The organism is Streptomyces sp. NPDC015220, assembly GCF_043079345.1.
Classification (GTDB): domain Bacteria; phylum Actinomycetota; class Actinomycetes; order Streptomycetales; family Streptomycetaceae; genus Streptomyces.
Window position 1 is genome coordinate 230,398 of the sequence record NZ_JBIBUK010000005.1, and the last position, 115,343, is coordinate 345,740.

Below are 115,343 nucleotides of genomic sequence, written 5' to 3' on the forward strand. Positions count from 1 at the left end.
ACCGTCCCGCGCTCGCGGCCCTTGGTCAGCATCACGTACGGCGCCGTGCCCCAGGACGCCCAGACGCCCGCGATCAGGATGAGCGCCGCGACCGTGCCCATCGACACCACCCGCCCCAACCGCAGGGCGGCGGACGAGGCGGTGCGGGCGGTCGCACGGACCTGGCGGGGTGGCCGGCCCCGGCGGGCCCGGCCGGCCGGGCGGGGCCGGCGGGAACGGCGGGCGGTGGCTGCGGCGGCAGGCATGGCCGGGATCATTGGCCATACCCCTACTCCCGGTCAACTCCGGGGGGCCGGCCCCCCGGACAAGTCAGGAGTTGTACGCGCTTTGCGCCCGCTCCAGCCCCTCCGCGAGCAGACACTCCACCGAGTCCGCCGCCCGGTCCACGAAGTAGTCCAGCTCCTTGCGCTCCGCCGACGAGAAGTCCTTCAGCACGAAGTCCGCCACCTGCATCCGGCCCGGCGGACGCCCGATACCGAACCGCACCCGGTGGTAGTCCGCGCCCATCGCCTTCGTCATCGACTTCAGGCCGTTGTGCCCGTTGTCGCCGCCGCCCAGCTTCAGCCGCAGCACCCCGTAGTCGATGTCCAGCTCGTCGTGGACCGCCACGATGTTCGCCAACGGCACCTTGTAGAAGTCCCGCAGCGCGTTCACCGGCCCGCCCGACAGGTTCATGAACGACATCGGCTTCACCAGGACCACCCGGCGGCTGTCCGGACCCGGCGGACCGATCCGGCCCTCCACCACCTGCGCCTGCGCCTTGCCCGCCCGCTTGAACCGGCCCCCCATACGGTCGGCCAGCAGATCCACCACCATGAACCCCACGTTGTGCCGGTTCATGGCGTACTCCGGTCCGGGATTGCCCAGGCCGACGATCAGCCAGGGGGCGCTCGCGGAAGTCGCCGGGGTGGTCACGTCCATCTCTCCTCGATACGCGCCAGCCGCCGCTCCCCGGGGGAAGCAGCGGCTGACGAAGACAACGACGGCTGAGGATCAGGCCTCGGCGGCCTCCGCGGCCTCGCCTTCCTCGCCCGCGGCGGCCTCCTCGGCCTGCGCGGCCAGGACCTGGAGCACCACCGCGTCCTCGTCCACGGCCAGGGACACACCGCTGGGCAGGGTGATGTCCTTGGCGTGGATCGAGGCGCCGGCCTCCAGACCCTCAACGGACACGGTGACCTGCTCCGGGATGTGCGTGGCCTCGGCCTCGACCGGCAGCGCGGCCAGAACGTGCTCCAGCAGGTTGCCGCCCGGGGCCAGCTCGCCCTCGGTGTGCACCGGAATCTCGACCGTGACCTTCTCGCCACGCTTGACCAGCAGCAGGTCGACGTGCTCCAGGAAGCCCTTCAGCGGGTCGCGCTGCACCGACTTCGGGATCGCCAGCTCGTTGGTCTTGCCGTCGATGTCCAGGGAGATCAGGACGTTCGGCGTACGCAGCGCCAGCAGCAGCTCGTGACCCGGCAGCGTCAGGTGCACCGGCTCGGTGCCGTGACCGTACAGCACACCGGGAACCTTGTTGTCACGACGGACACGACGCGCGGCACCCTTGCCGAACTCGGTACGCGTCGCGGCGGAGATCTTCACCTCGGACATGCTCTTCACTCCTCGTAGAAGTAGGGACAGTGGTCACCCGGCCACGAACGGCCTGCTACGAAGAGCGCGTCGATAACGGACCACCGCATCCGCCGGAAAACGGACACGGCCTCCCTCGCCGAGCAACTCGAGCAGTCTACTCGGAGAGGAAGGCCGTACCCAAAAGGATCTCCAGCGCCGCCCGCGGACACCGTCCACAGGCTGTGCAGAACCCTTACTGCTCGTCGAACAGGCTCGTCACCGAACCATCCTGGAACACCTCACGCACCGCACTCGCGATCGTCGGCGCGATCGACAGCACAGTGATCTTGTCCAGCTCCAGCTCACCCGGCGTCGGCAGCGTGTCCGTGAACACGAACTCGCTCACCTTCGAATTCTTCAGCCGATCGGCGGCCGGACCCGACAGCACACCGTGCGTGGCCGTCACGATGACATCCTCCGCACCATGCGCGAACAGCGCGTCCGCCGCCGCACAGATCGTGCCACCGGTGTCGATCATGTCGTCCACCAGCACACAGATCCGGCCCTCCACATCACCGACGACCTCGTGCACCGTCACCTGGTTCGCCACGTCCTTGTCACGACGCTTGTGCACGATCGCCAGCGGCGCGCCCAGCCGGTCGCACCAACGGTCGGCCACCCGGACCCGGCCCGCGTCCGGCGAGACCACCGTCAGCTTCGAACGGTCCACCTTGCTGCCCACGTAGTCCGCCAGCAGCGGCAGCGCGAACAGATGATCCACCGGACCGTCGAAGAAACCCTGGATCTGGTCGGTGTGCAGATCCACCGCCAGAATCCGGTCCGCACCCGCCGTCTTCATCAGATCGGCCACCAGACGCGCCGAGATCGGTTCACGACCCCGGTGCTTCTTGTCCTGCCGCGCGTAACCGTAGAACGGCACGATGACCGTGATGGAGCGGGCCGACGCACGCTTCAGCGCGTCGATCATGATCAACTGCTCCATGATCCACTTGTTGATCGGAGCGGTGTGGCTCTGGATCAGGAAACAGTCCGCACCACGGGCCGACTCCTGATACCGCACATAGATCTCGCCGTTCGCGAAGTCGAACGCCTTCGTCGGGACGACCCCCACACCCAGCTTGTGGGCGATCGCCTCGGCAAGCTCGGGGTGGGCGCGGCCGGAGAAGAACATCATCTTCTTCTCGCCGGTCGTCTTGATCCCGGTCACAGCACTGTCTCCTCAGAGGGTGTTCGCATGTCGAGATGACCTCGGCAACCGTGTCAACCGTGCGCGAGAGGCCGTCTCAGCTGGTGGGGTGCGGATGTGCACTTATCACGGTACGCCGTATTCGACGCACCCGTTTCCGGTCAGGCCTCGTCCTCCGCCCCCGGAGCCGCCGCCTCGGCCGCCTTCGCCGCCGCGCTCCCCGGACGCTTACGAGCCACCCAACCCTCGATATTCCGCTGCTGGCCACGGGCCACGGCCAACGAACCGGGCGGCACATCCTTCGTGATCACAGAGCCGGCAGCGGTGTACGCGCCGTCCCCGACAGTGACAGGAGCCACAAACATGTTGTCCGAACCGGTACGACAGTGCGACCCCACCGTGGTGTGGTGCTTGTCCCGCCCGTCATAGTTCACGAACACACTCGCCGCACCGATGTTCGTGAAATCACCGATCGTCGCATCACCCACGTACGACAGATGCGGAACCTTCGTCCCCTCACCGATCCGCGCGTTCTTCGTCTCCACATACGTACCGATCTTCGACTTCACCCCGAGCCGAGTCCCCGGCCGCAGATACGCGAACGGCCCCACCGACGCCTCCGGACCCACCACGGCCCCCACCGACACCGTGTTGTCCACCCGCGCCCCGGCACCCACCCGGGTATCCGTCAGCCGGCTGTTCGGACCCACCTCGCACCCCTCACCCAGATGCGTCGCCCCCAGCAACTGCGTCCCCGGCAACACCACCGCATCCTGCTCGAAGGTCACCGACACATCGACCCACGTCGACGCCGGATCCACCACCGTCACACCAGCCAGCATCGCCGCCGTCAACAGCCGCTCGTTCAGGATCCGACGCGCCTCGGCCAACTGCACCCGGTTGTTGATCCCCGCGATCTCCCGATGATCACCGGCCACACACGCCCCCACCCGATGACCCGCCCCACGCAGAATCCCCAGGACATCGGTCAGGTACTCCTCACCCTGACTGTTGTCCGTCCGCACCTGACCGAGCGCCTCCGCCAGCAACCGCCCGTCGAACGCGAACACCCCGGAGTTGATCTCCCGGATCGCCCGCTGCGCCTCGGTCGCGTCCTTGTGCTCCACGATCGCGGTCACCGCGCCCGAGCCGGTGTCGCGCACGATCCGCCCGTACCCGGTCGCGTCCGGCACCTCGGCCGTCAGCACCGTCACGGCGTTGCCGTCCGCACCGTGCGTCGCGGTCAGCCGCGCCAGCGTCTCAGCGGTGAGCAGGGGCGTGTCCCCGCACACCACGACCACCGTGCCCTCGACGGACCCGCCGAGCTCCGCCAGGCCCATCCGCACCGCGTGCCCGGTGCCCTTCTGCTTCTCCTGCACGGCGGTACGCGCCTGGGGATCGGCCTCGGCGAGGTGCGCGATCACCTTCTCCCGCGCGTGCCCGACCACGACCACCAGGTCCTCGGGCTTCAACTCGCGTGCGGCGGCCAGCACATGACCGACCAGGGAACGGCCGCAGATCTCATGCAGGACCTTCGGCGTGGCCGACTTCATACGGGTGCCCTCACCCGCTGCGAGAACGACGACGGCTGCCGGGCGAATGGCGCTCACGGGATGCCCTTCGGCTTTTGGGTGAGGTGGACACCCGCAGGATACCGGGGCGGTTGGCGGGGGGAACGAGAGCGGGTCCCGACCTGTGTAGGTCAGGACCCGAACTTGACTGCTCCGCCAGCTGGACTCGAACCAGCACTACAGGGATTCAAAGTCCCGCGGGCTACCGATTACCCCATGGCGGATGGCTGCGTCAGACCTTACCGGAGACGCGCCGGAGCCTGGGCCACCATCCCGCTCCACCAACCCTCGATACGGCGGTAGAGCTCGGCGCCTTGCGACACCTTGATCACAAGGCAGCCCCGGTAGTTCTCGCCCACGTTCTTGCGCACCGTCTTCGGGTTGTGCTTCTTGATCGTCGTCCTCTGGAACGTGGCGGCGTCGACGCCTACCAGGTCGGCCCAGTAGCGCTTGGCCGCCTCCGTGTCCGCCGTCATGTGGATCATCACGCGGTACTGCAGGCGGTCCGCCTCGACGCCCAGGAGGCGCAGCCAGGCCAGGTAGATCTGGATCACTCCCGGGTCGCTGTTGACGAAGACCACGGCTTCCCGCCGGTCGTACGGTTTGTCCTTCGCTCCTTCCGCCCAGTAGAGGGCCACTCCTGCCATGAAGAGGTCCCGAGTGGACATCTCGCCGATCTCCTGTGCGGCGGCGGCCTTGGTCCGCCGCCGCACCTCGTCCCGGACGGCGAGTTCGTGCTCCCACCTCTTGCGTGCCGCCAGCCTCGCCTGCTCGGACGGGTCACGCCGCTCCGGTTTCGGCAGGTCCCGCACCCACAGCGACACCGAACTCCGCGAGCAGCCGAGCTCCGCCTCGATCTGGTCGTAGGTCCAGCCCCGGAGGCGCAGCTCACGTGCCTTCGCGCGCATGTCGTCCTTGGCTCGTGGGCGCTTCGTCCACTCCGGCGGCGGTTCGCCCTTGACAAGCTGATTGAGGATGTCGTTGTTGAAGATCTTCAGTTCGTCCCGGATCCGCCGGAGGCTGTGGCCCCCGCGCCGCAGCGCGACCGCCCGTTCCCGCAGGGCCTCGAAGTCGGCGTACTTGCCGTGCGAATGTGCCATGGGCATACCGTCCGGGCGGAATGCCTGGTTCCGGGATCGAACGGGGGATGTTCAGCAGTTCGAGGGATTTCGGACGTTTCCGCTGTCCTTCGATTACTCGGTGTGTTGGGTGTCCGTACGCGAAACTCGCCGGAAAAGCCGGTGCGGCCGCCCGTAGGCTGGAGCCATGACCACGACGGGGGAAGACCGCGCCACGGCCCTGACCGGGCCGTGGTGGTGGACGCGGTGGCGCAGTGCGCTGTTCGACGGGAGTCTGGCGCTGGTGTCCGCGGCGGAGTGTGCGGCGGAGGGGGTGCCGTTCGCCCGGGACGCGGGGGTCCCGCTGCTCGCGGGGGTGGTGTTCGGGCTGCTGGCCGGGTCCGTGCTGATCGTGCGGCGGCGCTGGCCGATCGCCGTGGTGCTGGTGGCGATCGCCGTGACGCCGGCCCAGATGGGCTTCCTGATGGGGATCGTCGGTCTCTACACGCTCGCCGCCTGTGAGCTGCCGCGGCGGGTCATCGCGGCGCTGGCCGGGATGTCGCTGCTCGGGACGATGATCGTGACGTTCGTGCGGGTGCGGCAGGACATGGCCCGGGGCGACTTCACCCTGGGGGACTGGTTCGTTCCGTTCGCCGCCGTCACCACCTCGCTCGGGCTCACCGCGCCTCCGCTCCTCCTCGGTCTGTACGTCGGCGCGCGGCGGCGGCTCATGGAGTCGCTGCGTGAGCGGGCGGACAGTCTGGAGCGGGAGCTGCAGCTGCTCGCGGAGCGGGCGGAGGAGCGGGCGGAGTGGGCCCGCAACGAGGAGCGGACGCGGATCGCGCGGGAGATGCACGATGTCGTCGCGCACCGGGTGAGTCTGATGGTGGTCCATGCGGCGGCCCTTCAGGCGGTGGCGCGCAAGGATCCGGAGAAGGCGGTGCGGAACGCCGCGCTGGTGGGGGACATGGGTCGCCAGGCGCTGACCGAGCTGCGGGAGATGCTGGGGGTGCTGCGCAGCGGGGAGGGCCAGGAGCGGGAGCGTCGGGAGCGGGCTTCGGCGTCCGTGCCGTTGGTCGCGGTGGGGGTGGCGGCGGCCGCGGCGGCTTCCCGGGCGGTCGGTGGGGCGGGTGGCGTGGAGGGGCCGTGTCTGGCGGAGCTGGAGGAGCTGGTCGGGCAGTCGGCGGCCGCGGGGATGGTGGTGGATCTGTCGGTGCAGGGGGAGTCGCGGTCGTACGAGGCGGAGATCGAGCAGACGGCGTACCGGGTGGTGCAGGAGGCGTTGACCAACGTCCACAAGCACGCGGCGGGGGCGAAGACGTATGTGCGGCTGGCGCACCGGGTCTCGGAGATCGCGATGCAGGTGGAGAACGAGCCGCCGCCGGAGCAGGCGTCGGCGTCGTCGGTGCGGCTGCCGTCCGGCGGGAACGGTCTGCTCGGGATGAAGGAGCGGGTCGTGGCGCTGGGCGGTGTGTTCGTGTCGGGGCCGACGGACGCGGGGGGTTTCCGGGTGTCGGCGGTGATTCCGGCGTCGTAGGGGCGCCGGGGGCGGTGGGTGCGGTGGGTGCGCCGAGGTGCGCGGGTGCGGTGGGTGCTCGGTCCGGGTTGGGGCGGGTGTGCCGTGGTGCGGTGGCCGGTCCGTGGTGGGGCGTGCGGTGGCGGGTCGGGGTGGTGGTGCGGGGGCCCGGTGCGCCGTTTTTCGTCGGTGGTGGTGGGGGTGTCCGGTGCGTCGTCGGTGGTGGGGTGGTCAGCTCGCGGTCAGGCGTACGGGTGTCATGCCGGAGACGAGGGCTGTGAGGGCCTGGTCGATGTCGGGGCCGAGGTACCAGTCGCCGGTGTGGTCGAGGGCGTAGACGCGGCCCTCGGCGTCGATGGCGAGCAGGGCCTGGGTGTCGGTCTCGTTGCCGAGGGGGCAGACCTCGGTGCCGAGGGCGCGGCCGAGGTCGCCGAGGGTGCGGGCCATGTGGAGGCCGTTCAGCGGGTCGAGGTGGAGTTCGGCGGGGGCGATCTGGCGGCCGGGTCCGGTGGGGGTCAGGCGCAGGCCGCCGAATTCCGCCCAGGCTTCGACGGCGGCGGGGAAGACGCTGTGGCGGTGGCCGGCCGGTGAGGTGTGTTCGCGCAGGGTGTCGGCCCAGATCTCGGCCTGCTTTATGTCCCAGCGTCCGGGTTGCCAGCCTGCGGCGCGCAGGGCGGCGTCCACGGGTGCGGTGAAGCGGGGCGGGGGTGCGCCCTGTTCGAGCGGGGCCGAGAGCTGGGGGGAGGGGTGGCGGTCGGTGTGCATCTGCCCTTCGTTCGTCGAGGCGGCGGTGGCCGTGCGGGGTCGGGTGGGTGCCCGGGGTCCGGCCGGCGGGTGGTCCGGGGTGCGGGTCCGTGCCGCCGGTCGGCGGGTGTGGGCCGGTGGTGCGGTGGCCGGGGTGTGGGGCGTGTCGTGCGGGGTGGTCGTCAGCCGTCGTCGCCGGTGGGGTCGACGATGCGGACGCCGAAGTGGGCGCTGAGGGCGGTGCAGGCGCGGCAGGGGGCGGCGAAGCTGCCGTGCAGGGGGTCGCCGTCCTCGCGGATGCGGCGGGCGGTGAGCTTGGCCTGTTTGAGGGCTTTGCGGGCCTCGCCGTTGGTCATGGGTTTGCGGGCGGCGCGTTTGCTGCGGGAGGCCTCGGCGGCGGTGATGCGGCGCGAGATGAGGATGGTCTCGGCGCAGCGGCCGGTGAAGCGGTCGCGCTGGGCGCTGGTGAGGGTGTCGAGGAAGTCCTGGACCAGGGGGTGCAGGGTGGGGGGCTGGTCGCCGCGGGAGGCGGTGCCGGTGAGGGTGGTGCCGCGTACGGAGAGGGCGGCGGCGATGGCGGGGAGTATGCCGTCGCGGCGGTGCTGGAGGGTGGGCGCGTGGGGCGTCCGGGTGCTGCTCCAGCCGATCCGCGGGTCGCCGGACGCGTCGGTCCGCGGTCCCGTCTGCGTCGCGTTCATGATCATCATTCCCCTCTGGAGCATCCCCCCGGAGGACACAGAGTGCCAAATCGCGTGGCGGGTGCGGAAGCTGGGGCGGTGCGACACGCCCTGTTCGGGGCGGTGCGTCACGGTGGGGTGACGGCTGGTCACGGCGGGGGCGGGCCGGGTCGGGGAGGTGTGGGGCCGGTGGGTGGTGGGCCGGTGACCGGTGCCGGTGTACCGCATAGGCTGTCGGCACGCGGCGCGCCGCGGTGCGTGCGGTCGTCGCGTTCCGGGTGAACGCGTGTACGCGTTGGAGAGAAGTAGTCGATACGGGTCTCGGCTCGCCGGAGCGGATGCGGCCGGTCGCCGTGGGCCGTCCAGAGTGCCGCAGGGGGCAACCGCCATGACGACAGGTCGGCTCGGGCTGGGGGTTCCACCCGGCCGCCAGGCCGGAGGAGGGGTCGCGCCGCCGAACGCGGCCTATGCCGGGCAGATCGTGCACTTCCCCGATCCGGTCCGGGCCGCCCGTCACCCGAGGGGGGTGCGGGTGGACGAGCGTGGTTACCCGGACTTCTCGCCGTACGCGCGGGCGGCGGTGGAGATCGCCGAGCCGCCGGAGGGTTTCGGTGTCGACGAGTTGCGGCTGACGGACTACGTCTCCGCGAACGCTGCGCTGGCGGCGGCCGGGCATGAACTGTGGGACACGGTGCCGAGCGTGGCGACTCCGCACGGTTGGACGTGGCACCACGTGGCGGGCGGCCGGCGTCTGGAGCTGGTCCCGGTCGAGGTGAAGGCGCTGCTGCGGCACCATGGTGGGATCGCGACCGCGAACGTCGATCAGGCGAAGCGGGGTACGCGGCCGTTGCAGGAGACCAGGCCGGCCCATTTCGGGTTGCCGAAGTCGGGCGCGGCGGTCTCGGAGGAGCAGGTGCAGGGGGTCGAGGAGGACCTCGGGTACCGGCTGCCGGGCGCGTACCGGTCGTTCCTGAAGGCGGCGGGGGGCTGTGCGCCCGTCGGCACCGCGCTGGACGCGGAGTTGGGGCTGCTGATCGACCAGCCGTTCTTCACGGTGCGGGAGGAGGCGGCGGTCAACGACCTGGTGTACGTCAACAAGTGTCTGCGCGACCACCTGACGAAGGACTATCTGGGGGTCGCGTTCGTGCAGGGCGGGCTGCTCGCCGTGAAGGTGAAGGGCGAGCGGGCCGGTTCGGTGTGGTTCTGCGCGTACGACGACGTGCGGGACGTCGATCCGGCGTGGCCGCAGGCGGATCGTGTGGAGCGGCTGTTGCTGCCGTGCGGTGCGGACTTCGACGCGTTCCTGTCCCGGCTGGCGGGGTCTCCGCCGGAGCTGGAGACGGTGGCGAACCTGATGGTGGACGGCGGGTTCGCGCGCGTCGTCGCCGTCTCTTCCGGGGAGTGAGCTGAAGCGATGGTGACGTTCGCGCAGGCGCAGGAGCGCGCGGAGGAGTGGATCAACGGCGATGTGCCGTCGTATCAGCACCGTGTGGTGCGGGTGCGGGAGTTCGAGCTCGGTTTCGTGGTGTGGGCCGAGGACCGTGCGGAGGCGCCGCGTTCGGGCGGGGGCGCGCAGCGGCTGGTCATCGCCCGGGACAGCGGTGAGGCCACGCTGTGGCCCGCGTTGCCGGTGGGGGAGGTGATCCGCCGGTACGAGGAGGAGTACGGCCGTCCGGACGCCGTGCAGGACGCCGTGCCGGCGCCTGCGGCCCGGGTGGATCTGAACCAGACGTCGTTCCTGTTGAGTCCGCCGGAGTGGTTGCAGGAGGCGGCGGACAAGCTGGGCATCCCGGACCGGCGGGGCGGGGCCGGTGGGGGGACGTCCGGCGGTGCCGCCGGTGGTGCGGCCGCGGACGCCGGAGCCGCCGGTGGCGCGGCCGCCGGGGCGGGAGCCGCCGGTGGTGGTGCCGGTTCCGGGTCCGTTCCGGCCGCCGGCTCGGGTACGGGTGCGGGCGCCGGGTCGGGCGCCGGCGGTTCCCTGCCGCGGACCCAGGCCGGAGTTCCGGCGGGGGCCTCGCCCTCCGGTGCGGGGGCCGGCGGGTCCGGGGTGCCCGGCGGGGCGACCCCGTGGGCCGGTACGGACACCAACGCCGACTCCGGGGAAGACCGTTCGGTGCCGCTGCCGGCGACCGTGTTCGCACCGCCGCTGGGCGAGGAGGGCGGCGGCACCCCGCCGCCCGCCGCCGCGCCGGACGCCAAGACGACGCTGATGGCCGCCGGCAGCGGGCTTCCGCGTACGGCAGTGGCACCGGCCCTCGGTGCTCCGGGCACTCCCGCTCCGGGCACCCCTGTTCCGGGCACCCCTGTTCCGGGCACTCCCGCTGTCGGTACCCCCGCCCCCGGCACTCCTGGCGCTTCCGTGCCGGGCGCCGCCCCGGGCCCCGGTGCTGCCGTTCCGGGTGCGCCGGGCGTACCCCGGGGCAGCACCCCGCCGCCCCCGCCGCCGGGCGCGCCGCTGTCTCCCGGCACTCCGCCGCCTCCGCCCCCGGGCAGCACTCCGCCGCCCGCCTCACCGGTTCCGGGCAGCACTCCGCCGCCTCCGCCGCCGGGTGGTCCGTCGTACGGCCCCGGGCCGGGGTCCGCCGCTCCCGGGATGCCGGGCGCGCCGGCGGCTCCGGGCACCCCTGCGCCGCCGGTTGCGGGCAGCACGCCCCCTCCGCCCCCGGGCAGTACTCCGCCGCCCGCTCCGCCGGTTCCGGCTGGGCCGGGAACGTCTGCTCCGCCGCCCAGTGCGCCGCCGTACGGCTACCCGCAGGGGTCCGGCGCGCCGACGGCTCCGCCCCCGGGTGGCGCGCCGATGCCTCCGCCCCCGAGCGGCGTGCCGCACGCTGCCGCGCCCGGCGGTTCCGCCGTGCCCGGCCGGCCGCTGCCGCCGAACGCCGGTGACATCGCCGACGCAGCGACGAGCAAGGCCGCGCCGCCGCCGCGCCGTGGGCGGGGCGGTTCGAACACGCCTCCGCCACCGGGTGCTCCCGGAGTGCCGGGCGCGCGTCCGGGCGGGACCCCCGCCTCACCCGAGCCCGGAGCGCCCGGATCACCAGGAGCGCCTGGCGGACCTGGTGCTCCTGGCGGGTACGTGCCGACCCAGCTTGTCTCCTCGCTGGGTCCCGACGGCCCCGAGGGCACTGTCGCGCCGGGCGGGCCACAGGCCCCGGGCGCGCCGCTGCCGCCGGGTGCCCCGGGAACGCCGGGAGCTCCGGGAACGCCGGGTGCTCCGGGAACGCCGGGTGCCCCGGGAACGCCGGGTGCGCCGAACGTGCCCGGCACGCCCGGCGGCACGCCACCGGGTGGTGTGCACCATGCCGCCACGATGCTCGCCGAACCCGGCCGGGCCGGTGCGGCCGCCCCGCAGCCTCCCGCCCCTCCCGCCCCTCCCGCTCCGCCCGGCCCGCCCGGCGCCCCGCAGCCGCCGGGCGTCCCCGGCGCTCCCGGTGCCCCCGGGGCCGGGCAGGGTGCCGTGCACCATGCGGCGACGATGCTGGCCGGGCCCCCGCCGGGCGGCCCGGGCGGGGCCGCGCCGCAGCACGGACCGGGCGTTTCCGGCGCCGGCGTCCCCGGGACCCCGCCTCCGCCGCCCCCGCCGCCCGGCGCCACCGGCATGCCTCCGGGAGCCCCGCGTCCCGTGCCGCCCGGTGCGATGCCGCCGCCCGGGCAGCCCGTCCCCGGGCCGCCGCCCCCGGCGTACGGCTATCCCCAGCACGGGCAGCCGACGGTCGGCCCCGGCTACCAGGCCGTGCTGCGCTACCGGGCGCAGGACGGCTCCGAGCAGCAGCTGATCCGGCGTTCGGCGCCGGGTACGCCGCACCCGGAGTGGCAGATCTTCCACGAGTTGCGCGCGATGAACGTGCCGCCGGACCAGGTGCTGGAGCTGCACACGGAACTGGAGTCGTGCCGGCTGCCGGGTGCGTACTGCGCCCGGATGATCGGCGAGCAGTGGCCGCAGGCGCGGATCACCTCGATCGCGCCGTACGGCGCCGACCACGCCAGCCGTCAGCAGGGCATGGCGCAGCTCCTCGCGCACCAGGGCGAGTTGCACCAGGTGGCGGACGGTCCGGCCCGGCCGGGCCCGGTGCGCGCGCCGTTGTCGCCGGTGCAGCCCGCGCCCCCGCTTCCGCCGGAGGGGATCGCCCAGGAACTGGGCGCCGCGTTCGGGCCGGGCGTCTTCCGGTTCGAACAGGCGGCGGTGTCCCGGCAGGGCGTGCCGCCGGCGGTGGCGCACACGCTGGTGGTGGCGGGCCTGCCGGTGGACATGGGCCCGTTCTTCTGGGCGCAGGCCCAGCCGGGGCGGCCGGTGCCGACGTTGGCGGAGCTGGCGGCCGAGCGCGGGGTGCGGCCGGCGCCGGACGCGGGCTCGTACCTGGTCATGGGCAGCGACTTCGGCAAGGCGATCTGCGTGCAGTACGGCACGGCGAACATCGTGGCGGTGCCGGTGGAGGCGGGGCCGGGCGGCGCGTCCGTGCCGCCGCAGTTCGTGAACACCGGCCTGCCGGAATTCGCGCGCTGTCTGGCGCTGCTCGGGCGGATGTGGCGGTTGCGCTACGGCCTGAACCAGGAGCAGGCGGGCCGTTGGACCGTCGACTTCCAGGCACAGCTCGCCTCGCTGGACCCGGCGGCGCTGGGTTCGCCGGAGAGCTGGTGGTCGGTGCTGCTGGAGCAGATGTGGGACGGACTGCTGTGAGCGTGTGCGTGAGCGCCTGACCGCTCGAGTGGCTGAGCGCGTGCGCGTCTGACGGTGTGTGGGGCCGGGCCCGGTCGTGTGATCGGGCCCGGCCCTTCGTCGTTCACGCGTCGGCCGGAAGCGCCCGCCCGGAGTGTCGCGTTATGCACATTTCCTTCCTATACATCAAGATGTGCGCGAAATCATCGTGACGCATCCATGCGTGGGGCTTCGGCGGGAAGGGGTCCAGGGTGAGCAGACCTTCGAGGTCATCGACGTCGTCCGGACCGTCCGCGCGCTCCGGGGCGTACGGGACGTCCGGCACGCCCGGGTCGTCCGCGTCGCTCCATGGTTTCGTGGTCGTGCGGGGGCGTGGTTACCGGCCCCGTCAGGTGGACGCGTTCGCGGACGCCCTCTCCGCGGACCGGGACGCGGCCTGGGAGCGCGCCGCGCGGCTGACGGTCCTGGCCAGGGAGATGGACGCGGAGGCCGAGTCCCTGCGGGAGGCCGTCGCCCGGCTCGGCGCGCAGACCTACGAGTCGCTGGGGCCCGGTGCCCGGCGGCTGTACGAGCTGGGGCGGCAGGAGGCCGAAGCGGTCCGGGACCGGGCGCGGCGCGAGGCCCGCCGCCAGGTGGAGGCGGGTCGGGCACGCGCCGAGGGCGTGCTCCAGGAGGCGCGGGCGTACGCCGACGCGGTGCGCGCGCAGGCCGAGGAGCAGGCCCGGCGCCGGATCCGCGTGGCCCAGGCGGAGGCCGACGAGCTGCGGATCTCGGTCCGGCGCGAGGTGAAGGAGACCCGTGGCGCGGCGCTGGCGGCGCTGCGGGAGATGCGGCAGCGCACCTCCCGGATGCTCGCCGAGCAGAGCCGCGAGCACGACGAGCGGCTGGTCGCGGCGGAGCGGGAGGAACGCGGGCGGGTGGCGGCGCTGGAAGCGGCGCAGGCCCGGCGGCTGGCCGCCGTCGAGGCGGCGTTGGCCGAGGCGGAGCGGGCGCTCGCCGCCGCGCGGGAGCTCGCGCGGCGCGGGCCCGAGGAGGCGCGGGCGCGGGCGGCGGAGGTGCTCGCCGAGGCGAGGCTGCGGGCGGAGCGGACCGCCCGCGAGACGGAGCAGGTGCTGCGCGAACACGGTGAGGTGTGGGACGACGTACGGGCGCAGATGGACACCGTGCAGAGCAGTATCAAGGCGTTGACGGGGCGGGCCTGGGTGTCGCAGTGACCGGCTCGGCTCCCCCCGTACCGCCGGCCCCCTCGCCCACCGTCCCGCTCGGCTCTCCCGCCGCACCGCCCTCGTCAGGATGCGGCCCGGTAGGCCGCCGGTCAGGGTGCGCGGCAGCCCTGTTCGGGTGAATCGGCGGCACGAGAAGTCCGTGGGCCAGGGTGGGCGCGACGGAGCGGGCGTCCGGACGGAGACCGGGGTCGGCGGGGGCCGACGGGGAGGGCTCCTCGGGGGACGGCCAGGCATGGAGGGGGCCGACGGGGAGGGCGCGTCGGGGGACGGCCAGGCATGGAGGGGACCGGCGGGGGAGGCTCCTCGGGGGACGGCCAGGCACGGAGGGGACCGGCGGGGAGGGCTCCTCGGGCAACGGCCAGGCGGGGAGGGTTCGTCGGGGGCGGCTCGGCAGGCGGGCGACGGTCCCTCGAACAGCGGGAATCCGTTCCGCGCTTGACCTTCACGCGACGGAAGGGTGGAGGCTCGGTGGGCCGGTGGGTGGAGGCGACCCTGAGAAGGGGTCCACCTGTCGGTGGAGAGCCCCTAGGGGTAGCTCCGTACTCGGGGTCGGGGAGGGTTCGTTCCGGCGGAGGACGAGACGGCCGGGTGGTCGTCCTTAACCTGGCTTCACGCCGCTGGGGTGGCCCGCCGCACCGAGGGGGGTGGGGTTTTCCCCAGCGGAAGACTGCGCTGAGCACCAGCGCGCCGGGGGGCCGCGCCGACCAGACTCGTCGGCGTACCGATTCGCACCTCGCACGCACGTCGCACAACTGCGGCATGTATGCGGCGCGCACGTCGTACGAACCCGATCCATCCGCTTCGGGCGACGCTCGTCGCGTCGCCGACCGATATAGGAGACTTACCGTGACATCGGCTGTGACCATTCCCAGGCACGGGGGTACTGGAGGGACTACGGCCGTTGCCGCGCGGGCGCGGCAGGTCGTGAAGGCGTACGGGACCGGGGAGACCCGTGTCGTCGCCCTCGACCACGTCGACGTGGACATCGCACGCGGCCAGTTCACCGCGATCATGGGCCCCTCCGGGTCCGGCAAGTCCACGCTGATGCACTGCCTCGCCGGACTCGACACGGTGAGCGGCGGTCAGATCCACCTGGACGAGACCGAGATAACCGGGCTGAAGGACAAGAAGCTCACCCAGCTTCGCCGGGACCGGATCGGTTTCATCTTCCAGGCGTTCAACCTGCTGCCGACGCTGAACGCGATCGAGAACATCACCCTGCCCATGGACATCGCCGGGCGGAGGCCGGACCAGGCGTGGCTGGACCGGGTGGTGGAGACCGTGGGCCTGGCCGGCCGCCTCAAGCACCGGCCCAACCAGCTCTCCGGCGGACAGCAGCAGCGCGTCGCCGTGGCCCGGGCGCTGGCCGCCCGCCCCGAGATCATCTTCGGTGACGAGCCGACCGGCAACCTGGACTCGCGGGCCGGTGCGGAGGTCCTCGGCTTCCTGCGCAGGTCGGTGGACGAACTGGGCCAGACGATCGTGATGGTCACGCACGACCCGGTGGCCGCCTCCTACGCCGACCGGGTGCTGTACCTCGCCGACGGCCGGATCGTCGACGAGATGTACCAGCCGACGGCCGACCAGGTCCTGGACCGCATGAAGGACTTCGACGCCCGGGGGCGTACCTCATGACCGTCCTGAAGACCTCGCTGCGCAACTTCTTCGCGCACAAGGGCCGCATGGCGCTGTCGGCCGTGGCGGTGCTGCTGTCGGTGGCCTTCGTCTGCGGGACGCTGGTGTTCACCGACACGATGAACACCACGTTCGACAAGCTGTTCGCCGCCACCTCCTCCGACGTGACGGTCAGCCCGAAGGGCGCCTCGGACACCGGCGAGACCACTTCCAGCAACGGCCTGCCGCCGGTCATGCCGGCCTCCGTGCTCGGCACGGTGCGCGGCGCGGACGGCGTGCGGTCGGCCGAGGGCACGGTGGCCTCTACCTCCGTGACCGTCGTGGACGCCGGCAAGGACAGCCTGTCGCCCAGCAACGGCGGGCCCACCATCGTCGGCAGCTGGAGTGCCAACGACGCCCGCACCATGAAGATCACCTCCGGTGCGGCGCCCAGGGGCCCGGACCAGGTCATGGTCGACGAGGACACCGCAGACAAGCACCACCTGAGGCTCGGTGACCAGATCGCCGTGATCAGCGCGGTGGGCACCCACCCGGCGAAGGTCTCCGGCATCGCCGCCTTCACCGTCACCAACCCCGGCGCCGCGATCTTCTACCTGGACACGAAGACCGCCCAGCAGACCCTGGTCGGCCGGACCGGCGTCTACACCAACGTCAACGTCACCGCGGCCGCCGGCGTCAGCGACGCGCGGCTGAAGACGAACGTGACGGCCGCGCTCGGCGGCGGCTACAAGGTGCAGACCGCCAAGGAGGTCTCCGACGCCAACCGCAAGCAGCTCGGCGGCTTCCTCGACGTCATGAAGTACGCGATGCTCGGCTTCGCCGGGATCGCCTTCCTCGTCGGCATCTTCCTGATCATCAACACCTTCTCCATGCTGGTCGCCCAGCGCACCCGGGAGATCGGCCTGATGCGCGCCATCGGCTCCTCCCGCAAGCAGGTCAACCGCTCGGTGCTGGTCGAGGCGCTGCTGCTCGGCGTGGTCGGCTCGGTCCTCGGCGTCGGCGCCGGCATCGGCATCGCGGTCGGGCTGATGAAGCTCATGGGCTTCATGGACATGCACCTGTCCACGGACGACCTGACCGTCGCCTGGACCACCCCGGTCACCGGCCTCGTCCTCGGCGTCGTCGTCACCGTGCTCGCCGCCTACCTGCCGGCCCGCCGCGCCGGGAGGATCTCGCCGATGGCCGCGCTGCGCGAGCACGGCGCCCCGGCCGACGCCCGCGCCGGACGCGTCCGGGCCCTGCTCGGGGTGCTGCTCACCGGCGCCGGCGGGGCGGCGCTGTACGCGGCGGCCGCGGCCGACAAGGCGAGCGAGGGCTCGCTGTGGCTGGGGCTGGGCGTGGTGCTGTCCCTGATCGGCTTCGTGGTCGTCGGCCCGCTGCTGGCCAGCGGCGTGGTCCGGGTGCTCGGCGCGGTGCTGCTGCGGGTCTTCGGTCCCGTCGGCCGGATGGCCGAGCGCAACGCGCTGCGCAACCCGCGCCGCACCGGCGCCACCGGCGCTGCCCTGATGATCGGCCTGGCCCTGGTGGCCTGCCTGTCGGTGGTGGGCTCCTCCATGGTGGCCTCGGCCACCGACCAGCTCGACAAGACGGTCGGCACGGACTTCATCATCCAGTCCGACCGGGGGCAGCTGATCACCACACAGGCCGTGCGGGCGGTGAAGTCGGTGCCGGAGCTGGAGCGGGTCACCGAGTACCGGCCGGCCGAGGCCACCCTGACCACCCCCGACGGCGCGGTCACCAAGAAGCAGACGGTCAAGGCCGCCGACCCGACGTACGCCCAGGACCTGCGCACCAAGACGGTGGCGGGCGACCTGGCCGACGCCTACCGGGCCGACTCGATGTCCGTGTTCGAGGGCTTCGCCGAGGACCACGGCCTCAAGGTCGGCTCCACGGTCTCGGTGGCCTTCAAGGGCGGCCGGACGGCCAAGCTGACCGTCCGCGCCATCACCAGCGACGACGTGGTGGTCGACAAGCACTCGATGTACGTCGCCATCGACACGGTCGCCAAGTACGTCCCGGCCGAACGGATGCCGCTGGACGCGCTGGTCTTCGGCATGGCGAAGAAGGGGCAGCAGGACGCGGCGTACAAGGCGCTCAAGGCGAAGCTGCACGAATACCCGCAGTACGTCGTGCGCGACCAGAGCGACTACAAGCAGGAGCTGAAGGACCAGATCGGGCAGCTCCTCGACCTGATCTACGGGCTGCTGGCGCTCGCCATCATCGTGGCGGTCCTGGGCGTGGTGAACACCCTGGCCCTGTCGGTGGTGGAGCGCACCCGCGAGATCGGTCTGATGCGGGCCATCGGCCTCTCCCGCCGTCAGTTGCGCCGCATGATCCGCCTGGAGTCGGTGGTGATCGCCCTGTTCGGCGCCCTGCTCGGCCTCGGCCTCGGAATGGGCTGGGGCGCCACCGCCCAGAAGCTGCTCGCACTGGAGGGCCTGCACGTCCTGGAGATCCCCTGGCCGACCATCATCGGGGTCTTCGTCGGCTCGGCCTTCGTGGGCCTGTTCGCCGCCCTGGTCCCGGCGTTCCGCGCCGGCCGGATGAACGTCCTGAACGCGATCGCCACGGACTAGCGATCCGCCACGGGCCGGGGATCGCCACGGACTAGCGATCCGCCACGGGCCGGGGATCGCCACGGACCGGCGATCCGCCACGGGCCGGCGAGCGTGCCGGACCTCCGTGGACGGGGGTCACGGGGAAGCCCGGGGCCGGGAAGTCACAGGACTTCCCGGCCCCGGGCTCGTGTGCTCCAGCCCGCCCGGGGGCCCCTGCCCGCTCGGCCCGGGAGGGTTCGAGGGCGGGGCGGGGCCGGAGCGCCGTCCCGGGGACGGCCCCCGGGGCGGGGGACGGGAAGGGGCGGCGGGGGCGCAACACCCCTGGCCCCGCCCCCGCGTCGCTCAACCGTTCGACACGCGGGGCGTCGTCCACAGCCCCACCGGTCCCGCCGCCGGCGTCGTACGCTGAAGGGACCCCGGCCCGTCGCACGAGTCGGGCCGTTCGCGTTGCCCACACCCGCCACCCCAGGACGGAAAGCCCCTCCATGAGCCTGCACGGTCTGCTCGACGCCGTCGTCAAGGACCCCGCCCTCGCGGAAGCGATCACCGCCGCGGCGGACGGCAACCGCATGCACGTCGACCTGGTCGGCCCGCCCGCGGCCCGCCCCTTCGCGGTCGCCGCCCTCGCCCGCGAGGCCGGCCGCCCGGTCCTCGCGGTGACGGCGACCGGCCGCGAGGCCGAGGACCTGGCCGCGGCCCTGCGCTCGCTGCTGCCGCCCGAGGGCGTGGTGGAGTACCCCTCCTGGGAGACCCTCCCGCACGAGCGGCTCAGCCCGCGCAGCGACACGGTGGGGCGCCGGCTCGCCGTGCTGCGCCGCCTGGCCCACCCGAGGGCCGACGACCCGGAGACCGGCCCGGTCCAGGTCGTCGTCGCACCCGTGCGCTCCGTGCTCCAGCCCCAGGTCAAGGGCCTCGGCGACCTGGAACCGGTGGCCCTGAGAACCGGGCAGAACGCCGATCTGGAGGAGGTCGTCCAGGCGCTGGCCGCCGCCGCGTACGCGCGGGTGGAGCTGGTGGAGAAGCGCGGCGAGTTCGCCGTGCGCGGCGGCATCCTCGACGTGTTCCCGCCCACCGAGGAACACCCCCTGCGCATCGAGTTCTGGGGCGACGACGTCGAGGAGATCCGCTACTTCAAGGTCGCCGACCAGCGCTCCCTGGAGGTCGCCGCGCACGGTCTGTGGGCCCCGCCCTGCCGTGAGCTGCTGCTCACCGAGGACGTGCGGGCCAGGGCCCGGGACCTGGCCGAGCGGCACCCGGAGCTGGGCGAGCTGCTGGGCAGGATCGCCGAGGGCATCGCGGTGGAGGGCATGGAGTCCCTGGCCCCCGTCCTCGTCGACGACATGGAGCTGCTGCTCGACGTGCTGCCCAAGGGCGCGATGGCCGTCGTGTGCGACCCGGAGCGGGTGCGCACCCGCGCCGCCGACCTGGTGGCCACCTCCCAGGAGTTCCTCCAGGCGTCCTGGGCGGCAACCGCCGGCGGGGGCGAGGCGCCCATCGACGTCGGCGCGGCCTCCCTGTGGTCCATCGCGGACGTCCGCGACCGGGCGCGCGCGCTGGACATGATGTGGTGGTCGGTCTCGCCGTTCGCGGCGGACGCGACGGCCGAGGACACCGACACGCTCAAGCTGGGCATGCACGCGCCCGAGAGCTACCGCGGCGACACGGCCAAGGCGCTCGCCGACACCAAGGGCTGGCTCGCCGACGGCTGGCACACCGTCTTCGTCACCGAGGGGCACGGCCCGGCCGCCCGCACGGTCGAGGTGCTCGGCGGGGAGGGCATCGCGGCCCGCCTGGCGGTCACCGACGGACGGACGGGCGACCTCGGAGAGCTGACCCCGTCGGTGGTGCACGTGGCGTGCGGCTGCATCGACAACGGCTTCGTGGACCCGGTGCTGAAGCTGGCGGTGCTCACCGAGACCGACCTGTCCGGCCAGCGCACCGCGAGCCGCGACGGCGCCCGGATGCCGGCCCGCCGCCGCAAGACCATCGACCCGCTCACCCTGGAGTCGGGCGACTACATCGTCCACGAGCAGCACGGTGTGGGCCGCTACATCGAGATGGCGCAGCGCACCGTGCAGGGCGCCACCCGCGAGTACCTGGTGGTGGAGTACGCCCCCGCCAAGCGCGGCCAGCCCGGCGACCGCCTCTACATCCCCACCGACCAGCTGGAGCAGATCACCAAGTACGTCGGCGGCGAGGCGCCCACCCTGCACCGGCTCGGCGGCGCGGACTGGACGAAGACGAAGGCGAGGGCGAAGAAGGCGGTCAAGGAGATCGCCGCCGACCTGATCAGGCTGTACTCCGCCCGCATGGCGGCGCCCGGACACGCCTTCGGCTCCGACACGCCCTGGCAGCGCGAGCTGGAGGACGCCTTCCCGTACGCGGAGACCCCGGACCAGCTGACCACCATCGCCGAGGTCAAGGAGGACATGGAGAAGTCGGTCCCGATGGACCGGCTGATCTGCGGCGACGTCGGCTACGGAAAGACCGAGATCGCGGTCCGGGCCGCTTTCAAGGCCGTCCAGGACGGCAAGCAGGTCGCGGTGCTCGTCCCCACCACCCTGCTGGTGCAGCAGCACTTCGGGACGTTCTCCGAGCGCTACGCCCAGTTCCCGGTGAACGTGCGGGCGCTGTCCCGGTTCCAGACCGACACCGAGGCCAAGGCCGTCCTGGAGGGCATGCGCGAGGGCGCCGTGGACGTCGTCATCGGCACCCACCGCCTGTTCTCCTCGGAGACCAAGTTCAAGGACCTGGGCCTGGTCATCGTCGACGAGGAGCAGCGCTTCGGCGTCGAGCACAAGGAGCAGCTCAAGAAGCTGCGCGCCAACGTCGACGTCCTGACGATGTCCGCCACCCCGATCCCCAGGACCCTGGAGATGGCGGTCACCGGCATCCGGGAGATGTCCACGATCACCACCCCGCCCGAGGAGCGCCACCCGGTGCTGACCTTCGTCGGGCCGTACGAGGAGAAGCAGATCGGCGCCGCGGTCCGCCGCGAACTGCTGCGCGAGGGCCAGGTCTTCTACATCCACAACCGGGTGGAGTCCATCGACCGTGCCGCCGCCCGGCTGCGCGAGATCGTCCCCGAGGCGCGGATCGCCACCGCCCACGGCCAGATGTCGGAGCAGGCGCTGGAGCAGGTGGTCGTCGACTTCTGGGAGAAGAAGTTCGACGTGCTGGTGTCCACCACGATCGTCGAGTCCGGCATCGACATCTCCAACGCCAACACCCTCATCGTGGAGCGCGGCGACAACTTCGGCCTCTCCCAGCTGCACCAGCTGCGCGGCCGGGTGGGCCGCGGCCGCGAGCGGGGCTACGCCTACTTCCTCTACCCGCCGGAGAAGCCGCTGACGGAGACCGCCCACGAGCGCCTGGCGACCATCGCCCAGCACACGGAGATGGGCGCCGGCATGTACGTGGCGATGAAGGACCTGGAGATCCGCGGCGCCGGAAACCTGCTGGGCGGCGAGCAGTCCGGGCACATCGCGGGCGTCGGCTTCGACCTGTACGTCCGCATGGTCGGCGAGGCGGTCGCGGACTACCGGCGCCAGCTGGAGACGGGCGGGGCCGAGGAGGAGGCGCCGCTCGAGGTCAAGATCGAGCTGCCGGTCGACGCGCACGTCCCGCACGACTACGCGCCCGGCGAGCGGCTGCGTCTCCAGGCCTACCGGGCCATCGCCTCCGCCGCCTCGGAGGAGGACATCAAGGCGGTCCGCGAGGAACTGACCGACCGCTACGGCAAGCTGCCGGAGCCGGTGGAGAACCTGCTGCTGGTGGCGGGCCTGCGCATGCTGGCCCGGGCCTGCGGTGTCGGCGAGATCGTCCTGCAGGGCAACAACATCCGCTTCGCCCCGGTGGAGCTGCGCGAGTCCCAGGAGCTGCGCCTCAAGCGCCTGTACCCGGGCACGGTCGTCAAGCCGGCCGCCCAGCAGGTCCTCGTCCCCCGCCCCAAGACCGCCAAGGTCGGCGGAAAGCCGCTGGTCGGCCGGGAACTGCTGGGCTGGGTGGGCGAGTTCCTGGCCTCGGTCCTCGGGTCGTAGCATCCCGGGCTTCTCCGGCGGGGCCTCCCGCCGGAGAAGCGGGTCCCGGCGAGACGTTCACCACTACGTCCGCCGTCACGCCCGCCGATACGCCCCACCCGCGCCGTCTGCCCCTTCGCGCCCCAAGTGTCCGGCACATCGTCCTGGTTACGGTGGGCAGACGGATGACAGGCCCGCGCGCACCAGGGGCGGGGCCGCAAGGCATGGGGAGGGCTCATGGGCGCAGAGGTGTGCCGAGGCACCGAGGACCGCGCGGGGCGTGCGGGACACCGGGACGTGGGGCGCTCCCTGGTGCGTACCGGGCTCGCGGTGTGCGCCGCGGTGGTCCTGGCCGCCGGGTGCAAGGACGTCACCGACACCGGGTCCGCCCAGGACAGCGGGGCGCCGGCGGCCCCGGCCCCGGACGGGCACGCGGTCAGCCCGCTGAAGAACCCGGACGGGACGAAGCCGGGCCTGGCCGCCCTGACGAGCGATGCCGACCGGGCCGCTGCCCGCAAGCTCATCGGGACCGTGACGACGAAGGGGCGCGGCCCCAAGACCGGTTACGCCCGGGACCGGTTCGGCTACGCGTGGATGGACAACGTCGACGGCGTCCCGCTGTCGCACAACGGCTGCGACACCCGCAACGACCTGCTGAGGCGCGATGGCCGGGACGTCGGCTTCCGCAAGGGCTCCAACTGCGTCGTGACCTCGATGACCCTGGACGACCCGTACACGGGACGGGCGATCGAGTGGACCAAGTCGCACGCGACCACCGTGCAGATAGACCATGTGATGCCGCTGTCCTACGACTGGCAGATGGGTGCCGCGCACTGGACGAAGGAGAAGCGCGAGCAGATCGCCAACGACCCGCTCAACCTGCTCCCGGTGGACGGTCCCACCAACGGCGCCAAGAGCGACTCGGGCCCGGCGACCTGGCTGCCGCCGAGCAAGGGCATCCGGTGCTCGTACAGCGTGCGGTTCGCCCAGGTCTCGCTGAAGTACAAGCTGCCGGTGACGCCCGCGGACAAGCAGGCCATGCTGAGGCAGTGCGGCGGCTGACGGCGTGACCCGTGCGAGGACGGCGGGGAACGCGGGCGACACGGACGCGAAAGTGGCGCACCTGACTCCACTTGAGTCACCGTCAGGTGAAGAACCGATACGGATGACATGACGGATCGGTAAAGGCGTTCACAAGCCGCAAAGGGGCGCCCGACAGCAAATCGGTCAGGTTCAGTAAGAGGCGGTCAAGGTCTGCACAAGAGCTGTCCTTAAGGCTGTCCACAGGTTGTTCACAGCGGGCAAGATCGGCGCGTTTATTTGTCGCTTTCTCGATCGCTGGAGTCGAAGCCGTGCCTCTGTGGCCGTTCAGCCGCCGCCCACGTCCCGCGCCACCCGCGCGATCCGCGCGTCCCGCGCGCTCCGTGGACCCCGCGCTCTACGCGCGCAGATCACGCCCTCACCGTCGTGGGGCGCGCGCCGTCGCCGTGCTGGTGCTCACCGCGCTCGCGCTCATGCTGACGACCAACCAGGCCCTCGCCGAAGGGTTGCAGTTGGGCCGCGTCGAGCTGCCGGACATGAGCCTGGGGTCGCTGGCCTCCTGGTTCACCGACCCGCACTGGGGCAAGCTGCCGCACCAGAAGTCCGGTACGGCCGAGGGCAAGCGGCACCACGTCTCCGCCGACGCCACCGCCGCCCACCGGGGCGCGGGCCACGCGCCCGGCAAGGGCCGCGGCGAGCTGGCTGCCTACCACCCGCACCAGCCGGCCGTGAAGAGCGGCCGCAGCCGCAGCGGCGGCGCCTTCGACGCGAAGACCAGCAAGCGCGACGCCGCCAAGTCGACGCGTACCGAGACGGTCTACGACAACGCCGACGGGTCCACCACCCGCCAGATGTCGCCCACCCCGGTCAACTACCAGGTCGGCAAGGGCCGGTGGGCTCCGATCGACGTGGACGTGCGGGCCGGACCGGACGGCCGCTGGCACGAGAAGGCGAACTCCCTCGCCGTCGACTTCGGCGCCAGGGCCACCGACTCCGACCTGGCCGCCCTCACCGTCGACTCCGGACACCGCGTCGCCTACACCCTCGACGGCGCCGCTCCCGTCAAGGGCGCCGCGCACGGCTCCACCGTCACCTACGGCAGCGTCCTGGACGCCACCGACCTGAAGCTGTCCCCCACCGCCACCGGTGTGAAGGAGTCGGTCGTCCTGCACTCCGCGGACGCCGCGAACTCCTGGACCTTCCCGCTCACCCTCAAGGGCCTCACGCCCGTCCAGCGGAAGAAGAACGGCTGGACCGACCTGCGCGACGCCTCCGGCAGGACCGTCGAGCGCATCCCTCCGGCCTACGCCTACGACTCCAAGGTGGACCGCCGCTCCGGTGAGCCCACCACCACGCACGACGTCACCACCGAGCTCGTCCACGCCGAGGACGGCTACGCGCTGAAGGTGACCCTGGACAGCGGCTGGCTGCACGACTCCCGCCGGGTCTTCCCGGTCACCGTCGACCCGACCGTGGCCGACGGGTGGACCACCACCTACGCCGAGTCCGGCGCCCCCGGCGACCACTCCTACGAGCAGACCATCAAGGTCGGCTCCTACGACTCCGGCACCCACTCGGCGATCGGCTTCGTCAACCACTGGGACACCGCATGGGACGCCAGCGGCGCCACCGTCACCGCCGCCTCCCTGAAGCTGTTCGACACCTGGGCCTCCACCTGCACCGCCGAGCGGTTCGACGTCGCCCTGGTGACCGGCTCCTGGACCCCCGAGTCCGTCACCGCCTACCCCGGCCCCTCCAAGGGGTCCTCAATCGGCAACGCGACCCCGAGCGTGCCCAACGCGTGCGCCAACACCGCCGCCGACCGCACCGTCGGCGACTCGGTGACCGTCTCGCTGTCCACCTCCGCGATCCAGGGCTGGTTCAGCGGCACCACCAAGGACTACGGCCTCGCGGTCTACGCGGCCACCACCGACGCCCTGCACTGGAAGCAGTTCGGCTCCTTCAACGACCCCGGCAAGGGACCGGTGCTCTCGGTCACCTACACCGGCAACACCGCGCCGCAGCTGTACGAGCAGTTCCCGCAGGACAACGCAGTCGTCGGCACCACCCAGCCCGAGCTGACCGCGTGGGCCGGCGGCGCCAACTCCAGCGGCGGCGGCAGCAACCAGTACCAGTTCCAGGTCTACGACGCCGCCGGTGCCAAGGTCGCCGACTCGGGCCTGATCGCCACCGGCGACTGGACCGTGCCCGCCGGCAAGCTCGCCTGGGGCAAGTCCTACACCTGGGAGGTCCAGGCGTACGACGCGACCACCAAGATGTACTCCCCGGCCGACCCGTACGCGCTGTCCGTGCAGGTCCCGCAGCCGGTGATCACCTCCGGGCTGTCGCAGAACTCCAGTGACCACGGCTTCGACGCGGCCATCGGCAACTACACCACCTCCGACACCGACGCCTCCATATCCGTCGTCGGCCCGTCCCTGGACGTCGAGCGCGACTACAACTCCCGCGACCCGCGCTGGACCGGCGCGTTCGGCGCGGGCTGGTCGAGCATCTTCGACTCCCGGGCCACCGAGCAGTACACCGCCGCCGGCGCGGTCACCAGCGTCGTCGTCACCTACCCCGACGGCTCCCAGGTCGGCTACGGCAAGAACAGCGACGGCACCTTCACGCCCGGCAACGGTCGCTTCGCCACCTTCAAGACGGTCACCGGCGGCGGTTACACGCTGACCGACAAGGACGACACCGTCTACACCTTCACCCAGCAACTGGGTTCCGGCGGTTACGGCCTGAGCGCCGTCACCGACGCCAACGGCCGGTCCATCAACCTCACCTGGACCAGCGGCCACATCACCAAGATGGCCTCCGCCGTCGCCGGCCGCTCCCTGTCGCTGACCTGGAGCACCCCCTCCGGCGCCCAGGCCGCGCACGTGGCCACCGTGGTCACCGACCCGGTCGACCCCAAGGTGGCCACCACCGCCCAGACGTGGACGTACGGCTACACCGGCGACCAGCTCACCAAGGTCTGCTCGCCGCTGTCGAGCACCAAGTGCACCACCTACGGCTACGACTCCGGGTCCGGCTACCGCAACGCGGCCCTGGACCTGGACCCGCACACCTTCTGGCCGCTGTCGGAGACCTCCGGCACCACCGCCAAGGACGCGGTCCTCGACAACGAGGGCACCACCAACGCCACCTACGAGAACGTCACCCTCGGCCAGAGCGCGGGTCCGCTGACCGGCTCCACCGCCAAGGCGGCCACCTTCAACGGCACCTCCTCCGACGTCTCGCTGCCCAAGAACCTCGGCAACGACACCGACTCCGGCGCGATATCCCTGTGGTTCAAGACCTCCCAGGGCCCGGGCGTCCTCTACTCCTACGCCTCCCAGCCGATCGGCTCGGGTCAGGCCGCGGGCTTCTACACCCCCTCCATCTACGTCGGCACCGACGGCAAGCTGAACGCCGAGTTCTGGTACAGCGGCGGCGTCAACCCGATCGTGTCCACCGCATCCGTCGCCGACGGCAAGTGGCACCACGTGGTGCTGTCGGCCGCCGGCAACTCCCAGACGCTGTTCCTGGACAACGCCAAGGTCGGCTCGCGCACCGGCACCGTCTCCATCAAGAGCGCGGTCGCCTTCGGCAAGAACCAGTCGTTCAACTACCTGGGCACCGGCTTCCTCGGCGGTTCCTGGCCCGACGAGCCGCACTACTCGACCTCCGACGGTGACGGCTTCGCCAGCTACTTCAACGGCTCCATCGCCGACGCCGCCTGGTACAGCCGCCCGCTGGTCGCCGCCGACGTCAGCGCGCTCTACACCTACGGCACGCACGGCACCAGCCTGCTCAAGAGCATCACCCGGCCGTCCGGCAAGGCCTTCGCGGCGATGTCGTACGACCCGGACAGCACCATCCTGAACCAGCTCACCGACGAGAACGGCGGCGTGTGGAAGCTCGGCACGCCCACCGTCACCGGGTCCAGCGACACCTACCGGGGCGCGGTGCTGGGCCAGGCGCCCGCACAGTACTTCCGCCTCGGTGAGGCGGCCGGCGCCGCCACCGCCCTGGACGAGGTACGCGGCGGCGACGCCGCCTACAACACGGTCACCCTCGGCGGGGCCGGCCCGTTCAGCGACCACAAGGCCGCCGCCTTCGACGGCGCCGCGTCCGTGGTGACGCCGCCCAGCGGCGCCGTGCCCGGCACCGGCGCCGAGTCGGCCTCCCTGTGGTTCAAGACCTCGACCGCGAACGGCGTCCTGCTCGCCACCTCCCGGGACGCGCTCAAAGCGGGCGGCACCACGGCGACCGCCTACACCCCGGTCCTCTACGTCGGCAGCAGCGGCAAGCTGAACGGAGAGTTCTACTTCTCCGGCGGCTCCACCAAGCCGCTCGCCTCCTCCGCCGCCGTCACCGACGGCAAGTGGCACCACGCGGTGATCTCCGCGTCGGCGACCAGCCAGTCGCTCTACCTCGACGGCGCCCTCGTCGGCACCCAGAGCGGCGCGCCGAACATGGTCAACCAGCCGCACACCTACGTCGGCGCCGGCTACCTCGGCGGCAACTGGCCGGACGAGGCCCACCACAACACCGCGGACAACACCGGCTACGCCACCTACTTCAAGGGCTCCATCGCCGAGGTGGCGCTCTACCGCTCGGAGTTGTCCGCCGCCGACGCCACCGCGCAGTTCCAGGCGGCGAAGAACTCCACCGGCCTGCTGCCGGTGAAGACCGTCAAGGTCACCTCGCCGACCGGCTCGACGCCGACCTACACCTACGACGTCACCAACGGCAACCGCGCCCTGACCGAGACCGACGGCCTGGGCAACCGCACCAGCTTCGGCTACGACACCGCCGGCTTCGAGCACACCGTCACCGACCCCAACGGGTCGATGACCGTCACCGGTCACGACGTGCGCGGCAACGTGGTCTCCTCCACGTCCTGCCAGGACCAGGCCGCGAACAAGTGCAACACCGAGTACTACACGTACTACCCGGACGACACCACGGCCCAGCTCACCACGGCCGACCCGCGCAACGACCAGCTGCTGACCGAGCGCGACGGCCGGTCCTCGTCCGCCACCGACGACACCTACCTGACGTCGTACACCTACGACTCGGCCGGCAACCAGACCAGGATCACCGGTCCGGCGGTGCCCGGCTTCCCCGACGGCCGCTCCACCACCACCGAGTACAGCGACGGCACCAGCGCCTACCCGTCCGCCGACGGCGGCACCGTGCCCAAGGGCCTGCCGGTGAAGACGGTCAGCCCCGGCGGCGCCGTCAACCGGGTGTCGTACTTCAAGAACGGCGACGTGGCCTCCACCACCGACGCCATCGGCCTGGTGACCCAGTACACCTATGACGGCCTGGGCCAGGTCACCAGCCAGAAGGTCGTCTCCGACACCTACCCCGACGGCCTGACCACCACCTACCAGTACGACGCCGTCGGCCAGGTGGTCGAGGAGCACGACCCGCGGCTCACCGACCGCGTCACCGGCGCCACCCACGCCGCCGTCTCCACCACGGTCTACGACGAGGACGGCAACACCACCTCGCAGACCGTCTCCGACGCGAGCGGCGGCGACACGGCGCGCACCCAGACGTGGACCTACGACGTCTACGACCACGTGCTCACCGAGTCCGACGCCAACGTGGCCGCGGGCGCGGCCAGCGGCAACACCACCACGTACTCGTACGACACCTCCGGCAACAAGACCAAGGAGGTCACCAGCGCCGGCAACGAGACCCGGTACACCTACGACGACAACGGCGAACTGCTCACGCAGGGCGTGATGTACACCGGCGACCCGACCGACCCGCAGTCGCCGGACCTGCTCACCGAGTCCTCCCGGGCCTACGACCCGGCCGGACGCCTCGCCTCGATCACCGACGCGATGGGCAACACCACGTCGTACACCTACACCGACGACGGCCTGACCTCGACGGTGAAGCGGACCAGCGCCGACGGCAAGAGCACCTACGTGCTGGAGTCGGACACCTACGACGCCGCCGGCAACATGCTGCAGTCCACCACGGACAACGGCGAGACCGTCACCAAGTACACCGTCGACGCGGCTTCCCGGACCACCTCCACCGAGCTGGACCCGACCGGCGTGGACCGCGTGACCACCGTGTCGTACACCCCGGACGACCAGGTCGCCAGCGAGAACGACCACGACGCCACCGGCTACGACCGCACCACCACCAACACCTACGACGACATGGGCAACCTGCTCAGCGAGACGCTGTACGGGGACGCCTCCGGACACCCGGCCGGCTGGTGGAAACTCGACCAGACCTCCGGCACCCACGTCACCGACGCCTCCGGCACCGGCAACACCGCCACCGCCTCCGGCGTCACCTGGAACGACGGCGCCGCGAACTTCGCCGGCACCACCGGCCAGCAGATCGCCACGAACGGCCCGGTCCTCGACACCACCGCCTCGTACACGGTCTCGGCCTGGGTGCGGATGAGCTCGCTGCCCACCCACAACGCCACCGTCGTCGCGCAGACCGGCAGCGCCAACAGCGCGTTCATGCTCCAGTACAACTACGCGCACACCAGCGCCCCGCTGTGGAGCATGGAGCAGACGAGCAAGGACGCCTCGGGAGCCACCTTCCCGGCGGCCTACTCCACGGCCGTGCCCACCACCGGTGACTGGACCCAGCTCGTGGGCGTCTTCGACGCCTCCACCGGCACCGTCAAGATCTACGTCAACGGCACACTGTCCGGCTCCGGCACCAACACCACACCGTGGAACGCCACCGGAGCACTCACCATCGGGCAGGCCGAGTACGCCGGCGCCGCCACCGACCTGCTGCCCGGCGCGACCTCCAACGTGCAGGTCTACCAGCGGGCCCTGTCCGCCACCGAGGTGTCCTCCCTCTACGGGAAGGGCCGCTCCGGCGGTACGGTCGGCTCCTCCGACGCGCAGACCACGAAGTACACCTACGACAAGCGGGGCCTGCCGACGTCCATGACGGACGCCGAGCAGCACACCACCGACTACGCCTACGACGAGGCCGGCAACCTCGCGGTGACCACCGCGCCCGCCGTCCAGGCCGAGCCGGACGGCACCACCGCCGCCACGGTGCGCCCGACCACCACCAGCGGGTTCAACACCTTCGGTGAGAGCGTCGAGGAACAGGACCCCAACGGCCTGGTCACCAGGACGGCGTACGACGCGGAGGGCAACAAGGTCTCCGAGACCCTGCCGCCGTACACCCCGGCGGGCGCCTCGACGCCCAACGCGGGCACGACCGTCTACACGTACGACAGCGAGGGCAACCAGACGTCCGTCACCACGCCGGGCGGGAAGACCTCGAAGTACCTGTACGACCAGCTGGGCAACCTCGTCCAGTCCACCGCGCCGGACGGCACGACCACGCACGCCACCTACGACCCGAACGGCGAGCAGCTCTCGGCGACGGATCCGACCGGCGCGCAGGCCCAGGCCACGTACGACTTCCTGGGCCGGCAGCTGACGCAGACGACGCTGGAGCGCTACCCGTCGACTCGGACGCTGACGGCCACCACGTCCTACGCCGTCACCCCCGGCAACCCGTACGGAGCCCACGCCGCCTCGACCACCTCCCCGGGTGGTGTGACGACGACGTACGGCTACAACCGGGCCGGTGACATCACCTCCGTCACCGACGCCGCGGGCAACACCACCCGCTACGCCTACGACTTCGAGGGCAACCGCTCCCGGACGACACTGGCGGACGGCACCTACACGACGACCGACTACAACGCCGACGGCGACCCCACGGCCACCCGGTCCTACGACGCCGGCGACAACAAGCTGTGGGAGACCGCCCAGACCTACGACGGCGTCGGCAACATGACCGCCGCCACCGACGCCAACGGCCACACCAGCCGCTTCACCTACGACGCGGCCGGCACCATCACCCAGGAGATACAGCCGGTCGACGCCTCGACGTCGATCACCACGACGTTCGGCTACGACGCGGCCGGCAACCGGACCCGCTTCACCGACGGCCGCGGCAACTCCTGGCGCTACACGTACACCCCGTGGGGCCAGCGCGAGAAGGTGATCGAGCCGACCACCGCGAAGTACACCTCGGCGGCCGACTCGACGACGACCTTCGCCTATGACGCGGACGGCCAGCTCACCGACGCGACGCTGCCCGGCGGCACCACGACGGCGATGACGTACGACGTCAACGGCCGGCTCAAGACGATGTCCGGCACGGGCGCCGACGCGGCCACCGCCAAGCGGAGCTTCGACTACGACGCGGACGGCCGCGTGCGGTCGGCGGACACCGAGGCGGCGGGCATCGCCGGGGCGGTGGACCACCAGGACGCCACCCACGACGAGTTCGCCTACGACGACCGCAGCGACGTGCTGACCGCGTCGGGCTCGGCGGGCTCCTCCGCCTTCGCCTACAACGACGACGGCGCGCTGACCTCGCGCACGGACGCGGCGGGCACGACGACGTACGGCTACGACACCGCCGGCCGCCTGTCGTCCCTGAACGACGCGGCCACCGGCACCCAGCTGACCTACACCTACGGGTCGCTGAACGAACTGAGGTCGGTCAAGTACGGCTCGACCGGTCAGACCCGCACCTTCGGCTACAACAGCGACCACGAACTGACCAGCGACGTCCTGGTGCAGGGCGGATCGACGCTGGCGGGCTTCACCTACGGCTACGACAAGATCGGCAACCTGACGTCGAAGACGACGACGGGCGTCTCGGGCGCGTCGGCCAACACCTACGGGTACGACTGGGCCAACCGCCTCACGTCGTGGAACGACGGCACGAAGACCACCTCGTACGCCTACGACGCCTCGGGCAACCGCGTCCGCAACGGCTCGGACGTCTACACCTACGACGAGCGCGACGAACTGACCTCGGACGGCACGCACACCTACGACTACTCGGCGCGCGGCACGATGACCCAGGAGTCGTCGGCGGCCGGCGGGACGGTGGCGTACAAGACGGACGCCTTCGGCGGCCAGATCGTCGCCGGCCAGCAGTCGTACACGCTGGACGCGGTGGGCCGGAACATCACCGACCGGGACACGTCGGTGGCGGGCTCCACACGGACGTTCGCCTACTCCGGCGCGGACAACACCATCGCCTCGGACGGTGACAACACCTACACCTACGACCCGGACGGCGGCCTCGTCGGCGTCCGGACGTCCGGCGGCAGCGGGGTGCTGGCCCTGACCGACCAGCACAGCGACGTGGTCGGCACCTTCACCGCGGGGGCGACCTCGCTGGCGGGCTCGGTCTCCTACGACCCGCTGGGCAAGGTGGTCTCGCCGACCAACACCATCGCCGGTCACCTGGGCTTCCAGTCCGGGTGGACGGAGCCGGGCACGGGCAACGTGGGCACCGCCTCACGCTGGTACGACCCGTCCACGGGCGTGTTCCTGAACAAGGACAGCGTCTCGCTGAACCCGGTGCCGAACTCGGTGGCGGCGAACCCGTTCGCCTACGTCGACGACAACCCGCTGGCGGGCACCGACGAGTCGGGCAACTGCTCCTGGTACGACGTGGTGTGCGGTGCCAAGAAGACCGCGCACAAGGTGAGCCACGCCGTCAAGCACGTGGCGCACAAGGTCTACCACGCGGCCAAGCACGTGGCCCGCAAGGTCGTCCACGCGGTCAAGCACGTGGCCCACAAGGTCGTGCACCACGTCCGGGACGTGTACCACGCCACCGTCCGGGTGGTGCGGCGCGTGTACCACTACGCCGCCAGGCACGTCAGACGCGCGTACCACCGGGTCGTCCACGCGGTCCACACGGCCTACCACAAGGTCTCGCACGCGGTGCACCGCGTGGTGCACGCGGTGAAGAAGGCGGCGCACAAGGTCGCGCACGCGGTGAAGAAGGCCGCGCACGCGGTCTCGCACGCGGCGAGGACGGCGTACCACGCCACGGTCAAGGCGGCGAAGTCGGCGGCGAAGTACGTCAAGCACCACGCCGCGGCGATCACCTCCTTCGTGGTCTCCACGGCGGTCTTCGCGGGCTGCGAGGCACTCACGGCGGGCGTCGGCTCCATCGGCTGCGCGGCGGCCGCGGGCGCCGCGGGCTCCCTGGTGGAGCAGGGCTTCAAGTGCGCCGAGAACGGCGGCGGCGACTGCTCCGCGGGCGCGTTCGCGGGCTCGGCGGTCGAGGGCGCGGTCGCGGGCGCCGTGGGCGGCGCCCTGGGCAGCCTGGGCGGCAAGATCCTCTCCAAGGTCGCGCCGAAGGCGATGAAGGTCGTCGGCGGGCTGTTCGGCAAGGGAGCGACAGAGGCCGAGGAGACAGCGGCGACGGACGCCACGGAGGCGGCCGCCTCACGGGCGGAGTCGGAGGGGGCGGGCTCACGGAGCCAGTCGCACTCGGACGAAGCGCCGTCCTCTTCTCAGGGAGAGGGCCCCAGCTGCCGCAGGCCGCACAGCTTCACCGGTTCGACCCGAGTGCTGATGGCGGACGGCACGACGAAGGCCATCGATCAGGTCAAGGCCGGCGACACCATCGCCAACTCGGTGCCGGGCGCCAGCGGTACGGAGGCGCACAAGGTCACCGACGTGATCGTGACGCACGCCGACCACGACTTCGTGGACCTGACGGTCAAGAGCGTGGGCGGGAAGTCGGTGAAGGCCACGGCCAGGTCCATGGCCAAGAAGGCGGCCCGCAAGGCGGCCTTCGGCCTGGCGGCCTCGGCGGCTGTCCTGGGCGCCCTGTCGGCCGGTCACGGTCACGGTGACGCGCAGAAGCCGGTGGCGGCGGTCAGCCAGGTGTCGTCGGCGCGGGCCACCACGGCCGGCGCGCGGGACGCCCACCTGACGACGACCTTCCACCACCCCTTCTACGACAAGACGCAGTCGGCCTTTGTCGAGGCGAAGGACCTGGAGCCCGGCGACGTCCTCCAGACGCCGACCGGTACCACCGAGGTCGCCGGTGTCCGCCTGTACCACGCGAACACCACGACGTACGACCTCACCGTCGGCACCCTCCACACGTACTACGTGGCGGCGGACGGCGTCCTGCTGCTGGTCCACAACGCGAACCTCCCCGATGTCTGCGGCCCCGTCACCAAGAACACTCATTACGCGAACGTGACGGTTCACGACGCGGACGGGAAGATGATCGACTCGTATTCCCTCCGCAGTGGAGCCACGACTCCCGAGGAAGCCAGCATCGGCGTCGGAAGGGCGCGGCAGGCGGTGCACACGGAGAACCGGGCGGCCAGAGCGTCCGGCGGCGCTCCGATGATCGGGGATCACGTGATCGTCGACGATCCGTTCTTCGCGGCGAGTCCTGTTCCTGAAGGCGGATGGGTGAAGATCACAGGCACCAAGCCGCCCTGTGGAAACTGTCAAGGCCAGATGAGGGCTTCCGCCGAGGATACGGGTGCCACGTTTGAATATCATTGGCCGAATGGAAAGGGTGGAATGAACATGTGGTCCTCGGATGACTGATGGCCGGCTGCGTCGGCCCACCGTGAACCAGCGTCATTTGTAGGGAATTGAGGCCCCTGCTGGACAGCGCATCGACCAAGTCGGAGCGACTCCAGCAGGGGCCCTCCCATTGCCTTGCCGGCCGACCCCGGGTGACGGTCGACGGCAGTAGCATGCTTCTCATGACTGTCTCGGGTGAAGAAGCAAGGTGTGAACTGTGCGGACGGCCGCTGGACGCGCAGCATTCGTGTGAGGGGCACGACTCTTCCGCAGTGGCCGGGGGAGGGAAACGAGTCGAGTACGTCGTTGTGGAGGTGCGCGGAGTTGTGGCCCACTACCAAGCCGTCGACAATCCGTCCAAGACGAACAGGACGGGGGCGATCGAGCTCGCCAAGGAATTGGGAATCGATGCGTCCAGCCTTCTGGGACGCCATTACACCTGTTTGGTGACTCCTGCGGAGTACGGTGTCATCCGAAGCGACTTCAGGCTTGCCTAGCGAGTTCGGCGCAAACGCTTTGCTGCGTTGTTGAGCCTGCCGCCTTGATTTTCTGGATCACTTTGTGCGGGTGATGTCCGCCAGGGCACCGACCAGGAGTTCGTCCACGCCCGCGTGGAACCCGCGTGGAAGGGGAGAAGACCGGCCGCCCAGTGCCGCCGTCACGTGCTCACCGCCGGGGCGGGGGGACTGGACGGGCTCCACGTTCATTCCGGCCGAAAGGTCGCGGTCGCTGTCGGTGCCGCGGAAGTACGGATCCCGCCGCGGTGACGAGTCGGGCGCGGGCGGCGGGGGCAGGGAGCGGTCCTGGGCCGGCGGGCCCGGTGTGATCCCGTGCCAGAGGCCCTGAGCGGGGAAGGAAGCAGCAGGAATGCGCATGAGCAGGCTCGTGCGGGCCGAGATCGGCCGGTTCGACTGGAGGCAGATCCGGTGCGGCTGCGGCGGGACGGCCGAGCACGTGCCCGGCATCTTCGAGCGTCTGGTCGAGGCGGAGAGCGCCGAGGAGACCTTCGGGACGGATCTGGAAGGACACCTCGAAGTCCAGGGGGAGCTGTTCGAGGCCGCCGTGCCGGCGGTCAGCGTCATCCTCGCCGCGTTGGCCGACCCGCTGTGCGACACGTCGCGGAACTACCTGCTGTCCGTGCTGTGGCGGGTCGTACTCGGCGAGGCACACCCCTCGGAAGCGGCACGGGGGCGTACGCATCTCCCGCAGGAGTGCCGTCTGCGCGCCCGCGAGGGCCTTCCGCTGATCTTCCGGGAGGCGCTCACCGGGGACAGCGAGACCGCGATCGAGATCCTGGAAGCCGTCGATCTCGACGACGAACGCGTGGACCACTACCGGCGAGCCGCCGAGAACAGGAAGCGGAAGTAGGACCGGCCCGTGTCGAGCCGCCGGCCGGGCGCCGCGCTCATTCCGGTCGGCACGCGGCGGTCAACCGCCAGAGATGCAGCGACGTACCGTCCTCGGAAACCGTGTACCAGGTGCCGCCGCCGGCGGGGCGGGCCGAACCGGTGACGGGGAAGGGGTAGCGGATCTCGCCGCGCAGTGTCATCGCCTGGGCGTCGACAAGCCAGTGGCGCGCCGTGCCGTACCGGGCGTCGCACTCGGAGGTCCCCACGACGATGCTGCCCTCGTCGACGAAGGCCGCTTCGTGGTCCCAGCACACCCTGTCCCCGCCGGTGCTCGCGGGGTGCGCCGGTACGGTGCCCTCGGCGTCCAGTTCCCGAAGGACGGCACCGTCGTCTGCCCGGCGCAGGGACAGGGACCACTGCCCGACGTCGACGGTGAGGAGGTGGCGGCCGGACGGGCTCACCCCGAGGAGTACCAGCTCGGTGCCGATCCGCTCGACGGCCGGCCGCCGCCCGTCCCAGCGCCCCCACAGCACCGGTGAGCCCTCCTCACCCTCACCGACGCTCAGACCCATCTGCCCGGGGTCCGGGTGCGGAGTGTGCTCGGAGCCGGAGGCCACGGTGTCCGTGTCCACCCGGGCCAGGACCGTCCCGTCCGAGGCGTCCAGGACCAGCCAGAGTTCCTGGCAGTCATCCTTGTGCCTGTTCCCGCTCAAGGGGCCGGGGACGTGCGCCCAGACGAGCTTGCCGTCCGAGGAGAAGGCGACCGAGCCGCTGTCGGCGTGGAAGTGGTCCTCGTCGTCGGCGTACTCGTCGAACGACCCGTGACTCAAAGGGCAGCCGTTCCAGCAGCCGTGCCGCACCTCCCACCGCGTCGCACCGCTCGCCTCCACCGCACGCACCGTGTGCAGCCCGGCGAACACGGCGGCGTCCCGCTCCGGCGACACGGCCACCGACCCGAAGCGGTGCGGCCAAGGCGCCGGGAAGCGGACCTCGTGCGCCGGGTCCGTACCGGCCAGGTCCAGGTCCAGGGTGACCAGCTCGGCGTCCCCGCGCTGTACGAGCAGCCTGCGACCGGGCCAGTGCAGCACGCAGGGAGCCTCGGCCGATGCCGGGCCCAGGGGAGCGGCTACGGTACCGACGAGACGGGCAGTGAGGGGCACGGAATCCTCCGGTCGTGGGGGCGCACAGCGAGGCTGGTCGGCCGCCGACGCCGGATGGTGCCCGCCCTCGAGGGCTTCCACGAAGGCGCCGAAGGCTCCCGCCGGGAAGGTGAGGGTGGCTCTGGCGGGAGCTTTTGAGTCGCGGATGGCTGTGTGGGCGGCAGAGGTCGCGATCTCCACGCAGTCGTTGCCGTCGCCGGGGCCTGAGTAGGACGACTTCCGCCAGTTGCGGGGAGTGGTCATGGAGGCTCCTCACAATCCCTTCGGAAGCGAGCAGGAGCAGCAGTGATCAGGGATGAGGTTCACGAGTTCGTCCGGCTGGGGCCGCTGCCCTCGGAGGCGGACGACTCCGAGGACGGCGACGAGGCGTTCGACGAGCTGGAGCGGGCGCTGCACGCCATCGACAAGCCCGTCACCGATGACGAGGCCCGGCTGCTGCTGGGATGCTTCGGCGACGACAACTGCTGGGGACTGGCCTGGACCCTGCTGCACCTGGTGGAATCGGCCCCCTCGCCGCCGGTGACCTCCGAGCCGCCGGACGGCTCCAACGTGTGGATCAGGAGACTGTGGACGCGTTACCGGAACAGTCCGCGTCCTTGAGGGCGGCGGCCAACCGGTGCCGCCGCCGCGTGGGACGCGACGGCCCCTGATGTTTGTACGGAACCGAAGACACTCGACCGGTTGAGTGCTCCCTGTATCGACAGATGAGCGGGCCGGAGACACTCGACCGGCGAGTGTCTTCGTCCTGGCCCGGACGTGCCCCACCCGGCGACGGTGACACACCGCTCCTACCGCCCGTAGGGAGATCCGTACGAGGCCCCGTACGGCTGCCCGTGCGGGGGCTTCGTCGGTGCCCCGCCCCCGCCGTACGCCGGCGCGGCCGCCTGCGCCGAGCGCGGGTCGAAGACCGCGAACAGCAGCATCGCCGTCGCGGCCAGCAGGCACAGCACGGCGACGGCGCCCAGGATCGGGTCGCCGTCACCGTCGGACGTGACGACCGCCCAGGGCAGCGTCACGCACTCGTACAGGGTGAAGGCCGCGAACGCGCCCCAGTCCGAGCCCCGGCCGCGGCGGATCGCCACGTACAGGAACGGGACCCACATCAGCAGGCCCAGCGACCCCCACGCCAGGACCGACCAGGCGATCCGCTGGAGCCACCCGGCCTCCAGTCGCTTGTCCATCTCAACCCCCCAAGGCAGTGCAGGGGGCAAGATTAAGTCACCGGGCGGCGCGCCCGGCCGGATCTCAGGAAGCCGTCTTCGCGGACGTCTTCAGGGACGTGACGATCCGTCGCGTCAGCTTCCTCGCCGTGGCCGCCCCGTTGTCGCGGCCGTCCGTGGAGAGCACGGTGACCAGGTTGGTGCCCTGGCGGGCGGCGATCAGCGTGGTGCCGTTGGTCCAGGAACTGTCGGTGAGGGTGAGGGTGTAGGCCTCGTCACCGAGTCCGGTCGTGGCCGAGCCGCTGGTCCTCACCGTGGAGTGGATGTCCGGGTCCGCGAACGACGCGCAGGCGGTCGCGGCCTTCTCCACGTCCTTCAGCACGTCGGCCGCGGTCGTGCCGCGGAACGCGTCGGCCTCCTGGGAGATCTCCTCGGAGGTGTTCTTGCTGACGTAGTCGCCCTGCGCGAAGGACACCCCGGAGACACCGGTGATGCCGATCCAGGCCGTGCCCTCCAGCCTCGTGCAGTCGGGCTTCGCCGGGCTCTTGGAGACCGGCGCAACGTACGTGTCCCCGGTGTCCCGGGTGCTGTCGGCGTCGGAGGCGAAACCGGCCGGGAAGAACGAGGCCGGGGCGAGCGCACGCTTCAGCTGGGTCCCGGTGAGCAGGCCGGCGTTCGGGTCCTTGGCGGTGGACGGGGACGCCGGGGCCTCGGCCGACGAACTGTCGGAGGTGCCGCAGGCCGCCAGGGCCAGGGGGAGCGCGGCCACCGCGAGGAGGCGGACGGCGCGGGCGGTGCGGGACGGGATGTGCATCTGAGTCCTTCGAACGGGCCAGTGGGGGTGGCCAGCGGACCTTACGACGCCCGGGGGACGCACAGTTCATGCACAGGTCAGGCGGCGATCAACACTCGGTCAAGATCGGCGGGTCGGAGTCCCCGGCCCGTGCCCGTCACCCCCGGGACCGTTGTTTTTGCAGTTGCTTGGGGGAATCATGTGGCGAGGCAAAGGCTCCGTTTTCCGTTCACAGGCACGTCATCGGCTACGGTGCGATCCGCTTCGCGCGCCGGAGGAGCGTCGGCCGACGGACCCGCGCGCGCCGCACCAGGGGGCACAGCAACGTTTTCCAGCGGACGTACGTCGCCCGACCGTCGTCGTACACCGCTTCCGACACGCACGCGCGAGCACGCGCGTGCGCACCGACACAGGCAGGGGTGGGGATGGCCGAGCACCGGCAGTCCAAGAAGCGCAGGTACATCACGTGGGCGGTGGCCGGCGCGGCCGTCGTCGTGGGTGGTGGCATCGCGGCGCAGACCTCGATGGCCGCCACCACCTGGCCGGCCCAGAAGACGTACACCGGCCGTGCCTTCGACACCTGCACCGCGCCCTCGCTGACCGCGATGAAGGCCTGGCGCACCGACAAGTACTACGGCGCCGCGGCCGTCTACGTCGGCGGCAAGAACCGCGGCTGCAACCAGCCCAACCTCACCGCCTCCTGGGTGAAGTCGGTCAGCTCCCAGGGCTGGAAGCTCATACCGATCTACGTCGGCGCCCAGCCGCCGTGCCAGAAGAGCTCCAACCCGGAGAAGCTCACCGCCTCCACCGCCTCCTCGCTCGGCACCGCCGACGCCAAGGACGCGGTCGCCAAGTCCGCCGCGCTCGGCATGAAGGCGGGCAGCGCGATCTACCTCGACATGGAGCCGTACGACACGACCGACAAGTCGTGCAACGACGCCGTGCTGACCTATGTCCGCGCCTTCGACAAGGAACTGCGCGCCAAGACCTACCGGGCCGGCTACTACGGCTTCACCAGTTCCAGCGCCAAGGCCATCGCCACCGCGACCAACAAGACCGACCTGCCGGGCAACCTCTGGTACGCCCTCTGGGACGGCAAGGAGACCACGACCACCGACTGGCCGTGGGGCTCCACCCAGTTCACCAACCACAGCCGCGCCCACCAGTACAAGGTGAACAGCAAGGAGACGCGCGGCGGCGTCACCCTCACCGTCGACCGCGACTACTGGGACGCCCCGGTCGCCATCACCGGCTGAGGCGGAGCGGGGCAGGGCAGGCAGGCAGGATCGGACGGGAATCGTGGCCAGACAGGTCAGACAGGTGACGCAGGCGCGATCCGGAAAGGCGGGACCGGCCCAGGCGGGCGGCCCGCTCGCCGGGGCGGGACGGGCCGCCGTCGCACGGCTGCGCGCACTGCGCGGCCGCACCATCGCCCTCGCGGCGGGCGCGGTGGCCGTCGTCGGCGCGCTGGTGGTGACCGGCGCGCTGCTCTCCCGGCACGACGACCGGCCGCCGATCCCCGACACCCGCGCCCGGCACTACACCGAGACCGACGCCTGCCTGCTCACCGGCGAGGACGGAATCACCGCCGGCACCACCTCCGGCACCGTCTGGCAGGGCATGCAGGACGCCTCCCGCACCACCCACGCCCGGGTCAGCTACACCCAGGTGACCGGCGAACAGAGCGTCGGCAACGCGCGGCCGTTCCTCAACGGCATGCTGCAACGCTCCTGCGACGTCGTCCTGGCGGTGGGCCGGCCCGAGACGACGGCGGCGGCCGGGACCGCGCCGCAGTACAAGAAGGTCGGCTTCGTGCTGGTCGGAGGCGGCGGCGTCGGCGGCAACGTCACCACGGTGCGCCCCGGCGACGGCCTGCGCGCCGACGTCGCGGCGGCCGTTCGGCGGGCGGTGCGCGAGCGGAGCTAGAGCGCCCGGGCGGCGCGGCGGTGTCGGAAGTCCCCGGGAATCGTTGGTCCAATGGCTTGGCCGGAGCCCGGCCGCTGCCTACCATCGATCACCGCAAGACTTTGTGCACCGCCGCACAATCTCCACACGGGAGGTTCCCTTGCACCGCCGCCGTCGCACCGCGCTCGTCCTGTCCGCCGCGATCGCAGCGGCGGCCCCACTCCTGACCGCCTGCGGCAACGACGCGCATCCCGGCGCGGCGGCCGTGGTGGGCGGACAACGGATCACCGTCGGGCAGTTGCAGAGCCGGGTGGACGAGGTGCGCCGGGCCCAGCGGGCCGCGGTGGCCGACGAGACGCAGTACCAGCAGGCCGTCGCCCGCACCGGCACGCTCTCCCGGGACACCCTGCACCAGATGGTGCTCGACCGGGTGCTGGACCGCGCCGCCCGGGACGCGGGCGTCACCGTCTCCCGCCACGAGATCCAGCAGATGCGCACCGGACTGGAGCAGCGGGCCGGCGGATCCCAGGCGCTGGAGACGGTCTGGCTCCAGCAGTACGGGGTGCCGCCGCGGCGCCTGGACGACAACCTCCGCCTCCAGGTCGAGGCCCAGAAGCTGGCGGCCGCGCTGCACACCGACACCAGCGGGCCGGCCTTCTGGAAGGCACTGTCGACCGCCTCCGGCAAGCTGGACGTCGACCTCAACCCGCGCTACGGCGCCTGGGACGTCCAGAAGGGCGGCGTCGAGGCGAAGGCGCCATGGCTGCGGGACGTCTCGTCGGCGGGCGCGGGGCAGGTGGCGTGACGCGGCGCGGGACGGGCGGCGTGCGGCCCGCGCGGACGGTGTGAGGCCCGCGCGGACGGTGTGAGGCCCGCGCGGACGGTGTGAGGCCCGCGCGGACGGTGTGAGGCGCGCACGGTGCGCCGGCCGCCCCGAGGACGGCTCGGGGGGCCGTCGACGCCGTGGGTTACGTTCGAAGGCGTGAACACCTCCACCGCCCACGGCGCCGAAGCCTCCCCCGGCCGCATCGTCCTGCTCACCACCAGCCACCGGGTCGCCCCCGGGCTGCTGTCCTGGCCCGCCTGGCAGGCGCTGCGCGCGGCCGACCGGGTGCTGTGCGCGGACGGGGCGCATCCGCAGCTGCCGTATCTGCGCGAGGCGGGCGTCACCGTCGCCGAGGAGTCGCCGACCGCCGGGGAACTGGTCGACGCCTGCGCGGGCGGCCGTACGGTCGTGGTGGTGGCCACCGGCGAGGGCGAGCCGGTCCTCACCGACCAACTGGCCCGCCTCGCCGGCTCCGGGCGCGTCGCCATGCCGGAGCTCGAGCTGCTCCCCGCCTCCTACGACCTGCCGGGCGCCCGCCTGCTCGATCTGGTGCAGGTCATGGACCGGATCCGCGCCGAGTGCCCCTGGTCGTCCCGGCAGACCCACGAGGGCCTGGCCAAGTACGCCATCGAGGAGGCGTACGAGCTGGTGGAGTCGATCGAGGACGGTGACCGGGACGAGCTGCGCGAGGAGCTGGGCGACGTCCTCCTCCAGGTCGTCTTCCACTCCCGCATCGCCGAGGAGGACCCCGAGGAGCCCTTCTCGGTCGACGACGTGGCCGGCGGCATCGTCGCCAAGCTGATCCACCGCCATCCGCACGTCTTCGGTGACGAGACGGCCGAGACCCCGGAGGAGGTGAAGGCGCACTGGCTGCGCACCAAGGCCGAGGAGAAGCGGCGCACCTCCGTGACGGACGGTGTCCCCCTCGGCCAGCCCGGTCTGGCCCTCGCGGCGAAGCTGGCCTCCCGGGTCCGCACGGCGGGCCTCGACGTGCCGCTGCCCGGGGCGGAGGGCGTCGGCTACGAGCTGCTGGCGCTGGCCGCCCGCGCCGAGGCGACCGGCGTCGACCCGGAGGCGGCGCTGCGGGCGGCGGCGCGGACGTACCGGGACGCGATCAGGGACGCCGAGGGCGTCTGAGGCGCGAAGCGGAGGCCGGGGGCCCGGAGGACGGCCCGAAGGAGCCGAGGGGCACGGGGCCGTGAGGCCGCGCGGCGCCGCCGCACAGGGCGCGCCCGGCTCCCGCCGGCGCGCGGCCGGCACGCTCCAGCGGGCTGGAGGCGCCGTCCCGGGAAACCGGGGACGGGGAGAAGGAGAGGAGAAGAAGGGGAGGGGAGGAAGGGGAGCGGCGGGGGCGGAACGCCTGGACGCCGGGTCCCACGACTAGGGTCGGCCCCATGCACGACCAGCCACCCGTTCCACCCGCTTCCGGCACCACCCCGCCCCGCCCCGGGACCACCCCGCCTCCCCTCTTCACCTGGGAGTTCGCGAGCGACCCCTACCCGGCGTACGCCTGGCTGCGCGAGCACGCCCCGGTGCACCGGACCCGGCTGCCCAGCGGCGTGGAGGCCTGGCTGGTCACCCGGTACGCCGACGCCCGGCAGGCCCTGGCCGACTCCCGGCTGTCCAAGAACCCCGCGCACCACGACGAGCCGGCGCACGCCAAGGGCAAGACCGGCATTCCCGGCGAGCGCAAGGCCGAGCTGATGACGCATCTGCTCAACATCGACCCGCCGGACCACACCCGGCTGCGCCGGCTGGTCAGCAAGGCGTTCACGCCCCGCCGGGTCGCCGAGTTCGCGCCGCGCGTGCAGGAGCTGACCGACGGCCTCATCGACGGGTTCGCCGGGCGCGGCAGCGCCGACCTCATCCACGAGTTCGCCTTCCCGCTGCCCATCTACGCCATCTGCGACCTGCTCGGCGTCCCGCGCGAGGACCAGGACGACTTCCGGGACTGGGCGGGCATGATGATCCGGCACGGTGGCGGCCCGCGCGGCGGGGTCGCCCGGTCGGTGAAGAAGATGCGCGGCTACCTCGCCGAGCTGATCCACCGCAAGCGCCAGGCGCTGCCCGCCGAACCCACCCCCGGCGAGGACCTGATCTCCGGCCTGATCCGCGCCTCCGACCACGGCGAGCACCTCACCGAGAACGAGGCCGCGGCCATGGCCTTCATCCTTCTCTTCGCCGGTTTCGAGACGACCGTCAACCTCATCGGCAACGGCACGTACGCCCTGCTCACCCACCCCGCGCAGCGCGAGCTGCTGCAACGTTCCCTCGCGGCGGGGGAGAGCGGCCTGCTGGAGACCGGTGTGGAGGAGCTGCTGCGCTACGACGGTCCGGTGGAGCTGGCCACCTGGCGGTTCGCCACCCGACCGCTGACCATCGGCGGGCAGGAGATCGCCGCCGGCGACCCGGTGCTCGTGGTCCTGGCGGCCGCCGACCGGGACCCGGAGCGGTTCGCCGGCCCGGACACCCTCGACCTCGCCCGGCGGGACAACCAGCACCTGGGCTACGGCCACGGCATCCACTACTGCCTCGGCGCCCCGCTGGCCCGTCTGGAGGGGCAGACCGCGCTCGCCACGCTCCTCACCCGGCTCCCCGACCTCGCCCTGGACGCCGATCCGGCGGACCTGCGCTGGCGGGGCGGACTCATCATGCGCGGCCTGCGGACCCTGCCCGTCCGGTTCACTCCCCGCCCGGCCGCGCAAGGGCGGAGCGGCACCGGAGAAGGCCCTGCGCGAACCCGTTGACGCACGCAAAGGTGACACATGTTCAACTGTGTGATCTTCACGTGATCTGTGTGGCATTAACTTGTGACAAGTGATCGGGAGCCGCTACCTTCACGCATCAGCGCGGCGGCGGGCACCATCCGCCGCGCGGTCACCGTTGTCTCGCGAAAGGTCTCTGCATGCTCTCCGGGAACGGTCGTCACCGTCGCCCCCGTCAGGCTCCGGCCCTCCTCGTCGCCGCCGGGGTGACCGGCTCCGCCATCGCCATCCCGCTCGTCGCCGCCTCCGGCGCGAACGCGGCCGACGGCACCACGTGGGACAAGGTGGCACAGTGCGAGACCGGCGGCTCCTGGAGCGCCGACAACGGCAACGGCTACTACGGCGGCCTGCTGCTGACCCAGGACGACTGGGAGAAGTACGGCGGTCTCTCCTACGCCGCCAGCCCCGACCAGGCCAGCCGGTCCCAGCAGATAGCCGTGGCCGAGAAGATCCTCGCCGACCGGGGCGCCGGCGCCTGGCACACCTGCGGGCTGCTGTCCGGGCTCACCAAGAGCTCCGGGGCCGCGAAGGTCGACACGGGCGTGGGGGGCGACTCGGTCCCCTCGTCCTCGAAGAAGGCGGGCGGCAACGGCTCGGCCAAGTCGTCGGGTTCGACCGACTCGTCCGATGCCTCGGGTACCTCGGATGCCTCCGATTCGTCCGACGACGGTACTGACCCCGGCCAGTCCGACTCGCCCGGGGGGACGTCCGACCCGGCCGATCCCTCCGGTTCCCCGGCCGGCGCCTCCGACGCGCCCCGCGCCTCCAAGTCGCCCGGTTCCGCGAACCGGTCGGACGGTTCCACCGCCGCGGAGCCCTCCACCGCGCCCTCCTCGCCGGCCAAGGGCGGCGAGACGGTCGGGTCGGACGCGTCCCACGGGACCGGAACGACCGGCACCTCCCCCTCACGGAGCGCGGGGTCCGGCGGTCAGGACGACTACGACCGCTCGGACAACTCCGTCCAGAGCGTCGGCTCTTCGGCCCTCGTGGACACCGGGGCGCTGGGCGGCGGCCGGCACCGCGGCGGCAGCGCCGCCGAGACCCCGGCGGACAGCCGTACGACCGCAGCCGGCGGCCGGCACGCCTCGCGCGGCGACGCCGCCTCCTACACGGTCCGCTCCGGCGACTCCCTCGCCTCCATCGCCGACTCCCTTGACGTGAGCGGCGGGTGGCACGCGCTCTACGACGCGAACAAGAGCGCCGTCGGTGCCGACCCGAACCACATCGTGGCCGGTCAGAGCCTGGATGTCCCTACCGAAAACGCCCATAAGTAGAGGGAGTTCGCGCCATACTTCGCACAGAATGCCCCATTCGGTGAAAGTGTGGGATGAGTCTCAGAAGCCCTGATCGTCTTTGAATTTCCGTCGATCACCTGCCTACGGTCGTGACCGCTCGCCACCGCGAGCCCCGGCTGCCGCAACGCCGAATCCTGCCAGCGGCCGCACGGGAACAGTCGTCGCGTCACGCGCCGTAGGCAGGAGCGGGGGACCCAAGGTAGTTGCCGCGCCGGGAAGTTCACCGGAGCGGCTGGGGGTGAAGCCGTACCTCCCCAAAGGTACGGCCGGGCAACTCAACCGGCCCGAACCCGACAGCTCACCTCGCAGGCGTCGGTGAGGGGATCCATCCATGCTGTTTTCCAGCAAGGGCAAGCACCGTCGTCCCTCCAAGGCCACCCGCGCCATCGCGCTCGCCGGTGTCACCGGCGCCGCCGTCGCCGCTCCGCTGATGGCCGCCGGCAACGCCTCCGCCGCCACCGCCTCCGAGTGGGACGCGGTCGCCCAGTGCGAGTCCGGCGGCAACTGGTCCATCAACACCGGCAACGGCTTCTACGGCGGCCTGCAGTTCACCAACTCCACCTGGGCCGCCTACGGGGGCACCGCCTACGCCTCGCGCGCCGACCTGGCCTCCAAGTCGCAGCAGATCGCCGTCGCGGAGAAGGTCCTGGCGGGTCAGGGCAAGGGCGCCTGGCCGGTCTGCGGCAAGGGCCTGTCCGGCGCCGGGTACACCGGCGGCTCGAGCTCGTCCTCGTCTTCGTCCTCCTCCTCGTCTTCGTCCTCCTCCTCCTCCTCCTCGTCTTCGTCCTCCTCTTCCTCGTCGAGCGGTGGCTCCGGCAGCTCCAAGAGCACCACCACCCGCTCCACCGAGCGGCAGGCCGCCAACCGCTCCATGACGCGTCCGGCCCCCAGGAAGACCGTCACCACCCCGACCGGCAAGAAGGTCAAGAAGGGCGACGGCGAGTACAAGGTGGTCGCCGGCGACACCCTCAGCTCCATCGCCACGGCCCACCACGTCCAGGGCGGCTGGGAGAAGCTGTTCCGGCTGAACAAGGACATCGTCGAGGACGCCAACCTCATCTACCCGGGCCAGCAGCTGCACCTGAAGTGACAGCGGGCCGACGGCCGGACCGGACGACGGCCGGCCGGCGGCCGGGCCACGGGCCCCGCCAGGCGCGGCCCCCGTCATGGGGGCCGCGTGAGGACCGCCCCCCGTCCCCACGGGCTCCCCGCCCCGGTGCGTGTTCCCCCGTACGCACCGGGGCGGGGCTTTTTTCATCTCCTGTTCCCGGCCCCGCCACCGGCCCCTTTGTTCCGGTAGGAAACAATGTGTACCGTCACCCTGTCCACGGGACGGTCGGTCGGCCGGTCGGCGCCCCGGGACGGTTAGGCTCTAGTCGCAAGGCTCACACGCCCCGCACTTCAAGCGTCACATCCAAGAAGGAGATGCTCGTGCCGTCCATCGACGTCGTCGTAGCCCGGGAAATCCTGGACTCCCGAGGCAACCCCACGGTCGAGGTCGAGGTCGGCCTCGACGACGGCAGCACGGGTCGTGCCGCCGTTCCCTCCGGCGCCTCCACCGGCGCCTTCGAGGCCATCGAGCTCCGCGACGGCGACCCCAACCGCTACCAGGGCAAGGGCGTCGAGAAGGCCGTCCTCGCCGTGATCGAGCAGATCGGCCCGGAGCTGGTCGGCTACGACGCCACCGAGCAGCGCCTCATCGACCAGGCCATGTTCGACCTGGACGCCACCGACAACAAGGGCTCGCTGGGCGCCAACGCCATCCTCGGCGTCTCCCTCGCCGTCGCCCACGCCGCCTCCGAGGCGTCCGACCTCCCCCTCTTCCGCTACCTGGGCGGCCCGAACGCGCACCTGCTGCCGGTGCCGATGATGAACATCCTGAACGGCGGCTCGCACGCCGACTCCAACGTGGACATCCAGGAGTTCATGATCGCCCCGATCGGCGCGGAGTCCTTCTCCGAGGCGCTGCGCTGGGGCACCGAGGTCTACCACACCCTCAAGAAGGTCCTGAAGAACAAGGGCCTGGCCACCGGCCTCGGCGACGAGGGCGGCTTCGCCCCGAACCTCGGCTCCAACCGCGAGGCCCTCGACCTCATCCTCGAGGCGATCAAGGAGGCCGGCTACACCCCCGGCGAGCAGATCGCCCTCGCCCTCGACGTCGCCGCCTCCGAGTTCTACAAGGACGGCTCCTACCTCTTCGAGGGCAAGGAGCGCTCGGCCGCCGAGATGACCGAGTACTACGCCGACCTCGTCGACGCCTACCCGCTGGTCTCCATCGAGGACCCGCTGTTCGAGGACGACTGGGCCGGCTGGAAGACCATCACCGACAAGCTCGGTGACAAGGTCCAGCTCGTCGGTGACGACCTGTTCGTGACCAACCCCGAGCGCCTGGCCCGCGGCATCGAGGACGGCGCCGCCAACGCCCTGCTGGTGAAGGTGAACCAGATCGGTTCGCTGACCGAGACGCTGGACGCCGTCGAGCTGGCCCAGCGCAACGGCTTCAAGTGCATGATGTCCCACCGCTCCGGCGAGACCGAGGACGTCACCATCGCCGACCTGGCCGTCGCCACCAACTGCGGCCAGATCAAGACCGGCGCCCCGGCCCGCTCCGAGCGCGTCGCCAAGTACAACCAGCTGCTGCGCATCGAGGAGATCCTCGACGACGCCGCGGTGTACGCCGGCCGCAGCGCGTTCCCGCGCTTCAAGGGCGACGCCGGCAAGGCCGAGGTCTCCAAGGGCTGAGGCGCCCCGGGCCTCGTCCTGGCCAGTCGTCCGTACGTCCCCGTACTCGGTCCCGTACCGTGTCCGGGGACGTACGTACGTGTGAGTGGCATGAAGGGGAGGCGGGGACGATGGCCGTGCGGGACCGGGACCGGTTCTCCACCGCGACCAGGCTCAGGGTGCTCGGCGAGCAGACCGCGGCCCGCGTCTACCGTTCCCAGACCCGGCGCCAGGCCCGCCGCTCCCGGCTGACCGGGCGCGCCGCGCTGCTCGCGCTGGTGGTGTGCTCGATCGTGGTCGCCCTGGCGTACCCGATGCGGCAGTACGTCTCCCAGCGGGCCGACATCGCCGACCTCAGGCGGCAGAAGCAGCAGGCACAGCAGCGGGTCGAGCAGCTGCGCGACCTGAAGGCGCGCTGGCAGGACGACGCGTACGCCGAGCAGCAGATCCGGGAGCGGCTGCACTACGTGCTGCCGGGGGAGACCGGTTACACCGTGGTCGACCCGGGGCCCGTCAAGCAGTCCCGCGCCGGGAAGGGGACGGCCCGCCGTCCCTGGTACACCAATGTCTGGTACGGGGTCGACAAGTCCGACGCCGGCCAGTGAACGGACAGAAAGACAGGCATGGAAACCCCTCCGCCGCCCACCGAGCGCACCGAACCCACCGACGCGGACGTCGAGGCATTCAAGCAGCAGCTCGGGCGGCCGCCGCGCGGCCTGCGGGCGATCGCGCACCGCTGCCCGTGCGGGCAGCCGGACGTCGTGGAGACGGCCCCGCGGCTGCCCGACGGCACGCCCTTCCCGACGCTGTACTACCTGACGTGCCCGCGCGCCGCCTCGGCGATCGGCACACTGGAGGCGGACGGCGTGATGAAGGAGATGACGGAGCGGCTGGCCACCGACCCGGAACTGGCGGCGGCGTACCGGGCGGCGCACGAGGACTACATCCGGCGCCGTGACGAGATCGAGGAGCTGACGGGCTTCCCGAGCGCGGGCGGCATGCCGGACCGGGTCAAGTGCCTGCACGTCCTGGTCGCCCACTCGCTGGCCGCCGGGCCGGGTGTGAACCCGCTGGGCGACGAGGCGATCGCGATGCTGCCCGAGTGGTGGCGCAAGGGGCCGTGCGTGACGGTGCCCGGACCGACGTCCGGCGACGGGCCGCAGGCGGGGACGGCGAGCGACGGCGAGGGCCGCCTCGCCGTCGAGCCGATCGACGAGGAGGACAAGTGACCCGGGTCGCCGCCATCGACTGCGGTACCAACTCCATCCGTCTGCTCGTGGCGGACGCGCATCCCGAGACGGGCGAACTGGTCGACCTGGACCGGCGGATGACGATCGTCCGGCTGGGCCAGGGCGTCGACCGCACCGGCCGGCTCGCCCCCGAGGCGCTGGAGCGCACCTTCGCGGCCTGCCGCGAGTACGCCGAGGTCATCAAGGAGCACGGCGCCGAACGGCTGCGCTTCGTGGCCACCTCCGCCTCCCGGGACGCGGAGAACCGGGACGAGTTCGTGCGCGGGGTGGTGGACATCCTCGGCGTCGAACCCGAGGTGATCTCCGGCGACCAGGAGGCGGAGTTCTCCTTCACGGGCGCGACGAAGGAACTGACGGGCCGTGACGACCTCGCCAAGCCGTTCCTGGTGGTGGACATCGGCGGCGGCTCCACGGAGTTCGTCGTCGGAGGCGAACACGTGCGGGCGGCGCGCTCGGTGGACGTGGGCTGCGTCCGGATGACCGAGCGGCACCTGGTCCGCGACGGCGTGGTGAGCGACCCGCCCACCGAGGAGCAGATCGCGGCGATAAGGGCCGACATCGAGGCGGCCCTCGACCTGGCCGAGGAGACGGTCCCGCTGCGCGAGGCGCACACCCTGGTGGGCCTGGCCGGGTCGGTGACGACGGTGTCGGCGATCGCGCAGGACCTGCCGGAGTACGACTCGGCGCGCATCCACCACTCGCGGATCTCCCACGACCGGGTCCGAGAGATCACGAGGACGCTGCTCCACTCCACGCACGCCGAGCGCGCCACGATCCCGTCCATGCACCCCGGCCGGGTCGACGTGATCGGGGCGGGCGCCCTGGTACTGCTCGCGATCATGGAACGTATCGGCGCGGAGGAGGTCGTGGTCAGCGAACACGACATCCTGGACGGCATCGCCTGGTCGGTGGCGTAGTCGCACCGTGGTCTTTTCTCTGCTTGAGTCGTTTCGCGCCTTTTGTCCGGAACACCCGCAAGGGGGGTTCTCCGGAAGGAAGGCGAGGGGACATGATCACCAGAGAGCAGATCGTGGCCGTGCTGGATCACGCGGTCCGTGACGGCGACGGCAACAGGATCGGTGAGGCCAAGCACGTCTACCTCGACGACGTGACCGGGCTGCCGGAGTTCGTGACCGTCAGGACGGGCCTGTTCGGCTCGCACGAGACGTTCGTGCCCACCCGGGAGGCATCCGTGGTGCGGGACCACCTGGAGGTCCCCTACCGCAAGGACAAGGTCAAGGGCGCTCCGCACATCGACGTCGACGCGAGCGGCCACCTCTCCAAGGCCGCGGAGCACCGGCTGTACGACTACTACGGTCTCGAGCGGGGCGACGCCGCGGGCCGTCCCGGTGCGGCCGCCGAGGGCGGCCGGGCGGGCCCCTCGGTCACGGACGCCGCGGCGGGTGCCGCGGGAACGGCCGCCCCGGCGGCGGCGCCCGGGCGCACGGCGGCCGGAGCCGGACGGACCCCGGCGGGGACGGAAACCGGGCGGACCCCGGCCGGGACGGCGACCGGGCGGACCCCGGCCGGAACGGGCACCGGGTGGACCACGGCCGGGAGCGGGCAGGCCGCGGCCGGGACCGGACGGTTCACGGCCGGGGAGGCCGGGACGGCCGGTGGTGCGGTGGCCGGCGCGGCGGGCCGTGCGCGGGCCGAGGACCGGGCCCGTACGGAGGACCGGGCCCGTACGGAGCTGGGACGCGGCGAGGCCATGACGCGCTCCGAGGAACGCCTGCGCGTCAGCGTCGAACGCCGTGAGGCGGGCCGCGCCAGGCTGCGCAAGTACGTGGTCACCGAGGAGGTGGAGGAGACGGTGCCGCTGCGCCACGAGGAGGTGCGCGTGGAGCGGGAGCCGATCACGGACGCCAACCGCGACGCCGCCCTGTCCGGGCCGGACATCGGCGAGGCCGTGCACGAGGTGATCGTGTACGAGGAGCGCCCGGTGGTGGAGATCGAGGCGGTGCCCGTCGAACGGGTCCGGCTGACCACGGAGGAGCACATCACCCAGGAGACGGTGCGCGGACGCGTCCGCAAGGAGCACATCAAGGGCGAGGCCGAGGGGTTCGAGGACACCGCCGCCGACACCGGCGAGGCCCGTGGGGCCCGGGAGCCCGGCGGAGGGCGCGGAACGCGCTGGACCCGCGGCACCGGCGGCACGGGCGGCACGGGCGGCATCTGAGGCCCGGGCGGCCCGGGCCGGAGCCGCGATCGCCGGGGCGGGGCGGTCGTCAGGGCCCCCGGGCGGCACGGGGGCCGGCACCCCGCGCACGGCACGGGGTGCCGGCGGTGAAGGGGGCGGCGGTCCGAGGCCGGCCGGTGACGCCGGTCTCTTCGCGGAAGTGCGGCTACCGCCCCCTTGCTACTGGCCGGTAACCTCTCTTGAGCAGTGATGAGGACGCATGAGCGGGCTTCCGGGCGCCTTTCGTCGCGTCGCCCGACGCTCTGTCGGAAAACTTCGTGAAGTTCTTCACAAGAGATTCGGTCCCGCAGGAGGACTCAAGGGCTCACAGGGGTCCGTTCGGGGGCTCAACGGGCCTTCGAGGCTGCTCGAAGGAGCGTCCGTCCGGGATTCCGCAAGGGCCTGACGAGACCTTTCCGCGGGACCGTCGGAACCCGGAGTGGCAGCTCACGCGGCCTTGACAACGGTCGGAAGCGGACGCCGGTCACCTTCCGCCGCTTAGTTCTGCGGGAAGTGAGCCGCGGAGTTTAACACAGCCCCCCCGGAAGCTTGTGAAGGGGCGCACGAGAGGCCCCCCTGGGACAGGTGGATACTCGATGCCATGAGCACCACGGAGCGTCCCAGGATCCTCGTAGTAGGCGGTGGGTACGTAGGCCTGTACGCAGCTCGGCGCATCCTCAAGAAGATGCGCTACGGCGAGGCGACCGTCACGGTCGTCGACCCCCGGTCGTACATGACCTACCAGCCCTTCCTCCCCGAAGCCGCCGCCGGCAGCATCTCCCCGCGACACGTCGTCGTCCCGCTGCGACGCGTGCTTCCCAAGGCGGAGGTCCTCACCGGCCGGGTCACCACCATCGACCAGGACCGCAAGGTCGCCACGATCGCCCCGCTGGTCGGCGAGGCGTACGAGCTGCCCTTCGACTACCTGGTCATCGCCATGGGCGCGGTCTCCCGCACCTTCCCGATCCCCGGCCTCGCCGAGCAGGGCATCGGCATGAAGGGCATCGAGGAGTCCATCGGCCTGCGCAACCACGTCCTCGAGCAGCTCGACAAGGCCGACTCCACCACCGACGAGGAGATCCGCCGCAAGGCGCTCACCTTCGTCTTCATCGGCGGCGGCTTCGCCGGTGCGGAGACCATCGGTGAGGTCGAGGACATGGCCCGGGACGCGGCCAAGTACTACAAGAACGTCTCCCGCGAGGACATGCGCTTCGTCCTCGTCGACGCCGCCGACAAGATCCTTCCCGAAGTCGGCCCCAAGCTCGGCCAGTACGGCAAGGAGCACCTGGAGAGCCGCGGCGTGGAGATCTACCTCTCCACCTCCATGGACTCCTGCGTCGACGGTCACGTCGTGCTGAAGAACGGCCTCGAGGTCGACTCCAACACCATCGTCTGGACGGCCGGCGTCAAGCCCAACCCGGCGCTGACCCGCTTCGGCCTGCCCCTCGGCCCGCGCGGCCACGTCGACTGCGCCCCCACCCTCCAGGTGCAGGGCACGGACTACATCTGGGCCGCCGGCGACAACGCCCAGGTGCCCGACCTCGTCGGCCGCAAGGCGGGCAACGAGAACGCCTGGTGCCCGCCGAACGCCCAGCACGCGCTGCGCCAGGCGAAGGTCCTCGGCGACAACGTGGTCTCCGGCATGCGGGGCTTCCCGCAGAAGGAGTACAGCCACGCCAACAAGGGCGCGGTCGCGGGCCTCGGCCTGCACAAGGGCGTCGCGATGATCGTCATGGGCAAGATGAAGATCAAGCTCAAGGGCCGTCTCGCCTGGTACATGCACCGCGGCTACCACGGCATGGCGATGCCGACCTTCAACCGCAAGATCCGCGTCTTCGCCGACTGGACCCTCGGCATGTTCCTCAAGCGCGAGGTCGTCTCCCTGGGCGCCATGGAGAACCCCCGCGAGGAGTTCTACGAGGCCGCCAAGCCGGCGCCGGTCGCCGCCGCGCCGAAGACCGAGGAGAAGGCCAAGGCGTCCTGACGCCCGGTCGTCCCGTCCCCGGTCACTGAACGACCCGAAGGGGCCGCCCGCCATCCGTGGTGCGGGCGGCCCCTTCGGCGTGTCCGGAGACCGCCCGGCGGCCCGCCCGTCGGGGGCGGCCCAGGTGCGGACCCGCCGATGAGTGGCTGGTGCAACTGTTTTGCCCAGTCGTAACCCGCTTGCGGGACTGCGTCACGGGCGTCCCGGTGTTTACGTGGTGGATGACATTCCGGCGTTCGTCGTCACGGAGGTGTGCACCATGCCCGATGCCGCGCTGCGGCTCACGAGACTGCTCGAACAGTTGCTGGGGAAGCCGCTACCGGTGCGTGTGCGCGCCTGGGACGGTTCGGAGGCGGGACCGCCCGGCGCGCCGACGCTCGTCGTACGCAACCGCCGAGCCCTGCGCAGGCTGCTGTTCAAACCCGGCGAACTGGGCCTGGCCCGGGCCTGGGTGGCCGGCGACCTGACCGTGGAGGGCGACCTCTACACCGCCCTCGACCTGATGTCCGGGCTCATCTGGGAGCGGGGCGAGGACGCCCCGGGCCTCGGCCGGGCGCTGCGCGACCCCGAGGCGCGGGCCGCCGTGCGCGGCCTGGTGCGGCTGGCCGGACCACCGCTGCCGCCCGCCCCGCCCCCCGAGGAGGTCCGCCGCCGGCCCGGGCACCTGCACACCCGGCGCTCCGACAAGCGCGCCATCAGCCACCATTACGACGTCGGCAACGACTTCTACGAGATCGTCCTCGGGCCGTCCATGGTGTACTCCTGCGCCTACTGGCCGGCCCCCGAGCCCGCCGCCACCCTCGAGGAGGCGCAGCGCGACAAGCTCGAACTCATCTGCCGCAAGCTCGGCCTGAAGCCCGGTCAGCGTCTCCTCGACGTCGGCTGCGGCTGGGGCTCCATGGCCATCCACGCCGCCCGCGAGCACGGCGTGAGCGTCGTCGGCGTCACCCTCTCCCAGGAGCAGGCGGCGTACGCCCGCAAGCGCGTCGCCGACGAGGGGCTGACCGACCGGGTGGAGATCCGCGTCCAGGACTACCGGGACGTGGCCGACGGCCCGTACGACGCCATCTCCTCCATCGGCATGGCCGAGCACGTCGGCGCCGCCCGCTACCTGGAGTACGCGAACGACCTGTACGCCCTGCTGAAGCCCGGCGGCCGGCTCCTCAACCACCAGATCGGCCGCCGCCCGCAGCGCGACGAGTCGGCGTACCAGGTGGACGACTTCATCGACGCCTACGTCTTCCCGGACGGCGAACTCGCCCCCGTGGGCACCACCGTCACCCAGTTGGAGCGGGCCGGGTTCGAGGTGCGCGACGTGGAGTCGATCCGCGAGCACTACGCCCTCACCCTGCGCCGCTGGGTCGCCAACCTGGAGGCGGACTGGGACCGCGCGGTACGGCTCACCAGCCCGGGCCGCGCCCGAGTCTGGCAGCTCTACATGGCCGCCTCCGCCGTCGCCTTCGAGCGCAACCGGATCGGCGTCAACCAGGTGCTCGCCGTGAAGACGCCCGAGTCCGGCGGCTCGGGGCTGCCCCTGCGGGCCCGCACCTGGGGCGCGCCGGACGCGTAGCGGACCCGGCGGGCACACCGAAGGGGTCCCGTTCCGGCGCGGAACGGGACCCCTTCGGCACGGCCGGCGTCACTCGGACTTGATGGCCTGCAGCATGTTCAGGCGGGCCGCGCGCCGGGCCGGCCACAGGGACGCCAGGACGCCGACCGCCGCCGCCAGCAGCAGGAAGACGGCCATCCGGCCCCAGGGCAGGACCAGCTCGTACGTCGACATCTTGGTGCCGATCAGTTCACCGGCCGCCCAGCCGAAGAACACGCCCAGGCCGATACCGAGCACCCCGCCGAACAGGGAGATCACCAGGGACTCCAGACGGACCATCCGCTTGATGCCCTTGCGGTCCAGGCCGATGGCGCGGAGCATGCCGATCTCCTGCGAGCGTTCGAAGACCGACATCGCCAGGGTGTTGATGACCCCGAGGACCGCGACGATCACCGCCATGGCGAGCAGGCCGTAGAGCATGTTCAGCATCAGGGTGAACATCTGGGCGATGTCGTTGGAGATGTCCTTCTTGCTCTGCACCTTGATCGCCGGGTTCGAGCCGAGCGCCTCGGTGAGCTTGTCCTTGGTGGCACCGGACGCCCCGTCAGCGGTCTTCACCATGATCTGCATGTCGGTCGGGTCGCTCTGGTGCGGCGCCAGCGTGGCGTTGTCGAGCATGATCCCGCTGATCATGTCGTTGCCCTGGTAGACGCCGGCGACCGTCAGCCGCTGCTTGCCGCCGTCCTCGTAGGCGACGGTGAAGCCGGAGCCCGCCGTCCAGTGGTGCGACTTCGCGGTCCGGTCGTCGACCACGACCCGGGAGCCGCCCACCGTGAAGGAGCCGTCGTCGACCTTGAGGTCGGTCAGTTTCCCGATCGTGGCGCCGTTGACGCCGGTCAGGTACTCGGTGTCGCCGTCGATGCGGGAGGGCGCGCTGCGCAGCGGGCTGGTGGCGGTGACGCCGTCGGCGGCCGTCAGCCTCTTCTCGACATCGGCGGAGAGGCCGTTGCCGTTCGCCATCGACACCACGTAGTCGGCGCGGATCGCGGAGGACGCCATCCGGTCGATCGAGTGCTGCAGGCTGCCCGCCATCACCGTCATGCCGGTGATCAGGGTGAGCCCGATCATCAGCGCGGACGCGGTGGCCGCGGTGCGGCGCGGGTTGCGCACCGAGTTCTGCCGGGCCAGCTTGCCGGAGACGCCGAACACGCGCAGGACCGGTGCTGCGGCCGCGATCAGCGGCCGGGACAGCAGCGGGGTCAGGATGAACACACCGATGATCAGCAGCACCGCGCCGAGGCCCATCGGGGCCTGGGCGGAGTCGGAGTCCATCGTGGTGGCCGCCAGGACCACCGCGACGCCGGCCGCGGAGAACAGGGCGCCGAAGGTGTTGCGCAGCACCAGCGACTTGGTGGTGGCCCGCGCGTGCACGCTGCTCATCGCCGCCACCGGCGGGATCTTGGCGGCGCGCCGGCCCGGCAGCCACGCGGCCAGCATGGTCACGAGGACGCCGACCGCGAGGGCGGCGGCCACCGTGCCGGGGGTGATCACCAGCGGCCCGTCCGGGACGGTGGCGCCGAACGAGCCCATCAGCGACCTGAGTCCGGCGCCGATGCCGATGCCGGCCAGCAGACCTGTCACGGCGGCCACCGCGCCCACCACGAACGCCTCGATCAGCACCGACCGGGTGACCTGCCGGCGGGAGGCGCCGACCGCGCGCAGCAGCGCCAGTTCCTTGGTGCGCTGGGCGACCAGCATGGTGAAGGTGTTGGCGATGATGAAGGTGCCGACGAAGAGCGCGATCCCGGCGAAGACCAGCAGGCCCTGCTTCATGCTGCTCATCGACGAGGAGATCGCCTCCGCCTGGTCGTCGGCGAGTTTCTTCCCGGTGGTGGTCTCGGTCCTGCCCTTCGGCAGCGCCCGGTCGAGCTGCGCCTTCAGCGCGGTCTGACTGGTGCCGGCCTTCGCGGTCACGTCGATCTCGTCGAACGTGCCCGGCTTGCCGAAGAGCTTCTGGGCGGTGGCGGTGTCGAACAGGGCGAGGCTGCCACCGGCGGCGACGTTGCCGTCGTCGGTGGTGAAGATCCCGCTGACGGTGGGGGTCAGGACGGGGCCGTCGACGGAGACGCGCACGGTGTCGCCGACCTCGTAGCCGGCCCGCCGGGCGGTCTCGGAGTCGATGAGGACCTGGTCCGCGCCGTGCGGGGCGGCGCCGGCGGTGATCGGGTAGCGGGGGTCGTCGGACCCCCAGTAGTTGCCGCCCTCCGACCGGAAGCCGCCGCCGATCAGATCGCCGTCCTTGTCGGCGATGGCGGTGAAGCCGCGCACCACGCCGATGGCGTCGGCAGCCCCCGGCACCCGGGCGCTCCGGTCCAGCAGCGCCCGGGTCAGCTCGGGCGTCCTGCCGACCCGGTCTCCCCTGCTCTCCTGGTACTTGGCCTCGACGGCCACGTCGACGTGGTCGAAGCCCTTGGCGGAGCTGTTCTGGTAGGCGTCCGAGATGGTGTTGGTGAAGACCAGGGTCCCCGACACGAAGGCCACGCCGAGCATGACGGCGAGCACGGTCATCAGGAGCCGGGCCTTGTGCGCGAGTACGTTGCGCAAGGCGGTGCGGAACATGGGTCGTCTCAGTCCAGGGGTGCGAGGTGGGGGAGGAGGGCGGGTCCGCCGGGGCGTGCCCGGGCGGGAGGCGGGCCGGCGCGGTCCGACGGCGCCGGGCCGTGCGGCCGGCCGGCGCGGATCCCGGCGTCGCGCCGCGCCGTGGGGTCGGTGGATGCGACCCTCGGCGCGGCGCCGTGGGGTCAGCTGGTGCGGCCCTTGGCGTCGAACTGCTTCATGCGGTCGAGGACCGCGTCCGCCGTCGGCCCGTACACCTCGTCCACGATGCGGCCGTCGGCGAGGAACACCACCCGGTCCGCGTACGCCGCCGCCACCGGGTCGTGGGTGACCATCACCACCGTCTGGCCGTGCTCCCGCACCGAGTTGCGCAGGAAGCCGAGGACCTCGGCGCCCGAGCGCGAGTCGAGGTTGCCGGTGGGCTCGTCACCGAAGATGATCTCCGGCTGGGCGGCCAGCGCGCGGGCCACGGCGACGCGCTGCTGCTGGCCGCCGGAGAGCTGGGACGGCCGGTGGCCCAGCCGGTCGGCGAGCCCGACCATCCGGATCACGGTGTCCAGCCACTGCTTGTCCGGCCTGCGGCCCGCGATGTCCATGGGCAGGGTGATGTTCTCCAGGGCCGTCAGCGTCGGCAGCAGGTTGAACGCCTGGAAGATGAACCCGATCTTGTCCCGGCGCAGCCTGGTGAGCTGCTTGTCCTTCAGCGAGCCCAGTTCGGTGTCACCGATGCGCACCGAACCGGACGAGAAGGTGTCCAGGCCCGCCACGCAGTGCATCAGCGTGGACTTGCCGGACCCGGAGGGGCCCATGATCGCGGTGAACTCGGCCTGCGCGAAGTCGACGGAGACCCGGTCGAGGGCGACCACCTGGGTCTCGCCCTGTCCGTAGATCTTCGAGAGATCCGTGGCGCGCGCGGCCACGGAGGTGGTCCGGCCGGCGATGGAGGAGGTGGTCACGGGTGGGTGCTCCTGACGGGACGACGATGTTCTCGGGGACGTGTTCCATCGTCGTGACGGATCAGGCCCGTGACGTCAGCCGCTGCTCCGGTTCCTGGGGGCGACCACGGACGGACGGTGGCGGCCCGCGTCATACCTGGGGATGAGGGACGCCCCTGACAACCGCGTCGGCAGCCGCGTCGGCGGCCGGCCCGGGGCGGGGCGGGCGTGCCTCCCCCGGACGGAGGTGTCGAGAACGGGTGGAGCACCTTGTTCGGACGGTGAAATTCCGTCATTTCGCGTGCGCGGCCCGCCGTCGCCCGCAAGGCTGTTGGCAAGTGCCCACGGCCGCATTCAGGTGCTGATGCCCCCTCAGGCCTCAATAAAATAAGACAACATGAGCTCACCCGCTCACTGTTCGGGGGGTGTGCCCCGATAGGCTCAGAACCTCAGCGCGGAGCCCCAGGCCTGGCCCGGATGGTGGAATGCAGACACGGCGAGCTTAAACCTCGCTGCCCCTCGCGGGCGTACCGGTTCAAGTCCGGTTCCGGGCACCTCCCTCTACAGATGGTCTGACCGGGGGAACGGCCCCCTGGGTTGTTCCACCCTCTCCGTTCGGGAGCACCATGGGCGCACGGTGCTCCGCCGGTGTCCTGCCATGACGTACGTCGCGAGGCGAAAGAACGCCGACGACGAGGCCACCATTGTGTGGCTGCGGTGCGCACTCGTTCCTGGCGGCGGTCGTTCAGCAGGTTGCCTCCTGAGGGCAGGCGCCGGCCCACGGCTCCAGGGGACGGGCTACTCCTTGGCTCGTCCAACGGCCCGGGAACCGGGTGCGTCGGGGCATGCCTCCGCGGTACGGCCGGCGGGGAGTGGCAGGGCGCCAGACCGGAGGGTCAGCTGGTCCGTAATTCTCGGATCATGCACTCATAGAGCGGGGCGTCCTCCCACGGGTGGGAGATGCCGATTTTGTGATAGCCCCAGGCAAGATAGGCGTCACGGGCGGGATCGGCCTCCGGCTCCGGTCGGACGGTGAGCGTGACGCGCTCCGCGTCGACGCCGTCGAGGAGGCGGTCGTGGAGGCCGGCCGCGATGCCGCGGCGGCGCCACGCCTTGCGCACGGCGAGCTCGATGATGGCGAAGGATCGATGGCCGTCCTCTCGCATGTAGGGCTCGGGCAGGGTGACGTCCTGGAGGTTGTGCCACCAGCGGGTGTCCGGGGCCAGGAAGTAGCCGTATGTGAAGCCGACCGCCTCCTCACCGACTCGGGCGATGATCAGGCGCATGCCGGGCCGGCGGGCGTGGACCTGGTAACGGTCGATGAACTCCGCGACCTCGCGGCACCCTTCAAGGTAGGGCGGGTCGGCGTAGACCTCCGCGTACGCCCGGAGGAAGGCGTCGAGCCGGCCGGCCGGCGCAGGCCCCTCGTATCGGGTGAACCCCACGTCGGTCATCAGGCGGCCGCTCGCTCGTGGACGTACTCGCGTAGTTCCCGCGCGGCGTCCCGGGCGCTGACGGCGTCGTGACGGCCGAGGATGCCGACCACCTCGTGCAGGCGGCGCGTCACGCGGCCCGACTCGACCTCTTCGGTCCAGTGGCCTGGACGACGGTGACATCCTCTTCGACCTCGGCGCCGGCCTCACCGAGCTGGATTACTTCCTGCGCGGTGAGTACGGGTGGCGCGGCCGGTACGCCCCCCTCGACGTGTGGCTGGACGGCACCTTCGACCTCGACACCTGGCGGCCGATGAGGCCCGTCGGCTGGTACGCGGCCCTGGAGGTGCTGGAGCACCTCCAGAACCCCGGGGACCTGATCCGCCGAATGCAGGAAAGCGCGCTGAAGGGGTTCGTCGTGACGACGCCCAACAGCAGCGTCGTGGACGTTTTGGCGCAGGACCCCACCCATGTCACACCCCTGGACGAGGAGACTCTTCGGTCGTGGGGCCTGACGACCAGCCTGCACAACTTCTACGGCCAGTACCGGGACGGTATCTGCGGCCTGTGGCGAAAGGACTGACGACGTGAACCTGAGTGGCAGGAGAATCCTGGTCTTCGGTGTCCTCACCGAGACCAGCATGGGGTTCCGGATCGCTGAGGCGGCGACGAAGGCGGGCGCGGACGTGATCCTCGCCAACGCCCCGGGGCGGCCCTCCTCCATCATGGGCCGCATCGCGGGGCGGCTGCCGAAGGAGCCGGTGGCGTGCCTGTCCGCGGACATCACCGAGCCGAGCGACCTGGCGGCTCTCGCCGAGCAGATCGCCGCCCGCTGGGACGCCCTGGATGGCGTGGTGCACGCCGTCGCTTTCGCACCGCAGGACGCGCTCGGCGGCAACTTCCTCAACACCCCGTTCGAGTCGGTGGCAACCGCCATGAACGTTTCGGCATTCTCCCTCAAGGCGCTGACGACGAGTGTGCTGCCCTTGCTGGAGAAATCCGAGACCGGTGCCTCGGTGGTCAGCCTGACGTTCAACGCCACCGTGGCGTGGCCGGTCTATGACTGGATGGGGCCCACCAAGGCCGCCCTGGAGTCGGTCAACCGCTACCTCGCCCGGGACCTGGGGCCGAAGGGAATCCGAGTGAACGCGGTCGACTCCGGCCCGATCACGACGATGGCCGGCAAGTCCATCCCCGGCTTCGACGAGTTGGCGAAGCTGTGGCCCGAACGTGCCCCGCTCGGCTGGGACACCGCGGACGCCACTCCGGTGGCCGACACCGTCGCCTTCCTGCTGAGCGACGCGGCCCGCGCCATCACGGGCCAGGTACTGCACGTGGACGGTGGCTTCTCCGCCGTGGGCGCCTGAGCGGCAGACAGTCTCCAAATTCGCGGGGCCGTCGCCTCGACGGGCAGGCACCGCAGACAGGAAGCGCGTCGCCGGTCATGAAAGGGCGGCCCGTTCCGGGGAGCGTAGTGGTTACAACGTCGGTCGCCGGGTCCAGTGCCGACGGGATTCGGCGGCCCCGGGCAACTCCTCCGCCCGGGTTTCCGCGCGCTCCCGTTCCAGGCCGGGCCGCACCGGCGCCGGAGCGGGTCCCGCTGGGCGTCGCCGCTCCCGGCGGGGCGGGGGCCGCCGTCGGCGAGCGGCGGAACCATTGACATCGGTCGGGTCCGGGCGGACACTGCCGTCAACTTAGTGAAGGAAAGTTCACTGAGCGAACGCGTCGCGGGCACCGCGAACACCACGGCAAAGACGCCCACCCGAAGGGAACGACCGATGCGCACCACCGTCGGCATCATCGGAGCCGGCCCGGCCGGCCTGCTCCTCGCCCGGCTGCTCCGCAACGCCGGGATCGACTCGGTCGTCCTGGAGAGCCGTGACCGCGCCTACGTCGAGCAGCGCCAGCGCGCAGGCATCCTGGAGCAGGGCACCGTGGACGTGCTGCGCGCGGCCGGGGCCGGGGAGCGGATGGACCGCGAGGGGCTGCGGCACGACGGCATCGAACTGCGGTTCGCCAAGCGGCGCCACCGCGTCGACTTCCCGGGCCTGACCGGCGGCCGGTCGGTGATGGTCTACGCCCAGACCGAGGTCTGCAAGGACCTCATCGCCCTCCAGCTCAAGGAGGGCGGCCCGCTGCTGTTCGAGGCGGAGGCACTGGCCGTGGAGGGCGCGGAGAGCGACCGGCCCCGCGTCCGGTTCCGGCACGAGGGACGCGAGGAAGTCCTGGAGTGCGACTACGTCGTCGGGTGCGACGGCTTCTGGGGGGTGGCCCGCAAGGCGGTCCCCGCCCCGCTCTCGCGCACCTTCGAACGGACGTACCCCTTCGGCTGGCTCGGCGTCCTCGCCGACGTCGCCCCCTCGCACGACGAGCTGATCTACGCCCGGCACGAGCGCGGCTTCGCCCTGCTGTCCATGCGCTCCCCGTCCGTCTCCCGCCTCTACCTCCAGGTGCCCGTCGGCACCGACCCGCGGAGCTGGAGCGACGGGGAGATCTGGGACGAGCTGGACCGCCGCCTGGAGACCGACGACGACTGGACCCTGGACCGGGGCCCGATCACCCAGAAGTCGGTGACCCCGATGCGCTCCTACGTCCACGAGCCGATGCGCCACGGGCGGCTCTTCCTCGCCGGGGACGCCGCCCACATCGTGCCGCCGACCGGAGCGAAGGGGCTCAACCTCGCCGTCGGGGACGTCGTCACCTTCGCGCGGGCGCTGACGCACCGTGAGGAGACCGGCTCCGACGCGCTCCTGGACGCCTACTCGGCCAACTGCCTGCGGCGGGTCTGGCAGGCCGAGCGGTTCAGCTACGACATGACGACCATGCTGCACCGCGCCCCCGACGCCACCCCCTTCGAGGAGCGGCTGCAACTCGCCCGCCTGGACCGGATCGCCTCCTCCCGGGCGGCCGCCACCGACCTGGCCGAGGGCTACACGGGGTACCCGGTCGGCTGACGGGGCGTCCCCCGGAGCCCGGTGATCTCCGGCTGATTCCGGACGTGTCCCAGGTTGGTCATGAATGGCGCCGTCCCGCGCCGGGAATCACCCGCCCGCGTAGCGTGTTCCGCAACAGGACGAGGGAAAGATCCTTCCCAGGTACTAGGGTCGATCCTTTGCCGTTCCATTACTCTTGAGCCAAGGCCACGACGTATGGCCATGGAGGAGTGAGATGAGGAGCAGAAACCCGGTCTTCTCGCGACGGGGATTCAGCCGCGACAACGGCTACGCGGGCTTCAACACCGCGCCGCAGGCCGGGGGCCCCGCAGTCGGCACGCAGGGCAATCCGTACGCGCAGGGCAACCCGTACGCCCAGCCGAGCGGCGATCCCTACGCGCAGAACCCTTACGCTCAGAACCCCTACGCCCAGCAGGACCTGCAGTACGGCGCGCCGCCGCAGGCCCCGGCCGCCGCCGGCCGGATGACGATGGACGACGTCGTCGTGCGCACCGCCTCCACGCTCGGCGTGCTGGTCGTCACGGCCGCGCTCGCCTGGGCGCTGCTGCCGGTCGACGACGCCAACATCACCCGGTCGTACGGCATCGGGATCGGCGCCGCGCTGATCGCGATGGTGCTGGGCTTCGTGCAGTCCTTCAAGCGCAAGGCCTCGCCCGCGCTGATCCTGACCTACGCGGCGTTCGAGGGCGTGTTCCTCGGCGTGGTCTCCAGCGTCGTCGACAACCGCATCGCGAGCGGCGCCGCCATGCAGGCGGTGCTCGGCACGATGGCGGTCTTCGCCGCCGTGCTGATCGCGTACAAGGCCCGCTGGATCCGCGTCAACCGCCGGTTCTACGGCTTCGTGATGGCGGCAGCGCTCGGCTTCGTACTGCTGATGGCGGTGAACATGCTGTTCGCCGTGTTCGGCGGCGGTGACGGTCTCGGCTTCCGCAGCGGCGGCCTCGGCGTCCTCTTCGGCGTCATCGGCGTGATCCTCGGCGCCTGCTTCCTCGCCCTGGACTTCAAGCAGGTCGAGGACGGTGTCGCCTACGGCGCGCCGCGCGAGGAGGCCTGGCTCGCGGCGTTCGGCCTCACCCTGACGCTGGTGTGGATCTACATGGAGTTCCTGCGGATCATCGCGATCCTCAACCAGAACGACTAGCGGTCACCCGCGCGACACGCGAAGGGCCCCGGCTCCGGCCGGGGCCCTTCGCTGTCGACACGCCGCTCGGCTCACCCGGAGCGGCGTCGCCCGGCGCCTCTCGTCCGGTCATGCCGGGCTCGCGGGCCCTGGCACCGCTCCGCCGGGCCGGAAGACCCTAGAGCAGCTTGCGCGCGGCCCTCCTCAGGTCGTACTCGTGGATGATCGCCTTGGCGTGGCCGTACGCGAGGTTGTGCTCGTGGCGGAGCCAGCTCAGCTTCTCCTCGAAACAGAGCGCCGGGCCCTCTTCGACGGTGCGCAGCCAGTCGGCGACTTCACGACCGGTGCACTGGGGGATGCGGGCGAGCAGGTTGCGATGGGTCTCTTCGGAGAAGACTTGGGACATCGGCACCTCCGGACGCGTTCGACGAAGCCGGTCCTTCACGTCACCGTGCCCGAGGGTTCGCTCGTTGGCAACAGTCCCGGTGCGGCGCGTAGTCTCGCGGCGTGGTTGACACGACATCGCTGAGCCGGGCAGTGGATCACTTCGCGGACCGTCTGAGGGCGGCGCCGCAGAGCCGGCTGCAACGCAGCGCCGCGGCCGAGGCGCTGGGACTGGCCAGGGAGTTCGCCCGCCGCGCCCAGCTCGCCGAGAACCCCGGGCAGCCGCCGCGGGAGATGCCCGACGCGGGGATGTTCGCCGTGGCGGACCAGATCACCGTGGCCGGACACGACCTGGCGCTCGTACTGAAGAACGACGACGAGGTCGAGGAGGCGGTCCGGCTGGTGGAGGAGGCGCGCAAACGCGCGGGGGTGTGACCGGCGCGCCGGCCGGCTACAGCGAGGCTATGACCCGGTCGGCCAGGATGTACACGTTCTCCTCGCCGCAGCCGAAGGTCAGGGTGTAGGCGCCGGAGATGCCCGAACCGCCCAGCAGGACCGGGGACTCGCCCGCGCGCAGGGCGGCGGCCAGGCGGTCCGCGGTCTCACGGTGGCCCGGCGTCATGCACAGGGTCGTGCCGTCGGCGAAGACGTAGACGTCCAGGGTGCCCAGCGGGCCGGGGCGGACGTCGGCCAGCTCCACCCGGGACTCGGCCAGCTGCTCCAGCGTGGCCACGGTGCGCTCGTGGTCGCCCACGACCGGGGACGGGTGCGGGGTGAAGTCCGGGTGCGAGGGGTGCCGGCGGCGGGCCGCGGCCAGCTCGGCGGACTCGCCGGCGACGCCGCCCTGGGCCTCGTCGGCGTCCGCGCCGGTCTCGGTCACCGGCTCCAGGTGCTCCAGACCGGCGAAGTCGGCCTGCCGGGGCAGGAACAGCTCGCTGTCGGGCAGCCCGAGCAGGGACGGCGCGTCGGCGGCGTCCCGCGCCTCCTGCGCCGCCCAGAAGGCCCGCGCCTCGGCGAGCTCGCGCTCCCGCTCCTCCGCGAGCGCCTGGACCACGGCACCGCGTATCTGCTCGGCGTCCGCGTGGCCGCGGGCGGCGGGCAGCAGGGCGCGCGCGGTGGCGGCGTGGTTCTCGGCGAGCTGCTCCCGCAGCGCCGCGACCTGACGGCGCAGCGCGAACAGGGTGCGCAGGACGGCCACGCCCACGGCGCCGGTGGCGGCCGTGGTGAGCAGCAGGGCGATCGGCATGGCGCTCACTGACGTACTCCCGGGTTCAAGGTAGATCCCCGACTTCCTACATCAGCTTGAAGGGTGGACTATCCAGCTGTCAGTGCGGAACGTCACGAAACGGACAGGAATGCGGCTTCTGGGATGCTTGAGTCGCCTGGCGCGGCGCTCTTGACCTGCGAAGATCCCCTCCCCGAAGGAGACAGGTCACACTCTGGGGGAGATTGGATCACAGAACGGCCCGGAATCCGGGTGTTTTCTGGATTCCGGGCCGTTCGATCACGCTTGGTGCTACGGCGGACACTTAAGGTTCACCGCGCGGCCACCTCCGCGTGTCAGCTCAGGCGCTCGATGACCATCGCCATGCCCTGGCCGCCGCCGACGCACATCGTCTCCAGACCGAACTGCTTGTCGTGGAACTGGAGGGAGTTGATCAGCGTGCCGGTGATGCGCGCCCCGGTCATGCCGAACGGGTGGCCGACCGCGATGGCGCCGCCGTTGACGTTCAGCTTGTCCAGGTCGATGCCGAGGTCCCGGTAGGAGGGGATCACCTGGGCGGCGAACGCCTCGTTGATCTCCACCAGGTCGATGTCCTCGATGGTGAGGCCGGCCCGGCCCAGGGCCTGCCGCGAGGCCTCCACCGGGCCGAGCCCCATGATCTCCGGGGACAGCCCGGAGACGCCGGTGGAGACGATGCGGGCGAGCGGGGTCAGGCCCAGCTCGCGGGCCTTGGTGTCGGACATGATGACGAGGGCCGCGGCGCCGTCGTTGAGCGGGCAGCAGTTGCCGGCGGTGACCAGGCCGTCGGGGCGGAAGACCGGCTTGAGACCGGCCACGCCCTCCATCGTGACGCCGGCGCGCGGGCCGTCGTCCTTGCCGACGACGGTGCCGTCGGGCAGGGTCACCGGGGTGATCTCCCGCTCCCAGAAGCCGTTCTCGATGGCCCGCTCGGCGAGGTTCTGCGAGCGGACGCCGAACTCGTCCATCTCCTGCCGGGTGACGCCCTTCCAACGGGCCAGGTTCTCGGCGGTCTGACCCATCGCGATGTAGGCGTCGGGGACCAGGCCGTCCTCGCGCGGGTCGTGCCAGGTGGTGCCCTCCCGCTCGGCGACGGCCGCGGTGCGCGCCTCCGCCTCGGCGAAGAACGGGTTGTGCGTGTCCGGGAGGCTGTCGGAGTTGCCCTTGGTGAACCGGGAGACCATCTCGACACCGGCCGAGACGAACACGTCGCCCTCGCCGGCCTTGATGGCGTGCAGGGCCATCCGGGAGGTCTGCAGCGAGGAGGAGCAGTAACGGGTGATCGTGCAGCCCGGCAGGTGGTCCATGCCCATCTGCACGGCGACGATCCGGCCGAGGTTGTTGCCCTGCTCGCCGCCGGGCAGACCGCAGCCGAGCATCAGGTCGTCGATGTCCTTCGGGTCCAGCTCGGGAACCTTGGCGAGCGCCGCCTGGATGATCGTGGCGGTCAGGTCGTCGGGACGGAGGTCCTTGAGGGAGCCCTTGAAGGCGCGGCCGATGGGGGAGCGGGCGGTCGAGACGATGACGGCTTCGGGCATCACGGCTCCAGTCGATGTCGATGAGGCGGCGCACAGCGCCCCGTCGCGGGGTGGCGGTCGGGCGACGGGCGGGCGCGTCGATGGCGGCTGTCTGGAAGTTACCCGTCCGTATGGTCCAGGTCACGGGGGTGGCGGTGTGACCCTGGCCGCAGTTTTCTAAGCGCTTGCTTTTCCGTCTACGATCACTCCCACACCGAACACCGGCGACCGCCGGGAGCGGTACGAGCTTCCTTCCCCAGGCCGACAGGGCCTCCCCACGCCGACAGGGCCTCCTCACGCCGACAGGGCCTCCCCACGCCGACAGGGCCTCCTCACGCCGACAGGGCCTCCCCACGCCGACAGGGCCTCCCCACGCCGACAGGGCCTCCCCAGGCCGACAGGGCCTCCCCACGCCGACAGGGCTTCCCTGCGTCGACGGAGCTTCTACGCCGACGGACCTCCCTGTGTCGACGGGGCCACCGGCGCGGGCCGCGGCTCCGTCACCCGGCGCCGACGGCGCCGCTTGAGCAGGGCCCACGGACCCCGCGGCCCCGTCGGCATCGCGGCCGTGACCTCGGTGCCCGCCTCGGACGCCGCCTCCGCCGCCGCCCGGGCCACCGGCAGGAACCCCTCCCGCCGCGACACGTCCGGCCGCTCCTCCTCCGCCGGCCACAGGCCGAGCGCCGCGCACACCGTGGGCAGCACCGCCATCGCCGCCGTGGCGTACCCCTCGGCGGACGGGTGGTAGTTGTCCGGACCGAACAGCTCCCGGGGGTTCGCCTCGAACTCCGGGCCCAGCAGGTCGCCCAGCGACACCGTGCGGCCCCCCTGCTCCACCGCCCCGATGGTCTGCGCCGCCGCCAGCTGCCGGGAGGTCCGCCGGGCCAGCCACCGCAGCGGCTGCTGCACCGGCTCGATGGTCCCCAAGTCGGGACAGGTGCCCACGACCACCTCCGCACCCGCGGTGCGCAGCCGCCGTACCGCCGCCGACAGATGGCGCACCGAACGCGTCGGCGGCATCCGGTGGGTCACGTCGTTCGCGCCGATCATGATCACGCAGACGTCGGGCGGCTGGTCCGGATCGCCCAGCACCAGGGCCACCTGGCGGTCCAGATCGTCGGAACGGGCCCCGGTCACCGCGACGGTCCGCAACCGCACCGGCCGCTCCGCCACCGCCGCAAGGCCGGAGGCCAGCAGCGCGCCCGGCGTCTGCCCGGCCCGGTGCACGCCCTGCCCCGCCGCCGTGGAGTCGCCGAGCATGACCAGCCGCAGCGGAGGCTCGCCGGGGGTTTCGTACACGTGTCCGTACAGGCCGTTGGCGAGCGGCACATGGTTGTCCGTACCGTTGCCCACGTGGCGCCGGGCCAGCCGCACCTCGGCCAGCAGCAGCCCCACGGCCGCCGCGCCGGCCAGGCCGAGCCCCCCGCCGCCGTACGCGGCGCCGGCCGCGATCCGCCGGGCCACCCTCGCCCTCGACATGCTCGTCATGACTGGCTGCCACCTCCCGCAGAGCCGTACACCCACTCCTTGCCCCGTACCGACCGTCGTCCAATCGCGACAGTGAGTGAACGCCCGTCCCGGGCGCGGCCCTGGCCTTAGGCTGGCGGCACCACCACGACCACATCTTTTGCAGCGACCGGAGACAACGGTGCGATTCCACGACTCGATGATCAGCCTCGTCGGCAACACCCCGCTGGTACGGCTCAACAACGTCACCAAGGGCATCAAGGCGACCGTCCTGGCCAAGGTCGAGTACTTCAACCCCGGCGGCTCCGTGAAGGACCGCATCGCCCTGCGCATGATCGAGGCGGCGGAGCAGAGCGGGGAGCTGAAGCCCGGCGGCACCATCGTCGAGCCGACCAGCGGGAACACGGGAGTCGGTCTCGCCATCGTGGCCCAGCAGAAGGGCTACAAGTGCATCTTCGTCTGCCCGGACAAGGTGTCCACCGACAAGATCAACGTGCTGCGCGCGTACGGGGCGGAGGTCGTGGTCTGCCCTACGGCCGTGGCGCCGGAGCACCCGGACTCGTACTACAACGTCTCCGACCGGCTGGTCCGTGAGACGCCGGGCGCGTGGAAGCCCGACCAGTACTCCAACCCGAACAACCCCCTGTCGCACTATCACTCCACCGGCCCCGAGCTGTGGGAGCAGACGGAGGGCGGGATCACCCACTTCGTGGCGGGCGTCGGCACCGGCGGCACCATCTCCGGCACCGGCCGCTACCTGAAGGACGCCAGCGACGGCAGGGTCAAGGTGATCGGCGCCGACCCCGAGGGCTCGGTGTACTCCGGCGGTTCCGGGCGGCCCTACCTCGTCGAGGGCGTGGGCGAGGACTTCTGGCCCACCGCCTACGACCGGACCGTCGCCGACGAGATCGTCGCCGTATCCGACAAGGACTCCTTCCAGATGACCCGCCGCCTGGCCAAGGAGGAGGGCCTGCTGGTCGGCGGCTCCTGCGGCATGGCCGTGGTGGCGGCCCTGGAGGTGGCCGAGCGTCTCGGCCCCGACGACGTCGTGGTCGTCCTGCTCCCCGACAGCGGCCGCGGGTACCTCAGCAAGATCTTCAATGACGAGTGGATGGCGGACTACGGCTTCCTGGAGGACGAGGGCCCCAGCGCCCGCGTCGGTGACGTGCTGAGCGACAAGGAGGGCGGCATTCCCTCACTGGTCCACATGCACCCGGACGAGACCGTCGGCCAGGCCATCGAGGTGCTGCGCGAGTACGGCGTCTCGCAGATGCCGATCGTGAAGCCGGGGGCGGGCCACCCGGACGTCATGGCGGCCGAGGTCGTCGGATCCGTGGTCGAACGGGAACTGCTGGACGCGCTGTTCACCAAGCGGGCGTCGCTGGAGGACCCGCTGGAGAAGCACATGTCCGCGCCGCTTCCGCAGGTCGGATCCGGCGAGCCGGTCGCCGACCTGATGTCGGTGCTCGGTGTCGCCGACGCGGCGATCGTACTGGTGGAGGGCAAGCCGACGGGCGTGGTCAGCCGGCAGGACCTGCTCGCCTTCCTGGCCAAGGGCGGAAAGCAGTAACGAACGCCCGGCCAACCGCCGCCGGTTCCGGGGAACACGCGGTGACCTGTGGCTGAGGGCCGGTCGCGGAACTGGTACGAGCGTGTCACGTGTACGCAGCACCCGCTTAACACGGGTCCGGCACAGTGAGGGGTGTCGGCAGGGAAGGGAGCGGCTCCCCTTCCGGGCCGGCGACCGAAACGGCGTCACGGACATCCGGAGCGGCTCCCGGACCTCCATGGACGCCCAGGACGCGCAAGCCCGGCCCTGACCCGGCCCGCGTCCCTCGCGGGGACCGCCGTCGTCCCGCCCCCCAGCGATGGGGGTTGCGGCGGTCCCCGCGCACGCTTGTCCTCCGGACGGCCACCGGACGGTGGCGCGTCGATGTCGCGGGCGGGCTCCCGACCCCTGTCGTCCGCCGGCGCTCGTCCGCCCCCGCTCGTCCGCGGGCGCGTGACTGACGCTCCGGCGGGCGGGCTCAGTCCTCCCAGGCGTCGTCGTCCGCCGGGCGGCGGCGGCCGCCGAACAGGCCGGGGGTGGCGCGGGCGGCCTGGAACGCGTTGACGCCGACGATCCCGGCCCAGGCGACGATGAGGCCGGGGAGGTGGGCCACGCCGCCGCCGATCGCGGACAGCGGGACGGCCAGCACCAGCGAGATGATGCCGAAGCCGAAGCGTTCGCCCCAGGAGTCGGTGGGCTGCGGCGACCGGGCCCCGCGGGCCACCGTCATCTGCTGCTCGGCGAGCTGTCGGCGCACCCGGCGTTCGACGGCTCCGTCGATGCGCTGGTCGACCTTCTCCAGGAACGAGTCGACCAGCGCGGACTCGTACTCGTCGCCCAGTTCCCTGCGGGCATGCAGGGTGGCGTCGAGTTCCTTCTTCAGGTCGGCGTCCCGCGCGTCCATTCCGGTCATGGGGACCACGCTAAGGAGCCCCGCCGCCCGCCGCACTGGGGACAGCCCCCCGATTCCGGCGGGGGGAGCCCGCAGAAGGCGCCTGGTGGGTGGTGGGGCGCGGGGTGGGGCGGGATCCGGGGCCGGGGTGCGGGCGGTGGCCCGCGGGGCCGACCGCCGTCGGCGTCGTCCGGGCTGCGGTCGGCGCGCCGACGGCGGCGGCCGTCGCGAGGGCCCTGCGGTGGGGGCCGTGACGCCTTCGCCGGGGTCGTGCGAAGCGCGTCCCTTCACGATTAGCACAGGATTGGTCGCCGTCCGTGCATCCCCGGCGACACTTGGCCGATCCCTTGCCCGGTCTGTATGACGTCATGCAGAGTTCTTGGTGTCTGAATAGGAACTGGTCGGGGAGTACTCTCCCGGGGCGTCGACGACTTCTGGAGGGGGAGCACGTCATGAGCGTGACCGACAGCCCTGCCGCACGGCTGCAGGCGCTCTTCGAGGGGCGCCGGCTCACGCCGACCCAGCGGCGCATCGCGCACAGCATGGTGCGGCGCGCCGCCGACGTGCCGTTCCTGTCCAGTGTGGAGCTGGCCGAGCTGGCCGGGGTCAGCCAGCCGTCGGTGACCCGCTTCGCGGTCGCCCTCGGTTTCGACGGCTACCCGGCGCTCCGCCGTCATCTGCGGGAGGTCGCGCCCGCCGAACCGGCCGGCCGTCCGGCGTCGTACAACGAGTACCAGCAGGCCGTCGAGGCGGAGATCGAGAACCTGCGGCACCTGGCGGAGGCGCTGGCCGATCCGGGGCCGGTGCGGCAGGCGGGCCGGCTGCTCGCGGCCTCGCGTCCGCTGCCGGTGCTGGGCCTGCGCGCGGCGGCCTCGCAGGCCTACGGCTTCGCGTACTTCGCGGGCAAGGTCCACCCGGACGTACGTCTGCTGCACGAGGGCGGCACGATGGTCCAGGACCGTATCGACGGCGCCGTGCGGGCGGGCGCGTCGACGCTGCTGTGCTTCGCCCTGCCGAGGCATCCGCGGGAGGTCGTGGAGACCCTCGCCTACGCCAGGGACGCGGGGCTGACCGTCGTCACGGTCGCCGACTCCGCCTTCGCGCCGGTCGCGAAGTACTCCGACCTGCTGCTGCCCGCGGCCGTGGGGACCGGGCTCGCCTTCGACACCGCCTGCGCGCCGATGCTGCTGGGCCGGATGCTGCTGGAGGCGATGTGCGACGACCTGCCGGAGGCGCAGGCGCGACTGGAGGAGTTCGACGCCGCCGCGGCGGCGCGGGGACTGTTCGTGGACTGAGCCGCGGGCCACTGCCCACGGGCCGCCGCTCGCGTGCCCCGGGGCGGATCGGCTGGTCCGGGAGGCTTCCCGCTGCGGTGGCTTCCGGTCCCCGGCCGCTGTCGTCCCGGGGTGCTGTCGTCCCGGGGCGCTCTCAGACTCGTCTCACGAAGGCTCGCTAGCCTGCCCGCCCTGGTGGAAGGGCGCCGGGTGAGAGGGAGAGAGCACGTGGTACGCGGAGGGCGTGGGGGGCAGGGACTGGCCCGGGTGGCCGTCGTCGTACGGGCCGGGGCGGCGCCGATGTGGTGGCTCGGGGTGTTCGCGGCCGGGATCGGGCTGCTGGTGCCGGGGCTGACCGGGCGCCGGATCGGTGTTCTGTCGGGGGCCGCGCTGTTCCTGGTGACGGCGGCCGTCGTGGCCGGTGCCCGGCGACGCCGCTACCGGGATCTCGTCCGCGGTGCCGCCCGGGCCGGACGTCACGACGTCCTGCTGGACCGGGCGGTGAGCGTCGGCGCCTGGCGCCGGGGGCACCGCTGGTGGTTGCTGGGGGCCTTCGTGGGCGCGCTGGGCAGTTGCTTCGCCGTGCCGGCGGCCGGCGGGCTGCTGCTGGCCGGCGCCGGGGCCGGGCTGTGGCTGAAGGCGGCGTGGCTCGGCCGGCAGGAGCTGGCCGGGGACATGCTGCTGTGGGTGCGGGTCGACTGGCTGGGCCGGCGCGGCGGGCGCCCCGCGGGCCCAGCGGTCAAGGGCTACCGCGGCACGGGAGTCGCGGCGGGTGACGCGGCCCCGGGCGGGGCACGCCGCCGCACGGCGTCACTCGTCCAGTCCCGCGGCAGGTGACGTTCGCCCTGTCGCGGCGCCCGGCGCGCCTTCCCCGGTTCTTCGGACAGGGGACCCGGAGCGCGCACCGGACGCCGCTCCCTCACGGGCGGGCATCGTCTGCCGCGTCACCAGGAGGCGCTGTCCTCGCGGGAGGGGGGCACTGTCCTGGTGGGCGGGCGGGTCAGACCTCCAGGTCCTGTTCGATCCTCTTCAGCTGGTGGCGGGCCATGGCCAGGTTGGCGCGCTTGGCGTCCAGGGCCAGGTAGAGGAAGAGGCCGTTGCCGCCGCGCCCGCTGAGCAGGCGGATCAGGTGGTACTGGTCGGTCAGGGTGATCAGGATGTCCTCGATCTCGCCCTTGAGGCCGAGGTGTTCCATGGTGCGCATCTTGGCCCGGACGACGTCGGTGTTGCCGGCGGCGGCGACGTTCAGGTCGAAGGTCTTGCTGCCGCCCATCGTGCCCAGCGCCATGCCGCTGGTGTAGTCGACGAGCGCGACTCCGGTGGCGCCCTCGATGGAGGCGAGCGCTTCCTTCAGGCAGGTCTCGGTGTTGGCCATGGCCGGGTCTCCTTGTTCCGTCAGCTTTCGGTTGCGGCAGGCGTGTTGGGGCCTGGCGCGGTGCCCGTGGCGCGGGCCGCGCGGGTGGTTCTGGTGTGTGGGGCGGTGGTCCTGGCGGCCGCTCTCGCGGGCCTCGCCGGCGCCCGGCCGGTGTCCCGGGCCGTCGCCTCGGCGTCGACGATTTCACCGATGCGGGCGCCGGCCCGGCGGCCCTCCAGATGGAGGCGGCCGACGTTGACGCGGTCCTGGGCGAGCAGGGTCAGCACGGCGGTGCGGCCGGCCGCGTAGGTGGCGACGTAGCCGTGGTCGCCCCGCACGAGCAGTTCGCGCAGGCCGCCCTGGCCGGTCAGGTCCGTCATGCGTACGGCGACGCCGAGCGCGGTCGCGGTCAGGGCGGCCACGCTCTCCGGCTCCACGCCCGGGGTGTCGTGGGCCAGTACGAGGCCGTCGACGCTCGCGGCGAGGGCGCCGGTGAGCTGCGGGACTCGGGCTCTCAGCCGGCGCAGCTCGTCCAGGATCTCGGGCTCGGCTGCCATCCGGTGTCTCCTCTCAAAGGGCCTCCAGCGCATCCCTGAGCCTTTTCAGCAGCGTGATGTGGGGGTCGGTGGTGTGCGCGAGCTGTTCGGTGGCGTAGGGCGCCGGTCCGGGGTCCGGCCGGCAGACCGTGCCGGGGTCCGGCCGGCAGACCGTGCCGGGGTTGGGCCGGGCGGCCGCCCCGGGAGTCGGCCAGGGGTCCGGTCCGGTGTCCGTGTTCTGGTGCTGCCGGGGTCCCGGCCAGGGTTCCTGCCCGGTGTCCGGCGCTTGCGGCGAGGGCGGCGGCTGTGGCGCGAGGAGGCCCGCGGCCGCCAGCCGTCGTACGTCCACGAGCGTGTGGAACGCCTGCCGGCCCAGTTCCCGGGCCAGGTCGGTGGCCGTGCGGGTGCCGTCGGCACGGTCGAGGAGGGCCTGCTGGCGGGGGGTGGGCCTCGGCGCCGCGGTGGTGTGCGTCCGCGTCAGCGGGGCGCTGTCCGGCCGTGGGTCGGGCCAGATGCGGTGCAGCAGGTCGCGGCGGCGCAGTGTCTCGCGTTCCAGGGCGGCGACCGGGACCGGCAGGACGGGGCCGAGCCGGTGGGCGGGGCCGTAGCGGAAGCGGCCCGGGGTGCTGCTCGGGGCGAGGGCGAAGTAGGCGGCGTCGTAGAGCGCGCCCAGGTGGCACAGTTGCAGGGCGCCCTCGGCCAGGTGGCCGCCGGCCAGCAGGAACCGTGCGGCGCCGCGGTCCTCGTCGGCCCGGGCGAGCGCGTCCCGCCAGACGTCGGAGCGCACCGTGCCGTGCGCGGTGAGCAGGGCGTCCAGGCCCGGGGCCAGTGGGCTCTCCACGTACGTCACCAGGCCGTCCGCCAGATGGAGGGTGCCGCGTTCGCGGACCAGGACGCCGGTGGCCCGCTCCTCGGCGAGCCGGATCAGCATCGGCGAGACGCCGCCCCGGTCCCGTTCCACGGCTGCCGCCTTGTCCCGTACCGGCAGCCGGGGCGGGGGAGGGGTGTCGAGCACGGTCATCCCAGCACCAGCCGCTCGGCCATCTCGCCCAGGCGTATGCGTGCCAGGGCGAGGTTGCCCTCCGCGCGCGTCAGCCACAGGTGCAGGAACACGCTGCTGTCGAAGGAGGTGTCCACGAACCGCAGCAGGTGGTAGCTGTCCCGGTTGCTGACGATCAGGTCCTCCACCGGGGGGCGTTCGCCGCCGGGTTCGTCGGCGGCGGCGAACGCCCCGTGCTCGGCGGCGAGCCGGGCCAGTTCTGCGGCCTCCGCCGCGGTGGTCTCGTGGTCGCCGCCCGGGGACTCCCCGACGGTGCCCAGGGCCAGTCCGCTCGTCCAGTCGACCAGCGCGGCGCCCCTGGCTCCGGGCAGCCGCATGGCTTCCAGCAGGCACTCGTCGATTCCGGGCACCGTGTGCTCCCCTCCCGCCTGGGGTTCGGCCTGAGTGGGGCAGACGCTACGCACGGTGCACGGGGGCGACGAGGGTTACGGCATTTTCCGGTGGAACATGCGACCGAGGGGCTAACGTGGGTCGACTGACCGGGTTTTCGTACCGGTTGTGCCGGGGCCTCCGGCATGTCCTCGGGCGCCCGGACGCACGGGCGCGTCGCCGGGCCGCCGCCGCGCGCCCCTTCGCCCCCGCTCCGTTCCGCGGTCCGCGGTGGCCGCCCGCGCGGCTCCCTCCCGCTCCCGCGGTCCCGTTCACCGATGTCGGCCGCCGTCCGGCGCCGTTCCCGGCGACCCGGCGTGGTCCGCCCGTGGTCCGCCGTGGTGCGCCGTGGCGCTCGGTCCTCCGCCGTCCGCCCGGCTCACCCGGCCGCTCCCGGGCGCCGCCGTGGCGGGCCCGTGTATTGACTAGCTCTATTCAGAGGTTCAGGATGTGAATAGGCGCACCAACAATCCCGTGGAAGCGACCGCCAGGAGGCAGACCATGTCAGGACCCCGCCCTGTTCGAGCACCGCGCGGCACGGAACTGAGCGCCCTGGGATGGCAGCAGGAGGCCGCCCTGCGGATGCTCCAGAACAACCTCGACCCCGAGGTCGCCGAACACCCCGACAAGCTGGTCGTCTACGGCGGCACCGGCAGGGCGGCCCGCGACTGGCGCTCCTTCGACGCCATGGTCCGCACCCTGCGGACCCTCAAGGCGGACGAGACGATGCTCGTCCAGTCCGGCCGCCCCGTCGGCGTCATGCAGACCCACGAGTGGGCGCCGCGCGTCCTGCTCGCCAACTCCAACCTCGTCGGCGACTGGGCGAACTGGGAGGAGTTCCGCCGCCTGGAGGCCCTCGGCCTGACCATGTACGGCCAGATGACCGCCGGCTCCTGGATCTACATCGGCACCCAGGGCATCCTCCAGGGCACCTACGAGACCTTCGCCGCCGTCGCCGCCAAGAAGTTCGGCGGCACGCTCGCCGGGACGATCACCCTCACCGCCGGCCTCGGCGGCATGGGCGGCGCCCAGCCGCTCGCGGTGACGATGAACGACGGCGTCGCCCTCTGCGTCGACTGCGACCCGCGCGCCATCGAGCGCCGCATCGAGCACCGCTACCTGGACGTGCGGGCCGACTCCCTCGACCACGCCCTCCAGTTGGCCGTCGAGGCGCGCGACCAGCGCAGGCCGCTGTCCATCGGCGTCCTCGGCAACGCCGCCGAGCTGGTCCCGCAGCTCCTCGCCATGGGCGCGCCCATCGACATCGTCACCGACCAGACCTCAGCCCACGACCCGCTGTCGTACCTGCCGGTCGGCGTCGCCTTCGAGGACATGGCCGAGGCCGCCGCCAAGGACCCGGCGGGCTTCACCACCCGGGCCCGGGAGTCCATGGCCCGGCACGTGGAGGCGATGGTCGGCTTCATGGACGCCGGCGCCGAGGTCTTCGACTACGGCAACTCGATCCGCGGCGAGGCCCGACTGGCGGGGTACGACCGGGCGTTCGCCTTCCCCGGGTTCGTCCCCGCCTACATCCGGCCGCTGTTCTGCGAGGGCAAGGGCCCGTTCCGCTGGGCCGCGCTGTCGGGCGAGGCGTCCGACATCGCCAGGACCGACAAGGCGATCCTGGAACTGTTCCCCGAGAACGAGTCCCTGGCGCGCTGGATCAAGATGGCCGGTGAGCGCGTCCACTTCCAGGGCCTGCCCGCACGCATCTGCTGGCTCGGCTACGGCGAGCGGGACAAGGCCGGCGAGCGGTTCAACGACATGGTCGCGAGCGGTGAACTCGCCGCGCCGGTCGTCATCGGCCGCGACCACCTCGACTGCGGCTCCGTCGCCTCCCCGTACCGGGAGACCGAGGCCATGCTCGACGGGTCCGACGCGATCGCCGACTGGCCGCTGCTCAACGCCATGGTGAACGTGGCGTCGGGCGCGTCGTGGGTCTCCGTCCACCACGGCGGCGGGGTCGGCATGGGCCGCTCCATCCACGCCGGCCAGGTGACGGTCGCCGACGGCACTGCGCTCGCCGGCGAGAAGATCCGCCGGGTCCTCACCAACGACCCCGGCATGGGCGTGATCCGGCACGTGGACGCCGGGTACGACATCGCGGAGTCGGTGGCCAACGAGCGGGGCGTGCGGGTGCCGATGCGCGAGGGTGAGGGCGCGTGACCTCCGGCAGCGACGGCCGCGGCGGCAGCGGTCCGGTGCCGTCGCCGGATGCCGTCCCGGCCGTGCCCGCCCTCCCCAGGGGACCCGAGGCCGGCTCCGGCCCGGCGGGGGCCCCCGGCGCCGAGCCGAACGAGGCCCCGCGCCCGGTGCGGTGCGAGGACGGTGGGACCCCGCGGCCCGCGACCGGGAGTTCCTTCCACGAGATGTGGCGGGAGCTCGCTCCCGTCGGGCGCCATTCCGGGTCCGGCGGCTACCGCCGGTTCGCGTGGAGCGCGGCCGACGCCGAGTGCCGGGCCTGGTTCGAGGACCAGGCCCGGGCACGGGGCCTGTTCCACGAGGTCGACCGGAACGGGAACCAGTGGGCCTGGCTCGGGGACCCCGCCGCCGGGGACGCCGTGGTGACCGGCTCGCACCTGGACTCGGTGCCCGACGGCGGCGCCTTCGACGGGCCCCTCGGGGTGGTGTCGGCCTTCGCCGCGCTGGACGAACTGCGCCGCGGGGGAGCGCGGTTCACCAGGCCGTTCGCCGTCGTCAACTTCGGTGACGAGGAGGGCGCGCGGTTCGGGCTGGCCTGTGTCGGCTCGCGGCTGACCGCGGGCCGGCTCACCGCCGAGCGGGCGCGCCGGCTGACGGACGGTGACGGCATCACCCTGCCCGGGGCCATGGAGGCCGCCGGCTACGACCCCGACGCCGTCGGCCCGGACCCGGAGCGCCTCGCGCGCATCGGGGCCTTCGTCGAACTCCACGTCGAGCAGGGGCGGGCCCTCGACCTCACCGGGGACCCCGTCGGCGTCGCCGGCGCGATCTGGCCGCACGGGCGGTGGCGGTTCGACTTCCGGGGCGAGGCCAACCACGCCGGCACCACCCGGACGGCCGACCGGCGCGACCCGATGCTGTCGTACGCCGAGACGGTGCTGGCCGCCCGGCGCGAGGCCGAACTCGCCGGCGCCGTCGCCACCTTCGGCAAGATCGCCGTGGAACCGAACGGGGTCAACGCCATCCCGTCCCTGGTGCGCGGCTGGCTCGACTCCCGCGCCGCCGACCAGCAGAGCCTGGACGCGGTGGTCACCGGTGTCGAGAAGGCGGCCCGCGAGTACGCCGCGGCCCACGGGGTGGACCTCGACGTGGTCCGCGAGTCCTTCACGCCCGTGGTGGAGTTCGACCACGCCCTGCGCGACGAACTCGCCCGCATCCTGGGCCGGACCACCGGCCGCACGGTTCCCGTCCTCGGCACCGGCGCCGGACACGACGCCGGAATCCTGTCCGGGAGCATCCCGACCGCCATGCTGTTCGTGCGCAACCCCACCGGTGTCTCGCACTCCCCGGCCGAGTTCGCGGCCGAGGACGACTGCGTGGCCGGGGTGCGCGCACTCGCCGACGTACTGGAAGGACTGGCCTGCACGTGAGCGACACCCAGCGGACGCGGTCGTACTGGCTGGAGCGGGCCTGGCTCGGCACGCACGTCGAGCCGGGCGTGGCGCTCGACGTGCGCGACGGCCGCATCGCGGCCGTCCGCACGGGCGTGCCCACCGCGCCCCCGGGCGCCGAACCCCTGCGCGGCCTCACCCTCCCCGGGCTCGCCGACGCCCACAGCCACGCCTTCCACCGGGCCCTGCGCGGCACCGTCCAGGTCGGCTCCGGGACCTTCTGGACCTGGCGCGAGGTCATGTACGCCACCGCCGACCGGCTCACCCCGGAGACCTACCACGCGCTCGCCCGCGCGGTGTACGCCGAGATGGCGCTGGCCGGGATCACGGCGGTCGGCGAGTTCCACTACGTCCACCACGCCCCCGGCGGCACCCGCTACGCCGACCCCAACGCGATGGGCGAGGCCCTGATCGCGGCCGCCGCCGAGGCCGGGGTGCGCATCACCCTGCTGGACACCTGCTACCTGTCCGCCGGCTTCGGACAGCCCCCCGGCCACCACCAGCTCCGCTTCAGCGACGGCACCGCCGAGGCCTGGGCCGAACGCTGCTCGCGGCTGGAGGAGCGGGAGCACGCGCGCATCGGCGCCGCCGTCCACTCGGTGCGGGCCGTGCCCGCGCGGGAGCTGGCCACGGTGGCACGGTGGGCCGAGGAGCGGCACGCCCCGCTCCATGTGCACCTGTCCGAGCAGACCGCCGAGAACGACGCCTGCCTGGAGGCCCACGGCTGCACGCCGACCCGGCTGCTCGCCGACCACGGCGTCCTCGGCCCGCGCACGACAGGTGTGCACAACACCCACCTCACCGACGCCGACATCGCCCTGCTCGGCGACTCCGGCACCGGCACCTGCATGTGCCCGACCACGGAGCGGGACCTGGCCGACGGCATCGGACCCGCCCTCGCCCTCCAGCGCGCCGGCTCCCCCCTCTCCCTGGGCTCCGACAGCCACGCCGTCATCGACCTGCTCGAAGAGGCCCGCGCGATGGAGCTGAACGAGCGGCTGCGCAGCCGGACCCGAGGTCACTGGACGGCCGCCGCGCTGCTGCGCGCCGCCACCGCCGACGGCCACGCGGCCCTCGGCTGGACCGAGGCGGGCACCCTCGCCCCCGGCGCCCTCGCCGACTTCACGACGATCGCGCTGGACTCCGTCAGGACCGCGGGGACACTGCCCCGACTCGGCGCCGAGACGGCCGTGTTCGCGGCTACCGCGGCGGACGTGCGGCACACGGTCGTGGCCGGGCGGCACATCGTGCGCGACGGCGCGCACACCCTCGTACCCGACGTGCCGCGGGCCCTGACCGCCGCCGTCGAAGCCCTGCGCGGCTGAATCCCGACGCCATCACCGAGGACACCATGACCAGCGCGAGCACCAGCACCAGCACCGTCATCACCAACATCGCCACGCTCGTCACCAACGACCCCCGGCTGGGCGACGGGTCCCCGCTCGGCCTGGTCCGGGACGCGGCCGTCGTCATCGACGGCGACCGCGTCGCGTGGACCGGGGAGTCGGGCCGGGCGCCCGCCGCCGACCGGCGGATCGACGCGGGCGGCAGGGCGGTGCTCCCGGGCTTCGTGGACTCCCACTCGCACCTGGTGTTCGCGGGCGACCGCACCGAGGAGTTCAACGCCCGCATGTCCGGCCGGGCCTACAGCGCCGGCGGCATCCGCACCACGGTCGCCGCCACCCGCGCCGCGAGCGACGGGGAACTGGAGGCCAACCTCACCCGGTACCTCGCCGAGGCCCTGCGCCAGGGCACCACGACGTTCGAGACCAAGTCCGGCTACGGGCTCACCGTCGCCGACGAGGCCCGCGCCCTGCGCATCGCCGCCCGGCACACCGACGAGGTCACCTACCTCGGCGCGCACATCGTCTCCCCGGACTACGCCGAGGACCCCGCGGCCTACGTGGCCCTGGTCACCGGTGAGATGCTCCGGGCCTGCGCCCCGCACGCCCGCTGGATCGACGTCTTCTGCGAGAAGGGCGCCTTCGACGGCGACCAGGCCCGCGCGATCCTCACGGCGGGCAGGGCCGCGGGGCTGCGCCCGCGCGTCCACGCCAACCAGCTCTCCCACGGCCCCGGTGTGCAGCTCGCCGTCGAACTCGACGCGGCCAGCGCCGACCACTGCACCCACCTCACCGACGCGGACGTCGACGCGCTCGCCCACAGCGGCACGGTCGCCACGCTGCTGCCCGGCGCCGAGTTCTCCACCCGCGCCGAGTGGCCCGACGCCCGCCGCCTCCTGGACGCCGGCGCCACCGTCGCCCTGTCCACCGACTGCAACCCCGGCTCGTCCTTCACGTCCTCGGTGCCGTTCTGCATCGCGCTGGCGGTACGGGACATGGGGATGACGCCGGACGAGGCGGTCTGGTCGGCCACCGCGGGCGGCGCGGCGGCCCTGCGCCGCGACGACGTCGGCCGGCTCGCCCCCGGCGCCCGTGCCGACCTGATCGTCCTCGACGCCCCCAGCCACGTCCACCTGGCCTACCGTCCGGGTGTGCCCCTGGTGGACCAGGTGTGGCGGCGGGGCGTGCGCGAGGTCTGAGGAGCGGACCGGCGACGGGAACGCCCGTCCGGCGCCCGCTCGGGCGCCGGACGCAGCGGCATGTCATCCGGTCCTCCGGTCACTCCACGACCATGAGCCCCTTGCGCAGGCGCACCAGCGTGCGCGACAGCAGCCGTGAGACGTGCATCTGCGAGATGCCCAGTTCCTCGCCGATCTCCGACTGGGTCATGTTGGCGACGAACCGCAGGGACAGGATCTTGCGGTCCCGGGAGGGCAGTTCGGCGATCAGCGGCTTCAGCGACTCGACGTACTCGATGCCCTCGATCCCGTGGTCCTCGTAGCCGATGCGGTCCGCGAGCGCGCCCTCGGACTCGTGCTCCTCGGGCTGGGCGTCCAGCGACGAGGCGGTGTACGCGTTCGACGCCGCCATGCCCTCGACCACCTCCTCGGCGGACAGACCGAGGTGTCCGGCCAGTTCCGCGACGGTGGGGGCGCGGTCCAGCCGCTGGGCCAGTTCGTCACCGGCCTTGGCCAGTTCCAGCCGCAGTTCCTGGAGCCGGCGCGGAACGCGCACGGACCACGAGGTGTCCCGGAAGAAGCGCTTGATCTCGCCGATGATGGTTGGCATCGCGAAGGTCGGGAACTCGACGCCGCGAGAGAGCTCGAAACGGTCGATCGCCTTGATCAGGCCGATGGTGGCGACCTGGATGATGTCCTCCATGGGCTCGCTGCGGGAGCGGAAGCGGGAGGCGGCGAACTTGACCAGGGCGAGGTTGAGTTCGACGAGGGTGTTGCGCACGTACGAGTACTCGTGGGTCCCTTCCTCCAGGGACTCCAGGCGCTCGAAGAGGGTGACGGACAGGGCCCGGGCGTCGTCCGGGGCCACCTCGTCGTACGGGGGGATGTCCGGGAGTCCGGCCAGAGCGTCCTCTGCGCCGATCGGCCCCTGGCGGACCGGAGTGGGTGTCGACGTCGCCCTCGGGGTGTGCGAGGCGTCGAGCCGGGATGACATGATGTCCTCCATCGTTCTCGGCATAAGGCTGCCGAAGCCAGTTCGTGCACTGCGGTGTGCGGCGCCTCCAAAGCCGGCCGTGTCGGGTGCGTGTCTCTACTAGCCCTACCCGCTTTACCTGGGCAGCCGCAAGTGCGTTCTGTGGAGATATGTCCGTTTGTGTGCGGTTGTTCGGGTGTTGGAGCGGTGCGGGAAGGCGTAATGTTCGAGCACGTCAGTCAGCAGCCAAGACACCGGGAGAGAGAGACGGCATGGACCGCGGGACGGTCGGCAGTGCACAGTCGGGCCGGCTTCTGGTGGAGGTGCGCCAAGAGGGTTCCAGCGCCGTCGTGACACCGGCGGGTGAACTGGACCACCACACGGCCGATCTGCTGCGTGAGCCGCTCGACGAGTGCCTCGACAAGGGGCGCTCGCGCCTGGTGGTGGACTGTTCGCGCCTGGAGTTCTGCGACTCCACGGGGCTGAACGTGCTGCTCGGAGCGCGGCTCAAGGCGGAGGCGGCCGGGGGAGGTGTGCATCTCGCCGGGATGCTGCCGGTGGTCGCCCGGGTGTTCGAGATCACCGGGGCGGACGCGGTCTTCAGCGTCCACGCCACGCTCGAGGAGGCTCTGGCCGACGAGACCGGCTGAGCCGGTCCGCCGGACCGGCGACGTGTCTCGTCCGGATCCAGCGGCGTCCTCGGGCCGGCCCGTGCCGGGCGTCATGTCCCAGGGGCCGGAAAACGGGGGGTGTTCAGCGGGATCGGTCGGGCAGGAGTCATCCTGTGAACGGACCGGTGGCCCGGACCGGGAGCCGGAGAGCGGCTTATTGCGTGTGTAGGGGTGTACCCCATGTACGTGTGCAGTGATTTCTGAATCGTGAACTGGTGAATCGGTGAGGTGAAGCGCTGATGAGCACCACCCGGCCTTGCTCGCCGGGCGACCGCGGCCCGGAGCCGAGCGGCGCTTCCGGGGTGTCCGAGGGCGGCGCGTCGGCGTCCGCGGCGGCCGTGCCGGCGGTCCCGTCGGGGGGCCGTCAGGTCCGCAGGCTGGGCTTCGACGGCGAGAGCGGCGTCGTGCCGCTCGCCCGCGACTTCACCCGCCAGGCGCTGTACGCGTGGGGCTGGCTGCCCGCCGGCTCCGCCGACCAGCGGGCGGCCGCCGAGGACGTGCTCCTCGTCGTCTCCGAGCTGGTCACCAACGCCTGCCTGCATGCCGAGGGCCCGGAGCAGATGGAGCTCACCTGCGACAACAAGGTGATCCGCATCGAGGTCTCCGATCGCGGCACCGGCCAGCCCGCCCCGCGCACCCCGCACCGCGCCGGTCGCCCCGGCGGCCACGGCATGTTCATCGTCCAGCGCCTGTGCCTCGACTGGGGCGTCGTACGCGCCCCGGGCATCGCGGGCAAGAAGGTGTGGGCGGAGCTCGGAGCGCCCGCCTAGGCCGGCGTTACGCCGGACGCCGCCCTCGCCGGGTGGCGCCTTTTCGGCGGCGCCTCTCCCTCTCCAGCGCGCCGGACCCCACGGGTCCGGCGCGCTTCGCGTCGTGCCACGGCCGGAGCACCCGGCGTCGGTCGGCGGCCGGAGTACCGGCGCCGGTCGGCGGCCGGGGCGCCGAGGCCGTCGCCGGGTGCGCGCCGCCGTACGGTCCTGCGCGGGGCTGCGCCGGGCCGCCCGTCCGCCGTCCGGTCCCGCGCGGGGCCGCCCGTCCGCCGTCCGGTCCCGCGCGGGGCCGCCCGTCCGCCGTCCGGTCCCGCGCGGGGCCGCCCGTCCGCCGTCCGGTCCCGCGCAGGGCCGTCCGCCCGCCGTCCGGTCCCGCGCGGGGCCGTCCGCCCGCCGTCCGGGAACGCCGGAGGGCCACCGCGTCCGTACGGGATGCGGTGGCCCTCGGTGGAACGGCGGGGCCGTGCCACGCGCCCACGCGGGCACGCGGTACGGCCCGGGCGCGTCAGTGCACGTCGCCCATGAGCTCCTTGACCCTCTTGCGGTACATCCACACCGCCACGCCCGCGACGACCGCGAGGGCGGCCTCCAGCGTCACGATGCCCGTCTTGTTGAGGTTGACGCCGGCGATGGAGAGCAGGCCGGTGGTGGCGTCACCGGCGGTGACGGCCAGGAACCACACACCCATCATCTGGGAGGCGTACTTGGCGGGCGCCATCTTCGTGGTGACCGACAGACCCACCGGGGAGAGGGTCAGCTCACCCACGGTCTGCACGAAGTAGATGCCGACCAGCCACAGCGCGGCCGCCTTGTGACCGCCGTCGGCGATCCCCAGCGGCAGGAGGAAGAGGAAGAAGGAGAGACCGACGAGCACCAGGCCGGAGGCGAACTTCACGACCGTGCTCGGCTCCTTGCCGCGCCGGTTCAGCGCGAGCCACAGCCAGGCGAAGACCGGCGCCAGCGCCATGATCATGACCGGGTTGACCGACTGGTACCAGGAGACCGGGAACTCCCAGCCGAAGACGCTGTTCTTCGCGGACTCCTCGGCGAAGAGCGAGAGGGTCGAACCACCCTGGTCGTAGATCATCCAGAACACGGCGGCGGCGACGAAGAACCAGATGTACGCCGACATCTTGGACTGCTCGGCGCGGTCGAGCTCCTTGTCCCGCTTGATGCGGGCGATGACCAGCACCGGGATGAGCAGACCGGCGGCGGTGATCGGGACCAGCAGCCAGTTCAGCGTGTACACGCCGGAGAAGCCGACGATCGCGTAGAAGACCACCGCGACGGCCGCCCACAGGGCGGACTTGCGCAGCGTGGACGCCTTCTCGGCGGGGGTCAGCGGCTTCGGGACGATGTCCGAGTCCTTGGACAGGTGGCGGCTGCCCAGCAGGAACTGGCCCAGGCCCACGGCCATGCCGAGCGCGGCGAGGGCGAAGCCCAGGTGCCAGTTGACGTTCTCGCCGATGGTGCCGATGACCAGTGGGGCGATGAAACCGCCGAGGTTGATGCCCACGTAGAAGATGGAGAACCCACCGTCACGGCGCGGGTCGTCCGGGCCCTTGTAGAGGTGGCCGACCATCGTGGAGATGTTCGACTTCAGCAGACCGGAACCGATGGCGACCAGACCGAGGCCGGCGTAGAAGGTGCCCGCCAGGGGCACGGCCAGCAGCAGGTGACCCAGCATGATCACCACGCCGGAGACCGCCACCGTCTTGCGCGGACCGAGGACCCGGTCCGCGACCCAGCCGCCCGGCAGGGCGAGCAGGTAGACGAGCGACAGGTACACCGAGTAGATCGCGGTCGCGGTGGCCGCGTTCATGTGGAGCCCGGCCGGGGCCACCAGGTACAGCGGGAGCAGGGCCTTCATGCCGTAGTAGGAGAAGCGCTCCCACATCTCGGTCATGAAGAGTGTGGCCAGGCCGCGGGGGTGGCCGAAGAAGGTCTTCTCGGAACCGGGGGTGCCCGGACGGACCGAGTCCTTCGTCAGGCTGGACGCCATGGTCGTTCCTTGCTGGTCGGGACGCGCCTCGACGAGCGGGTGCGCGCCCGGTGGGGGGCTGGCCGGCACCGGCAGGGCCTGTCGTCCACCCCACGCCCAGGGGAGTCCGTCCCGGGTCGCGGGACGGCGGACGGCGGCCACCGGGATCCACGCCCCGCGGCGCGACGATGCGTCCAGCGAGGCCCGGCCCTAGGTCATTCCTTTCAAGGCCGGGCAGAACCGGCCCGCACGCAAAAGGGACCTTCGACGTCGTACAAGCGCCGAAGGCCCGCTGCGTGCTACAGGCGTTCAGCTCACCATACGGCAGGACACTGCCTGATATGGAAGGACTTGAGACACGGATCACAGGAAGCGACGGAACCGCACACACCCATTCGAAGGTGTAAGCAAGGATCGCACCATGGGTCCACCGGCCGTGCCGGACGCGGTGGACGGTTCGCGAGGGACCGGTGGAGAGCCCGCGACACCCTGTGCGGCGGGTGCGTACCGGCAGGCGGGAAGGTAAGAGCACCGGATGTCGATCACACCGCAGCACCGCCCCGGGGGGTGGCGCGGGCGGACTACCATCACTCCATGACCCGTGTACTGCTCGCCGAGGACGACGCGTCCATCTCGGAGCCGCTGGCCCGCGCACTGCGCCGGGAAGGTTACGAGGTCGAGGTGCGTGAGGACGGACCCACCGCGCTCGACGCCGGAATGCAGGGCGGTGTCGACCTGGTCGTGCTGGACCTCGGTCTGCCCGGTATGGACGGCCTGGAGGTCGCCCGCCGGCTCCGGGCCGACGGCCACACCGTGCCCATCCTGATCCTCACCGCGCGCGCCGACGAGGTGGACACCGTCGTCGGCCTGGACGCGGGCGCCGACGACTACGTGACCAAGCCGTTCCGGCTCGCCGAACTGCTCGCCCGGGTACGGGCCCTGCTGCGGCGCGGCGCCGCCGAGCCGCAGCAGCCGCCCGCCACCCACGGCGTGCGCATCGACGTGGAGTCCCACCGCGCCTGGATGGGCGACGAGGAACTCCAGCTCACCGCGAAGGAGTTCGACCTGCTGCGGGTGCTCGTGCGGGACGCGGGCCGGGTCGTCACCCGGGACCAGCTCATGCGCGAGGTCTGGGACACCACCTGGTGGTCGTCGACCAAGACCCTCGACATGCACATCTCCTGGCTGCGCAAGAAGCTCGGCGACGACGCGGCGAACCCCCGGTACATCGCGACGGTACGGGGCGTCGGCTTCCGTTTCGAGAAGAGCTGAGCGGCCCCGCGGCCCGGGTCCCGGCAGGTAAGAGGTCATGCGCCGACGACTGATCCAGTCCACGCTCGCCGTGGTGCTCGTCGTGATCGCCGTCTTCGGCGTCTCCCTGGTGATCGTGGAGACCCGGACGATCAGCAACAGCGCGCAGGAGCGGGTCGACTCCGAGGCGCTGCGGCTGGCCAGCATCGTCGACAGCCGGCTGCTGGGCGCGGAGACCGTCAACGGGGAGATCCTGCGCGACCAGGTGGCGCCGGGCCAGTACGCGGTGATCGGCATCCCCGGGCGCCCACCGATCAAGGTGGGCGACAAGGTGTCCGGGGAGGTGATCCACTCCACGGCCAGGGGCGAGCAGGGCGAGACGGTCCGGATCGAGGAGCCCCGCTCGTCCGTCACCCGCGAGGTCGGCCGCACCCTGTTGATCATCGGGCTGGTCGCGCTGCTGGCGGTGGTGGCCGCGGTGCTCCTCGCGATCCGCCAGGCCAACCGCCTCGCCTCGCCGCTCACCGACCTCGCCGAGACCGCCGAACGCCTCGGCTCGGGCGACCCGCGCCCCCGTCACAAGCGGTACGGCGTCCCCGAGCTGGACCGCGTCGCCGACGTGCTGGACGGCTCCGCCGAGCGCATCGCCCGCATGCTGACCGCCGAGCGGCGCCTGGCCGCCGACGCCTCCCACCAGCTCCGCACTCCGCTGACCGCGCTGTCCATGCGCCTGGAGGAGATCACCCTCACCGACGACCCGGAGACGGTGAAGGAGGAGGCGAACGTCGCGCTCACCCAGGTCGAGCGGCTGACCGACGTGGTGCAACGCCTGCTGACGAACTCGCGCGACCCGCGCACCGGCTCCGCCGTCGCCTTCGACATCGACGAGGTCATCCAGCAGCAGATCGCCGAGTGGCGCCCCGCCTACCGCAGCGCCGGCCGGGCCATCGTCAGCTCCGGCAAGCGGCACCTGCGGGCGGTGGGCACCCCGGGCGCGGTCGCCCAGGTGCTGGCCGCGCTGATCGAGAACTCCCTCATGCACGGCGGCGGCACGGTGGCACTGCGCACCCGTGTGACCGGCAACCAGGCGGTCGTGGAGGTCACCGACGAGGGACCCGGGGTCCCCGCCGACCTGGGCGCCCGGATCTTCGAACGCACGATCAGCGGACGCAACTCCACCGGTATCGGACTGGCGGTCGCCCGCGACCTGGCGGAGGCCGACGGCGGCCGTCTGGAGCTGCTCCAGGCCCAGCCGCCGGTGTTCGGCCTGTTCCTCTCGCGCACGCCACCGGCGAAGAAGCCGGCGGAGGACCTGCCGACGGTGCGGTAGGCGAACGGCGAGCGGTGGCGGCGGCCCTGGGACACCGCCTGCCGCCACCGGGGACGGCGGACCGCCGAGCCGCTAGCGGAAGGCCTTAGGCCGCGGCTTCTTCGACTCGGCCCGCAGATAGGACTCCGCGTAGGCCACGGTCTCCGGGCCGGCCTCGAGCCCGGCCCCGTGCCCCGTCTCCCCGCCGGCCCCCTGGCCGGGCAGGGCGCGGAACACCCAGGTGCGGTAGGACCAGAAGCGGAACAGGGTCGCGATGCCGATGCCGAGGAACTTGAAGACGTTGCTCTGCAGCGGGCTGTCCCAGCCGAAGCCGTAGGTCGCCAGGAACAGCACGCCGTTCTCGATCACCAGACCGACCGCGCTGAACAGCAGGAACAGGGTCAGTTCCCGGGTACGGCCGCTCTTGTCCCGGTCCCGGTACGTGAAGTAGCGGAAACCGACGTAGTTGAAGACGATCGAGACGATGGTCGCGATGACGCTCGCCCGGACCACCTGGAGGTCGGTGATGTGTCGCACCAGGTTGAACACGAGCAGATTGACGAGGAGTCCCGCTCCGCCCACCGCGCCGAACTTGGCGACCTCGCTCCAGACCCGGCCGGCGCGCCGCAGCAGCGCGCCCCGGGGAACAGGGGAGGACGGAGGTGTCGGGGCGTCCGGAGGCGCCGCTCGGCGCCCCGAGGAACCATGTCCCATGGTCGTGCAGGCCCCCGTCCGGGTCGGTTTCGTAACCCCGCCATGCTATCCAGCGGCCCGGGCCCGCGCCTGCGGACCGGGCACGAGCTGGGGAACGGGTCGGAAAGAGTCCCGGAAAAGGCGGGAAAGAGACGGTGAGGGAGCCGTTCGGGGAGCGTTCGGCGGGCGGGCGGCAAGCGCGGGATCCGGCCGCGTCGGCGCGGCCGATACCCTAGGGGCGTGACGTTCCCGGTAGTCGGCATGGTCGGCGGTGGCCAGCTCGCTCGTATGACACACGAGGCGGGCATCCCGCTCGGCATCAGGTTCAAGCTTCTCAGTGACACACCCCAGGACTCCGCGGCACAGGTCGTGAGCGACGTCGTCATCGGCGACTACCGCGACCTGGAGACGCTGCGCGCCTTCGCGCGGGGCTGCGACGTGATCACCTTCGATCACGAGCACGTCCCCACCGAGCACCTGCGGGCCCTGGAGGCGGACGGCATCCCCGTGCGCCCCGGTCCCGACGCGCTCGTGCACGCCCAGGACAAGGGCGTGATGCGCGCGAAGCTCGACGCGCTGGGCGTGCCGTGCCCCCGGCACCGCATCGTGACCGATCCACAGGACGTGGCCGCCTTCGCCGCCGAGCTGGAGGAGTCCTCCGGCGAGGGCGGCGACGGGCGGCGGGCGGGCGGTTTCCCCGTGGTCCTGAAGACCGTCCGCGGCGGCTACGACGGCAAGGGCGTGTGGGTGGTCGACTCGGTCGAGGAGGCCGCCGCCCCGTTCCGGGCCGGTGTCCCCGTCCTGGCCGAGGAGAAGGTCGACTTCGTCCGCGAGCTGGCCGCCAACGTCGTACGCTCCCCGCACGGCCAGGCCGTGGCCTACCCGGTCGTGGAGTCGCGGCAGGTCGACGGCGTCTGCGACACGGTGATCGCCCCCGCCCCCGACCTGGACGAGGACCTCGCGCTGCACGCGGAGGAGATGGCCCTGCGGATCGCCAAGGAGCTCGACGTCGTCGGCCACCTGGCCGTGGAGCTGTTCCAGACCCGCGACGGCCGCGTCCTCGTCAACGAGCTGGCGATGCGCCCGCACAACTCAGGCCACTGGTCGATGGACGGCGCGATCACCTCGCAGTTCGCCAACCACGTCCGCGCGGTCCTGGACCTGCCGCTGGGCGACCCGCGCCCGCGCGCGAAGTGGACGGTCATGGTGAACGTCCTCGGCGGGGACTACCCCGACATGTACTCCGCGTACCTGCACTGCATGGCCCGCGACCCCCAGCTCAAGATCCACATGTACGGCAAGGACGTGAAGCCCGGCCGCAAGGTCGGGCACGTCAACACCTACGGCGATGACCTGGACGACGTGCTGGAGCGCGCCCGTCACGCAGCCGGCTACCTGAGAGGCACCATCACAGAATGAGCCCCGCCCACCCGTCGCCCGACCACCGTCCCTCGTCGAGCGCCGACGCGCGCGCCTTCCCCCTGGTGGGCATCGTCATGGGGTCGGACTCCGACTGGCCCGTCATGGAGGCCGCCGCCAAGGTCCTGGACGAGTTCGAGATCGCCTACGAGGTCGACGTCGTCTCCGCGCACCGCATGCCGCGCGAGATGATCGCCTACGGCGAGCACGCGGCCGAGCGCGGCCTGAAGGCGATCATCGCGGGTGCGGGCGGCGCCGCCCACCTGCCCGGCATGCTCGCCTCGGTCACCCCGCTGCCGGTGATCGGCGTGCCCGTGCCGCTGAAGTACCTGGACGGCATGGACTCGCTGCTCTCCATCGTGCAGATGCCGGCCGGTGTGCCGGTCGCGACGGTCTCGGTCGGCGGCGCGCGCAACGCGGGCCTGCTCGCCGCCCGGATCCTGGCGGCGCACGACGAGGACCTGCTGACCCGGATGCGGGAGTTCCAGCAGGACCTCAACGACCAGGCCACCGAGAAGGGCAAGCGGCTGCGCGCCAAGGTCGAGGGCGCGAACGGCTTCGGCTTCGGCCCGGGGAAGTGAGCGTGTGAGCTCCCTCGAACAGGCCCGGGAACTGCTGCGCGAGTTCCCGGTCGTCGACGGCCACAACGACCTGCCCTGGGCACTGCGCGAGCAGGTCCGCTACGACCTCGCCGCGCGTGACATCGCCACCGGTCAGGGCGCCCACCTGCACACCGACCTGCCCCGTCTGCGCGAGGGCGGCGTCGGTGCGCAGTACTGGTCGGTGTACGTCCGCGCGGACCTGCCCGACGCGGTGCCCGCGACGCTGGAGCAGATCGACTGCGTACGGCAGCTCCTCGCCCGCTACCCGGACCGGCTGGCACCCGCCCTGACCGCCGCCGACATGGAGGCGGCGCGCGGTGAGGGCCGGATCGCCTCGCTGATGGGCGCCGAGGGCGGCCACTCCATCGCGAACTCGCTGGGCACCCTGCGCGGCCTGTACGCGCTCGGCGTGCGCTACCTGACGCTCACCCACAACGACAACGTGGCGTGGGCGGACTCGGCCACGGACGAGCCGGGCGTGGGCGGACTGTCGGCCTTCGGCCGCGAGGTGGTGCGGGAGATGAACCGCCTCGGCATGCTGGTGGACCTCTCCCACGTGGCCGCGACGACCATGCGGGACGCCCTGGACACCTCCACGGCCCCGGTGATCTTCTCCCACTCCTCCGCCCGGGCCGTCTGCGACCACCCCCGCAACGTCCCGGACGACGTCCTGGAGCGACTGCCCGCCAACGGCGGCATGGCGATGGTGACGTTCGTGCCGAAGTTCGTGCTCCAGGCCGCCGTCGACTGGACCGCGGCGGCCGACGAGAACATGCGCGCGCACGGCCTGCACCACCTCGACACCACCGAGGAGGGCATGAAGGTCCACCGCGCCTTCGAGGAGACCAACCCCCGTCCGGTCGCCACCGTCGCCACGGTCGCCGACCACCTCGACCACATGCGCGAGGTCGCGGGCGTCGACCACCTCGGCATCGGCGGCGACTACGACGGGACGGCCTTCACCCCCGAGGGCCTGAACGACGTCTCCGGTTACCCGAACCTGATCGCCGAACTGCTGGACCGCGGCTGGTCGAGGACCGACCTGGCCAAGCTGACCTGGCAGAACGCGGTGCGGGTGCTGGGCGCCGCCGAGGACGTGGCCCGGGATCTGCGGGCCACGCGGCCGCCGTCCAACGCGACGATCGAGGACCTGGACGGCTGATCCCCGGTACCGGGGGGCGTCGGTTCACCTGCCCGACCGGTGGGATCCGGCGTCCCCTTCCGGCGGCACCGGCAGGCCGGTGCCGCCGGAAGGGGACGCGTCCGGACGCGAGCGCCGGCCCGTGCACCGGGCCGGCGCCGGGGGAGCGGGGCCCCCGGGGCCCGCCGCGGCGGCCGACCGGAACTCCGCTCAGCAGGCGCAGAGGCAGAACGGGTGCCCGGCGGGGTCGGCGTAGACCCGGAAGTCGCGCGAGCGGTCCTCCGTGTCCAGCGGCTTCGCGCCGAGCGCCAGCACGCCCTTCTCCGCGGCGTCCATGTCCTCGACGACCAGATCGAGGTGGAACTGCTGCGAGGCGTCGGCGGACGGCCACTTCGGCGGCACGAACCCGGGCGCCGCCTGGAAGGCCAGCGACGGCCCGCCCGGCACCTTCAGGTTCACCCAATCGCCCTCGCCCTCGACGGTCCCGCCCACCACCTCGGCGTAGAAACCGGCGAGCGCCCGCGGGTCGGGACAGTCCAGGACGACGACACCCAGCTTGGCCAGAGCCATGACTTCCTCCCAAGGATCAGTGAGGGTTACCTGTAGGAGCGGGTAACCAGTAACCGTTACCGCATGCTTGCCCATTGCCGGTAACGACGCAACGGAATAGACGGAGTACGGTCGCTGCCATGAGTGAGAGATCGCCCGCACCGGGGGGCCTGGCTCTGGTCGAGTCCCTGGTGAACACGCTGGACATCGAGACGGGCGCCGACTCGCTCGACACTCCGGACGTCCGGGCGCGCTTCGGCGTCGGCGAGGCGGAACTGCCCACGGCGCGCGAACTGCGCGAGTCGCTGCGGGCGACGCTGCTCGCCCACGCCGGCCACCCACCGCACCGCGAGGTGGCTCCCCTGGGCGAACTGCTGGCGCGGGCCCCGCTGCTGGTGGCCGTCGACGCCCGGGACGGCTCCGCCTCCCTCGCCCCGGCCGACACCGGCCCCCTGCTCTCCCGCGTCGCGGCCGCGGTCGCCGAAGCCCTGGTCGCAGGCACCTGGACCCGGCTGAAGGCATGCGAGGCGGACACCTGCCACTGGGCGTACTACGACCGCAGCCCGGCCGGCCGCGGCCGCTGGTGCTCGATGCGGGTGTGCGGGGCACGCGCGAAGATGCGCCGCTACCGGGCGCGCGAGGGCTGACCCCCGCCCCGGTTGGTGCACAATGCGGGAAGACGCCGGTTCGGCCGACTGAGCCTCGGCCGAACCGGCGTCTTCCGTACGCCCGCGCCCGCCCCGGCGGCTCCCGGCGGGCGCCGCCGGACAGCGCCTAAGCCATCGGACAGCGCCTAAGCCGTCGGACAGCGCCTAAGCCGTCGGACAGCGCCTAAGCCGTCGGACAGCGCCTAAGCCGTCGGGCGGCCCATCGCCCGGTACGTCCATCCGGCCCGCCGCCACAGCTCGGGGTCCAGCGCGTTGCGGCCGTCCAGCACGAGCCGGGTCGCCACGGCCTCGCCCAGCTCGGCCGGGTCCAGCTCGCGGAACTCCCGCCACTCGGTGAGGTGCAGCACCGCGTCGGCGCCCCGGACCGCCTCCAGCGCGGAGTCGGCGTAGCCGAGGGTGGGGAAGACGCGGCGGGCGTTGTCCATGCCCTTGGGGTCGTAGACGGTGACCTGGCCGCCCTGGAGGTGGATCTGGCCGGCGACGTTGAGGGCGGGGGAGTCGCGCACGTCGTCGGAGTCGGGCTTGAAGGTGGCGCCGAGCACCGCGATCCGCCGGCCGAGGAACGGCCCGCCGCCCAGCGCCTGCCGGGCCAGCTCCACCATCTGCCCGCGCTGGCGCATGTTGATCGAGTCGATCTCGCGCAGGAACGTCAGGGCCTGGTCGGCGCCCAGCTCACCGGCGCGTGCCATGAAGGCCCGGATGTCCTTGGGCAGACAGCCGCCGCCGAACCCGATGCCGGCGCGCAGGAACTTCTTCCCGATCCGGTCGTCGTACCCGATCGCCTCGGCCAGCTTGGCCACGTCGCCGCCGGCCGCCTCGCACACCTCCGCCATCGCGTTGATGAAGGAGATCTTCGTGGCGAGGAAGGAGTTCGCGGCGGTCTTCACCAGCTCGGCGGTCGGGAAGTCGGTGACCACGAAGGGGGATCCCTCGCCGACCGGTGTGGCGTACACCTCGCGCAGCAGCTTCTCCGCGCGCTCGCCGCGCACGCCGACCACGATCCGGTCGGGGTGCAGCGTGTCCTGGACGGCGAAGCCCTCGCGCAGGAACTCGGGGTTCCAGGCCAGCTCCGCGTCCTCGCCGGCGGGCGCCAGCTCGGCGATCGTGCGGGCCAGGCGGTCCGCCGAGCCGACCGGCACCGTCGACTTGCCGACGACCAGCGAGGGCCCGGTCAGATGCGGGGCGAGGGAGGCGATCGCGGAGTCGACGTGACTCATGTCGCAGGCGTACTCGCCGTGCTTCTGAGGAGTGTTCACACAGATGAAGTGGACGTCGCCGAAGGCGCCGGCCTCCGCCCAGTCCCGGGTGAAGCGCAGCCGCCCGGTGGAGCCCTCGATCCCGGCCACGTGCCGGCGCAGCAGTTCTTCCAGGCCCGGTTCGTACATCGGGACCTCGCCCCGCTGCAGCATCTCGATCTTCTCGGCGACGACGTCGAGACCCAGCACCTCGAACCCCAGCTCGGCCATGGCCGCGGCGTGCGTCGCGCCGAGATAGCCGGTGCCGATCACGGTGATCTTGAGGCTCATGGGCTGCTCCAGTAGGGATGAAGGCAATGCGCTGCCCGAGCATATCGGGGGCATGCCCGCGCTCTCCGCCGGGCAATGTCCCTGCTGTCCCCCGCTGTCGCCAAGCTCACGTATCACTCGCGCGGGCGGACCCCTAAAATTTGGGTTACTTAACGGTAATTAGCGTCATCACTGGTCGTCTTTGGAGCGTGAGAGACCTTGGCCGGATCGGCTGACTTCGACCTGTACCGCCCGTCCGAGGAGCACGACATGCTCCGCGACGCCGTCCGCTCGCTGGCCGAGGCGAAGATAGCGCCGCACGCCGCCGCCGTGGACGAGGAGGCCCGCTTCCCGCAGGAAGCCCTCGACGCCCTGGTCGCGAACGACCTGCACGCCGTGCACGTCCCCGAGAGCTTCGGCGGCGCGGGCGCCGACGCGCTCGCCACGGTCATCGTGATCGAGGAGGTGGCCCGCGTCTGCGCGTCCTCCTCCCTCATCCCCGCGGTGAACAAGCTGGGCTCGCTCCCGGTGATCCTCTCCGGCTCCGAGGAGCTGAAGAAGAAGTACCTGACCCCGCTCGCCAAGGGCGACGCGATGTTCTCGTACTGCCTCTCCGAGCCCGACGCGGGCTCGGACGCGGCCGGCATGAAGACCAGGGCGGTCCGCGACGGCGACTCCTACGTCCTCAACGGCGTCAAGCGCTGGATCACCAACGCGGGCGTGTCGGAGTACTACACGGTGATGGCGGTCACCGACCCCGACAAGCGCAGCAAGGGCATCTCCGCCTTCGTCGTCGAGAAGTCCGACCCGGGCGTCTCCTTCGGCGCCCCGGAGAAGAAGCTCGGCATCAAGGGCTCCCCGACCCGCGAGGTCTACCTCGACAACGTGCGCATCCCCGCCGACCGCATGATCGGCGCCGAGGGCACCGGCTTCGCCACCGCGATGAAGACCCTCGACCACACCCGCATCACGATCGCCGCCCAGGCCCTCGGCATCGCCCAGGGCGCCCTCGACTACGCCAAGGGCTACGTCAAGGAGCGCAAGCAGTTCGGCAAGCCGATCGCCGACTTCCAGGGCATCCAGTTCATGCTCGCCGACATGGCCATGAAGGTCTCGGCCGCCCGCGCCCTGACCTACCAGGCCGCCGCCGCCTCCGAGCGCGTCGACGCCGACCTCACCTACCAGGGCGCCGCCGCCAAGTGCTTCGCCTCGGACGTCGCCATGGAGGTCACCACGGACGCCGTCCAGCTCCTCGGCGGCTACGGCTACACCCGTGACTACCCGGTCGAGCGCATGATGCGCGACGCCAAGATCACTCAGATTTATGAGGGCACGAACCAAGTCCAGCGGATCGTCATGGCCCGCAACCTGCCGTAGGGCCCGGCGGACCGGGCGGGGAAGCCGACCCCGCGTCACTCGGACGGACGCAGCTCGATCCGCGCGTCCGTCCGATGGCGGGGAGCGGCGGCCGGGCGTACGACAGAGGTGAAAGGGGTTCGCCCCGGAGCCCTCTCGTCCCCCGCAGGAGGAGCCGTGACCCACACCCAGCCCGGAACCACCCCCGCCATGAGCAAGGAGATGCAGGACTGCGTCGACGCCTGCATGACGTGCCACACCATCTGCGAGGAGGCCATGAGCTCCTGCATGCAGATGGGCGGCCAGGCGCAGATGCAGATCATGCGCGCGCTCATGGACTGCTCCGAGATGACCCGCTGTTGCGCGGACATGATGATGCGCCGCTCGCCCCTGGCGACCGAGATGTGCGCACTGTGCGCCAAGGCCTGCGACATGTGCGCCGAGGCGTGTATGTCCATGCCGGACGACAAGATGATGATGCGCTGCGCCGAGGCGTGTCGTCGCTGCGCGGAAATGTGCCGTTCGATGGCGGGCGCCAGCATGTGACCCGCCCTCCGGCGCGACGGCCGGGACCTCTCGTCCGGGTCGGGCCCGCGGGTCGGGCATGAGCCGGAGGAGAGGCCGAGGGCCCCGAGGCACGCGTGCCTCGGGGCCCTGCGGTCCGGCTGACGTCGTCGTCCGGCGGGCTTCCGGTCAGTTCCCGGAGACGGTGACCTTCTGGTCGTTCTTCAACTGGTCCACCAGGGTCTTGACCTTCGCCTTGTCCCAGACGAGGTTGCCGCCCGTGGAGCCCGAGATCGGCATGTTCATGGAGGTGCCGTCGCCGCCGCTGACGCCCTTCATCGCCCAGAACATGGAGGCCAGGTCCCACAGGCTCATGTCCTTGTCGACGATCAGGGAGTCCAGGCCGGCGCTCATCGTCGGGTAGAACTTGAACGGGTTCAGGACCGTCGACGGGGTGGCCACCTCGTGGGCCAGCGCGGACAGGAACTTCTGCTGGTTCTTGGTGCGCTGGAGGTCGGAGGCGGCGAAGGCGTGCCGGGTGCGGACGAAAGCGAGGGCCTGCTCGCCGTTGAGCGTCTGCTTGCCCGCCTTGAAGTCGGCGCCGGACCACTTGTCCTTGAAGGGCTTGTCGATGTTCATCTCGACACCGCCGACCGAGTCCACGATGTTCGCGAAGCCGGCGAAACCGATCTCCACGTAGTGGTCGATGTGCAGACCGGTGTTGTACTCGATGGTCCGCACCAGCAGCGTCGGGCCGTCCTCCGCGTAGGCCGCGTTCAGCTTGGTGTGCCGTCCCGTGGCCGGGTAGGACTTGCCCGACTCGGCCCCCTTGTACGACGGGATCTCCACATCGGAGTCGCGCGGCAGGGAGATCAGCGTGTCGCCGTTGTCCCCGACGTGCAGGATCATCATGGAGTCCGTGCGCTTGCCCTCGGCGGAGCCGGTGTGCAGCTTCTTCTTGTCGTCGGCGGACAGTCCGTCCCGGCTGTCGGAGCCGACGATCAGGTAGTTGGTGCCCTCGCCCGCCCCCGGCCGGTCGATGACCTTGGACAGGTCGACGTCGCGGTTGAGCTTGGAGTCGGCCCAGAAGTAGGTCGCGACCGACGTCACCACCACCACGGTGACCAGGGATATCGCCGTCCACTTGATCCGCCGGCGCCAGTTCGGCGCGGGCCGCGGACCACGGGGGGCGGACCCGCCGGGACCGGCCGGGCCGCCACCGCCGGAGGCGCCGTAGACCTGGCCGGTGTTGTAGCCGCTGTCGTATCCCCGGCCGTCGTCGGCGTAACCCTCGCCGCCGTCGACGTACGACGGCTGCCGCGGAACGCCGTACGGCGGCGCCGAGGGCGCCTGGCCGCCGGGCCTGCCGGCGCCCCGCCCGGGCGGCGGTACCGCCGGGCCGCCGCGCCGCACCTGGCGCATCGCGCGTGCGCCCTCCGGCTGCGCGCCGGCGCTGCCGCGTCCGTACCGGGGTCCGCGGTTGTCGTCGGACCACCCCTCGGGCCAATCATTCATGGAGCCCAGTGTGCCGGGCCGCACGGTGTGCCTTACAAGGGCCGTCGGGAAATAAGGTCACCGCTGTTGCGAAGCTGACACATATCCGGCCGATCGCGGCCCCGGCATAAGGTGGAGGCCATGACAGATCAGGCCCCCACCGCGGAATCCGGGACCACGGACATCCCGGGCAAGCCGACCTCGGCGTCCCGGACCACCCTCAGCCACATCATGACCCACAACGACACCAACCTCCTGGGCACGGTGCACGGCGGGGTGATCATGAAGCTGGTCGACGACGCGGCGGGCGCGGTGGCCGGCCGGCACAGCGGCGGCCCCGCCGTCACGGCATCCATGGACGAGATGGTGTTCCTGGAGCCCGTCCGGGTCGGCGACCTCGTCCATGTGAAGGCCCAGGTCAACTGGACCGGCCGGACCTCCATGGAGGTGGGCGTGCGGGTCCTGGCCGAGCGCTGGAACGAGTCGGCGCCGGCCACCCAGGTCGGCTCCGCCTACCTGGTCTTCGCGGCCGTGGACTCCGACGGCCGGCCGCGCGCCGTGCCGCCCGTCCTGCCCGAGACCGAACGGGACAAGCGGCGTTACGAGGAGGCCCAGATCCGCCGCACCCACCGCCTGGCCCGCCGCCGGGCCATCAAGGAACTGCGGGAGAAGCGCGCCGCGGAGGGCTACGCCGACTGACGTCCCCGAGGACGCACCCGCCGTCCGGGCCGCACCGGCCCCCGGCTGTTCCCTCGCTGCCGGGGGCGCATCGACCCCGACGGCTCCGGTCTTCGCTTCGCACGACCCCGACGGCTCCGGTCTTCGCTCGGGCCGCACGACCCCGACGGCTCCGGTCTTCGCTCGGGCCGCACGACCCCGACGGCTCCGGTCTTCGCTCGGGTCGCACGACCCCGACGGCTCCGGTCTTCGCTCGGGTCGCACGACCCCGACGGCTCCGGTCTTCGCTCGGGCCGCACGACCCCGGCGCCGCTCCGATCGTCGCTCGGGTCGCACCGGATCTCCGGCTCCTCCCACCGCCTACCGGCTCCCGCCGGTGTCAGTCGCACGCCACCTCGTCGCCCCGCACCACGCGGGCGGCGCGCCGCACCGGGTCCTCCACCCGGACCCTGCGCACCTCGCGGTGGTCGGCCCCCACGATCACCCGGAGGGTGGCGCCCTGCCCCGGCACGGGCCGCAGCTCACTGCCCGGCAGGGCGGCGGCGAGCGACCGCGCCGAGCGGTCCCACCGGGGGTCGTAGAGCACGGCGGTCCGCCTGACGGCGCGCTCCCTGGAGTCGACGGGCGCCTTGGTCGTGCCGAAGCCGGCCGCTGCCAGCGCCGTGTCCACCCGCCTGCCCAGCCCGACCGTGCCGGTGCCGTTCTCCACCTGGACCCGGATCCGCTGCGGGGCGACCTCGACGGTCGCGGCGGGGTCCGGTGGCGGGGACGGCTTGCGCACGGCCAGCGGGCGGTCCTCGCGCAGCGCCCGGAAGAGCTGCTCCGCCCTGGCCGGGTCCCACTTCACGGTCGAGCCGAGGCCCTTGACCGGGAAGGCCGCCTGCGCGACCGGGACGGTGGTGAACTCCGAGGAGGACGGCGAGAAGTTCCGCATCGCCCGCCCGAGGTCGAGCAGCTCGTCGGTGTGGAAGCCCTTGTCGGCGCGGACCGAGCCCAGCACTGCCCGCGTCACGTCCCGGAACTTCAGGGGGTTCAGCAGCACCCGGGAGGAGGTCGCCCGCTCCAGCAGGGCGGCCAGGAAGCGCTGCTGGCGCTGCATGCGGCCGAAGTCGCTGGCCCCGTCGACGTGCCGGGAGCGGACGTACTGCAGGGCCTGCCCGCCGGAGAGGGTGTGCGGACCGGCGGGCAGGTCCAGGCCGGTGTAGCTGTCCTTCAGCGGTGCGGCGGTGCACAGCTGGACACCGCCGAGGACGTCCACGGTCCGCATGAAGGTGGTGAAGTCCACCTCCAGGTAGTGGTCCATCTTGAGGCGGGTCATGTCCTCGACCGTGCGCACGGCGAGGTTCGGTCCGCCCTCCGCGTACGCCGCGTTCAGCTTGACCGGATGCGGTCCGTGCTGCTTGCCGGTGAGCCGGTCGACGTGGGCGGGCAGCTCGACGTAGGAGTCGCGGGGCAGGCTCACCACGCTGGCCCGCTCCCGGTCCTGCGACAGGTGCACGATCATCATCGTGTCGGTGCAGTGGCAGGGCTGTCCGCCGAGCCGGTAGGCGCGCCGCTCCCGCTCGCTGATCCGGTCACGGCCGTCGGTGCCGACCAGCAGGACGTTCATGCCGTGGCCCGCCGGCGGGCGGTTCTTCATGTCCCGGAACGGGTCGACCCGGCCGATCTCGGCGTCCAGGCTGGAGACCACCGCGTGCCCGATGCCGGCGGAGGCGAGCACCACCACCGACAGGGTGGTCGCCGCCCGCATGGCCCAGCGCGGTCTGCGGCGCGGCACGGGCGCGTACGGCATGCGGTCCGGCCGGGCGGGTGCGAGGGTCTGCCGCGGCCCGCGCCGCGACGGCGGCGCGGGCGGCCGGGGCGACCGGGGCGAGGTGGTGGACATGGGGGACACCTCCGCTTATGGCGTGGGTGGACACCGTGAGCACCGTAGGGCCATACGATCGGCTGACCGGTGCGGTGGCCACCGCGGCGCGCACCGGTGTCCCCCGTTCGCGGTAACGTGAGCACCGATGAACGCCAAGCCCGACGTGCGGTTCCCCGCCGTGTCTGTGATCATGCCCGTCCTCAACGAGGAGCGGCATCTGCGCGGGGCCGTCGAAGCGATCCTCGCGCAGGAGTACGCCGGCGAGATGGAGGTCGTGATCGCCCTGGGTCCGTCCACGGACCGCACGGACGAGATCGCCGCCGAGCTCGTACGCGACGACCCGCGCGTGCACACGGTCCCGAACCCCACCGGCCGCACCCCCGCCGCGCTGAACGCCGCGATCAAGGCCTCCCGCCATCCGATCGTGGTCCGCGTCGACGGCCACGGGATGCTGTCGCCGAACTACATCGCCACGGCGGTACGGCTGCTGGAGGAGACCGGCGCGCAGAACGTCGGCGGCATCATGCACGCCGAGGGCGAGAACGACTGGGAGCGCGCGGTCGCCGCCGCCATGACCTCGAAGATCGGCGTCGGCAACGCGGCCTTCCACACCGGCGGCCAGGCAGGCCCGGCCGAGACGGTGTACCTGGGCGTGTTCCGACGCGCGGCCCTGGAGCAGCAGGGCGGCTACAACGAGGAGTTCATCCGCGCCCAGGACTGGGAGCTGAACTTCCGCATCCGCGAGGCGGGCGGCCTGATCTGGTTCTCGCCCGAGCTGCGGGTCTCCTACCGCCCCCGCCCGAGCGTGCGGGCGCTCGCCAAGCAGTACAAGGACTACGGCCGCTGGCGGCACGTCGTCGCCCGCTACCACGAGGGCTCCATCAACCTGCGCTACCTCGCCCCGCCGACCGCCGTGTGCGCGATGGCGGCCGGGATCGTGGTGGGCGCGGCCCTGACGCCCTGGGCGTTCGTGATCCCCGGCGGCTACCTGGCGGCGATCGCCGCCGGTTCGGTGCCGGCCGGCAAGGGCCTGCCGGCCAAGGCCCGGCTGCGGATACCCCTCGCCCTGGCCACCATGCACATGTCGTGGGGGTACGGCTTCCTGACCAGCCCGAAGTCGCTGGCGAAGAGGGTCATCGCCTCGCGGCGGCCGGCGGTCGTCACCACCTCCGGCTGAGCACCGCGCCGCCCGTCACGGGCACCGCGGCCAGACCCGTGAAGAGGGCCCCTCCCGTCGGACGCTTCCGACGGGAGGGGCCCTCTTCGCACGGGGCGCCGGCCGCTACCACTGATAGGGCTTGTACACGTCCATGCACTGCTTGGTGTCCGCGCCGTTGATGGCGTCGGAGTTCTCCGGGATGTCCCCCGCCTTCGGCGCCGCCTCCTTGGGATAGGAGAGGCCCGCGCGCCAGTCGGGGCCCACGACGACGGTGACGCCGGAGACGTCGGTCGACTGCTCCACCGAACTCGTCGGGATGCCCAGCGCCTTGGCGACGCGCTCGGCGTCGGCCTTCAGTTCGGCGCTCGGATAGCGCACGACCGTCCCGTCCGCGGACGGCGTCACCGACCCGTCCGCCGCGGCCCTGGTGAAGCCCTTCCGCACGAGCTCCTGACTGATGTCCGAGGCCCGGTGGGAGACCGGGGCGAGAGAGGACGTCCGGGTGGCGTTCTGCACCATGACGCCGATCTGGGCGTCCGGGTGCGCGGGGTCCGCGGAGACCGGCGCCTTGTCCGTGTCCTTCTTCCCGCCCCCCTCCTGCGCGTCGGACTCCTTGCCGTTGCTGTCGAAGGACACGTCGTCGCGGAGCATCTTCCACACCTTCTCGGCGTTGGCTCCGTCCGGTACGACGTGGTCGTCGTTCCGCGGGTCCGTGACGTTGGGCATGGTCGTCATGGTGATGCGGTCGGTCGGGACCGTCTTGAGCTGCATCGCCAGGTCGTACAGCTTCTTGACGGTGCCGATCTCCTCGGAGACCTGGAGCGACTTCGTGGCGGACTCGGCCAGGTCCATCAGGCGGCCGGTGTCGGTGAAGACGTTCTGGCCCTTCAGCGTGCGGATCATCGAGTTCAGGTACATGTGCTGGGCCCTGGCCCGCATCAGGTCACTGCCCCAGGCGTGCCGGGTGCGCAGCCACTGCAGGGCCTCCTCGCCCTGGACCTTCGTCGTGCCGGCCCTCAGCTTCAGGCCGGACCCGCCGCGCTGTTCGGCCGTCGAGCGGTCCCACACGTTCTGGTTCACGCAGACGTCGACGCCGCCGATGGCGTCCGCCATGCTCACCACGCCCGCGAAGTCGATCGTCATCCAGTGGTCGATGTACACACCGGTGAGGTTCTGCCACGTGGCGAGGGTGCAGCCGGCGCCGCCGCGGGCCAGGGACTCGTTGATGATGGTGTCGACCGGCGCGTACTCCTTGCCGGTCTTGGAGTCCTTGCACTTGGGGATCTGGACCCGGGTGTCGCGGGGAATGCTCACCACGGCGGCGCTCTTGCGGTCCGCGGCCAGGTGGATGAGCATCTGCACGTCGCCCAGCGGCGGGTTGCCGCGGTTCTCCTTGCTGCCGCCCAACGCGATGTTCGCGTCGGAGTTACGGCTGTCGGAGCCGATCAGCAGGATGTTCACCGGCGTCTGGCCGGCCGCGTTGGGCTTCGACTTCTGCGCCTTGGAGTCGCCGCTGTCCCGCTCGCCCTTGCGGATGTTGCCGTTGAGGTGCTCGTAGTAGAGGTATCCGGCGCCGGCCGTGCCGAGTATGACCACCGCCAGAATCGTCGCCGACCAGCGCAGCACCCGCCTCTTGGGAGGTCTGCCTCCCGCGCCGCGGCCGCCCCGGCCGCTGCCGCCGCCACGCCGACCGTGACCGCCGCTCGCGCCGCCCCCCCGCGACGCGAGCGGCATCGTCTCATCGACCGCAGGCCCCTCCCCGCGCAGACCGCTCTGGGTCAACTCCCCATCCTCCCCACCCTGATGCCTATCATCGAACAGGCCCGTCCTACGCGGTGTTAGACGTAGGACAGGCCCGTCAGGTCACACGGTGCGCTCAACTCGCGCACTGAACCTTGTCCGCCGTGGACTTGTCGACCTCCGGCGCCTTCGTCGGAGCGGTGAGCGACACACCGGCGCCCTTGAAGTCCTTGCCCAGGGTCAGCGTCATCGTGGGCAGCCCCTGCGAGTTGGTCACGCTCTCGCCCGGCTTCAGCGCGGACCCGGACAGCCCCATCAGCGAGGCGAGCTCACGGGCCTGGTCGGCCTGGTCGGGGGCGTATTCGAGCGTGGTCCTGTCGAGCTTCTCGGGCGCGTTGCTCCCGTTCTCGGACTTGAGCACACCCTTGTCGTTCTGCAGCCAGGTGAGGGTGTCCTGCGCGGAACCGGAGGGTGCCCCACCGTTGAGGATCCGTACCCGCACATCGGAGGCCGCGGACTTGGCGCCCTTGAGCCGGGCCGCCGCGGCGTCCTTCGCCGCCTGCTGCTTCTTCTTCACCTCGGTGAAGGAGACGTCGTCGCGGATGGCGTCGAAGACCGGGGGGGCCTTGCTCTGGTCGACGATGACCGTCTTGTGCACGACGCCGTCCGCCGGGTTGTCGAGCACGGGCACGGTCATGAAGGAGATGTTCTTCGTCGGCACCTTCTTCAGCTCCAGGGCCATGTCCTTGAGCGTGCCCACCTTGTCGATGCCCTGGTCCACGGTGAGCGCCTTGGTGGCGGCGTCGGCCAGGCCGTACAGCTTGGCCGGGTTGGTGAGGGTGTCGCCGGAGGCCATCTTGCGCATCAGCGAGCTGAGGAACTGCTGCTGCACCTTGATCCGGTCCAGGTCGCCCTGGTTGCCCCAGCTGTGCCGGGTGCGGACGAAGGCCAGCGCCTGCTCGCCCTCGATCTTGGAGGGTCCGGCGGGGAGGTCGAGGTGCGAGTCCTTGTCCTTGACGGCGTGCTTGAGGCACACGTCCACACCGTCGACCGCGGTCGTCAGGGTCTTCACCGCGTTGAAATCGGCCATCATGAAGTGGTCGGGCTCGATGCCGGTGACTTCCTTGACCGTGCGCATCGTGCAGCCCGGGTCGCGGCCGTCCTGACCGAGGCTCGTGTTGAAACGCACCTTGTCGGTGCCCGGGATGACCTTCTCGGTGCCGTCGGACTGCTTGGTCGGGCAGTCCGGCACGTTCACGATCAGGTCGCGGGGGATGCTCAGCGCGGTCGCGTTGGTCCGGTCCTTGGAGACGTGCAGCAGGACGTTGGTGTCGGCGTGGCCCACGCTGCCCTTGTCGCCGTAGCCCTCGTTGCCCGCGCCGGTCCGCTTGTCGGTGCCGATGATCAGTATGTTGAAGGCCTCGTCCTTGCTGAAGCCGTTCTTGGCCGCGGCGCCCACGTCCGTGCTGCTGATGTTGCCCTCGAGGTGCTTGAGGATCAGGTAGCCGGCCGTGCCGGCGCCCACCAGGACGAACGCCATGGTGCCGCCGGTCCACATCAGGACCTTCTTGGTCCGCGTCTTCTTCTTTTTCTCCGGCCGGCGGCCCCGCCTGCCGGGCGGCGGCTCCGGCGGCGGCGTGCCGCGGCGGCGGCGCTGCCCCGGCACCGCGCGGGCGGGCGTCTCCTCACGGGTCTGCTGCCGCCCCGGCGCGGCGGCGCGGCGGCCCGCGGACCTGCCGCCGGCCGGCGTGGCGCCGTCCGACGAGCCGTCGGCCGACGTGCCGCCGGTCGGTGTGCCGCCCGCGGAGCCGGGCGCGCCGGCTCTGCGGGAGCCGGGTCTGCGCGGTCCGGGAATCGGCGACTGCGGAGCGGAAGGCGCCAGTCGCAGTTCGTATTCGCCGGTGTCCGGGTTGAGCACCCACTGGTCTGCGGGGTCGATGTCTTCCGCCCGCCCACGGCCTTGCGCGTCCACGGTTGTCCGAATCCTCCGTCGGGGCCACGCGGCGCCTCCCCCTAAAGGCGCTCAGGTCTGGTCTCACAGTGCACGACCCCAGGGAGACCTCGCGGCCGGTAGCACCGGATCGCTCACACTATCCGGCCGGTTGACCATTCAGCGACGCCGGTGACGAATTGCACGTCCCTACAAGCGGGCAATCCGCCCATTTCTCGGGACAGAAGTTCGCCTTTGGTCGCGGCTTTACCCGCACGGGTCCTGCGAGGCGGTGCTGCCGGTAAAGGTCGGTACGGGTGCGGGCGGGCTCCCGAACGCCGCGCCCGGTGCGCCGATCTTCGGTACGCTCTCGAAAACATACCGAACGTAGTCGCCCGACTGCGTAAATGAATGGGGAGCGCGCGCATGCGCCGCAGGCACCGCTTCCGATGGTGAATTCGATTCCGCCGATGCCGAAGCCGATGTCGAAGCCGAAGCGGGCCTCGAAGCCGAAGCGGCCGCCGGGGCCGTAGGGCGAGAGGGGGCCGCGGTCCCGGCCGCAGAAGAATTGCCGCCCTTCGTCCCGGAATTTCCCGGAGTCCTCTTCACCACCTCCACCGGCTCGTCCGCGCGCAGCCGGGCGAACAGTTTTCCGGCGTCCGGTTCCATGAGCTGGTCGCGGTTGGCGTCGTGGACGTACGCCTTCCGCGGGACGGTAAGGAACCGCACCCGCTCGGTGGGGATGTCACGCAGCCCGCGCACGAGCTGGTACAGGCCGCGCAGGCTCGCCAGGGCCGGGTCCGCGGTCAGGGACGAGGTGGCCGCGTTCAGGACGGGGTAGAGCTTGGACGGGTTCAGCAGGACGTCGTCCCGGCGCGCCTTGTCCAGGAGGGCGCCCAGGAGGCGCTGCTGGCGCTCCATCCGGTCGGTGTCGCTGCCGTCGCCGAGCGACTTGCGGGCGCGGACGTAACCGAGGGCCTGCTCGCCGTCGAGCCGTACCCGGCCCGCCGGCAGCCGCAGCCCGGCCTCCTGGTCGTCGACGGGCGCGCGCAGGCACACCTGGACGCCGTCGACCGCGTCGACCAGTTCCTTGAACCCGTTGAAGTCGACGACGAGGTGATGGTCGATCCGGATGCCGGTCAGCTTCTCCACGGTGCGGACGGTGCAGGCCGAACCGCCCGTCTCGTAGGCGCGGTTGAGCGCGGTGAGCGCCGCCTCGGCGCTGCTGCCGTCCGGGCGGTGGCAGCTCGGCACGCGCACCATCAGGTCCCGGGGCAGGGACACGGCGGTGGCGCCGCGCCGGTCGGCGGCCAGGTGCAGCAGGATCACGGTGTCGGACCGCTCGGTGCCCAAGTCCCGTCCGTATCGTTCGTCGCCCGTGCCGGAGCGCGTGTCGGAGCCGATCAGCAGGATGTTCTGGGCGCCCTTGACCAGGGCGGTGGGCCGTTCCCTCTCGTACCGCCGCAGCTCCGCCGCGGCCGCCTCGTCGGAGGTGATGTTGCCGCTGAGGGTGGTGTACGCCGCCAGCCCGGCCCCCGTGCCCCCGGCGAGGAGCACGGCCAGCCCGAGCGCCCCGCCCCGCAGCCGGTTCCTGCGGCGCCGCAGCCGCAGCCCGGTCCCGGTGGCCGACGCGCCCAGCCCCGGCCCGGCCGCCGTCCCGGCACGGTCCTTCGGCACTCCGTCCGGCCCACCTGCCCCGCGGGTCACCTCAGCGCCCACCCTCCTGCCGTTCGAACGCGCCGTGCCGTTCCTACGACCATGCCCCGGCGAGGGGGCGGGTGGGAGGCGGTGGTGGGCCGGACGGGGGAACCGCCCGGCCCCCGGGACACCGGACGAGGGGCCCGCGACCCGCGGGTCGCGGGGCCGTCGCGGTCGTGGCGAGCCGCGGGTCAACGCGCCGTCGCGGTGACCCGTTCGCTCTCGATGCGCTTGGCCAGGGAGTCCGAGTCCAGCCGGTCCAGGTTCCGGCACAGGACGACCGATCCGCCGGCGGCGAGCGGGGCGTAGAGACCCGCGCTCAGCCCCTCCCAGGTGTCGTACCCCAGCCCCGACAGCAGCCGGGAGCCCGGTCCCGTCAGGTCCAGCCCCGGGGCGTCGGCGCGGGCCCGCTCCACCACCTCGGCCGCGGTGTACTCCGCGCCCGCCACGATCAGCGCCGGCTCCTCCGGGTCCACCGGGGCGAACGGCGCGAACCTGTCGCCCTGCCCCGGCACCTCGACGGCGTAGTCGGCGAATCCCCCGGGTGGCTGCGGGAAGCGCCCGCCCAGCGGCCGCAGCGCCAGCGCCACGCGCTCTCCGGAGCAGGCGCGCGCCGCCTCGAGCGTGTCCGGCCCGCTGACGACGACGTCCGCCGCCGCCGGGTCGCCGCCGACGTCCGCGACCGCGCCCACCGCGGAGCATGCCAGCAGCCACACCGCCGTCTGCCAGTGCGCGGGCAGCAGCAGCGCGACCCGGTCGCCCGGTCCGGCGGCGAGGTCTCCCTGGAGCAGGTTGGCGGTCTTGGCCACCCAATTGGCGAAGGTGGCCACGGACAATTCGACGCGTTCGCCCGTGGCGTCGTCGTAGAAGGTCACCAGGGGGCGCCCGGGGTCCGCGGCGAGCGCGGAACTCAGCAGGTCGGCAGGGGTGCGTTCGGCGGCTCTCACCCGCGCAAGCGTACGCGGCGCCCCCTCCGCGCACCGCGCGCGGGCGCCGAGGGGGCCGGGTACCGGCCACCGGTTCGGCGCAGCGCGAACCGACGCACCGTCAGTTCGCGGATGGACAGATTTGTACGACTATGTTCAAGATCGGGAACATGCGTCGATACGGATTCCTTGTGTCCTCGATCGGTGTCACGGGCGCGGCCGTCCTCGCCCTGGGCCCGGGTCTCCCGGCGGTCGCGGCCACGGTGAGACCGGCGGCCTCCGGGCCGGCCCTCGCCACGGAGCCGGCGGCCGTACCCGGCAGCACCCAGTCCCTGCCCCTGGCCCCCCTCGACCCGCCCGCCGGGGGCCGGGCCGGCGAACGGACGCTCCCCGAAACCCCGGCGCAGGGCCTGTACCGCGCGCACGTACGGCACTTCTCGCTGGTCGGCGTCGTATGGGACGACCCCGGCGCCGAACTGCACGGCAGCGTCCAGGTCCGCACCCGCTCCACCGCCACCGGCGCCTGGTCCGGCTGGCAGGAGGTCGACACCCACAACGCCGACCACGGGGCCGACCCCGACACCGCCGAGCGAGCCACCGGGCATGTGCGCGGCGCCACCGCACCCCTGTGGGTGGGCGACTCGGACGGGGTCGACGTCCACGTCCGCGCGGACACCGGGGACGGCGCCGCCGACCCGCCCGTCCCGCTCCCCGAGGGGCTGGGCCTGGAACTCGTCGACCCCGGCGGGGAGCCCCCGGCCGCGGGCCCCGGGCCCGACCAGTCGCGGACCGGCGAGCCGAGCGAGGAGGCGACCGCCGCCTCCGCCGCCAACCTCGGCCTCGCCCCGCTCGGCGCCACCGAGATCCCCGAACTCGACCGCGAGGACACCGAACGGGAACTGCTCGACCTGCGCGGCGACGAACTGACGGAGGGCCAGCGGGCCAGGCCGTACATCGGACCGCGCCCGCGCATCGTCACGCGCCGGGGCTGGGGCGCCGACGAGTCGCTGCGCGCCCGGGGGTTCGTCTACACGAAGAAGGTCAGGGCGGCGTTCGTCCACCACACCGCGACCGGCGACAACTACGGCTGCTCCCAGGCGCCCTCGGTCATCCGCAGCATCTACCGCTACCACGTCAGGAGCATGGGGTGGCGCGACATCGGCTACAACTTCCTCGTCGACAAGTGCGGAACCGTCTACGAGGGCCGCGCCGGCGGGGTGGCCAAGCCGGTGCTGGGCGCCCACACCATGGGGTTCAACAACGACAGCATGGGGATCGCCGTCATCGGCAGCTTCGGCAGGACCAGACCCGCCAAGGCCGCCGTCACGGCCGTGGCACGGCTGACCGCCTGGAAGGTCGGCCTCTACGGGATGAATCCGCGCGGAAAGACATATCTGAAGTCCGGCGGTGGCAACCTCTACCAAAAAGGAAAGAAAGTACGCATGAACGTGATCTCCGGTCACCGGGACGGCTTCGCCACCGACTGCCCCGGCCGGCAGCTCTACGGCAAGCTCGGCACGGCCCGGTCCGCCGCGGCGCGCTACCAGGGGCGCTGAGGCCGGAGCCGGACGGAGCAGCCGCACACGGAGCGCGGCACGCAGCCGCACGGCCGCCGCACGGAGTTGCGCGGAGCCGGTGGAGCCGCGCGAGGACGTACGGCGGTCTGCGTCGCGGCGCCGCGCGGCGGTCTGCATAAACTGGCCGGCCGAAGGACAGATCGGCCGGTCCCGGCAGGAAGCGAAGACGACAGGTGACAGAAGCGATCCTCCTGGTCGGCGGCAAGGGCACCCGGCTGCGTCCGCTCACGGTGCACACCCCCAAGCCCATGGTGCGGGCGGCGGGCGTGCCCTTCCTCACCCACCAGCTCGCACGGGCGAGGGCGGCGGGCGTCGAGCACATCGTGCTGGCCACGTCCTACCTGGCCGAGGTCTTCGAGCCGCACTTCGGCGACGGTTCCGCGCTCGGGCTCCACCTGGAGTACGTGACCGAGGAGGAGCCCCTGGGCACCGGCGGAGCCATCCGCAACGTCGCCGACCGCCTGCACTCCGGCCCGGACGAGCCGGTCCTCGTCTTCAACGGCGACATCCTGACCGGCCTGGACATCCGCGCGCTGGTGCGCACGCACGAGGAGACGGGCGCGGACGTCTCCCTGCACCTGACGCAGGTGACGGACCCGAGGGCGTACGGCCTCGTCCCCACCGACGGCACGGGCCGGGTCCTGGCCTTCCTGGAGAAACCGCAGACCCCCGAGGAGATCGTCACCGACCAGATCAACGCGGGCGCGTACGTCTTCCGCCGCTCGGTCATCGACACGATCCCGCAGGGCCGTCCGGTGTCGGTGGAACGCGAGACCTTCCCCGACCTGCTGTCCGCCGGGGCCCACCTCCAGGGCATGGTGGACTCCACCTACTGGCTGGACCTGGGCACCCCGGCCGCCTTCGTCCGCGGCTCGGCCGACCTGGTCCTGGGCCGCGCCCCCTCCCCGGCCGTGCCCGGCCGCTGCGGCGACCGCCTCGTCCTGCCCACGGCGATCGTCGCCCCCGACGCCAAGCTGACCGGCGGCACGGTGGTGGGCGAGGGCGCGTTCGTCGCCGAGGGCGCGCGCGTGAGCGGCAGTACGATCCTGCCGGGCGCCGTCATCGAGCCCGGCGCCGTCATCACCGACTCCCTCATCGGCACCCGCGCCCGCATCGGCACCCGCTCCGTCCTCACCGGCACGGTCATCGGCGACGGCGCGGTCGTCGGCGCCGACAACGAACTCCGGGACGGCGCGCGGATCTGGTGCGACGCGAGGATCCCGGCGGGAGCGGTCCGCTTCTCCTCGGACCAGTAGCCCCGCGCCCGCACCCGGCCGACGGCACCGACGCGGGCGCCCGCCCGCGACGGGTCAGAACCGCCCGATGTCGCCCCGCGTCATCCGGGGCCCGCGCCGCTCGGGCATCCGCCCGCTCAGCAGGATCAGCCGGGCGGCCCGGTGCCGCTGCCCCGCGTACGGCTCCAGCAGCCGGAGCATCTCCGCGTCGTCCGCGTCCCGGTTCCCGGCCAGCGCGAACCCCACGATCCCCGGCAGATGCAGATCGCCGACGGTCACCGCGTCCGCCGCGCCGTGACTGCGCTGCACGGTCTCCGCGGAGGTCCACGGCCCGATCCCGGACACCAGTTCCAGCCGCTCCCGCGCCGCCGCCGGGGGCATCCGCGCCGCCTCCTCCAGCCGCGCGGCGACCCGCACCGCCCGCAGCACCGTGGACGCCCGCTTGTCGTCGACCCCGGCCCGGTGCCACTCCCAGGAGGGAATCAGCGCCCAGGCCCGCGGCGCCGGCATGACGTACAGCGGCACCGGGACCGGTCCGGGCGCGGGCTCCCCGTACTTGCGTACGAGCGTCCGCCACGCCGCGTACGCCTCGACGGTGGTGACCTTCTGCTCCAGGACCGACGGGATCAGCGACTCCAGCACCAGCCCGGTCCGGGTCAGCCGCAGCCCCGGCCGCCGGTGCCGGGTCAGCGCGAGCAGCCGGTGCCGCGGCTCGAACGCGGACGGGTCGTCGGCGGCCCCGAGCAGTTCGGGCAACCGCTCCAGCAGCCACTCGGCTCCCGGCCCCCAGGCCTGTGCGCGCACCTGCGCGCCCCGCGCGCGGACGCTCAGCGTCCCCGGCCCCAACGGCGTACGGCAGGCCCGCCACACGGACCCGTCGGGCAGCGCGCGGAACGTCGGATCGCCCGGCCCGCGCCGCAGCGGCCCGAGCACCAGCCCCAGGTCGAGCGGGCCGTCCGGCTCCCAGACGCGTGCCCGCCCCTCCCCGTCGGCCTGCCGCGGCACCGCGCCGGCGGGCACGGCGACATGCCCGCCGCGCACGGTGGTACGCGTCGGGCGGGGAGCGAAACGGCCTGCCACGGATGTGATCCCTGAGTAAGGAGGAGCCCGGCGAGCGGTGCGCCGCGGGCATGCCCTACGAGCGTAGGCGGTCGCGCGGCACCAGGAGCCGGCGCTCCTCACAAGGAGACGACGAACGCCTCCGCGTCCCGCTCCGCCCGGGGCCTCGGCGGCTCCGCCGGGTGCCCCACCGCGACCGCGCCCATCGGGTCCCAGTCGGCCGGCAGCCCCAGCACCTCGCGCACCACGTCCCGGCAGAACATCGTCGAGGACACCCACGCCGACCCGAGCCGCTCCCCGGCCAGCGCGACCAGGAAGTTCTGCACCCCGGCGCCGGCGGCGACCACGAACATCTCCCGCTCGGCGCCGTCGCGCCGCGCGTCCCCGTACGTGTGGGAGCCGTCCATGACCAGGCACGGCACCACCAGGTACGGCGCGTTGCGCAGCACGTCGCCGCGGCGGACCCGCTTGGCGATCGACTCCTCGCTCCTGCCGTCCCGGCGCAGGTCCGCGATCCACGCGTCGCGCATGGCGTCGAGCAGCCGGGTCCGCGCCCCGGCGGACTCCAGGAGCACGAACCGCCACGGCGTGGTGTGGTGCGGCGCCGGCGCTGTCACCGCCGAGGCCACCGCGCGCCGTACCGCGCCGGGGTCGACGGGTTCGTCGGTGAAGGCCCGCACGGTACGCCGCTGGGTCACCGCCTCCCGTACGGCCTCGGAGGTCCCGAGCCGGAACATGTCGTCGCGCGCGTCACGCACCAGGGCCCGCGCGCCGGCCCCGTGGTCCCCGGTCAGCACGTGCGGCAGGCCGCGCACCACGGCCACCGGCAGCCCGGCGGCCTTGCCCTTGACGAGGTCGCCCGCGGCGGCGAGTTCGTCGGCGGTGGCGACGACGGTGGCGCTGAGCGGGTTGCCGTGCGCGTCCGCGCCGCCGCGCAGGTCGTCCAGGACGCGCAGACCGGCGGCGCCGATGGCGACGTCGGTGAGTCCGGCCCGCCAGGGGCGGCCGAAGGTGTCGGTGACGACCACGGCGACATCGACGCCGAGCGCGTCCCGCAGGCCCTGCCGGATGGCCCGAGCGGAGGCGTCGGGGTCCTCGGGCAGCAGCAGCACGGTGCCGGCGGGGGTGTTGGAGGCGTCGACCCCGGCGGCGGCCATGACCAGCCCCTGCCGGTTCTCCACGATGCGCAGCGGTCCGCGCCGCGCCACGACCCGCACGGTTTCGGCGTCGATCGCGGCCTCCCGGTCGGCCGCCTCGACGACCCGCCCCTCCGCCTTGGAGACGATCTTCGAGGTGACGAGCAGCACGTCCCCGTCGGCCAGTCCCGGCTCCGCGCCGGCGATCAGCTTGGCCAGGTCGGCGCCCTCGGTCACCTCGGGGATCCCGGACACGGCCCACACCCGGAAGGCGGGCGCCGCCCCGGTGCCCGGGACGTCTGCCGACGGCGTACCGCTCACGCTCCCCGCACCTCCTCGGCCAGCGCCAGCGCGTCCCGCGCCATCCGGGCGGCGGCGTCGACGTCGGTCATCATCAGCGGCACCGCCCGGCACCGGATCCCGGCGGCCTCGACCCGCTCCACCGAGGCCGCGTCCACCGTGTCGACGAGCCAGCCGTCGAGCAGCCCCGAACCGTAGTGCTCGGCCACCGCGGCGGCCGTGGACTCCACGCCCACCGCCGCGAGGACCTTGTCGGCCATCCCGCGCACGGGCGCGTCCCCGACGATGGGGGACAGGCCGACCACCGGCACCCCGGCGTCGGCGATCGCCTCCCTCATGCCGGGCACCGCGAGGATGGTGCCGACGGAGACGACGGGGTTGGACGGCGGGAAGAGGATCACGTCCGCCGCGGCGATCGCCTCCAGCACCCCCGGCGCCGGCTTGGCCTGCTCCGCGCCGACCGGAACGACCGCCTCGGCCGGCACCGACGCCCGCAGCCGCACCCAGTACTCCTGGAAGTGCACCGCCTTGCGCTCGCCGTCCAGTTCGACGGCCACATGGGTC

Annotated in this window: 89 protein-coding genes, 2 tRNA genes, 1 pseudogene and 1 riboswitch (2 of these 93 only partly in view); of the genes and pseudogenes, 52 read left to right on the plus strand and 40 right to left on the minus strand. The window is 72.2% G+C overall.

What is annotated here, in order from left to right:
• From ACF061_RS14655 to ACF061_RS14685, 7 genes are all read right to left on the minus strand, one after another.
• Positions 1-257, minus strand: the 5' end (the start) of a protein-coding gene (locus tag ACF061_RS14655) for a hypothetical protein (RefSeq protein ID WP_392267225.1). 319 nt of this gene lie to the left of the window's left edge; the window shows 257 of its 576 coding nt (coding positions 1-257); its start codon is at positions 255-257; the stop codon falls past the left edge of the window.
• Positions 258-309: 52 nt separating this feature from the next.
• Positions 310-921 carry an aminoacyl-tRNA hydrolase gene (gene pth, locus ACF061_RS14660; RefSeq protein ID WP_392267226.1) on the minus strand — a complete coding sequence of 204 codons (612 nt, stop codon included), beginning with the start codon at positions 919-921 and terminating at the stop codon, positions 310-312.
• Between the two features lie 72 nt (positions 922-993).
• On the minus strand, positions 994-1,590 hold the full coding sequence (locus tag ACF061_RS14665; RefSeq protein WP_392267227.1) for a 50S ribosomal protein L25/general stress protein Ctc: 597 nt from the start codon (positions 1,588-1,590) through the stop codon (positions 994-996).
• A gap of 214 nt (positions 1,591-1,804) precedes the next feature.
• A complete protein-coding gene (locus ACF061_RS14670) occupies positions 1,805-2,779 on the minus strand; it encodes a ribose-phosphate diphosphokinase (protein WP_392267228.1) in 975 nt (324 codons plus the stop codon).
• A gap of 140 nt (positions 2,780-2,919) precedes the next feature.
• On the minus strand, positions 2,920-4,368 hold the full coding sequence (gene glmU / locus ACF061_RS14675; protein ID WP_392267229.1) for a bifunctional UDP-N-acetylglucosamine diphosphorylase/glucosamine-1-phosphate N-acetyltransferase GlmU: 1,449 nt from the start codon (positions 4,366-4,368) through the stop codon (positions 2,920-2,922).
• Positions 4,369-4,480: 112 nt separating this feature from the next.
• Positions 4,481-4,553 (minus strand) — tRNA-Gln (locus ACF061_RS14680).
• A 15-nt stretch (positions 4,554-4,568) separates the two neighbouring features.
• Entirely contained in the window at positions 4,569-5,429 is an 861-nt protein-coding gene (locus ACF061_RS14685; protein ID WP_392267230.1) for a hypothetical protein, read from the minus strand.
• A gap of 166 nt (positions 5,430-5,595) precedes the next feature.
• Here ACF061_RS14685 and ACF061_RS14690 point away from each other — a divergent pair, with 166 nt between their 5' ends.
• Positions 5,596-6,924, plus strand: a complete 1,329-nt coding sequence (locus ACF061_RS14690; protein ID WP_392267231.1) for a sensor histidine kinase — start codon at positions 5,596-5,598, stop codon at positions 6,922-6,924.
• A 210-nt stretch (positions 6,925-7,134) separates the two neighbouring features.
• Here the strand turns inward: ACF061_RS14690 and ACF061_RS14695 are convergent, their stop codons facing one another.
• Both ACF061_RS14695 and ACF061_RS14700 read right to left on the minus strand, forming a co-directional pair.
• Complete coding sequence (locus tag ACF061_RS14695; protein WP_392267232.1) at positions 7,135-7,668, minus strand: SUKH-3 domain-containing protein; 534 nt, start codon at positions 7,666-7,668, stop codon at positions 7,135-7,137.
• A gap of 161 nt (positions 7,669-7,829) precedes the next feature.
• On the minus strand, positions 7,830-8,354 hold the full coding sequence (locus ACF061_RS14700) for a YwqJ-related putative deaminase (RefSeq protein WP_392267326.1): 525 nt from the start codon (positions 8,352-8,354) through the stop codon (positions 7,830-7,832).
• 358 nt (positions 8,355-8,712) lie between these two features.
• Here ACF061_RS14700 and ACF061_RS14705 point away from each other — a divergent pair, with 358 nt between their 5' ends.
• The gene (locus tag ACF061_RS14705) at positions 8,713-9,729 is read left to right on the plus strand and encodes an SMI1/KNR4 family protein (RefSeq protein WP_392267233.1); all 1,017 of its coding nucleotides are present in this window, start codon (positions 8,713-8,715) and stop codon (positions 9,727-9,729) included.
• Between the two features lie 74 nt (positions 9,730-9,803).
• Here the strand turns inward: ACF061_RS14705 and ACF061_RS14710 are convergent, their stop codons facing one another.
• Positions 9,804-10,112, minus strand: coding sequence for a hypothetical protein (locus ACF061_RS14710; protein ID WP_392267234.1), 309 nt, complete (start codon positions 10,110-10,112; stop codon positions 9,804-9,806).
• A gap of 259 nt (positions 10,113-10,371) precedes the next feature.
• Here ACF061_RS14710 and ACF061_RS14715 point away from each other — a divergent pair, with 259 nt between their 5' ends.
• The 7 genes from ACF061_RS14715 (at position 10,372) to ACF061_RS14745 (ending at position 34,856) form a co-directional block, all read left to right on the plus strand.
• A complete protein-coding gene (locus ACF061_RS14715; RefSeq protein WP_392267235.1) occupies positions 10,372-13,002 on the plus strand; it encodes an SUKH-4 family immunity protein in 2,631 nt (876 codons plus the stop codon).
• Positions 13,003-13,373: 371 nt separating this feature from the next.
• Positions 13,374-14,195 (plus strand): cellulose-binding protein, encoded by an 822-nt coding sequence (locus ACF061_RS14720; RefSeq protein ID WP_392267236.1) that lies wholly within the window; start codon positions 13,374-13,376, stop codon positions 14,193-14,195.
• A gap of 858 nt (positions 14,196-15,053) precedes the next feature.
• Complete coding sequence (locus ACF061_RS14725; RefSeq protein ID WP_392267237.1) at positions 15,054-15,842, plus strand: ABC transporter ATP-binding protein; 789 nt, start codon at positions 15,054-15,056, stop codon at positions 15,840-15,842.
• Positions 15,839-18,418 (plus strand): ABC transporter permease, encoded by a 2,580-nt coding sequence (locus tag ACF061_RS14730; RefSeq protein WP_392267238.1) that lies wholly within the window; start codon positions 15,839-15,841, stop codon positions 18,416-18,418. Before ACF061_RS14725 ends, ACF061_RS14730 begins: the two co-directional genes overlap by 4 nt.
• A gap of 467 nt (positions 18,419-18,885) precedes the next feature.
• Positions 18,886-22,440, plus strand: coding sequence for a transcription-repair coupling factor (gene mfd, locus ACF061_RS14735; RefSeq protein ID WP_392267239.1), 3,555 nt, complete (start codon positions 18,886-18,888; stop codon positions 22,438-22,440).
• A gap of 276 nt (positions 22,441-22,716) precedes the next feature.
• Complete coding sequence (locus ACF061_RS14740) at positions 22,717-23,481, plus strand: HNH endonuclease family protein (protein ID WP_392267327.1); 765 nt, start codon at positions 22,717-22,719, stop codon at positions 23,479-23,481.
• A gap of 425 nt (positions 23,482-23,906) precedes the next feature.
• The gene (locus ACF061_RS14745) at positions 23,907-34,856 is read left to right on the plus strand and encodes a LamG-like jellyroll fold domain-containing protein (RefSeq protein ID WP_392267240.1); all 10,950 of its coding nucleotides are present in this window, start codon (positions 23,907-23,909) and stop codon (positions 34,854-34,856) included.
• Between the two features lie 533 nt (positions 34,857-35,389).
• Here the strand turns inward: ACF061_RS14745 and ACF061_RS14750 are convergent.
• Positions 35,390-35,710 carry a hypothetical protein gene (locus ACF061_RS14750; protein ID WP_392267241.1) on the minus strand — a complete coding sequence of 107 codons (321 nt, stop codon included), beginning with the start codon at positions 35,708-35,710 and terminating at the stop codon, positions 35,390-35,392.
• On the opposite strand from ACF061_RS14750, the gene ACF061_RS14755 reads away from it, so the two are divergent.
• Positions 35,709-36,203, plus strand: a complete 495-nt coding sequence (locus ACF061_RS14755; RefSeq protein ID WP_392267242.1) for a hypothetical protein — start codon at positions 35,709-35,711, stop codon at positions 36,201-36,203. The two genes, ACF061_RS14750 and ACF061_RS14755, sit on opposite strands and share 2 nt — an antisense overlap.
• Before the next feature lie 1,207 nt (positions 36,204-37,410).
• Here ACF061_RS14755 and ACF061_RS14760 read toward each other — a convergent pair.
• Positions 37,411-37,587 (minus strand): annotated as a pseudogene (locus tag ACF061_RS14760) (DUF397 domain-containing protein); the annotation flags it as partial.
• A gap of 42 nt (positions 37,588-37,629) precedes the next feature.
• On the opposite strand from ACF061_RS14760, the gene ACF061_RS14765 reads away from it, so the two are divergent.
• Positions 37,630-37,944 (plus strand): hypothetical protein, encoded by a 315-nt coding sequence (locus ACF061_RS14765; RefSeq protein ID WP_392267243.1) that lies wholly within the window; start codon positions 37,630-37,632, stop codon positions 37,942-37,944.
• 188 nt (positions 37,945-38,132) lie between these two features.
• Here ACF061_RS14765 and ACF061_RS14770 read toward each other — a convergent pair whose 3' ends face one another.
• Both ACF061_RS14770 and ACF061_RS14775 read right to left on the minus strand, forming a co-directional pair.
• Positions 38,133-38,525 (minus strand): hypothetical protein, encoded by a 393-nt coding sequence (locus ACF061_RS14770; RefSeq protein ID WP_392267244.1) that lies wholly within the window; start codon positions 38,523-38,525, stop codon positions 38,133-38,135.
• A 64-nt stretch (positions 38,526-38,589) separates the two neighbouring features.
• The gene (locus tag ACF061_RS14775) at positions 38,590-39,318 is read right to left on the minus strand and encodes a hypothetical protein (protein WP_392267245.1); all 729 of its coding nucleotides are present in this window, start codon (positions 39,316-39,318) and stop codon (positions 38,590-38,592) included.
• Between the two features lie 404 nt (positions 39,319-39,722).
• Between ACF061_RS14775 and ACF061_RS14780 the strand changes: the two genes are divergently transcribed.
• The 14 genes from ACF061_RS14780 to ACF061_RS14845 all read left to right on the plus strand — a co-directional run bounded on the left by ACF061_RS14780 (position 39,723) and on the right by ACF061_RS14845 (position 55,792).
• Positions 39,723-40,553, plus strand: coding sequence for a glycoside hydrolase domain-containing protein (locus ACF061_RS14780; RefSeq protein ID WP_392267246.1), 831 nt, complete (start codon positions 39,723-39,725; stop codon positions 40,551-40,553).
• A 64-nt stretch (positions 40,554-40,617) separates the two neighbouring features.
• Positions 40,618-41,223, plus strand: coding sequence for a hypothetical protein (locus tag ACF061_RS14785; protein ID WP_392267247.1), 606 nt, complete (start codon positions 40,618-40,620; stop codon positions 41,221-41,223).
• 139 nt (positions 41,224-41,362) lie between these two features.
• A complete protein-coding gene (locus tag ACF061_RS14790) occupies positions 41,363-42,007 on the plus strand; it encodes a SurA N-terminal domain-containing protein (protein WP_392267248.1) in 645 nt (214 codons plus the stop codon).
• Between the two features lie 177 nt (positions 42,008-42,184).
• Positions 42,185-43,165: a nucleoside triphosphate pyrophosphohydrolase gene (locus ACF061_RS14795; RefSeq protein WP_392267249.1), complete on the plus strand. Its 981-nt coding sequence runs from the start codon at positions 42,185-42,187 to the stop codon at positions 43,163-43,165.
• Positions 43,166-43,422: 257 nt separating this feature from the next.
• Positions 43,423-44,775 carry a cytochrome P450 gene (locus ACF061_RS14800; RefSeq protein ID WP_392267250.1) on the plus strand — a complete coding sequence of 451 codons (1,353 nt, stop codon included), beginning with the start codon at positions 43,423-43,425 and terminating at the stop codon, positions 44,773-44,775.
• Between the two features lie 158 nt (positions 44,776-44,933).
• Positions 44,934-46,067 (plus strand): transglycosylase family protein, encoded by a 1,134-nt coding sequence (locus ACF061_RS14805; RefSeq protein ID WP_392267251.1) that lies wholly within the window; start codon positions 44,934-44,936, stop codon positions 46,065-46,067.
• Between the two features lie 182 nt (positions 46,068-46,249).
• Positions 46,250-46,415: riboswitch (cyclic di-AMP (ydaO/yuaA leader) on the plus strand.
• A gap of 4 nt (positions 46,416-46,419) precedes the next feature.
• Entirely contained in the window at positions 46,420-47,178 is a 759-nt protein-coding gene (locus ACF061_RS14810) for a transglycosylase family protein (RefSeq protein ID WP_392267252.1), read from the plus strand.
• 341 nt (positions 47,179-47,519) lie between these two features.
• The gene (eno, locus tag ACF061_RS14815) at positions 47,520-48,830 is read left to right on the plus strand and encodes a phosphopyruvate hydratase (RefSeq protein ID WP_392267253.1); all 1,311 of its coding nucleotides are present in this window, start codon (positions 47,520-47,522) and stop codon (positions 48,828-48,830) included.
• 110 nt (positions 48,831-48,940) lie between these two features.
• The gene (locus ACF061_RS14820) at positions 48,941-49,414 is read left to right on the plus strand and encodes a septum formation initiator family protein (RefSeq protein WP_392267254.1); all 474 of its coding nucleotides are present in this window, start codon (positions 48,941-48,943) and stop codon (positions 49,412-49,414) included.
• Between the two features lie 18 nt (positions 49,415-49,432).
• Positions 49,433-50,038 carry a DUF501 domain-containing protein gene (locus tag ACF061_RS14825; RefSeq protein WP_392267255.1) on the plus strand — a complete coding sequence of 202 codons (606 nt, stop codon included), beginning with the start codon at positions 49,433-49,435 and terminating at the stop codon, positions 50,036-50,038.
• The gene (locus tag ACF061_RS14830; RefSeq protein ID WP_392267256.1) at positions 50,035-50,976 is read left to right on the plus strand and encodes an exopolyphosphatase; all 942 of its coding nucleotides are present in this window, start codon (positions 50,035-50,037) and stop codon (positions 50,974-50,976) included. Before ACF061_RS14825 ends, ACF061_RS14830 begins: the two co-directional genes overlap by 4 nt.
• A 92-nt stretch (positions 50,977-51,068) precedes the next feature.
• Positions 51,069-52,238: a DUF2382 domain-containing protein gene (locus ACF061_RS14835; RefSeq protein WP_392267257.1), complete on the plus strand. Its 1,170-nt coding sequence runs from the start codon at positions 51,069-51,071 to the stop codon at positions 52,236-52,238.
• 601 nt (positions 52,239-52,839) lie between these two features.
• Positions 52,840-54,222, plus strand: a complete 1,383-nt coding sequence (locus ACF061_RS14840) for an NAD(P)/FAD-dependent oxidoreductase (RefSeq protein WP_392267258.1) — start codon at positions 52,840-52,842, stop codon at positions 54,220-54,222.
• A 259-nt stretch (positions 54,223-54,481) separates the two neighbouring features.
• A complete protein-coding gene (locus ACF061_RS14845) occupies positions 54,482-55,792 on the plus strand; it encodes a class I SAM-dependent methyltransferase (protein WP_392267259.1) in 1,311 nt (436 codons plus the stop codon).
• 69 nt (positions 55,793-55,861) lie between these two features.
• Here ACF061_RS14845 and ACF061_RS14850 read toward each other — a convergent pair whose 3' ends face one another.
• Both ACF061_RS14850 and ACF061_RS14855 read right to left on the minus strand, forming a co-directional pair.
• Positions 55,862-58,390, minus strand: a complete 2,529-nt coding sequence (locus ACF061_RS14850) for an ABC transporter permease (protein ID WP_392267260.1) — start codon at positions 58,388-58,390, stop codon at positions 55,862-55,864.
• A gap of 182 nt (positions 58,391-58,572) precedes the next feature.
• Positions 58,573-59,343 (minus strand): ABC transporter ATP-binding protein, encoded by a 771-nt coding sequence (locus ACF061_RS14855; protein ID WP_392267261.1) that lies wholly within the window; start codon positions 59,341-59,343, stop codon positions 58,573-58,575.
• 450 nt (positions 59,344-59,793) lie between these two features.
• Between ACF061_RS14855 and ACF061_RS14860 the strand changes: the two genes are divergently transcribed.
• Positions 59,794-59,876: transfer RNA gene (locus ACF061_RS14860), tRNA-Leu, on the plus strand.
• A gap of 342 nt (positions 59,877-60,218) precedes the next feature.
• Here ACF061_RS14860 and ACF061_RS14865 read toward each other — a convergent pair.
• A complete protein-coding gene (locus ACF061_RS14865) occupies positions 60,219-60,776 on the minus strand; it encodes a GNAT family N-acetyltransferase (protein WP_392267262.1) in 558 nt (185 codons plus the stop codon).
• Between the two features lie 250 nt (positions 60,777-61,026).
• Between ACF061_RS14865 and ACF061_RS14870 the strand changes: the two genes are divergently transcribed.
• The 4 genes from ACF061_RS14870 (at position 61,027) to ACF061_RS14885 (ending at position 64,850) form a co-directional block, all read left to right on the plus strand.
• The gene (locus ACF061_RS14870; RefSeq protein ID WP_392267263.1) at positions 61,027-61,338 is read left to right on the plus strand and encodes a hypothetical protein; all 312 of its coding nucleotides are present in this window, start codon (positions 61,027-61,029) and stop codon (positions 61,336-61,338) included.
• Positions 61,339-61,342: 4 nt separating this feature from the next.
• Positions 61,343-62,122, plus strand: coding sequence for an enoyl-ACP reductase FabI (gene fabI, locus ACF061_RS14875; protein ID WP_392267264.1), 780 nt, complete (start codon positions 61,343-61,345; stop codon positions 62,120-62,122).
• A gap of 411 nt (positions 62,123-62,533) precedes the next feature.
• Entirely contained in the window at positions 62,534-63,709 is a 1,176-nt protein-coding gene (locus tag ACF061_RS14880; protein WP_392267265.1) for a 4-hydroxybenzoate 3-monooxygenase, read from the plus strand.
• A gap of 214 nt (positions 63,710-63,923) precedes the next feature.
• The gene (locus ACF061_RS14885; protein WP_392267266.1) at positions 63,924-64,850 is read left to right on the plus strand and encodes a Bax inhibitor-1/YccA family protein; all 927 of its coding nucleotides are present in this window, start codon (positions 63,924-63,926) and stop codon (positions 64,848-64,850) included.
• 157 nt (positions 64,851-65,007) lie between these two features.
• Here the strand turns inward: ACF061_RS14885 and ACF061_RS14890 are convergent, their stop codons facing one another.
• Positions 65,008-65,235, minus strand: coding sequence for a DUF4287 domain-containing protein (locus ACF061_RS14890; protein WP_392267267.1), 228 nt, complete (start codon positions 65,233-65,235; stop codon positions 65,008-65,010).
• 101 nt (positions 65,236-65,336) lie between these two features.
• Here ACF061_RS14890 and ACF061_RS14895 point away from each other — a divergent pair, with 101 nt between their 5' ends.
• Positions 65,337-65,648, plus strand: a complete 312-nt coding sequence (locus ACF061_RS14895) for a hypothetical protein (RefSeq protein ID WP_392267268.1) — start codon at positions 65,337-65,339, stop codon at positions 65,646-65,648.
• Positions 65,649-65,664: 16 nt separating this feature from the next.
• Here the strand turns inward: ACF061_RS14895 and ACF061_RS14900 are convergent, their stop codons facing one another.
• The 3 genes from ACF061_RS14900 to ACF061_RS14910 all read right to left on the minus strand — a co-directional run bounded on the left by ACF061_RS14900 (position 65,665) and on the right by ACF061_RS14910 (position 69,461).
• Positions 65,665-66,468 carry a hypothetical protein gene (locus ACF061_RS14900; protein ID WP_392267269.1) on the minus strand — a complete coding sequence of 268 codons (804 nt, stop codon included), beginning with the start codon at positions 66,466-66,468 and terminating at the stop codon, positions 65,665-65,667.
• A 305-nt stretch (positions 66,469-66,773) separates the two neighbouring features.
• A complete protein-coding gene (locus tag ACF061_RS14905) occupies positions 66,774-67,994 on the minus strand; it encodes an acetyl-CoA C-acetyltransferase (RefSeq protein WP_392267270.1) in 1,221 nt (406 codons plus the stop codon).
• A 423-nt stretch (positions 67,995-68,417) separates the two neighbouring features.
• Positions 68,418-69,461 (minus strand): SGNH/GDSL hydrolase family protein, encoded by a 1,044-nt coding sequence (locus tag ACF061_RS14910; protein ID WP_392267271.1) that lies wholly within the window; start codon positions 69,459-69,461, stop codon positions 68,418-68,420.
• Positions 69,462-69,621: 160 nt separating this feature from the next.
• On the opposite strand from ACF061_RS14910, the gene ACF061_RS14915 reads away from it, so the two are divergent.
• Positions 69,622-71,010 carry a cystathionine beta-synthase gene (locus tag ACF061_RS14915; protein WP_392267272.1) on the plus strand — a complete coding sequence of 463 codons (1,389 nt, stop codon included), beginning with the start codon at positions 69,622-69,624 and terminating at the stop codon, positions 71,008-71,010.
• A gap of 457 nt (positions 71,011-71,467) precedes the next feature.
• Here the strand turns inward: ACF061_RS14915 and ACF061_RS14920 are convergent, their stop codons facing one another.
• Positions 71,468-71,893, minus strand: a complete 426-nt coding sequence (locus ACF061_RS14920; protein ID WP_392267328.1) for a hypothetical protein — start codon at positions 71,891-71,893, stop codon at positions 71,468-71,470.
• Positions 71,894-72,333: 440 nt separating this feature from the next.
• On the opposite strand from ACF061_RS14920, the gene ACF061_RS14925 reads away from it, so the two are divergent.
• Entirely contained in the window at positions 72,334-73,176 is an 843-nt protein-coding gene (locus ACF061_RS14925; protein WP_392267273.1) for a MurR/RpiR family transcriptional regulator, read from the plus strand.
• Between the two features lie 279 nt (positions 73,177-73,455).
• Positions 73,456-73,992, plus strand: a complete 537-nt coding sequence (locus tag ACF061_RS14930; RefSeq protein WP_392267329.1) for a hypothetical protein — start codon at positions 73,456-73,458, stop codon at positions 73,990-73,992.
• Between the two features lie 163 nt (positions 73,993-74,155).
• On the opposite strand, the gene ACF061_RS14935 is transcribed toward ACF061_RS14930, so the two are convergent.
• The 4 genes from ACF061_RS14935 to ACF061_RS14950 are packed head-to-tail and all read right to left on the minus strand — an operon-like array spanning position 74,156 to position 76,455.
• Positions 74,156-74,530 (minus strand): hypothetical protein, encoded by a 375-nt coding sequence (locus ACF061_RS14935; protein WP_392267274.1) that lies wholly within the window; start codon positions 74,528-74,530, stop codon positions 74,156-74,158.
• Positions 74,531-74,550: 20 nt separating this feature from the next.
• Positions 74,551-75,066, minus strand: a complete 516-nt coding sequence (locus tag ACF061_RS14940) for a roadblock/LC7 domain-containing protein (protein ID WP_392267275.1) — start codon at positions 75,064-75,066, stop codon at positions 74,551-74,553.
• Between the two features lie 13 nt (positions 75,067-75,079).
• Positions 75,080-76,066 carry a hypothetical protein gene (locus ACF061_RS14945; RefSeq protein WP_392267276.1) on the minus strand — a complete coding sequence of 329 codons (987 nt, stop codon included), beginning with the start codon at positions 76,064-76,066 and terminating at the stop codon, positions 75,080-75,082.
• On the minus strand, positions 76,063-76,455 hold the full coding sequence (locus ACF061_RS14950) for a hypothetical protein (RefSeq protein ID WP_392267277.1): 393 nt from the start codon (positions 76,453-76,455) through the stop codon (positions 76,063-76,065). The genes ACF061_RS14945 and ACF061_RS14950 overlap by 4 nt, the downstream gene beginning before the upstream one ends.
• A 520-nt stretch (positions 76,456-76,975) precedes the next feature.
• Between ACF061_RS14950 and hutU the strand changes: the two genes are divergently transcribed.
• The 4 genes from hutU (at position 76,976) to hutI (ending at position 82,609) form a co-directional block, all read left to right on the plus strand.
• Positions 76,976-78,640, plus strand: coding sequence for a urocanate hydratase (gene hutU, locus ACF061_RS14955; protein ID WP_392267278.1), 1,665 nt, complete (start codon positions 76,976-76,978; stop codon positions 78,638-78,640).
• Positions 78,641-78,786: 146 nt separating this feature from the next.
• Positions 78,787-80,046 (plus strand): allantoate amidohydrolase, encoded by a 1,260-nt coding sequence (locus tag ACF061_RS14960; RefSeq protein WP_392267330.1) that lies wholly within the window; start codon positions 78,787-78,789, stop codon positions 80,044-80,046.
• Positions 80,043-81,392, plus strand: coding sequence for a formimidoylglutamate deiminase (locus tag ACF061_RS14965; protein ID WP_392267279.1), 1,350 nt, complete (start codon positions 80,043-80,045; stop codon positions 81,390-81,392). The genes ACF061_RS14960 and ACF061_RS14965 overlap by 4 nt, the downstream gene beginning before the upstream one ends.
• 26 nt (positions 81,393-81,418) lie before the next feature.
• Complete coding sequence (gene hutI / locus ACF061_RS14970) at positions 81,419-82,609, plus strand: imidazolonepropionase (protein ID WP_392267280.1); 1,191 nt, start codon at positions 81,419-81,421, stop codon at positions 82,607-82,609.
• A gap of 79 nt (positions 82,610-82,688) precedes the next feature.
• Here the strand turns inward: hutI and ACF061_RS14975 are convergent, their stop codons facing one another.
• Positions 82,689-83,594, minus strand: a complete 906-nt coding sequence (locus tag ACF061_RS14975; protein WP_392267281.1) for an RNA polymerase sigma factor SigF — start codon at positions 83,592-83,594, stop codon at positions 82,689-82,691.
• Positions 83,595-83,833: 239 nt separating this feature from the next.
• Here ACF061_RS14975 and ACF061_RS14980 point away from each other — a divergent pair, with 239 nt between their 5' ends.
• Both ACF061_RS14980 and ACF061_RS14985 read left to right on the plus strand, forming a co-directional pair.
• Positions 83,834-84,211, plus strand: coding sequence for an STAS domain-containing protein (locus ACF061_RS14980; RefSeq protein WP_392267282.1), 378 nt, complete (start codon positions 83,834-83,836; stop codon positions 84,209-84,211).
• A gap of 260 nt (positions 84,212-84,471) precedes the next feature.
• Positions 84,472-85,002, plus strand: a complete 531-nt coding sequence (locus tag ACF061_RS14985; protein ID WP_392267283.1) for an ATP-binding protein — start codon at positions 84,472-84,474, stop codon at positions 85,000-85,002.
• Positions 85,003-85,507: 505 nt separating this feature from the next.
• Here ACF061_RS14985 and ACF061_RS14990 read toward each other — a convergent pair.
• On the minus strand, positions 85,508-87,004 hold the full coding sequence (locus ACF061_RS14990) for an oligopeptide:H+ symporter (RefSeq protein WP_392267284.1): 1,497 nt from the start codon (positions 87,002-87,004) through the stop codon (positions 85,508-85,510).
• Between the two features lie 573 nt (positions 87,005-87,577).
• Between ACF061_RS14990 and ACF061_RS14995 the strand changes: the two genes are divergently transcribed.
• Both ACF061_RS14995 and ACF061_RS15000 read left to right on the plus strand, forming a co-directional pair.
• On the plus strand, positions 87,578-88,255 hold the full coding sequence (locus ACF061_RS14995) for a response regulator transcription factor (protein WP_020940464.1): 678 nt from the start codon (positions 87,578-87,580) through the stop codon (positions 88,253-88,255).
• A 37-nt stretch (positions 88,256-88,292) separates the two neighbouring features.
• A complete protein-coding gene (locus ACF061_RS15000; protein ID WP_392267285.1) occupies positions 88,293-89,564 on the plus strand; it encodes an ATP-binding protein in 1,272 nt (423 codons plus the stop codon).
• A gap of 72 nt (positions 89,565-89,636) precedes the next feature.
• Here the strand turns inward: ACF061_RS15000 and ACF061_RS15005 are convergent, their stop codons facing one another.
• A complete protein-coding gene (locus tag ACF061_RS15005; protein ID WP_392267286.1) occupies positions 89,637-90,257 on the minus strand; it encodes a GtrA family protein in 621 nt (206 codons plus the stop codon).
• A gap of 219 nt (positions 90,258-90,476) precedes the next feature.
• Between ACF061_RS15005 and ACF061_RS15010 the strand changes: the two genes are divergently transcribed.
• The 3 genes from ACF061_RS15010 (at position 90,477) to ACF061_RS15020 (ending at position 93,419) form a co-directional block, all read left to right on the plus strand.
• Positions 90,477-91,655 (plus strand): 5-(carboxyamino)imidazole ribonucleotide synthase, encoded by a 1,179-nt coding sequence (locus ACF061_RS15010; protein WP_392267287.1) that lies wholly within the window; start codon positions 90,477-90,479, stop codon positions 91,653-91,655.
• Between the two features lie 65 nt (positions 91,656-91,720).
• Positions 91,721-92,236 (plus strand): 5-(carboxyamino)imidazole ribonucleotide mutase, encoded by a 516-nt coding sequence (gene purE / locus ACF061_RS15015; protein ID WP_392267331.1) that lies wholly within the window; start codon positions 91,721-91,723, stop codon positions 92,234-92,236.
• A gap of 4 nt (positions 92,237-92,240) precedes the next feature.
• Positions 92,241-93,419 carry a dipeptidase gene (locus ACF061_RS15020; RefSeq protein WP_392267288.1) on the plus strand — a complete coding sequence of 393 codons (1,179 nt, stop codon included), beginning with the start codon at positions 92,241-92,243 and terminating at the stop codon, positions 93,417-93,419.
• 189 nt (positions 93,420-93,608) lie between these two features.
• Here the strand turns inward: ACF061_RS15020 and ACF061_RS15025 are convergent, their stop codons facing one another.
• A complete protein-coding gene (locus ACF061_RS15025; RefSeq protein ID WP_392267289.1) occupies positions 93,609-93,968 on the minus strand; it encodes a VOC family protein in 360 nt (119 codons plus the stop codon).
• 119 nt (positions 93,969-94,087) lie between these two features.
• Here ACF061_RS15025 and ACF061_RS15030 point away from each other — a divergent pair, with 119 nt between their 5' ends.
• Complete coding sequence (locus ACF061_RS15030; RefSeq protein WP_392267290.1) at positions 94,088-94,594, plus strand: CGNR zinc finger domain-containing protein; 507 nt, start codon at positions 94,088-94,090, stop codon at positions 94,592-94,594.
• A gap of 203 nt (positions 94,595-94,797) precedes the next feature.
• On the opposite strand, the gene ACF061_RS15035 is transcribed toward ACF061_RS15030, so the two are convergent.
• Positions 94,798-96,141 (minus strand): UDP-glucose dehydrogenase family protein, encoded by a 1,344-nt coding sequence (locus tag ACF061_RS15035; RefSeq protein ID WP_392267291.1) that lies wholly within the window; start codon positions 96,139-96,141, stop codon positions 94,798-94,800.
• 198 nt (positions 96,142-96,339) lie between these two features.
• Between ACF061_RS15035 and ACF061_RS15040 the strand changes: the two genes are divergently transcribed.
• Together ACF061_RS15040 and ACF061_RS15045 are read left to right on the plus strand one after the other, a co-directional pair.
• Positions 96,340-97,497: an acyl-CoA dehydrogenase gene (locus ACF061_RS15040; protein ID WP_392267292.1), complete on the plus strand. Its 1,158-nt coding sequence runs from the start codon at positions 96,340-96,342 to the stop codon at positions 97,495-97,497.
• A 189-nt stretch (positions 97,498-97,686) separates the two neighbouring features.
• Complete coding sequence (locus ACF061_RS15045; protein ID WP_392267332.1) at positions 97,687-98,022, plus strand: four-helix bundle copper-binding protein; 336 nt, start codon at positions 97,687-97,689, stop codon at positions 98,020-98,022.
• A 147-nt stretch (positions 98,023-98,169) separates the two neighbouring features.
• Here the strand turns inward: ACF061_RS15045 and ACF061_RS15050 are convergent, their stop codons facing one another.
• Positions 98,170-99,495 (minus strand): LCP family protein, encoded by a 1,326-nt coding sequence (locus ACF061_RS15050; protein WP_392267293.1) that lies wholly within the window; start codon positions 99,493-99,495, stop codon positions 98,170-98,172.
• A 120-nt stretch (positions 99,496-99,615) separates the two neighbouring features.
• On the opposite strand from ACF061_RS15050, the gene ACF061_RS15055 reads away from it, so the two are divergent.
• Positions 99,616-100,173 (plus strand): acyl-CoA thioesterase, encoded by a 558-nt coding sequence (locus ACF061_RS15055; RefSeq protein ID WP_392267294.1) that lies wholly within the window; start codon positions 99,616-99,618, stop codon positions 100,171-100,173.
• 358 nt (positions 100,174-100,531) lie between these two features.
• On the opposite strand, the gene ACF061_RS15060 is transcribed toward ACF061_RS15055, so the two are convergent.
• Entirely contained in the window at positions 100,532-102,037 is a 1,506-nt protein-coding gene (locus ACF061_RS15060; RefSeq protein WP_392267295.1) for an LCP family protein, read from the minus strand.
• Between the two features lie 127 nt (positions 102,038-102,164).
• On the opposite strand from ACF061_RS15060, the gene ACF061_RS15065 reads away from it, so the two are divergent.
• Positions 102,165-103,196 (plus strand): glycosyltransferase family 2 protein, encoded by a 1,032-nt coding sequence (locus tag ACF061_RS15065; RefSeq protein WP_392267296.1) that lies wholly within the window; start codon positions 102,165-102,167, stop codon positions 103,194-103,196.
• A gap of 105 nt (positions 103,197-103,301) precedes the next feature.
• Here the strand turns inward: ACF061_RS15065 and ACF061_RS15070 are convergent, their stop codons facing one another.
• The 4 genes from ACF061_RS15070 to ACF061_RS15085 form a co-directional block, all read right to left on the minus strand.
• Entirely contained in the window at positions 103,302-104,912 is a 1,611-nt protein-coding gene (locus tag ACF061_RS15070; protein WP_392267333.1) for an LCP family protein, read from the minus strand.
• A gap of 142 nt (positions 104,913-105,054) precedes the next feature.
• Positions 105,055-106,890, minus strand: coding sequence for an LCP family protein (locus ACF061_RS15075; RefSeq protein ID WP_392267297.1), 1,836 nt, complete (start codon positions 106,888-106,890; stop codon positions 105,055-105,057).
• A 225-nt stretch (positions 106,891-107,115) separates the two neighbouring features.
• Entirely contained in the window at positions 107,116-108,525 is a 1,410-nt protein-coding gene (locus ACF061_RS15080; RefSeq protein WP_392267298.1) for an LCP family protein, read from the minus strand.
• A gap of 212 nt (positions 108,526-108,737) precedes the next feature.
• Entirely contained in the window at positions 108,738-109,493 is a 756-nt protein-coding gene (locus ACF061_RS15085; protein WP_392267299.1) for a TIGR03089 family protein, read from the minus strand.
• Positions 109,494-109,624: 131 nt separating this feature from the next.
• Between ACF061_RS15085 and ACF061_RS15090 the strand changes: the two genes are divergently transcribed.
• Together ACF061_RS15090 and ACF061_RS15095 are read left to right on the plus strand one after the other, a co-directional pair.
• Complete coding sequence (locus ACF061_RS15090) at positions 109,625-111,028, plus strand: N-acetylmuramoyl-L-alanine amidase (RefSeq protein WP_392267300.1); 1,404 nt, start codon at positions 109,625-109,627, stop codon at positions 111,026-111,028.
• Positions 111,029-111,222: 194 nt separating this feature from the next.
• Positions 111,223-112,305, plus strand: a complete 1,083-nt coding sequence (locus ACF061_RS15095; protein WP_392267301.1) for a sugar phosphate nucleotidyltransferase — start codon at positions 111,223-111,225, stop codon at positions 112,303-112,305.
• Between the two features lie 54 nt (positions 112,306-112,359).
• Here the strand turns inward: ACF061_RS15095 and ACF061_RS15100 are convergent, their stop codons facing one another.
• The 3 genes from ACF061_RS15100 to cofD all read right to left on the minus strand — a co-directional run.
• The gene (locus tag ACF061_RS15100; RefSeq protein WP_392267302.1) at positions 112,360-113,364 is read right to left on the minus strand and encodes a DNA-3-methyladenine glycosylase family protein; all 1,005 of its coding nucleotides are present in this window, start codon (positions 113,362-113,364) and stop codon (positions 112,360-112,362) included.
• A gap of 98 nt (positions 113,365-113,462) precedes the next feature.
• Positions 113,463-114,800: a coenzyme F420-0:L-glutamate ligase gene (locus ACF061_RS15105; RefSeq protein WP_392267303.1), complete on the minus strand. Its 1,338-nt coding sequence runs from the start codon at positions 114,798-114,800 to the stop codon at positions 113,463-113,465.
• Positions 114,797-115,343, minus strand: partial view of a 2-phospho-L-lactate transferase gene (gene cofD, locus ACF061_RS15110; protein ID WP_392267304.1) — the 3' portion only. The gene runs 413 nt beyond the window's last position; the window shows 547 of its 960 coding nt (coding positions 414-960); its start codon lies off the right edge, out of view — the gene reads right to left on this strand; it ends in the stop codon at positions 114,797-114,799. Before cofD ends, ACF061_RS15105 begins: the two co-directional genes overlap by 4 nt.

Coding starts and splice junctions, on each gene's coding strand:
- ACF061_RS15030 (WP_392267290.1), top strand. CDS start 94,088: ATGAGTGAGAGATCGCCCGCACCGGGGGGCCTGGCTCTGGTCGAGTCC.
- ACF061_RS15065 (WP_392267296.1), top strand. CDS start 102,165: ATGAACGCCAAGCCCGACGTGCGGTTCCCCGCCGTGTCTGTGATCATG.
- ACF061_RS14925 (WP_392267273.1), top strand. CDS start 72,334: ATGAGCGTGACCGACAGCCCTGCCGCACGGCTGCAGGCGCTCTTCGAG.
- ACF061_RS14850 (WP_392267260.1), bottom strand. CDS start 58,390: ATGTTCCGCACCGCCTTGCGCAACGTACTCGCGCACAAGGCCCGGCTC.
- ACF061_RS15055 (WP_392267294.1), top strand. CDS start 99,616: ATGACAGATCAGGCCCCCACCGCGGAATCCGGGACCACGGACATCCCG.
- ACF061_RS15050 (WP_392267293.1), bottom strand. CDS start 99,495: ATGAATGATTGGCCCGAGGGGTGGTCCGACGACAACCGCGGACCCCGG.
- ACF061_RS14800 (WP_392267250.1), top strand. CDS start 43,423: ATGCACGACCAGCCACCCGTTCCACCCGCTTCCGGCACCACCCCGCCC.
- ACF061_RS14905 (WP_392267270.1), bottom strand. CDS start 67,994: ATGCCCGAAGCCGTCATCGTCTCGACCGCCCGCTCCCCCATCGGCCGC.
- ACF061_RS14910 (WP_392267271.1), bottom strand. CDS start 69,461: ATGACGAGCATGTCGAGGGCGAGGGTGGCCCGGCGGATCGCGGCCGGC.
- pth (WP_392267226.1), bottom strand. CDS start 921: ATGGACGTGACCACCCCGGCGACTTCCGCGAGCGCCCCCTGGCTGATC.
- hutI (WP_392267280.1), top strand. CDS start 81,419: ATGACCAGCGCGAGCACCAGCACCAGCACCGTCATCACCAACATCGCC.
- ACF061_RS15045 (WP_392267332.1), top strand. CDS start 97,687: ATGAGCAAGGAGATGCAGGACTGCGTCGACGCCTGCATGACGTGCCAC.
- ACF061_RS14820 (WP_392267254.1), top strand. CDS start 48,941: ATGGCCGTGCGGGACCGGGACCGGTTCTCCACCGCGACCAGGCTCAGG.
- ACF061_RS14685 (WP_392267230.1), bottom strand. CDS start 5,429: ATGGCACATTCGCACGGCAAGTACGCCGACTTCGAGGCCCTGCGGGAA.
- ACF061_RS14845 (WP_392267259.1), top strand. CDS start 54,482: ATGCCCGATGCCGCGCTGCGGCTCACGAGACTGCTCGAACAGTTGCTG.
- ACF061_RS14840 (WP_392267258.1), top strand. CDS start 52,840: ATGAGCACCACGGAGCGTCCCAGGATCCTCGTAGTAGGCGGTGGGTAC.
- ACF061_RS14885 (WP_392267266.1), top strand. CDS start 63,924: ATGAGGAGCAGAAACCCGGTCTTCTCGCGACGGGGATTCAGCCGCGAC.
- ACF061_RS14805 (WP_392267251.1), top strand. CDS start 44,934: ATGCTCTCCGGGAACGGTCGTCACCGTCGCCCCCGTCAGGCTCCGGCC.
- ACF061_RS15060 (WP_392267295.1), bottom strand. CDS start 102,037: ATGTCCACCACCTCGCCCCGGTCGCCCCGGCCGCCCGCGCCGCCGTCG.
- ACF061_RS14825 (WP_392267255.1), top strand. CDS start 49,433: ATGGAAACCCCTCCGCCGCCCACCGAGCGCACCGAACCCACCGACGCG.
- ACF061_RS15035 (WP_392267291.1), bottom strand. CDS start 96,141: ATGAGCCTCAAGATCACCGTGATCGGCACCGGCTATCTCGGCGCGACG.
- ACF061_RS14835 (WP_392267257.1), top strand. CDS start 51,069: ATGATCACCAGAGAGCAGATCGTGGCCGTGCTGGATCACGCGGTCCGT.
- ACF061_RS14730 (WP_392267238.1), top strand. CDS start 15,839: ATGACCGTCCTGAAGACCTCGCTGCGCAACTTCTTCGCGCACAAGGGC.
- ACF061_RS14695 (WP_392267232.1), bottom strand. CDS start 7,668: ATGCACACCGACCGCCACCCCTCCCCCCAGCTCTCGGCCCCGCTCGAA.
- ACF061_RS15090 (WP_392267300.1), top strand. CDS start 109,625: ATGTTCAAGATCGGGAACATGCGTCGATACGGATTCCTTGTGTCCTCG.
- ACF061_RS14710 (WP_392267234.1), bottom strand. CDS start 10,112: ATGCCCAGCTTGTCCGCCGCCTCCTGCAACCACTCCGGCGGACTCAAC.
- ACF061_RS14700 (WP_392267326.1), bottom strand. CDS start 8,354: ATGATGATCATGAACGCGACGCAGACGGGACCGCGGACCGACGCGTCC.
- ACF061_RS14775 (WP_392267245.1), bottom strand. CDS start 39,318: ATGCACATCCCGTCCCGCACCGCCCGCGCCGTCCGCCTCCTCGCGGTG.
- ACF061_RS15000 (WP_392267285.1), top strand. CDS start 88,293: ATGCGCCGACGACTGATCCAGTCCACGCTCGCCGTGGTGCTCGTCGTG.
- ACF061_RS14945 (WP_392267276.1), bottom strand. CDS start 76,066: ATGACCGTGCTCGACACCCCTCCCCCGCCCCGGCTGCCGGTACGGGAC.
- ACF061_RS14935 (WP_392267274.1), bottom strand. CDS start 74,530: ATGGCCAACACCGAGACCTGCCTGAAGGAAGCGCTCGCCTCCATCGAG.
- ACF061_RS14975 (WP_392267281.1), bottom strand. CDS start 83,594: ATGGAGGACATCATGTCATCCCGGCTCGACGCCTCGCACACCCCGAGG.
- ACF061_RS14705 (WP_392267233.1), top strand. CDS start 8,713: ATGACGACAGGTCGGCTCGGGCTGGGGGTTCCACCCGGCCGCCAGGCC.
- ACF061_RS14665 (WP_392267227.1), bottom strand. CDS start 1,590: ATGTCCGAGGTGAAGATCTCCGCCGCGACGCGTACCGAGTTCGGCAAG.
- ACF061_RS14690 (WP_392267231.1), top strand. CDS start 5,596: ATGACCACGACGGGGGAAGACCGCGCCACGGCCCTGACCGGGCCGTGG.
- ACF061_RS14985 (WP_392267283.1), top strand. CDS start 84,472: ATGAGCACCACCCGGCCTTGCTCGCCGGGCGACCGCGGCCCGGAGCCG.
- ACF061_RS14995 (WP_020940464.1), top strand. CDS start 87,578: ATGACCCGTGTACTGCTCGCCGAGGACGACGCGTCCATCTCGGAGCCG.
- ACF061_RS14780 (WP_392267246.1), top strand. CDS start 39,723: ATGGCCGAGCACCGGCAGTCCAAGAAGCGCAGGTACATCACGTGGGCG.
- ACF061_RS14990 (WP_392267284.1), bottom strand. CDS start 87,004: ATGGCGTCCAGCCTGACGAAGGACTCGGTCCGTCCGGGCACCCCCGGT.
- ACF061_RS14980 (WP_392267282.1), top strand. CDS start 83,834: ATGGACCGCGGGACGGTCGGCAGTGCACAGTCGGGCCGGCTTCTGGTG.
- hutU (WP_392267278.1), top strand. CDS start 76,976: ATGTCAGGACCCCGCCCTGTTCGAGCACCGCGCGGCACGGAACTGAGC.
- ACF061_RS14890 (WP_392267267.1), bottom strand. CDS start 65,235: ATGTCCCAAGTCTTCTCCGAAGAGACCCATCGCAACCTGCTCGCCCGC.
- ACF061_RS14770 (WP_392267244.1), bottom strand. CDS start 38,525: ATGGACAAGCGACTGGAGGCCGGGTGGCTCCAGCGGATCGCCTGGTCG.
- ACF061_RS14940 (WP_392267275.1), bottom strand. CDS start 75,066: ATGGCAGCCGAGCCCGAGATCCTGGACGAGCTGCGCCGGCTGAGAGCC.
- ACF061_RS14880 (WP_392267265.1), top strand. CDS start 62,534: ATGCGCACCACCGTCGGCATCATCGGAGCCGGCCCGGCCGGCCTGCTC.
- ACF061_RS14930 (WP_392267329.1), top strand. CDS start 73,456: ATGTGGTGGCTCGGGGTGTTCGCGGCCGGGATCGGGCTGCTGGTGCCG.
- ACF061_RS14755 (WP_392267242.1), top strand. CDS start 35,709: ATGAGCAGGCTCGTGCGGGCCGAGATCGGCCGGTTCGACTGGAGGCAG.
- ACF061_RS14865 (WP_392267262.1), bottom strand. CDS start 60,776: ATGACCGACGTGGGGTTCACCCGATACGAGGGGCCTGCGCCGGCCGGC.
- ACF061_RS14750 (WP_392267241.1), bottom strand. CDS start 35,710: ATGCGCATTCCTGCTGCTTCCTTCCCCGCTCAGGGCCTCTGGCACGGG.
- mfd (WP_392267239.1), top strand. CDS start 18,886: ATGAGCCTGCACGGTCTGCTCGACGCCGTCGTCAAGGACCCCGCCCTC.
- ACF061_RS15005 (WP_392267286.1), bottom strand. CDS start 90,257: ATGGGACATGGTTCCTCGGGGCGCCGAGCGGCGCCTCCGGACGCCCCG.
- ACF061_RS14920 (WP_392267328.1), bottom strand. CDS start 71,893: ATGGACGCGCGGGACGCCGACCTGAAGAAGGAACTCGACGCCACCCTG.
- ACF061_RS14810 (WP_392267252.1), top strand. CDS start 46,420: ATGCTGTTTTCCAGCAAGGGCAAGCACCGTCGTCCCTCCAAGGCCACC.
- ACF061_RS15025 (WP_392267289.1), bottom strand. CDS start 93,968: ATGGCTCTGGCCAAGCTGGGTGTCGTCGTCCTGGACTGTCCCGACCCG.
- ACF061_RS15070 (WP_392267333.1), bottom strand. CDS start 104,912: ATGCCGCTCGCGTCGCGGGGGGGCGGCGCGAGCGGCGGTCACGGTCGG.